Origin of the sequence: Cohnella sp. GCM10012308, from assembly GCF_042649185.1 — a bacterium.
GTDB lineage: Bacteria > Bacillota > Bacilli > Paenibacillales > Paenibacillaceae > Cohnella.
Map to the genome: position 1 here is coordinate 1 of NZ_JBHRYU010000036.1, position 96,568 is coordinate 96,568.

The following is a 96,568-nucleotide window of genomic DNA, read 5'->3' on the forward strand; positions in this document are numbered from 1 at the left end:
CAACCTACTGTAGCATGCCTCTGCTCTTTTTAAAAAGTCGAGCGAAATGCGGATGTAAAATTTTACATTAAGGCACTTTTTGAGGAAACTCCTCAATCCAAGGCAGCTTTTATGCAACGCTAGTGAACATATTTCCGCTATCGGTCCCAGTGCAGCCGTTTAGCCGAAATATTGCGCCGTCGGTAGCCCCCGAACGCCGACATCCGCGCAGAAGAGTCCGCCCGCGTGCGGCTGAGCCGCCAATGCGGCTTCGTCGAGGCCGACGCGTGCCGTAGTGATATACAGCTTGTCCAGCTGCTCGCCGCCGAACGCGCAGGAGGTCACTTGCGAGGCGGGCACCGGCACGGACAGCAGCTTCTCGCCGGTCGCCGGGTTCCAGCGGGTCACCTGCCAGCCGCCCCAATGGGCGATCCACAGCATGCCCTCGGCATCGATGGTCATCCCGTCGGGGAAGCCCTCTTCCTCGGGAATATCCGCAGCGACGCGGCGATTGGACACGGCCCCCGACGCCATGTCGTAGTCGAAGGCATAAACGCATCGCGTCGGCGTGTCGATGTAGTACAGCGTGGCGCCGTCGCCGGACCAGGCGAGTCCGTTGGAGATGGTGACGTCGGGCACGAGAGGCTTGACAGAATGCCCCTCGTCCAGGCTGTACAGCGTTCCCCGGCCCTTTTCTTCATCCATCGACATCGTACCGGCCAGATATCGCCCCGCGGGATCGCATTTGCCGTCGTTGAACCGGCTGCCGGGGAGAGACGCTTCGACCTCGGCGAGCAGCGTCAGCTCGGCAGTTGCCGGATCGTATCCGTAGAAGCCGTCCTGCAGCGTTAGCGCGAAGCCGCCCGAGCGGCGCGGCACGATCGAGCTGACAAAAGGCGATAGCTCGATCGCGCGGTCGCTATTCGGCTCCTCCGGACGATGGCTGTACACGCGGTGAGACAAAATATCCACCCAATACAGACTGTCGTCGCGCGCGTCCCACACAGGCCCTTCGCCCAACTGGGCTTGCGCGTCGCTAGCGAGCGACACCGTTATTTTCGAATCTGCCGTCATCTTGTCGAACCTCCATTTTTGTTTAAGTAGACATATTTGTATGCGCTTAACTTAACATGCTGTCCGCGCCGCGCTCAAGACGCAATACTCACGTTTATGCAATAAAAATCCTGCCAAAAGATTCTGCCAAAAAAACCACCAAAAAAAAACCGCCAAAAAACCCCCAAAAGATGCTTCCAAAAAAACCTGCCCAAAAAACCTACCGAAGACATTCTGCCAAAAAAACCTGCAAAGGCTTCTGCGCAAAGGCTTTTTGCAACCCCTTACTGCCACGTCAGCTTGAGCGTATGCAGGTAGTCGAACAGCGCCTCCCGGAACGCCTCCGGACGCTCGCCCGCAGCCTCGATCAGCTTGGCGACCTGCGCGCGGGTCCGTCCTGCATGCGGCGCCTGCCACCGCCAGACGTTGCGATGCCAGAACAGGCGGGAGGCCGAAGTCTGAAAGGTTTTGATCATCTCGCCGTTGTTGCACCGCTGGATCAGCTCGTTCAGCAGCTCATATTCAAACGCAGCCAAGGCGCCTAAGTTCTCCGGATCATCGTCGCTCAAGGCGCGGTATGCTTCCGACTTGTCGCGCGACCAGCTCCGCAGCGATTCCTGTCCGGCAGGGAAAACGGCGCTGACGGCGAATAACGCCATGGAGGCGATCAGCTCCAGCAGGTCGCCCACGCGCTGCGACGAGGAATCGAGGATCAGCACGCCGTGCTTGGAGGCGATCCGCACATAGCCCTCGAGCTCGAGCTGCTGCAGGGCGGCGCGGACCGGCGTGCGGCTCATGTCGAGCTGGCGCCCGAGCTGAACCTCCGAGGTGACCGAGCCCTTCGGGCATTCCCCGGTTTCGATCATGTCCAGAATGCGGGCGTATGCTTGTTGGCGCAAAGTCGGTTGGCCCATTCTTCAAATCCTTCTCTCTCGCGAGCTTCGTTGAACCGAGTATGATAATCATAGAACATTCGCCATCGGAAAGGAAGATCGCAGACGATGCCCGAGACCGGTACGACATTGAGGGACGAGGCTTTTCGGCAAATTAAAGAGCGGATCGTCCAGGGGGAATGGGGCGGAGGGACGTTTCTGTCGGAGCGGCGGCTCAGCGAGACGCTGCAGATGAGCAAGACGCCGATTCGGTCCGCCCTGGACCGGCTGGAGATGATGGGACTGGTGAAGCTGATGCCGAACCAGGGCTTCGTCGTGCAGGAGATCTCGCTGCGCAAGATCATGGACATCTACGAGCTGCGGCTGTCGCTCGAGACATTCGCGGTCGGCAGGTTGACGGGGAACATGGACAGGACTTTTTTCGGCAGGCTGGACGAAAATCTGGACAAGCAGGCGGAGGCGGCGGAGCGCGAGGACATCGTCGGCTACGTCGAGCTGGACCGGCAGTTCCACGAAGCGATCATCGCCGGGCTGGCCAACGAAGAATACGCCGATGCGATGTCGCGGATCCAGGACAAGTTTCTGATGGCCGTGCGCACGACGTTTTACAAAAACAAAAGCCGGCTGTGGGGCAGCCTGGAGGAGCATCGGGAAATCCGGGACGCGCTGGCCGGCAACGATCCGTCGCTCAGCGAGCGGCTGATTCGGGAGCACATTGAATTCGTAAAGCAGATTATGCTCTGACGGGCCATGCTCTAAAGCGCCATTGCGCCGGTTCGCTGATGTATACAAGTGTGACATCTTGAGCGTCTAATTCCGTCGTGCTACGTTTAAACCATCCTATTCAGACGGAGGTTAAGCGGCATGAAAATTACGGACGTGCGCACTTATATCGTGGGGAACCCGTGGAAAAACTGGCTGTTCGTGCAGCTGGATACGGACGAGGGATTGACGGGCTTGGGTGAAGGAACGCTGAACGGGCTGGCCAAAACGGTCGAAGCCGCGATCCACGAGCTGAAGCATCTCGTGCTCGGCATGGATCCTTTCGACGTGGAGACGATCTCGCTCAAGCTGATCCGCGACGTCTATTCGGACGGCGGGCAGGTGCAAGGCTCCGCGCTGGCGGCGATCGAGACCGCGTGCTGGGACATTATGGGCAAGGCGACCGGACAACCGATCTACAAGCTGCTCGGCGGCAGGTGCCACGACAAGCTGCGCTGCTACGCGAACGGCTGGTACCGCGGCGGCAACGACGAAGAGAGCTTCTACAACCAGGCGAAGGAAGTCGTCGAAAAAGGCTACACGGCGCTGAAGTTCGATCCGTTCGGCGCGGCCTGGCGCACCGTCGAGAGGGCCGATTTTGCAAACGCTGTCCGCAACATCGCCGCCGTCCGCCAGGCCGTCGGACCGGACGTCGATATCCTCATCGAGGGGCATAACCGGTTCAGCGTGCATACCGCCTTGCAGTTCGCGGAAGCCATGGCGCCCCACAGCCCGACCTGGTTCGAAGCGCCGGTGCCGCCGTCACGGATCTCGTCGGTCGTCGAAGTGGCGAGGCGCAGTCCGGTGCCGATCGCATGCGGCGAGGACTATTACAACCGCGAGCAGTTCGCCGAACTGCTGAAGCACGACGCGGTCCATATCATCCAGCTAGAGCCCCAATTCCTCGGCCTTACCGCCTCCAAGCAGATTGCCGGGATGGTCCACGCGCACAACGGCGTCACCGCGCCGCACAGCGCACAGGGCCCGATCTGCTCGATCGTCTGCTCCCACCTCAACATGGCGACGCCGAACTTCTTCATTCACGAGATTTTCGACGACTTCAACCACTCGTGGGCGCAGGACATTTTCACCCCGCCGTTCAAGGTCGTGGACGGCTATCTTCAGCCGCCGGAGCGGCCGGGTCTCGGCGTCGAGTTCAACCTGGAGGAAGCCGCCAAATATCCGTACGCCCCGGGTCACTGGCTGCCGTTGTTCAAGCAGGGCTGGGAGAAGCGGGAGCCGGTCGAATCGTGAGGAGGAAACGGGTATGAAAGCGTTAGTATATGAAGGACCGCGCACGATGAACATCAGGGACATTCCGCTGCCCGCGCTGCAGCCGGACGAGGTGCTCGTGCGCGTGTCGCATGCGGGCATCTGCGGCTCCGAGCTGGGCGGCTATCTCGGGCACAATTCGCTGCGCAAGCCGCCGCTGATCATGGGGCACGAGTTCTCGGGCACGATCGAGCAGGTAGGCGAGCAGGCGGCTCGCTTCCAAGTCGGGGATAGGGTGACGGCGAATCCGCTGGTCACCTGCGGCGACTGCCGGTATTGCCTGAACGGGGCGTCGCAGCTGTGCGGCGCCCGCAAGCTGCTCGGCGCGCACCGGCCGGGCGCGTTCGCGGAATTCGTAGCGGTGCCTGCGCGGAACGCGTACCGGCTGGACGACCATGTCTCATTCGCGGAGGGCGCGCTGGCCGAGCCGTACGCCTGCGCGATTCACGTCTGCCGCCTGCTCGCGCTCGCGCCGACGGACCGGCTGCTCATCTACGGCGCGGGTCCGATCGGACTGTTCGCGCTCCAGGCGGCGGCAGCGTACGGCATCCGCGATGCGGTCGTCGTCGACCTGAACGCGTCGCGGCTCGAGATCGCGCGGGAGCTGGGCGGCATCGCGGTGTCGAGCCTGGACGAACTGCCGGGCGGCATCGGCGAAGGGTTCGACGCGGTGATCGACGCCGTCGGCGCGGAGGCGACGCGGCAGCGGAGCGCGGCGGCCGCGCGGCCGGGAGGGACGGTTGTCTTCACCGGGCTGCACGAGGCGGACAGCCGGCTGCCGGTCAACGATATGATTCGTGCCGAGATCGGCACGAAGGGCGCGTTCGCCTACTCGCGCGACGACTTCGAGACGGCGCTGCGCTGGATCGGGCAGGGGCGGATCAATTTGCTGCCATGGACGGAGACGACTTCGCTTGGCGAAGGCGGCGCCGCCTTCGAGAAGCTGATCGGCGGACCGGGCAAAATCGCGAAAATCTTTTTAACGATTGAATAGGAGGCGCAGCTTGGATGAAGCTCGTGCAATTTTACGATAGACAGGATGAAGCGCGTAAGCTTCAGGTAGGCGCACTTAGAGGAGAAGACGAGATCGTCGCCTTGAACGCGGCGGGGACGATGCGGGACGTCATCGAGGCGGGAGACGCCCAGGCGTTGGAGCAAGGAGCGGTTTACCGCCTTTCGGACGTGAAGCTGCTGTCGCCGCTCACCGATCCGGAGAAAATCGTCTGCATCGGGCTGAACTATCACGACCACGTGATCGAGTCCAACATGCAGGTGCCCAAGGTTCCGGTCCTGTTTCCCAAATACAACAATTGCCTGACCGGGCACGAGGACGAAGTGGCCATCCCGGCCGAAGTGACGCAGTGCGACTACGAGGTGGAGCTGGCTGTCGTCATCGGCAAGACGGCGAAGCGCGTGCCGCTTGAATCGGCCATGGATTATGTGTTCGGCTATACGGTGCTGAACGACGTGAGCGCGCGGGACATTCAGCTGAACGAGCCCCAATGGACGCGCGGCAAAGCGATCGACGGCTTCGCGCCGACCGGACCGTGGATCGTGACCGCCGACGAGATCGCGGATCCGGGCAAGCTCGGCATCTCGCTCAAGCTGAACGGAGAGACGATGCAGGATTCGAATACGAAGGAACTGATTTTCGACGTCCCGTACCTGGTCTCGTTCCTGTCCAATACGATGACGCTCCGGCCGGGAGACATAATCAGCACGGGGACGCCGCCGGGCGTCGGCATGGGGAAGAAGCCGCAGGTGTGGCTGAAGCCTGGAGACGTCGTCGAGGCGACGGTCGAAGGGATCGGCACGCTGCGCAATGCGTTCGTGTCCGAGCAAATCCGATGAACGGCGAGGTGCGGTGATGAGCTGGGAAAATAAAGTGGTGATCGTAACGGGCGGCGGAGGCGGCATCGGACGCGCGGTCGCCATGCGGTTCGCGGACGCCGGCGCATCGGTCGTCGCTGTCGGCCGCACGCTGTCGAAGGTGCAGGACGTCGTCGACGAGATCGCGGCGGCGGGCGGACGCGCGGTCGCGATGGCCGCCGACGTCTCGTCCGAAGCGGACGTGACGCGGGTCATTCAGGACGCGCGCGCGGCGTTCGGGCGGATCGACGTCATGGTCAACAACGCGGCGGTATGCCCGCAGGTCCGGCTGACCGACATGAGCCTGGATCAGTGGAACGGCGTCATTACGAACAATCTCACCTCCGTCTTCCTGTTCTGCCGTGGCGTCGTTCCGGTCATGCTGGAGCAGGGCGGCGGCGTGATCGTGAACGTCAGCTCGGTGCACGCGCTCGCGACGCTGGACGGCTACTCGGCCTACGCGGCGTCGAAGGCGGGCATCGCCGGGCTCACGCGGGCGATCGCGCTCGACTTCGCGAAGCAGAACATCCGCGCCAATACGGTGCTGCCGGGCGCGGTGCGGACGCCGATGCTCGAGAGCAGCGTCAAAAATCTCGATACGCCGCGGGACGAGATTATGAAGCAATGGGACGAGTCGCAGCCGATCGGCCGCGTCGGGCAGCCGGAGGAGATCGCCTCCGTCGTCATGTTCGCGGCCAGTCCCGACAATTCGTTCATGACGGGCGCCACGCTGGTCGCAGACGGCGGCATGACTGTGGAGCTTTAGTCGCCATTTCGCCATTTCATCCTAATGAAGCATCCGTTTTTCAAACACCAAGCATGCACGAACGCTTTCCGAGCGTTCGCGCATGCTTTTTTGTTTACCGGTTCGTTACCGGATGGATACAACCTTTCTGCATTTTTGAAATATTCGGTTGATACATTGATAGAAAAAGATGACGAGGTGATCGACTTTGAAACGTTGGCGCAAACCATTGGGCCTGTTGGCCGTCGCCGCGGCGCTGAGCGGATGCGGCGCGCAGCCGCTAGGCGGCTCCGCTGCGCAGCACGTCGGCGCTGCCCATACACAGCCGCCTGCTTCGCATGCCGGCACACCAATTTCTCAGGCCCTCTCCCAGACCGGCGCGCCGGCGGGCGAGGCGACACCGATTCCGGTTTCCGTCAAGCAGAAGAAGCCGATTAACTTGATTTTCGCGGGCGATACGATGATGGACGGCAGCGTCAAAGAAGCGATCCGCCGGCACGGCGCCGATTATCCGTTCACCCGGATTAAGGACGAGGTGAGCAAGGCGGATTATGCCGTGCTTAATCTGGAGACGTCGGTCACGGAGGCGTCGGTTAAAGACCTGAACCAGCGCTTTAATTTCAAATCGGAGGCGGGCTCGCTGGACGGGATCAAGCACGCGGGCTTCGATATGGTGTCGCTCGGCAACAACCACGTGCTCGATTATAAGGAGAAAGGCTTAAGAGATACGCTTAAAAACGTCGAGAAGGCGGGCTTGCGTCATGTCGGCGCGGGCCTGAACGAGGAGGAGGCGTTTCGCTTCGAGACCGTTCAGTTGAACGGCGCTACGGTTAAAATAGGCGCGGTGACGCGCTTCATGCCGACGACCGCCTGGAAGGCGACCGACAAGAAGCCGGGCGTAGCCAGCGCTTATGAGCCGGACAAGATTCTGGCGGCCATTCGCGCCGCGAGCAAGGATGCGGACTATGTCCTCGTTTTTATCCATTGGGGCGTGGAAAATACGACTTCGCCGCAGCCCTGGCAGCGCGAGCTGGGGGCGGACATGCTGGACGCGGGAGCCAGCGCGGTTATCGGCAGCCATCCGCATGTGCTGCAGGGCTTCGAGTTCCATAAGGGCAAACCGATCGCGTACTCCATCGGCAACTTCCTTTTTCCCGACTACGTCAAGGGAAAGAAGGCGGACACGGGGCTGCTCAATCTTACATTGGATAAAGGGAAAGTCACGGTATCCTTTCACCCTCTCTCCATCCGGAACAACCGGATCGTGAACCGGGATGCGGCGTACGAAGCCGCGCAGCTCGATTATCTGGAGGACTTGTCTTACGGCGTAGAGCTGCACGATCAGGCTTTCCTCGAGCAGAAATAAACGCGCGGCGGCGCGCGTGCACGACCTCCGGCGGAGCGGCGGAACCTCTTCAGGTCCGGCCGCGAACTCATCTTAAGGCCGTTCCGGCATGCCAGTCCTTTCCAGTAAAGTGAGGGTACCAACTCACGGGAAGGGATGCGGCGGAGATGCAGGTGCTGGACGACATCGATCATGGAGCGAAGCAAGGCAGACGATTGTTCGAAGGAGAAATGGGGCTGGTGCTGACCGGCCTCCTCGGATTTATGCTGGCGGCGCTGTGCGGGATATGGACGCTGATTAATGGAGGGGAGGTCGCGCCGGGAGGTGACATCTCCAAGGCGTTCTCGTTCAACGCGGCGCTGGGCATTTTTCTGTTGTCGACCGCGGCGATCATGCCTTTGTCGGCGCTGGGCGAACGAAGCCGGCTTTGGTTCCGAAGGGGGTATATCGGTCTCGCGCTATACGCTTATGGCGCGGAGACGATTCAAAACTTCTGTGGCGTCAATCCGAGATTCGTCGAGAACGGCTCGGCGTTTGACCAAGCGGTAGGCAATATTTTCGGGTTCGTCGCGATGCTGCTAATCGTGTTTTATCTGTATGTCGGCGTTCAGTTTTTCCGTGCAAGAGCTTACAGGCTGCGTCCGGAAATGGCAATCGGCATCCGCTACGCCATGATCGCTGTCACCGTCTCGTTCGCGGCGGGCATCTGGATCTCTGTCAGCCAGAGCCGGTTCACCGGCGCGGACGGCAACATCATCTGGCTGCACGGGCTCGGCTTCCATGCGCTGCAGGCCGTGCCGCTGGTCGCCTGGCTCGTAGAGCGTACCACCGCGAACGGGCGGGCTCGGCGCGCTATCGTCCATATCGCCGGCATCTCGTATCTGCTCGGCCTTGCCGCGATCGGCTGGCAGACGATAGACGGCAGCGCCCTTCTGGCATGGTCGCCGCTGCCGGTCGCGGCAGGCGCCTGCTTCCTGGTCTCGCTAGCTGCCGGCGCGTCGGCGCTGCGCCGGGTCCTGCGCGAGGCGAGGACGATCGGCAGCAAGAAGCGGGCGGTTGGTGTCTAGCTCCCAACATTGGCGGCAATTCGTAGGCAGGTAGGCGTGAATTCGACATGCCGGAGCTTTTCGGCGGCTTGCGGGCCCCAAAAACCTGCATATATACATGTATTTCCTGCCGAATGGCGCCACGTGATGAAATACCTGCATATGTGCAGGTAAATTCGCAGCACAAGCCGAAAATCCGGCTGATGAAGGAAAATACCTGCATTTTCGCATTTTTTGGTCCGATGGAGGCGATATCGGCAAAAAAAGATGTATATTTGCAGGCATTGCGGCGGAAGAGCGACGTTAGTTGGCGGAAGAGCAGCGCTGGCGGGCGGAAGAGCGACGTTAGTTGGCGAAAGAGCAGCGCTGGCGGGCGGAAGAGCGACGTTAGTTGGCGGAAGAGCAGCGCTGGCGGGCGGAAGAGCGACGTTAGTTGGCGGAAGAGCGACGTTAGCGGGCGGAAGAGCGACGTTAGTTGGCGGAAGAGCAGCGCTGGCGGGCGGAAGAGCGACGTTAGTTGGCGGAAGAGCGACGCTGGCGGGCGGAAGAGCGACGTTAGTTGGTGGAAGAGCGGTGCTGGCGGGTGGAAGAGCGACGTTAGTTGGCGGAAGAGCAGCGCTGGCGGGCAAAAGAACCCTGCTCCTTCATGCGCGACTCGCAGCCCGATACTGCCCCGGCGACATCCCGGTCGTCTTTTTGAACAAATTCTGAAAGTACGTATCGCTCTTGTACCCGACCTTCTCGGCGATCTCCGCCATCGGCAGCCGCGTCGACTCCAGGTACTGCTTGGCCACCTCGATGCGGTACCGGATCAAGTACTGGATCGGGCTCATGCCCGTCTCCGCCTTGAATACGTGGATAAAATGGTACGGGTTCGTATAAGTCAGGCTGGCGAGCGTCTCCAGCGTCACGTCGAACGGATAATTCTCCTCCATATAGCGCCTCGCGAGATGCACGGTCTCCTTATGCGGGCGCTTTTTTACGTGGTCCTCCGCCGAATAATGCAGCAGCCGCGCGAGCCGGCCCGTCAGCGCATGGAGCAGTCCGTTCGCGACGACGGCGGATTCGGGCAGCGGACTGCTCCATTCCTCGATCATGTCGACGAACAGCTTCTTCACCGGCAAAAAGTGCTCGCCGAGCTCCAGCATGGCCGGCTGGGCGCCGCTCGACAGGCAGTCGGCCGGCATGCCTTGCAGCTGCAGCCCCGCGTAGGCGACATAGACGGCGGCGAACTTGTCGCTGGTCGACCGCTCCTCGTGCCAGACACCCCGATTGTACAGCAGCAAGCTGCCGGCCTTGGCGCGGTAGAACCTGCCGTCCACGCGAAATTCTCCTTCTCCCTCCGTGATCAGGAAAATCTCGCCGTTCAGCTCGTGCTGGTGAAGCGGGAAATAGAAGGGCGACTCCTTGCTCCCGTGAATGAGCGATCCGCTAAGGATCTCGGGCTTCCCGGCGACGATTGAATGCCGCATGGCCACATGCCTCCAATCTCAATTTTCAATAGCCAAATCCCGCAACTCTCCGCATTGTCCCTTGATATGTCTGTATTGTAGATTATAAGCGATAAGACATTCAATAGCGCTTTCATAATGAATCCATAGTATGGCGGAGAGAGGGACATACGCATGCCCATTCAATTCAACAAGCGGAAGCTGAGCGACGAGACGTTCGAAGCCTGCTCCGTTTTCGACGTCGACGGCGACGGCGTGCTCGATATCGTGAGCGGCGGCTACTGGTACGAGGGCCCCGATTTCGTCCGAAAACACAAGATCTGCGAGCTGGCGACCTACGCGCATTACCGGGATGACTTTTCCGACTTCCCGATGGACGTGGACGGGGACGGACGGATCGACATCGTGACGGGCTCCTGGTGGGGAGGCGCGCTCAAGTGGCGCCGCAATCCGGGGAACCCGGACGCGGAGTGGGAGACGATCGAAATCGACCCCAGCACGCCGATCGAGACGATCCGCTACTTCGATATCGACGGCTGCGGCGTGCCCGAGATTTTCCCTAATACGCCGGAGTCGCCGCAAGCGTTTTACAAGCTGATCGTAGACGAGAACGGCAAGGGGACCGGGAGGTTCAGCAAGACCGTCATCTCCGAAGGGAAAAGCGGGCATGGCATGGGCTTCGCTGACATTACCGGCAACGGGCGGACGGACATCGTGCTGTCGAACGGCTGGCTGGAGCAGCCGGAGGATCCGTTCGCGGGACCGTGGACGTTCCATCCCGAGTTCTCGCTCGGGTCCGCCAGCGTGCCGGTCATCGGCTACGACGTGAACGGCGACGGCCTGTGCGACCTGATCGTCGGTCAGGCGCATGACTACGGCCTGCACTGGTACGAGCAAGCCCGGGAGGCGGACGGCTCCCGCAGCTGGATCCGCCACGATATCGATACGACCGCCTCGCAGTATCACGATCTGATGCTCGTCGATCTCGATCTCGACGGAGAGCTTGAGCTCGTCACCGGCAAGCGCTACCTGGCGCACGACAACGATCCGGGCTTCGACGATCCGCTGTTCCTGTACTATTTCAAGATCAACGGCGGCGCCTTCGAGAAGTATGTCATCGATTACGGCCCCGCGGGCGAAGGCTCGGGCAACGGCATCTATATGTGGATCCAGGATATCACCGGCAACGGCTACCCCGACATCGTCGCGCCCGGCACGGAAGGCCTTTATTTATTCGAAAACTTGGGACCCAGGGAGTGAGCGCATTGAGCAAATTGAAGATCGGATTCGTCGGTGTCGGCGGCATGGGGCAAATGGCGCATCTGTCCAACTACACGGTATTGCGCGATCAATGCGAGGTCGTGGCACTGGCCGAAGTACGCCCGGGGCTCGCGCGTACGGTCGCGGACCGCTACGGCGTCCCGACAGTGTATGCCAATCACCTGGATCTGCTTAGCGATGCGAAGGTCGACGCGATCGTCGCGCCGCAGCAGTACCGCACGCATATCAACCTCATCCCCGACATTCTGAAGGCCGGCATCCCGGTGTTTACCGAGAAGCCGATCTCGCTCACCGTCGAGGCCGGCGAGGAGCTGGTCCGGATCGCGGACGAATACAAGACGCTGCACATGGTCGGCTACCACAAGCGCTCCGATCCTGCAATGGAGCACGCAAGCGCCGTCATCGAGCAGTGGAAGGCAAGCGGAGAGTACGGCAAAATGCAGTACGTCCGCGTCACGATGCCGCCGGGCGACTGGATCGGAGGCGCGGATGCGCCGCTGAACTCGGACGAACCTTATCCGAATGTCGCGGTCGAGCCGGGACCCGATTACTTCACGGACGAAGAGACCCGCCATCTGGATTCCTTCGTCAACTATTACATCCATCAGGTTAACGCGATCCGCTTCCTGCTGCGGGAGCCTTACAAGATCACGTTCGCGGACCGTCGCGGCGTGCTGCTGGCGGGCGAGAGCGACGGCGGCGTCACGGTCGCGCTGGAGATGGCGCCCTACAACACGTCGATCGAATGGCACGAGAGCCTGCTCGTCTGCTTCGAGCGCGGCTTCGTCCGCGTCGACCTGCCGCCGCCGCTGGCCCGCCAGCAAGCCGGCAAGGTCACGATTATGAAGGACGGCAACGGCGCGCCTTCCTACGAGATTCCCGTCATGCCGAACCTGCACGCCATGCGGAAGCAGGCGATGAACTTCATCGCCGCGGTGCGCGGCGAGCGGCCGGCGCCGTGCGACTCGAAGGAAGCGCTCGAGGACCTGAAGCTGGCCAGGGATTATATCCGCTTGATGCAGCAGTACCAATAAAGCGCGAAGGGACGGGATCGTACGATGAGAAGAGTCGCGATCATCGGAGCGGGCAGCATCGTTTTTTGCAAGACGCTGATGCTCGACATCATGGCCACGCCGGAGCTGGAGGACACCGAGTTCGTTTTGATGGCCCCCTCCACCGGCAAAACCTCGCAGGTCAAGGCGTTCGCCGACAAGGTCATCGAGAAAAACGGGCTCAAGTCGCGCGTGCTCGTGACGACCGACCGCAGGGAGGCGCTGGCCGGCGCCAGTTATGTCATCACGTCGTTTCAAGTAGGCGGCGTCTCCGCCTTCGAGCTGGACTACAAGATTCCGATGAAGTACGGCGTCGACCAGTGCATCGGCGACACGCTCGGCCCGGGCGGCGTATTCCGCGCGCTGCGCAGCATTCCGGTCATCCTGGACGTGGCGCGGGATATGGAGGAGCTGTGCCCGAACGCGACGCTCCTTAACTACGTGAATCCGATGGCCATGATCTGCTGGGCGCTCGGCGAGACCAACATTCAGTATGTCGGCCTGTGCCATGGGGTACAGACGACGCTCGACCTCATCGCGGGCTATACCGGCGTGCCGAAGGAAGAGATCGACTATGTCTCGGCGGGCATCAATCACATGGGCTGGTTCACGAAGCTGTCCCACAAGGGCGAGGATCTGTACCCGGCGCTTCGTGACAAGTTCGAGCAGCCGGAATTCTACGTCAACGAGAAGGTGCGCGGCGAGGTGTTCCGCCATTTCGGCTACTTCATGACCGAGTCGACGGGGCATTTGTCCGAGTACGTGCCGTGGTTCCGCAAAAACCAGAAGGCGCTCGACCTGTACTGCGACGAGCCGTCGTTCGGCGGAGAATCCGGCGCGTACTACACCTGGTGCGCGTACGTCGCCGACAAGTACAAGGACCAGGACATTCTGGCGGACGAATCCTACGACTTGCCGCCGCGCAGCGTGGAGTACTGCGCCTACATTATCGAGGCGCTCGAGACGGGCAAGACGTTCAAGTTCAGCGGCAACCTGCGCAATAACGGCATGATCTCCAATCTGCCGGCCGACTGCTGCGCCGAAGGCGCGGTGTTCGCGGACCGTACGGGCATTCACCGGACCGTCATCGGCGAGATCCCGCCGCAGTGCGCGGCGCTCAACATGACCAATATCAACGTGCAGCGGCTGGCCGTGCTGGCGGCCAAGTCCGGCGATCCGGAGACGGTCGTGCAGGCGATCGCGCTCGATCCGCTCACGTCGTCGGTGCTGACGTTAAAGGAGATCCGCGACATGGTCACGGAGATGCTGGCCGCGCAGCAGCAGTGGCTGCCGCAGTTCGCAGGGCGCCTGCCGCGTCCGACGCCGACGATCGAGACGCCGGCGGGCCTCGCGCGCGCGGAGGTGCCGATCGATCCGGCGCTGGCGGTGTTCTCGCGGTTCGGCGAGCTGGCCAAGTAGCAAAAGAGTGCGTAAAAGCGAATCACCCGCTCCGGAGTCTGCGCGATGCAGACTCCGGAGCGGGCTTTTTTCTTTCTGCGCTTTCCCGGCCACTTAATATTGACATGATATAATAACTTATATAGTATAATGATATGTAATTAAATAATCGCGAAAAGGAGGCGCTGTTGATAACGGAAGATGGGGCGGCTCATTTTTTTTACTGATTTTTGTAAGCGTTTTCTAGTTCTGCTCTTAGACTTTAAGCTTGAGATTACTAGGGGAGATGATGATTTTGTTCAACAAGAAATTTATAACGTGGATGGCGTTATCCCTTTGTTTTTCGCTTATCGTTTCCGTATTCCCTTTCCGGAATGAGCCGACGGCTTATGCCGCGCCTGCCGACAACACGATCTACACCTTTAACCTGGCGAATTATATGCCCGCAAATCCCGATGTCAACGACGCCGACTATTATGATTTCGCCCTGTTTCTGAGCACCCTCCAGGGCGTCGTCAATAAAAAAGGGCCGGCGTTATACGTGTACAACAAGTATAACAATGTGCTCGGACAAACAACTCAAAGCCAAGTTAATAATATCGACAGTTACTGGTTTAACCAATTTCGCAAAAGAGGACAGTGGTTGAGCGAGTATACCGTCGTTCCCTTGACGACGCTTGCCGATTTAATGAACGTATTCAAGTCGCAAATAACCGGGGTTGTCTATTGGGACCCTAAAGTAGATGCGACCGCGAACGTAGCTACGACGATCGCCGGCGTTGAAAATGCACCGGCCGTCATGAAGGGCGGAACTCTCGAAACGCAATTGGCGCCTTACGGACTTGCCGCCAAGGCGAATCTGGCAGGCATGTTCACGGGGGCCAACGCCAAAACGGACGCCTATGTATGGGCCAAACAACAGTACATCGATACCGACAAAGTAAATCCGGGCGTGCTCGGTTATGTCGAAGATGCTTACGCAAGACAGCCCGGCACTTTTGCATCCAACTATACGACCTCCCGGGACTATCTCGTTATGAACAAGGCGTTTGTTATCGATCTGAGTCCGTGGGCGGACGAAAAGCCTAACGATGCGCCGACGCAAACTTTGGGCAACGATTACAACACGATGATCGCGATTCTTCAGGCATTGAAGTCCAAATGGGGAGATGCGAGAACGATCAGCGTTTACGGTTTTCTGCCCTGGTGGGATAAATATGCTACATATAAAAACAACGGGATGCACGGGCCGGTCGATGGAGAGTGGAAGCTCGTCCAGATCTTTTCGCAATATAACGCTACGCTAGCCTCCATTCTGGATACCTTCGACACCTCCAATTCTTCGTTTCATACATGGGCTCCCGTCGCATCGAAGATGAATCCGAGTTACCGCGAGGAATCTCCGCCCGTGCTTGGCAACAAAACCTACGTCACTGCTTTGCTCGGCGATCATGACGGCTCCACGACGCATTACACGTTCCCTTCCTTCTGGAAAGACGAATACCGCGGGAACACGAGCCTTGGCTGGGGCGTGGTGCCCAATATGCTCGAGGACATGCCGGATATTGCCGAATACGCGGTGAACACGTTAACGCCCAAGGATTCATTGACTGCCGGCGCAAGCGGTGCAGGCTATTCGGATCCGGGCATTTTCGCCACGCAGGGCATCTGGAAAAATTGGAACAAATATTGGTACGGAACGATGGGCTATACGCATACGAGCTTCATTCATAATGGCAACGGCGGATTTATCGGCAATGCCGTCGAGCAAAATTATGCGGAGTTCTCCAATGACGGCATTGCGGGGCTGGATAATTCGATTAATGGTCCTGTGCCGGCCGTAAGAAATACGAAACTAGGCGTGACGAGATTAACCTTCGTCGATGGCAACGATTTAAGCGGCGCAGCCAACGGACAATTATACCCGGCGACTTCAGCGTTGACGAATCCGGGTCAGCAGCCCAACTTCATCGCCATCCATACCTCGTTCTCCTCTCCGACGTTCCATGCGGCCTTGGAGAAGAAGGCAATCGCCGAGCACCCGGAATGGAACTATGAGTTCGTCGATCCCTACACCTTTAATTACCTTCTTCATCAGAAAATCGAAGGAAACCTGTCGCTGAATTCGATTATGCTAAAAACGGATGTGCCCGACGTCATGATCGCCGGCGAGACGTATCCGGTAGAGATCACGCAGAGAAATATGGGCACGGCCACCTGGACGCAAGCCAGCTTTGACCGGTTAAGCTCTCCTTCTCCCAATCAATTCATATGGAAAAATTTCGCCGACGGCGGATACAGCAACAATGCGACGGATCAGCGGGTCTTCCTCTCGGCCAGCGATTCGGTCGGACCGATGAAGATGAAAACCTATAAATTTGCGGTCCAAGCGCCGACCGTACCGGGGAACTATACGTTTGCCGCCCAGAGTATCAGGGATTTGGTCAACACCCAGGGCCAGCTATACACCAAGACCGTTCAGGTAATCGCCAGACCCGCGATTGCCTCGCAGCTGGTATCGATAAGCGCGCCGGATACGGCCGTCGAGGGGGCGTCCATTCCTGTCACGGTGACTTATAAAAATGTGGGCACGCAAACTTGGACGGCTGCGACCGATTTTAAGCTCGGCAGCCTTGAGAAGTTTAATTTAGGAGCGCCCATGGGGCCGGCCAACGATTTTGTATGGACGAATTTTGCGAGTGGTGGCGGGGTTAGCGGCGTCGGCGCTCAGCGAGTGAATTTAAGCGCGGCGGATGCGATCGCGACCGGACAGACCAAAACCTTTACGTTTAATCTCGTCGCGCCGAACAAGCGAGGCACTTATAGTCTCTCCGCGTCCATGCTTAAAGAAGGGGTTACCTGGACGGGGGATCTGGCGATCAAGGATATCCGGGTTTATCCCGGCAATGCCGCGGCGAAGGATGCCGCGCCGATCGATGCCGCAATGCCGATTCATCTCGCTCCGGGAGAGGTCGCGAATGTGTCGGTCAGCGTGAAAAACGTGGGGACGACGACGTGGACTGCGGCCGGCAATATCGTATTGGCGGCGACGTCCGCGAATCAATTGACGTGGAGCGGATTTAGAGACGGGGGAAGCAGTTCGTCCGCTACCAGCCAGAAGGCTCTCATGAATGCCAAGGACGCCGTTGGCGCGGAGCAATCCAAAACGTTCGTATTTAAGGTGCAGGCGCCGGCGACCGTCGGAGATTATACGCTATCCGCAAGGATGAAAACCGACGGCGGCGCCGAATTCGGGGATGCGATGAGCTGGACGATCAAGGTCGTGCCGCCGGCCAACGCTTCGCAGGTATACGCCAAAGTGCCGGCAACAATGATCGCGGGAGAAAAAGCGAAGGTGTCGATCGAGGTTCTGAATACCGGGTCCGCGATGTGGACGGCGGCGAATTTGTACAGACTGGCGAGTACGGCCAACAACCAGTTTACGTTCAGCGATTTTCCTTTTAGCGGGTATTCGCTCAGTCCGACCAATCAGCGCGTGTTTTTAAATCCCAACTGGCAAGTGATCAAGGGCGACAGCTATGTCTTTAACTTCAATATCACCGCGCCTGCCACGCCGGGAACGTATAAATTGTCCGTAAGCGCCCTTCAGGATGCCGGAGTCGGCTATTTCGGACCTGCGATGGAATGGAATATCAATGTCGTTTCCGGCGGCTACGAGAAGCTGGTCAACGCCGGTGCGGGCACGAACTTTACGGATTCCAAAGGACGCTTGTGGTTGTCGGACAGAGCCTATAATGCGACGGACGGATGGGGGTATACCGGCACTTCCACCGCCATTTCGACGGGCAGCGCCATTTCGGTGACCGACGACGAAGATGCTTTAACGATATTAAACGATGCGAATATATACCAGACGGCAAGACAAGGCGCCAATTTCGGCTACCGGTTCGACGTGCCGAACGGCAAGTATACCGTGGAGCTTTCCATGGCTGAGTTCGTAAAAACGGCCGATGCCCAAAGGAAGTTCAGCATGACGGCAGAGGGCAAAAGTTACGTACAGGACTATGATCCGTATGTCATGTTAAACGGTACGCTTAAAGGCAAAGATATCGTATGGAGAGAAGTGAGCGTCAGCGACGGTCAATTGAACCTGCAATTTACTTCATCGATCGATCAAGCGCAAGTCAATGCCATTAAAATCGTAAGAACAGAGTAACCTCAATATCTATTCGAGGGCATCCGTCAAGAAATTGCCGGATGTCCTTTAAGTTATTGCCAAAGCAACCGTCTAAACGTTATTATAATAGCATGTCATAAAATAAGAGGCCGTGTTTATATATGTCAAAGGAAAAGGAAGTACCGCAATATCAAGTCATCATTGACTATTTCTTAAAGAAACTCAATGATGGAGAGCTTAAACCCGGAGACCGTATCCCTATCGACGCCGAAATGGTGAAAATGTTTAACGTAAGCAGAATTACGGTAACGCGCGCGATCAAAGAATTGGAGCATAAAGGATTTATATATCGGCTCAAAAAGAGAGGCAGCTTTATCCGGGAAAAAGAAAGCTGGAATAATGGTGCGGTTAATTGGCCGGCACGGGAAGCTTCGATCGGTACAATGCCGATCATTTCCGTCGTGCTCCCGTTTAACGAGCAAATCGGCTACGATATTTTGCGCGGCGTGGAGCATATTTGCGAATCCGAAGGGCTTTATGTGACCTTTCATAATTCAAATTACAATGCCGCGAAGGAAAAAGAAATCATCGAAAGATTAACCAATGACGGGGTTCATGGCATTATCATATACCCATGTTCGAGCGAGCAAAATATCGACGTGTTCAGCAAGCTCATGATCGATAACTATTCCTTTGTCATTATTGACCGTAATATTGAAGGCTTGGATACGCCGCTCGTCGTATCGGATAACTTTCAGGGCGTATATGACTTGGTTTCTCATCTAATCTCGCTTAAGCATCAACGAATCGCGTTTGTGAGCAGCCCGATCAAGCAATCGGCTTCTGTGATGGAGCGGTACAAAGGATATTGCAGAGCGCTGATCGATGGAGGCATTCCCTTGAATCAAAGCCTGGTATCCGACGATTTAATCGATTTTACGATTCTTCCCCTGGAGCAGCCCGATCTGGTGATGGATTCGGCCAATCATATATTGGAACAGCTGATGGCGCTTGAGCCAAGGCCGACGGCGATCGTTTCTGTTAACGATATGACCGCGATGTACTTGATCAAGGCAGCCCTGCAAATGGGCATAGCGGTCCCTGACGAGCTGTCCGTTACGGGGTTTGACAATCTCTCGTTCAGTGAGCATCTAGACGTCCCGTTAACGACCGTGGAGCAATCCTTTTTTGCGATCGGCGAACAAGCCGCCTTATTGATGTTGAAGAAGCGCGCTGAACCTGAAGATCAAATCGTTAAAAAGACGCTGCCTACCAAATTGATTATTCGCCAGTCCAGTTCCATTCCAATCTCGCAGTTAAATGTGTAGCTTAAGTAATTAAAGGATTGGTTATATTGACATGTTAAAAAATATAGAATAGAATAAATAATGACATGTTAATATCTTTTGTTTCTGAAGTCATTGCATGTCATTATTTTTAGAGACAGGGGGATACCATTTGGCTGTTATCCAAACATGCCAAACCGCATTGCCTGATACAAAAGCTTTTTTTTAAGAAACAATGTAAGCGATTACTCGACTGCGTGCCGACTACTTAACGATTGCGCAATGCTCACTTAAACTCGAAAGGGTGTAAAAACATGAAAAATCGCAAAAAGCCTTTATTTTTCTCTTTGTCCATCCTGTTGATCGCTGCGTTAATGACCGCATGCTCGTCGAATAACACGCCGGCAAGCAGCGGCGCAGCGAGCGCCAGCTCAAGCGCGAATACAGGCTCGAACGCCAATAAAGAGCCGATCACCCTGACGGTGTGGGGAGTTCCTAGTTTAACGACGATTAACGATACGACAAAAACGCCGGAAGAGATTGCGAATAGCCAAAGCGTCTACGATTTTATTCAGAGTGAAATGGAAAAGAAATTCCCCGGCATCAAAATCGATTATGTGGATAAAGGTTGGGGAGACGACCTTCGCCAGAATCTCATGATTTCCGTCATGGCCGGCAATCCGCCGGATGTCTCGTGGGGCGAGGACTTTATCCCTGAATTCGCGAGACTTAATGCTTTATCCGAAGTGCCTTCCGACATCGCCAAAGATTTGGCGGAAGGTCCGATGGCGGCAGCGAAATTGGATGGAAAAGACTACGCGGTATCCGGCATGACGGGCATTTTCTCCTTGATGTACAACAAGGACGTCATGACGAAGGCGGGATTGGATCCGAACACGCCGCCTAAGACATGGAGCGAATGGATTGACATGTCAAATAAAATTACGGCTGCGGGCAAAGGCGAATATTTTGGCTCCGTCGTTCAAACGGCCGGCTTGGGCGGCGCCTTCCGGATCGTGCCCTTCATGAGACAGCTCGGCGGAGATCTGACCGCTTCCGACGGATCAACGATTACGTTCGATACGCCGGAAAATGCTAAGGCACTGGAATTCCTGAAGGAGCTTTCCAAATCGACCCCAACGGGTTCGACCGCTTTGAACGACGAAGGCGCGCTTTACAACATGGTGCATCACGGCAAAGCGGCGTTCGGGGTTGCGGGACCTTGGCATATCACTTGGGCGGCAACGGAAAAGTGCAATTGCGGCTATGCGCCGCTGCCAGTTCCGGATGAAGGCGGCAAGAGGGCGAATGTAATCGTCGGCAATACGCTTTGGTTCGCATTGAAGCAGTCCAAGCATCAAGAAGAAGCCATGGAATTTTTGCGAATTATTGCGAGCGAACAATATCAAGAGAAATTTGCGCTGATCTCCAGCAGAATGCCGTCGAACAAATTGGCTGCGGCTAATCCGGAATTGATCAAAGCCGTTCCCGATCTGGCGGTATTCGGAGAGATTGTCGCCAATGAAGAGGCTGGGCCGCTTCCGGTCTTCACGAAGAACGGTCCGAAGGTCTGGGAAGCGTGGTATAAAGCGCAAGAGGGCATCTTAATAGCGGATAAGCCCATTGCGGCTTCGCTTGCGGAAGCGCAAAAAACGGCCGAAGGCTTGTTGAAATGAGTAAGCTTCAAAGTCAGAAAGGCTATCCCATGAAGCGTCAGCTTCATGGGGATAGCTTTGCCTCTCCGCTGTCGCCCTCGCGTTTCCAAAAGGTGTTCCGTCGCTATCAGGAAGAGATCACGGGCTATTCCTTATTGTTTCCTGTCCTGCTTGGCTTCGGCATTTTTTCGATCTTTCCCGCCTTTTTCGTCATTTACTTGTCTTTCACGGAGTGGACCGGACTAGAAGGGCTGCCTGCGTGGGTCGGCATCAAAAACTTCGAAATCTTTTTCACGCAAGGCGATTATGTAGCGTCTCTGCTCAGGGCGGGGGCTTTTGGTTTTATTTGTTTGTTTTTTTCGATGATGTTCGGTTTTTTAATCGCGCTGCTCTTAAATCAGAAGGTGATTGGAAGCACGCTTATACGTACCGTCTGGTATTTGCCGGTTCTGGTTTCTTTTGCCGTCGTTTCGCAAATGCTGGTCGCGGTCCTCAATCCCGTAGACGGATTGCTGAGGCATATGATGCTTCAATTCGGCATGGAGCCGATCATTTTCCAGAAAAGCGCATTGTGGATGAGCTTTTGGATTATTCTCGTCACGGTATGGAAGGGCGTCGGCGGCACCGTCATTATTTATTTGGCCGGCCTGCAAGGGATCGATACGACTTTGTATGAAGCGGCTCGCGTTGACGGGGCCAATAAATTGAAAATGCTATGGCATGTGACGATTCCTTCGCTGCGTCCGATTACGATGTTCGTCATCATTACGGGAATCATCGGCAGCTTCCAAATATTCGAACCTATTCAACTCATTTCCCGCGGCGGACCGAACGGGGAGACGACGATTATTTTATTCCGAATCTATCAAGACGCTTTCCAATCCTTTAACTTCGGTATGGCTAGCGCTTCGTCGGTGATGGTATTGGCCGTAACCTTTATGTTTTCGATTCTTCAGTACCGCTATTCCCAGCGCAGCAATACTTAAAGGCTAAAGAGGTGGAATGCTAATGGCACATCGTCGTTCGCTCGTTGAATCCTTTCTGCTCTACGGAACCCTGGCAATCGGCAGCCTCATTATGTTTTATCCGTTTTTGTTTCAATTGCTGGCGTCCTTGGGTTCGTCAAGCGATTATTACGAGACCTTGATCGTACCGATTCCGACGGAATGGCATTTGGAAAGGTATGTCCGCTTGTTTAACGATACGGTTCTATACAAGCTTTTTCTGAACACCTTATTTCGTACGGTCTGGTTTGTTTTTATGACAGGCTTCCTGGCGCTCATGGTCGGCTACATTTTTTCCAAGCTGCGATTCAGAGGTAGAAATGGCGTATTTCTCGCTTTGCTCGTCCTGATGATGATTCCATCGACCGTAACGATCATTCCCACCTATTTGTTGTTCGCGCGTTGGCCGCTGGCGGGCGGCAACAATTGGCTCGGCCAAGGCGGCCACGGGATGATCGATAGCTGGGGAGCGCTGCTTGTAGGCGGGCTTTTCGGTTATATCACCCTTTATTGCATCTTTCTGATGAAGCAAATGCTGGATTCGCTTCCTTACGATTATGAGGAGGCGGCCCGTATGGACGGAGCCGGCGTTTTTGTTCGCATTTTTTTAATCTACATGCCGATGGTCAAGCCTATTTTAGTGGCCGGAGCCATTATCACTTTCGTAACCGTTTGGAGCGATTATTTCTGGCCGATGATCGCCATTAATCATTTAGATAAACAAATGATCGCCGCAGGCGTCACGATGCTGTTGACGAAGCAATTTCAAACCGGTCAGGCCCCGGATTATCCCGCTATTTTTGCGCTGGCGACGATTACGATGATGCCGCCCATTCTGGTTTATTTATGGCTGCAAAAATATTTCGTGCAAGCATTTGCGATGACCGGCGTAAAAGGATAGACATGTGGTCGCTTTGCTATCATTCGATTCAGTAGGAGTGGATTTTTAATGATCGGCCAAGAAGATCATAAAGACAGCTTTCATTTTATTTCGCATACGCATTGGGACCGCGAATGGTATATGCCCTTTGAGAACCTCCGATTCAGGCTCGTTCGACTCATCGACAATTTGATGGATCTGCTGGATAACGATCCTCATTTTAGCTATTTTCATTTAGACGGTCAGACGATCGTGCTTGAGGATTATTTCGCGATCAGACCCGAGCAGAGGTCGAGACTGGAGGCTTTTATCCGGCAAGGGCGCATTTTAATCGGGCCCTGGTACCAACAAAACGACCTGTTCCTAACCAGCGCAGAGTCCACGGTGCGCAACTTGATCGAAGGAATCCGGATGTCCAGGGCGCTTGGCGGCGAAATGAAAATCGGTTATTTACCGGATCATTTCGGCTTAATCGGTCAAATGCCGCAAATTTTGAATCAAATCGGTATCGATAATTCGATATTCGGACGCGGCTACGACTATGAAAAGCATAATAGTCCGTACGCGCGATGGAAGTCCCCGGACGGCAGCGAAGTGCTGGGGATCCTGATGACGCATTGGTACAATAACGCGCAGCGATTGCCGGAAGACCCGGACGAGCTGGACGGCAATTTCCGGCTCATGAAGGATCGCGAGGAAAAGGTTAATCCGGTGCCGCATTATCTCATGATGAATGGCGTCGACCATCTGGAAGCGCAGGAAAACTTGTCGCATGTGCTTGATCAATTACGCAGGATGTTTGGCGACGAAAGCAATATGATCCATGACAATTTGCCGAATTACGTTAAAACCGTCCAACGGTATTTAGCCGACCATTCTACGATTCCTGTTCCCGTTATTCAAGGCGAGCTGCGCGAGAGAGTCGATTATGCGATATTGGGCGGCACGTTATCCAGTCGCCTCTATATTAAGCAAGCGAATGTAGAATGCCACGATTTAATTGAAAAGTGGGCGGAGCCGCTCTCTGTCTGGTGTGCGTTAAAGGGTTTGGACGATTACGATTCCGATTATTTCCGTTACCTTTGGAAGCTTTATATGGAAAACCATCCGCACGACAGCATTTGCGGCTGCAGCCAGGATGCGGTGCACGATCATATGATGGATCGCTTTGTTTCCGTCAAAGAAATTGCCAATGCCATTATCGATAAAAAGCTTACAACAATCGCGAAACAAGTCAGTGCGGAAGGCTACGACAAGGGCGATCAGAAGCTATTGGCAGCCAATACCTCGCAAGTAGAAAGCAGCGTAACGTTAAAGACCGTCGTTTACTTTTTGGAAGAGGATCATGTCGACAGATTTTGCATTGAAGATGAATCGGGACGCTCTATTTCTTATCGAATCGCGGAAACCAAGCCGAGCCGGCTTCATGTCATAAGTCCGATCAATCTGCCGGGCGTATTATCGGTTCGCAGGTATGATATCGAGCTGCAAGCGGTCGTCCCGCCGATGGGTTATCGAACCTACCGGATTCGTGCCCATACGGACGGTCATGTCGTCGAGGATATCAATCGCGCTGAGAGCGCCTCGACCGGATGGCCTCAATTGGAAAACGATAAGCTTAAAGTAGAAGTGCAGCCCAATGGCTCGTTTACGATAACCGATAAAGAAACGGGGCTAACGACGCCTAATTTAGGGCAATTCGAGGATTCGGGGGATCGCGGCGATTTGTACGTGTACACATCGGTAAGCGGCGAGGCGAAGAAGCTGTGGGAAGGCGATATTCAGGTGGTGGACGTCCTATCCAATGACCTGTACGAGGAATGCACATACCGCTTTGTCTGGGAGCTCCCCGTTGCTTTGACTGAAGATTACACGGCGCGTCAAGCTGAGCTTGTTCCATGTACATTTCAAGTTACCCTGCGCCTGGACAAGTCGTCGTCTCAACTGAATATTCAAGTCGACATGGACAACCGGGCGAAGGATCACCGCATCCGTTACATCTGCACGCTGCCTGAAAAGGTGGCCGAGGTGTGGGCGGGAGGACAATTCGATGTCGTACGGCGGGCTTGGGATGAAGGCAAAGAATTCGGCCGGGATTGCAACGCGCAGCCTTTCTGGAAATGGGTGGCGCCTCTGCAATCGCGCGGAGGACTGGCGTTATTCGGAAAAGGCACGCACGAATATGAAATGATGGACGACGAGCGCAGCATTGCCGTAACCTTGCTGCGGTGTGTCGAGAATATCAACATCCGCGAGTCGGTCGCGCTGGAGACGGACATTCAAGCGAAAGGGCAATGCATCGGCAAGCACCGGATCGACCTGGCGATACGCCCGTTTACAAGCGAAACGGCAACCCGATTATATGCGGAAGCCGAGCTGTTCCATCAAGGATTGAGAACGAAAGCTTGTCCTGTAAATGACGCCAGGTGGGAGCAGGGCAGGGCATGGGTTCAGGACTCGGAGCTGACGGGAACCTTCACAAGGCCCGACCCGAACAAGGATAGGCCGCCCCTTGAGCAAAAGCATTCGTTTGTAGAAATAACGGGTACGGCTTTAGTTTCGGCAATCAAATGGGCGGAGGATCGGTCGGGTCCCGTCATTCGCGTTTACAATGTGGAGCCGACCGCATCCGATTTAACGGTGTCCCTCAGCGGCGCCTTCAATACGATGGAGCTTACGAATTTATTGGAAGAGCCGCAAGCCGACGCCGTTCGCTACGAGGAAGCTGCAGCTAGGACCGTCGGAGCTAAAAAAATAGAGACGTTCAAATTTACGACGCGGCCCCTGGTCTAGCGGGCGAAGATAGGTGCAAGGGCGTACAGCAGGGACGCATTGTAGGGATTGACAGTTTCGTCCTTTTTCGACCATAATGAGGGAAATGATCGGGGAAGCACCCCGCAGAGCGCGCGATGGATCGCGGCGCTTTGCGGGGTATTTATTTTAGGGGGGATTAGAGATGAGTGAAAAGAAAAACGGCGACAGCGGCAAGGTCAAGGAGACCCACGGCACTTATTTCATTGACGAACGCTACGAGATCATCGGCGGCGTACGGTACGACTTCCTCACTTCGCCGAAGTTCGTGCATCAGGAAATATTGGGGCAGCTTCATCTGGCGTTCCATGCGTCCTGCGCACAGGATGGGGTGATTCTGCTCGCGCCGCTGGACGTCCACTTCGACAAGGACAATATTTTGCAGCCGGACTTGCTCTATATTAGCCGGACGCGCAGCGACATCATCCGGGACGGTTATGTTTATGGCGCGCCGGACCTGGTCGTCGAGATTTTGTCCGACAGCACGGCGCGCAACGACAAGACGATTAAGAAAGGGACCTACGAGCGGTTCGGCGTCGCCGAATATTGGCTGGTCGAGCCCGAGTACCGGCTGGTCGATCAGTTCGTGCTGACCGAAGGCGAGTACCGGCTCGTCAAGACCTGGACGGCGGAGGATGAGATCGTCTCGTCGGCCATGCCTTGCCTGGCGGTGAATTTATCCGAAGTATTTCGACATACGGTTTAGTCGGGCTTGACCGCGCCGCTGGCACGGATTTCCGCGTTGTCCCGGGCCTTGCTTCTATAGTAGAGTTAGGTCCATCAGATACCGGGGAGAAGCAACCAGATCATGCACAAGTCCGCTTTATCGCAGCTCATCATATCGATGGCCATATTCGGCTCGGTCGGCTTCTTTTCTTCGCGAACGGGCCTGCCGGCCGTGGAATTGGTATTTGTCCGCTGCGTTTGCGCCTTCGCCATTCTGCTGGCGGCCTGGCTGCTCACCGGCAGCTTCAGGCGGGAGCGATGGGATGCCCGCGAGACGCTGATCGTCATCGCGTGCGGCGTCTCCAACCTGCTCAATTGGGTGTTCCTGTTCACCGCGTTCCGGCTCATATCCGTGACGATCGCGATCTCGCTCTATCATCTCGCCCCGATTCTCGCGCTGATCGCGGGCGGCCTGATTTTCCGGGACAAGCTCGGCAGGACGGCGGTTTTCGCGCTGGCTGGCTGCTTCGCAGGGACGATGCTCATCATGGGAGCGGGTTTCGAGGGCACTGCGCCTAGCTGGAAAGGCATGCTCTGCGGCGTACTGGCGGCCATCTTCTACGCGGCGACGATGCTGCTGGGGAGAAGCGTTCGGCAGACGAGCGTGTACGCGACAACTTTTATCCAGATGGCGATTGGCATGGCGCTCCTGCTGCCGTTCGTGCATTTCAATGCTTACGCCGGCCTCGTCCGCAGCGAGTGGATTTACGCCGTCGCGACCGGCATCGTCCATACCGGCGTCGTGTACCTGCTCTTCTTCGGCAGCATCCGCCGCCTCCCGTCGCCGACCGTCGCGGTATTCGTTTTCGTCGATCCGGCCGTCGCTATCCTACTCGATGTCTTGGTAAACGGCTTCCGGCCGGACGGCCTGCAGACAGCGGGAATTCTGCTTTTATTCGGCAGTCTGCTCGCGGCATTCGCGATTCCGATGAGGAGGACGGCGCGGCCGCAGGCGAAACTTTAGCCAAAGAGCCGGCGTTCTCTGCTATACTCAGCTTTAAATCATTAGAGAGCGAACAGGAGGAGGATCGCCGGCATGGCGCAAGCGCATCACAGACCCGAGCTTTTTCGCAGCAGAGGCCTTAGCGATTCGGGCAAGGTTTCATTTATCGAACTGTTTTTCGATTTGATTTTCGTATTCGCCGTCACGCAGCTGTCCCATTCGCTGCTCGAGAACTTCACGTGGATGGGCGCGCTGCATACGGCTATGCTGACGATGGCCGTCTGGTGGGCGTGGAACTACACGACCTGGGTCATCAACTGGCTGAGTCCCGACGCACTCCCGGTGCGCATTATGCTGTTCGCGCTTATGCTGGTCGGCTTGATCATGTCCACCTCGATACCCGAGGCGTTCGAGCATGCCGGCCTGTACTTCGGCATCTCATATGCCGCGTTCCAGATCGGGCGCACCGCCTTCACCGTATGGGCGCTCGGGCACGGCGCGCCGGTCAATCAGATCAATCTGGTGCGCATCCTGTGCTGGCTCATTTTGTCGGGCGTCTTTTGGGTCGCGGGCGGGACGCAGGAGGACGAGATCCGGCTCGCGCTCTGGGGCGTCGCGCTGCTGATCGATTATGTCGCCCCTTCCCTTGGCTTCTGGGTGCCGAGGATCGGCCGCTCCACGGCCGCGGACTGGGCGGTCGAAGGCGCCCATATGGCGGAGCGTGCAGGGCTGTTCATTATTATCGCGCTCGGAGAGTCCATTATCGTCATGGGCGCCACCTTTGCGGGCCTGGAGAGAAACGCGGAGACGGTGCTGGCATTCCTCGTCTCGTTCTTGGGCACGGTGTCTATGTGGTGGATTTACTTCGAGACGACCTCGCGCATCGGCCATCACTATATCGTGAACGCGAGCGTCCCGGGACAGCTGGCCAGAGCGGCCTATACGTATACGCACCTGCTGTTGGCAGGAGGTATCGTGCTGTCGGCCGTCGCGGACGAATTTCTGCTTGCGCACCCGACAGGGCATCTGGAGTCGGGCGTCGCCTTGGTTATATTGGGTTCCCCGGCCCTCTATTTGCTAAGCAACGCGATCTTTATATGGATCGTGTCCCGCATGTTCGCCGTACCGCATGCGACGGGACTCGCCGCGCTGGCCGTACTCGCGCTGTTCTCGCACTCGCTAACGCCGCTGGCGCTGTCGGCTTCCGCCGTCATCGTTCTGATCGCGGTCGCCGTATGGGGCAGCCGGTTTTCCAACCGGTTGTGCACGCTCGTGCCCAAGCATCATCACGCCTGAGCTAGGCGTTTAAGCAATTAGCCGCCTGCGCCATCCGAATGGATGGTCCTGGCGGTTTTTTGTGCGAAACAAAAACGCAGGGAAGCGAGTCTGGACGGCGCAGTTGGTCTCATATAGAGCAACCAACCCTGCAGGACGCCGCCACGTCGCCGGAAGTCCCAATTAGAAACAAACCAGACTAGAGGAGGCCGCCACGTCGTAGGAAGTCCCAACTAGAAAAAAACTGCCCTCTCGGATATAGCCACATCGCCGGAAGTCCCAACTAGAAACAAGCAAACCCTCGAGGACGTCGCCACATCGATGGAAGTCCCAATTAGAAACAAGCAAACCCTCGAGGACGTCGCCACATCGCCGGAAGTCCCGATGAGAAACAAACCTGCCTACCATGATGCCGCCACGTCGCCGGAAGTCCCAATTAGAAACAAGCAAACCCTCGAGGACGTCGCCACATCGATGGTAGTCCCAATTAGAAACAAACCTGCCCTCCATGATGCCGCCACGTCGCCGGAAGTCCCAATTAGAAACAAGCAAACCCTCGAGGACGTCGCCACATCGATGGAAGTCCCAACTAGAAACAAGCAAACCCTCGAGGACGTCGCCAAGTCGCCGGAAGTCCCAATTAGAAACAAACCAAGCCTCGAGGACGTCGCCACGCGCTAGAACTCCCAACTAGAAACAAGCCAAGCCTACGCGAAAATAGAGCCTCCCCAAAATCATTAAAAGGGGTGTTGACAAAATGCTCGAAATCAATTATCTTTAATTCAAGACATAAACGCAGCAAACAAACAAAAGCAAAACGAACCAAAATAATCGAACCAATCTAAACCAAACAAACGGCGAAATGAGGAATGACGAATGACCGGCACGACGGAGATGAAGCTGGCGATGAAGACGAGGCTGATGCAGCAGCAGCAAGGCAAGGGATGGCGCGAACCGATTTAGAATATCAAGTTTTCGCCGGTCTAATATCTTTAATTAAAGAAAATTAAAATAAACATTTTGAGGGAGAGAATTATCATGATGGATACGGGATTGCTGATCATTCGAATCGTTGTAGGTTTGTTGTTCGTAGGGCATGGGGCTCAGAAGCTGTTCGGGATGTTCGGCGGCTACGGCCCGAAGGGAACGGGCGGCTGGATGGAATCGGTCGGCATCAAGCCGGGCGTCGCGATGGCCGTCATCGCGGGTCTCATGGAGTTCCTCGGCGGCGCGTTGTTCACGGTCGGCCTGCTGACGCCGGTCGCCGCGGTCCTGATCGCGCTCGCCATGATCGGCGCAATCAAAGTCCACGCACCCAACGGACTATGGTCGACCGCCAATGGCTACGAATATCCGCTCGTCATGCTCGCCATCGCGATCGGCGTCGCGCTGACTGGCGCAGGCGAATACTCGCTCGACAACGTGTTCAACTTATTCTAATCGACTAAACCAAACGAGCATTTCCTAACATAAACGAGGAGTGATTCAATCATGACTACCATCCAAACCGCAGGTATCCACCATATTACCGCATTCGCCAGAAATCCGCAGGAAAACGTCGACTTCTATGCCGGCGTCCTGGGCCTCCGGCTCGTCAAGAAGACGATCAACTTCGACGCACCGGAAGTGTACCACCTCTACTTCGGCGACAAGGACGGCAGCCCCGGCACGATCATTACCTTCTTCCCGCATCCCGGCTCCCGCAAGGGCAAGGTTGGCGGCGGCCAGGTCGGCGTGACGACTTATGTCGTGCCGGTCGGCGCCCTGGCTTTCTGGGAGCAACGTCTCGCAAGCTTCGGCATCTCGTTCGAGAAGACGTCGCGCTTCGGGGAAAGCTTCGTACAGTTCGAGGACAACGAAGGTTTGCGCCTGGAACTCGTCGAACGGGAAGGCGGCGCCAACAGCGAATGGTCGTTCGGCGGCATTACGGCCGACAAGGCGATCAAGGGTTTCGGCGGCGCGATCCTGTTCAGCGCAAACGTCAAGCAGACCGGCGCGGTCCTCGAGCATGTGCTCGGCATGACCCGCATCGGCGAAGAGGATGGCTATACGCGCTTCCAGGCATTTGGCGACATCGGCAACATCGTCGACGTACCGACGTCCGACATTCCGTGGGGGACGCCTGGCGCAGGCACGATCCACCATATTGCCTGGAGATCCAAGGACTTCGAAGAGCACGTGCAATGGCAGCAGCAGGTCAGCGAAGCCGGCTTCTATCCGACGGAGGTCATCGACCGCCAATACTTCAACGCCATCTATTTCCGCGAGAGCGGCGGCATTCTGTTCGAGATCGCCACGGATCCGCCCGGGTTCGCGAACGACGAGCCTGCGGAAACGTTGGGCGGCAAGCTGATGCTCCCATCGTGGTACGAGCTGCACCGCGAACAGATCGAAGCGAACCTGCAGCCGATCGAAGTGCGCGAATTAATTCCCGAGGCTCTTCAAACCGACCGCAATTCGGTGTAAATTGTAGAGGTAAGAGAAAGTAACATCACTTTATTCATAACGGAGGGTAAGCATGGGCAAAATAGCGGTATTCGGATTCGGACGCATCGGCAGGCAGCTGCTCAGAGTCGCCCTTCAAGACAATTTGTTCGTACCGGTATCGATCTCGGACATCAAGGACGAGGCCACGCTGGCAGCGCTGTTCGAGGTCGACACTAACTATAAAAGGTGGCCAGAGGCGGTATCCGGCGGCGAAGGCAGCATCGTCATCGGCGGCCGGGACATCCAGTACATCAACTCCGCAAGCGAGGTGCCGGACTGGCAGGCGCTCGGCGTGGATCTGGTCATCGATTGTACCGGCCGTGCCGTCACGCGTTCGGTCGCCCAGGTTCATCTGGACCGCGGCGCCAAGCGCGTGCTCGTCAGCGGCCCGAGCAAGACGCTGGACGATTGCGACGCGGTGCTGCTGAAGGGGATCAATCTCGACCACTTCGATCCGGACAAGCACAAGATCATCAGCATGGCGAGCTGCACGACCAATGCGCTGGCTCCGGTCGTCAAGCTGGTTCGCGAGAACTTCGGGATCAAGCACGGCCTGTTCTCGACCGTCCATTCCTACACGAACACCCAATCGCTGACGGATCAGCCGATGAAGGATCGTCGCGATTCTTGGGCGGCTGCGGAGAACATCATTCCGTCGTCCTCCGGCGCGGCCAAGGCGCTCAAGTTCATCTGGCCGGATCTTCAGATCACGGGCAAGGCCTACCGCATTCCAACCCGGACCGGCAGCATCGCCGAGCTCAACCTGATCACCGAAAAGCCGGTTACCGCGCAGGAGATCAATGACATGTTCCGCGCCGCGGCGGCCGAAGGCGAGCTCAAGGGCGTGCTGGACGTGCTCGAGGGCGAGTGGGCATCCTCGCGCATCGTCGGCGATTCGCATTCGTCGATCATCGACCTGCCGCTGACGCAGGTGCAGGGCGACATCGTGTCGATCGCGGCCTGGTACGACAATGAATGGGGCTACGCCTCGAGACTCGCCGAGGTCGCGGCATACCTCGCCAATCGCTAACGCAATGAAGGGACGGCCGGCCAGTCAGCCGGTCGTCCTTTTCTACGGGGGCGGATCGCCGGAGTCGTTCGTTTGCCGTGCCGGTTGAATAACTGCATTTATACATTTATTGTCTATCGAAAAGCAATGCTTGTTGAAATAAATGCAAATATGCAGGCAAATTGGATGAAAACGATGATTATCCGGGCGGCTAGCGGAAAAAGATGCATATTTGCATCTTTGCTCTCTTAATCGGTCCGTACCATCGAGAATAGATGTATGTATGCAGGTTTTTAACTTCAGTCTAAGAGGAGGCGTATGGATGAAAAAGATCGGCATTATCGTGGGGAGTCTGAGGGAGCAGTCGTACAATCGCATGATCGCGGCCACCGTGCCGGAGCTTGGCCTGGAGGAAGAGGCCGCTTACGAATACATATCGATCGCGGATTTACCTTTGTACAACGCGGATCTCGACACGGGCGACGGCCCCGAGGCCGTACGTCTGTATCGGGAGGCGATCCGCGGCGCGGACGGGCTGCTCATCGTGAGCCCGGAGTACAATTCGGGCATCCCCGGCGTGCTGAAAAACGCGCTGGATTGGGCATCCACGCCGACCCGTACGGCTGCGCTGATTCACAAGCCCGTCGGCATCGTCGGCGCGACGCCGGGGCCCAAGGGCACGATCCTGTCTCAGCAGCAGATCCGGCAGACGCTGGAGGCGACGCAAGCTTGGGTACTGCCTTTTCAGAAAATGTACATCTCTCAGGCCATGGACAAAGTGGACGCCGAGCGCGGCCGCCTGACGGACGAAACGACGCTCAAGTATTTGAAGCGGTACGTCCAGACGCTGCTTGGTTGGATCGATCAGTCGGAGGAATTGAAGTAACTCGCCGTATAACAGGATTGTCGATTCAGGTCAGCCAGGAAGCTCTGGTTGGCCTGTTTTTTTCGTTCTGTTGCCATGTGCTTGGAATCGACTACCATCTTCGTAAAATCACGCCTTATAGCGAAGCGGAATGCCTCACTATAATAAAGCTGTACTTGAAGATAAGTAAGGGAGAAGGGAGGCTAACCGCGCGATTGTAAACCGCAGCAGTCGGCATGAGGATCGGTTCGTTATCAATTGTAACCGCTATCATTTTGCTTGAGAATCAAGCATCGGCTCCAATCCAACTTCGAGGAGGACTATAATGCGACACAAGCACGCAGCATGGGCGCTCGCCCTTATTTTGCTGATTACCGGATGGATCTCGGCCGCCGGTTCCTTTACTCCCGCGTTCGCGGCCGGAGGAGCGAATCTGACGATCGGCAAGACGATTACGGCGAGCGGCCAATCGCAGACGTATGCGCCGGACAATGTCAAAGACGGCAACGCAAGCACCTATTGGGAGAGTACGAATAATGCCTTTCCGCAATGGATTCAGGTCGACCTGGGCGCGAGCGTCAGTATCGACCAGATCGTGCTGAAGCTGCCGTCCAACTGGGAAACGCGCACGCAGACGCTGGCCGTTCAAGGCAGCGCCAACGGTTCAACGTTTGCCAACATCGTGGGTTCTGCGAACTATACGTTTAATCCGGCCGTTGCCGGCAACGCCGTCACGATCAACTTCACGGCGACGTCCGCCCGGTACGTTCGTCTGAACGTGACCGCCAACACGGGCTGGCCGGCGGCACAGCTGTCCGAGTTCGAGATCTACGCTGCGGCCGGCGCGACGCCCACTCCGACGCCTACGCCGCCTTCGGGTACGTATCAGGCGGAGTCCGCTGCGCTCTCGGGCGGGGCTAAGGTGAACACCGATCACGCGGGCTACGCGGGAACGGGCTTCGTCGACGGCTACTGGACGCAGGGGGCCGCGACAACGTTCACGGTCAACGCCGCTGCGGCGGGCAGCCGGAACGTTACGCTGAAATATGCCAACGCAAATGGCGCCGCCAGAACGCTGTCCGTCTACGTGAACGGCGCCAAGATCCGTCAGACCACGCTCGCGAGTCTGGCTAACTGGGACACCTGGGGCACGCAAACGGAAGCCTTGACCTTGAACGCCGGCAGCAATACGATCGCCTACAAATACGATGCCGGCGATTCCGCCAACGTGAATCTGGACCAGATCGCGGTCGATGCGGGCACGTCGCCGACAGCCACCCCGACCGCAACCCCAACGGCTACGCCAACGGCAACCCCGACGGCAACCCCGACGGCGACGCCGACCGCAACGCCGACGGCCACGCCAACCGCGACGCCGACAGCAACGCCAACGGCTACGCCGCCACCGGGCGGCAACATCGCAATCGGCAAGCCGATCGTCGCATCCTCCAATACCCAATCCTTCGTGGCGACCAACGCGAACGACAACAACACCGCCACGTACTGGGAAGGCGGCGGCAATCCGAGCACGCTGACGCTCGACTTCGGCGCCAACCAAGATATCACGTCCATCGTGCTCAAGCTCAATCCGGCGACGGAGTGGGGCGCGCGCACCCAGACGATCCAGGTGCTCGGCCACAATCAGAACACGACAACCTTTTCGAACCTGGTCTCCTCGCAAACCTACACGTTTAATCCGGCATCCGGCAACACGGTGACGATCCCCGTGACGGCGACGGTGAAGCGTCTGCAGTTGAACATCACGGCGAATACCGGCGCGCCAGCCGGGCAAATCGCAGAATTCCAGGTGTTCGGCACGCCGGCGGCCAATCCCGACCTGACGATCACGGGCATGTCCTGGTCGCCGGCCTCGCCGATCGAGACCGATGCCCTCACGCTGAACGCGACCGTTAAAAACATCGGCAGCGCAGCATCGGCTGCGACGACGGTCAACTTCTACCTGAACGGCGATGCCGCCGGTACCGCGCAGGTAGGCGCCTTGACCCCAGGCGCTACGGCGAACGTATCCGTGAACGCAGGCGCCAAGAACACCGCGTCCTATACGCTCTCGGCGAAGGTTGACGAGAACAACGCCGTCATCGAGCAAAATGAAGCGAACAACAGCTATACGAATGTCGCGCCGCTCACGGTAGCGCCGGTTTCGAGTTCGGATCTGGTCGCCTCGACCGCGTGGTCGCCGGGCACGCCGACTGCGAACAGCGCCGTCACCTTCACGGTCAATCTGAAAAACCAGGGCACGATCGCCTCGGCCGGAGGCGCGCATGCGATCGCGGTCGCCATTAAAAACGGAGCGGGAACGACCGTCCAGACGCTAAACGGTTCTTACAGCGGCGCGCTGGCCGCGGGCGCTTCCGTCAACGTCGCCGTCCCGGGCACGTGGACGGCAGTTAACGGCAGCTATACGGTGACGACGACCGTCGCCGCGGACGGCAACGAAGTCCCGACCAAGCAGGCCAACAATGCGAGCACGGCCAACCTGACGGTCTACGCGGCGCGCGGCGCCAGCTTGCCTTACTACCGTTACGACACGGAGGACGCGACGAGAGGCGGAGGCGCCACGCTGCAGGCAGCGCCGAACTTCGATCAAGCGCTGATCGCTTCGGAGGCGTCCGGCCAGAAATACGTGGCGCTGCCGACAAACGGATCCTACGCGCAGTGGACCGTGCGCCAGGGACAAGGCGGCGCAGGCGTCACGATGCGGTTTACGATGCCCGACTCCGGCGACGGCATAGGCCTGAACGGCGCGCTTGACGTCTACGTCAACGGGACGAAGGTTAAGACGGTATCGCTCTCGTCTTACTACAACTGGCAGTACTTCTCCGGCGACATGCCGGCGGATGCGCCAGGCGGCGGAAGACCGCTTTTCCGCTTCGACGAGGTGCACTGGAAGATGGATACGCCGCTTGCGCCGGGCGACACGATCCGGATTCAGAAGGGCAACGGGGACAGCCTGGAATACGGCGTCGACTTCCTGGAGATCGAGCCGGTACCGGCGGCGATCGCCCGTCCGACCAATGCCGTGTCGGTGACCGACTACGGCGCTGTGGCGAACGACGGACAGGATGATCTTGCGGCGTTCAAATCCGCGGTGACGGCCGCCGTCGCTGCAGGCAAGACGCTATACATCCCCGAGGGTACGTTTAACCTGAGCAGCATGTGGGAGATCGGCTCGGCCAGCAGCATGATCAACAACCTGACCGTGACGGGCGCGGGCATCTGGCATACGAACATCCAGTTCACGAATCCCAACGCGGCAGGCGGCGGCATCTCGCTGCGCATTTCCGGCAAGCTCGATTTCAGCAACGTGTACATGAACTCCAAGCTCCGGTCGCGCTACGGTCAAAATGCGATTTACAAAGGCTTCATGGATAACTTCGGCTCGAACTCCACGATTCACGACGTCTGGGTCGAGCACTTCGAGTGCGGCTTCTGGGTCGGCGATTATGCGCATACCCCGGCGATCTACGCGAACGGGCTGACGATCGAGAACAGCCGCATCCGCAACAACCTGGCCGACGGCGTCAACTTCGCCCAGGGTACGAGCAATTCGATCGTCCGCAACAGCAACCTGCGCAACAACGGGGACGACGCGCTCGCGGTCTGGACCAGCAACACGAACGGCGCGCCGGCCGGCGTGAACAACACGTTTTCCTACAACACGATCGAGAACAACTGGCGCGCGGGAGGCATCGCCTTCTTCGGCGGCAGCGGCCACAAGGCCGACCACAACCTGATCGTCGACACGGTCGGCGGCTCCGGCATCCGCATGAACACCGTGTTCCCGGGCTACCATTTTCAAAATAATACCGGCGTCGTATTCTCCGACACGACGATTATCAACAGCGGCACGAGCCAGGACCTGTACAACGGCGAACGGGGCGCGATCGATCTCGAAGCGTCGAACGACGCCATCCGCAACGTGACGTTCACGAACATCGACATCCTCAATACACAGCGCGACGCCATCCAGTTCGGCTACGGCGGCGGCTTCGAGAATGTCGTGTTCAACAACATCAACATCAACGGCACGGGGCTCGACGGCGTGACGACGTCGCGGTTCTCCGGACCGCACCAAGGGGCCGCGATCTACACCTATACCGGCAACGGCTCGGCGACGTTCAACGGCCTGACGACGAGCAATATCGCTTATCCGAGCCTGTATTACCTGCAGACGGGTTTTAATCTGACGATTCATTGATCGGCAAAAGATAGGAAAAGCTCGCCCCTTCGCAAGGCCCTATTGGCCAAGTGGGGGCGAGCTTTTTGTATATGCACAGCCGCAACCGCAATATTACTCGAACTGCAGCACGACCATCTGGTGGCACTCGACCACCGGGACCGTATAACTAATCGCGCCATCGTGCGCCGTAAACGGCACCTCCGTCATCTGCGGCGCCAGATAGACGCTGTCCACCGGACGGTCGGTGCGCACCGTGCATGCGACGTCATAGATTGGAATCACGTCTTCGACGATCTCGACATTTCGACCGCGGCGGACAGGCGAGGCGTACAGCAGATGGTGAACGAGACGGCGATGGGCCGGTTGCTCCTGCAGGGTCGTCACGCCCTGCGCGGGCAGCGAGGTCGCGAGCGTCGGGGCGGCGAGCAATCGTCCTAGCGCGTAGTCCACCATCTGGCGCAGCACGAGATTGCCATGCTCTGCATAGGCGCCGAAGACGTTCCAGGCGATATAGATGCCCGCGTCGTGCTCGATCATGCCGGGCTCGCGGCTGCTCTTGTCGTTCGGCGTATGGAGGTGGGACGAGAAGGAGAATGCATCCCGGTTAAAGTAAGGGTTCTCGCGGAAGCCGAGCACCTGGCCGCCGTCGGCTTCGATGCGCTGGCCTTCGCCGTACATGACAGCCGATGCGCCTTCGCTCGGGCCGAACGGACCCGCGGGTACGAAGTAGTCCGGACGGTACGGATTGGCGCCGACCCAGCGCGCGCCAAAGTCGAGGGCGAAGCCGGATCCGTCCGAACGCAGGCCGGCGCTTCCCGTTGCGAGTATCCGCCCGCCCTGGCCGACATAGGCAGCCAGCTTCGCTTCGATCTCGGCGTCGGCCGGAATCAGATCCGGCAGGATCAGCACGGGATAGGCCGTCCAATCCGACTGCAGGTCCACGATGTCGAACAGCCTGTTGGTCTCCAGCAGCATCCGGGCCGCGCCCTTATCTGCGTCTGCGACGTTGCCGCCAACGCCGCGGAAACGGCCCGAAGCCTCGATGCCAAAGACGGCGATGTCAGCCACATTGACCGTATCCGCGCACCAGGCTTCTTTGGCCTCCACTTCCTTGTACGCCTCGCCGATCAGCCGGTATGTCGCCTCGTCCATCAGGCCGTCCGGATGAAGCTGGTCTCCGACGGAGCAGCCGGCGCCGTTCGCCAAGCTCAGTGCCGTCTCGTACCGCAGGGCGTTCGGATGCTTGTAGCCGCCGAATTCGCCCCAGGATAGATGGAACTTGCCCGTCATGCCGAGAAACGGACGGCCGAGCTGCTGGACGTATCGCGCTGACAGCGGGAAATGGTCGTAACCCCAGCCGCCGGTCGGCAGGGACTCCAGCTCCAGGTGGTGCGTGTTCAGGAGGGCCAATTCCCGTCTGCCCTGGGGAATATGACCGCCGTTGTGGAACACCGAGAGCTCCGGGCGATACTTATGGACGGCCTCGTTCGTGCGCTCCGCATAACGAAGGTAGGTGCGCTCCCATAGCGGCCGCATCGCGCTCTCGTCGCGAGGATCGATGCCTTCTGCGCGCGCCGATCGGATGCAGAACTGGCAGTAGCATTTGCGGATGCCGACGATGTCGAGGAAGATCCCGTCCGCGTCGTACTCCTGCACGACCTCCTCAATCTGGGCGACAAGGGTGTCGAGATAGGGCGTGTTCATGCAAAACTCGTGATAACCCGGCGTGAGAAAATCGGGCGCCCATTGCGTCGACTCGTCTGCGCGGCGCACCAGCCATTCCGGATGGACGCGGGCGAGCTTCTCGTCGAGGCCTGCCGACAGATAGACCGGCGTCTTGACGCCGATCGCGTGCGCAGCTTCGATCTGCGCGCCGAGCAGATCGAACGAGAGGTGCGGATGCATTTCGTTGGCCGTCGTCGGATGGTAGGCCCACCCGTGATGGCATTTGGAAAATACGGTGATCGAATCGACGTGCCCAAGCTTAAGCATGTCCTGGAACTGCTGCGCCGAGAACGACGAGCCGATGCCTTCGATGAGCTCGGACGTATGAAAATCCAGATGCACTTGACGAAGTCTCATAAAATAACCTCCCGCGAAACGTTCTGTTTGCTATCAGTGTAAAGCGTTTGCACGCCGGCCGATAGTTATAGGAACGACAACCTCTAGCACAAAAACGACTTTTCGGATTATGATTAGCACAAGCCGCGAAGCGCGAGGAGGGACGAGATGGATTGCATACAGTGGCAAGTGCCGCCGATGCCGCAGCTGGTGACGGCGGGGCATGGAACCTGGCGTCCGGGAATGCAGCATTTCCGGCGTTCCTTCGATCTATACGACATTATTTTCGTGAAGTCAGGTTGTTTGTATATGGAGGAGGACGGCGTGGAATACGCGATCGGGCCTAACCATCTGCTCGTACTGGAGCCAGGAAAGGTGCACGAGGGAGTTCGGCCGTGCGAGATGCCGACGGAGCTGTATTGGTTCCACGTCAAGCACGATTCCGGACACCGGCTCGTTAATTCAGACGAGATCCCATGGTCGCTCGCGCTGCGCAAAGGCACGGACAAAGATCTTCAACCGGGCATGCAGCCTGTTTATATTCCGAAGTCCGGGGCGTTCAGGATGGACGAAGCGTGGCCGGCGCTGGACCGGCTGGTGAAGCTGCACGACAGGCTGACGGTCGATGCGGTATGGCGTCTGCAGGCGGCGTTCGTGCAGCTGCTGTCCGTCATGCAGCAATTCGTCCGGGGCGCGGCAACCGAGACACGCACGAGCAGGCTGGCCGAAGAGGTATCCGCGTACTTGCGGCACACGGCCTTCGAACCCTTCGACATCGAAGCGCTCGAGCGCGAATTTCATTTTCACCCGGATTATATCGCCCGGTGCATGAAACGCCACACCGGCATGAGCCCGGTCGAATACGTGCGTCACGTCAGGGTGGACCGGGCGCGCAGGCTGCTCGAGCGCTCGCCCGAGCTATCCGTGAAGCAGGTCGCGGAGGCCGTCGGGATCGCGGATCCGAATTATTTCGGCCGCCTGTTCCGCAAGGACACGGGGATGTCGCCCGCGGCGTACCGAAGGCTGCATGCCGGCTACGCGTAGAGTGCGCCCTGACTGCCATTCGACGTAATTCGAAGTTTTTCAAGCGCGATAGCGCCGATGTACCCAGCTTTCAGTCGCATGCCTGAATCCTCCTCCCCTCTTTCTCCCCTTCTCCTCCCCCTTTTTTCACAGGGGTCTCACCCCCGAAAGGGGGATTTTTTTATCCTATTAATCGTTCTATAGTTGGGGGGATAGAATGCGAGGAGGACTATATGCTTACGAACAGGTCATCGAAATTACTAGTCGGATTGCTATTGATATGTATGCTCGTCGCACCATTCGGTTCCGCTTTTGCGGCCAGCGCGCAGGCGACTGCTTCTGTGTCGGACATCCGAGGCCACTGGGCGGAGGACGAGCTGACGGATTGGATAAACAGGGGGCTTGTGCAGGGCTATCAAGACGGAGCGTTCAAACCGAATCAATCCATTTCCAGAGCCGAATTCATCGCTCTGGCTAATCGCGCGTTCGGTTTTACGGGAAAGTCGGATGTGGCATTTGCCGACGTAAGCGCGACAAGCTGGGTTTATCCCGAAGCGGCCGCAGCGGTTGAAGCCGGATACATTACAGGCTATGCGAACGGAACCTTCGGACCGGACAAGCCGGTTCAGCGGCAGGAAGCGGCTGTCATGCTCAGCCGCCTGCTGAACCTGCAAGCGAAGGACGGCGCAACGGTCTCCGACTTTAAGGATGCGGACCGCATCGGCAGCTGGAGCAAGGCGGCGGTCGGGCAAGTCGTCGAAGGCGGTCTCATGAAGGGCTACGGCGATGCGAGCTTCAAGCCGGCGGCAGCCATGACGCGTGCGGAGGCGGTCGTCCTATTGGATCGCGCCCTCAAGTCGCGTACGATCGCGTATGACGTTCCCGGCACGTACGGCCCGGAGACCGGCGTTGAGACAATCAACAAAAACGTTGTTGTCAATACGGCCGGCGTCACGCTGCAGAACATGGTCATCAATGGCGACCTGCTGCTCGGCGAAGGCATCGGCGAGGGCGACGCCGTCCTGAACCAAGTTACGGTGAAGGGGCATGTCACCGTACAGGGTGGCGGCGAGCACAGTATTCACTTTAACAACTCGACGCTTGTCGACATCATTATCGACAAGACATCCGGGACGGGCATCGTTCGAATTGTCTCGGAGGGATCCACGACCGTGGCGCTCGTCAAGGTGAATACGCCTGCGACGCTTCAAGAAGTAGACGCTACAGGCACTGGCTTCGGGGATATCGATATGAGCGCTAGTTTGCCTGCAAATTCAAAGGTGACGCTGATCGGCTCATTTAATACGATCAACGTCAGTTCGCAGCAGATTCAAGTGGACGTGCCGGAGGGAACGGTGGTTGAGTCGCTCGTTCTGAACGCGATCGTCAAAGTGCTGGGTCAAGGGACGATCGTGCTGGCGACAGTGAACACGGCGGGCACGACGTTTGAAAAACCGCCTGAGCAGACACAGACATCTGCCGGAGCGACACCTACACCGTCACCGACGCTTGCACCGACTGGCGGAGGCGGAGGCGGAGGAGAGACGGCGACGCCAACAGTTGCGCCGAGCGCGACGCCTACGCCGAGCGCAACGCCAACGGCGACACCGAGCGCAACGCCGAGTGCGACACCGAGCGCAACGCCGAGCGCAACGCCAAGTGCGACACCGAGCGCAACGCCGAGTGCGACACCGAGCGCAACGCCGAGCGCAACGCCAAGTGCGACACCGAGCGCGACGCCGAGTGCGACGCCGAGTGCGACGCCGAGTGCGACACCGAGTGCAACGCCGAGTGCGACGCCGACGCTGTCTCCTGACGAGGCCATTGCGGAAGCCAAGGCGGCACTGACCGCGGCATCCATCCTGGGCGACAATGACGTACTGTCAGCGATCACGTCCGAGCTGACGCTGGAAACGTCTGGCGTGCAAGGCACGACGATCGCCTGGAGCTCGGACAGTGCGACGATCGACGCGGCCACCGGCCAAGTAAAGCGCCCGAGCTTCACGGCGGGCGACGCCACGGCGACGCTGACCGCTACTATTACGAAGGCTGGCGGCACGACGGCGACGAAAACATTCGCGCTCACGGTGCTTAAGCTTGACGAGACCGCGGACGAAGCGATCGCGGCAGCCAAGGCGGCACTGACTGCGGGGTCCATCCTGGGCTATGATGATACGCTGTCAGCCGTCACGTCCGATCTGACGCTGGGAACGTCCGGCGCGCACGGTACGACGATTTCCTGGAGTTCGGACAGTGCGGCGATCGACGCGGCCACCGGCCAAGTAAAGCGCCCGAGCTTCACGGCGGGCGACGCCACGGCGACGCTGACCGCTACTATTACGAAGGCTGGCGGCACGACGGCGACGAAAACATTCGCGCTCACGGTGCTCAAGCTGGGCGAGACCGCGGACGAAGCGATCGCGGCAGCCAAGGCTGTTCTGACTGCGGCAACCATCTTGGGCAACAATGACGCACTGGATGCGATTACGACCGACCTAACGCTGGAGTCGTCCGGCACGCACGGCACGACAATCGCCTGGAATTCGGACAATGCGGTGATCGACGCTTCCACCGGCAAAGTAACGCGCCCGAGCTTTACTGCGGGCGACGTCACGGCGACGCTGACCGCGACGATTACGAAGGCTGGCGGCACGGCGGCGACGAAAACATTCGCGATCACGGTGCTCAAGCTCGACGAGACCGCGGACGAGGCGATCGCGGCAGCTAAGGCTGCTCTGACTGCGGCAACCATCCTGGGCGATAATGATACGCTGTCAGCCGTCACGACCGACCTGACGCTGGTGACGTCCGGCGCGCAAAGCACGACAATTGCCTGGAGCTCGGACAGTGCGGCGATCGACGCTTCCACCGGCAAAGTAACGCGCCCAAGCTTCACGGCGGGCGACGTCACGGCGACGCTGACCGCGACGATTACGAAGGCTGGCGGCACGACGGCGACGAAAACATTTACGATCACGGTGCTCAAGCTCGACGAGACCGCGGACGAGGCGATCGCGGCAGCTAAGGCTGCTTTGACTGCGGCATCCATCCTGGGCGACAATGACGCACTGGATGCGATTACGACCGACCTGACGCTGGCGACATCCGGCGCGCACGGCGCGACGATCGCCTGGAGCTCGGACAGTGCAGCAATTGACGCGGCCACCGGCCAAGTAACGCGCCCGAGCTTCACGGCGGGCGACGTCACGGCGACGCTGACCGCGACCATTACGAAGGCTGGCGGCACGACGGCGACGAAAACATTCGCGCTCACGGTGCTTAAGCTGGGCGAGACCGCGGACGAAGCGATCGCGGCAGCCAAGGCTGTTCTGACTGCGGCAACCATCTTGGGCAACAATGACGCACTGGATGCGATTACGACCGACCTAACGCTGGAGTCGTCCGGCACGCACGGCACGACAATCGCCTGGAATTCGGACAATGCGGCGATCGACGCTTCCACCGGCCAAGTAACGCGCCCAAGCTTCACCACGGGCGACGTCACGGCGACGTTGACCGCGACCATTACGAAGTCTGGCGGCACGACGGCGACGAAAACATTCGCGCTCACGGTGCTTAAGCTTGACGAGACAGCGGACGAAGCGATCGCGGCGGCCAAGGCGGCACTGACCGCGGCATCCATCCTGGGCGACAATGACGCACTGGATGCGATTACGACCGACCTGACGCTGGCGACATCCGGCGCGCACGGCGCGACGATCGCCTGGAGCTCGGACAGTGCAGCAATTGACGCGGCCACCGGCCAAGTAACGCGCCCAAGCTTCACGGCGGGCGACGCCACGGCGACGCTGACCGCGACCATTACGAAGGCTGGCGGCACGACAGCGACGAAAACATTCGCGCTCACGGTGCTTAAGCTTGACGAGACCGCGGACGAAGCGATCGCGGCAGCTAAGGCGGCACTGACTGCGGGGTCCATCCTGGGCGACAATGACGCACTGTCAGCGATTACGACCGACCTGACGCTAGGAACGTCCGGCGCGCACGGCACGACGATTTCCTGGAGTTCGGATAATGCGGCAGTAGATCCGGAGACGGGAATCGTCACGCGTCCGAACAACGCAGCGGGCGATGTCGAAGTGACTTTGACGGCTGTCATTTCCAAGGAAGACGGCACTGCGCTTACGCAAACGTTTATCGTCATCATCAAGAAAGACGGGCTTCCGGCGATCCTGAGCGCATCCAAAGACTATTACCTTTGGTATAACATTAACGACACGACGACGGCGTTGTACATTCAGGTGGACGGCATCGATGCGAGTCACACGTACTTGAAGGATATCAGTGTCTGGAACGCAGACTTGGCCGAGTACAAGACGTCCGCCCAGATGATTGCGCTGCTGGAATCGGCGGAATCGACGGACGGCACGGGTCGCCGACTGTCGAGCGTGGCCACGATCACTGACATCGGAGGCCGATTCCAGATCACGACGAAAAGCAAGTCGCCGGCTTCGATGATCAGGGTTTATTACAATAGCAGCTGGTGGCCAACCGCCACTTATGGTTCAACGTTAACTGGCTTCACGAATAATCAGAGCACGGTAGATTCCGCCATCGCGGCGGCCGCTTCCGCCTTGACGGACAGCGTGATCCGCGGAGCCAACGCGGCGATCGGCAACGTGACGACTGCGTTGACGCTGCCGACGACGGGCGAGCAGGGTACGACGATCTCCTGGAGCTCGAATATGCCGTCCGTGATCGCGACGGACGGAACGGTCGTGCGTCCCGCCTACGGTATGGGCGATAAGACTGTTATTCTGACCGCAACATTCCGCAAAGATGGCGGGACAGAGCAAACCAAAACGTTTACGGTTATCGTGCGCAAGCTCGATCAGACGGCGGACGAGGCCATTGCGGCCGCCTACGCGGCGCTTGATGAAGATACGATTCTAGGGTTCAATCCGGACTTGGACGCCGTAACTTCCGCGCTTGATCTGGCGACATCCGGCGCGGCGGGGACGACAATATCCTGGAGCTCGGACAGTCCGGCAATCAATGCGAGCACGGGTTCGGTTGCGCGTCCGTCCTACAACAAGGGCAATGCGAATGCGACGCTGACGGCGACGATATCCAAGACCGGCGGCACGAGTTTGACCAAGACGTTCACCGTAATCGTGGTCAAGCAGGACGAGTCGGCGGATGACGCAATAGAGACTGCGCTCGAGTCACTCGCAGCCGGTGCTATTCTGGGCGAAAACGTAAGCCAGTACGACATAACGACGAATCTTGAGCTGCCGACAAGCGGTGCAAGGGGCACGACAATCGTCTGGCGTTCGGACGATGCGGCGATCGATGCGGCGACGGGCGCGGTGACGCGTCCCGGCTATCTCAAGGGCGATCTAATCGTGCATCTCACGGCGACAATCTCCAAGGCGGGAGGCACGGATGCCTCCAAGACGATCGCCGTCACGGTGCTTAAGCTGGAAGAGACGGCTGACGATATCGTCACGGCCGCTGCAAGCGCGCTGACGGCGGAATCGATTCGGGAAGACAACGTTGCGCTGTCGTCCGTCAAGACGACGCTGAATCTGGCAACGAACGGTCTAGGCGGCACGACAATCTCCTGGAGTTCGGACAGCTCCGCCATCGATGCATCTACGGGCATGGTGACGCGGTCGGCGTTTGGGGCGGGAGATGCCGTGGTGAATTTGACCGCTACGATCTCGCTGGTGGGGGCAGCAGATCAGACCAAGGTGTTCCACATCACCGTAAAGGCTGTCGATCCGTCCGTACAGGAAGCGATCGCGGCCGACGCAGCCTCGCTTGCAGGCGCGATCATTCAAAATAACCCGTCCTTGAGCGCGGTGACGACAGCCCTTCATCTGGCGGCGACAGGCACATACGGGACGACGCTCACTTGGAGTTCGAATAACGCGGCGATTGACGCGGTTACGGGAGAAGTGACGCGCGCGGCCTTTACAGCCGGCGATACGGCAGTGACTTTGACCGCAGTCGTCTCGAAGGAAGGGGGCACGCCGCAGACGGTCACGATTCCGGTTACGGTGCTGCGTGTCGATCCGACCGACGACGAAGCGATCGCTGCTGCATACGCGGCGCTTACTGCGGATTCGATCCGTCTCGCCAATACGGGACTGGGTGACGTTAGGACGAATCTTGATCTTAGCACGTCGGGAAAATACGGAACGACGATCGCATGGAGCTCGGATGAAGCGGCGATCGACGCGGCGACAGGCAGCGTTACGCAGCCGGCCCATAGCGAGTCGGATATCGAGGTCAGCCTGACTGCGACTATCACGAGAGCGGACGGGGCCTCGCAATCCAAGACTTTTACCGTCACTGTCAAGCGTGTCGGTCTGCCGGCAGTCGTGGTCGGCAACGCCAATTATTATCTAAATTACAACATCAACGATTCTACGACGGTATTGTACTTCCGGGTCGATGGCACGGATGCCAGCCATACGTATATGGCCGTGCTCGAGGTATGGAACGGCGAGGACCCTTATCGCAATTCCGGTCAAATGATCGACTTGTTCAACAATGCGACCGCAATAGACGGCAGCGGCAAGAAGCTGTCCGAGGTGGTCGACGTGTCGGAATCGGGCGGGCGCTTCGTCTTCACGACGAAGAGCAAATCCGCGGCATCCTCGCTTCTGCTCTATTATAATAGCAGCTGGTATCCGACGGCGACTTACGGCAAGACCTTGACGGGTATCGAGAACAATCAGAGCGCTAACGGTACGGATTGAGTCACTGAGATAACCAAAGAGGACGAAACGGGGATTGACCCGCTTCGTCCTCTTCGCGTATGCAGTGATTTTTGTCCATTGAAATTCCTTGTTGGACGCGCTTTTGGACCCTCAATTTCCTCAAAGCCGCCGGTATTCCGCACCCGGATGCGTATCCGCCAACCGGGCTTCGCCCTTGCCGAACAGCCGCTCGCGCAAGGTCGATTCCTCGTAGCGTTCGCGGAACATGCCGCGTTTTTGAAGCTCCGGCACGACGAGATCGACGAAGTCCCGATGGCCGCCGGGCAGCACGTAGCGCTCCAGGTTGAAGCCGTCCACGCCCGTTTCCTCCACCCAATACTGCATGGCGTCCGCGATATCCTCCGCCGTGCCGGACACCGTGATGCCGCGGAATTCCTTGGATGCAAAGTTGTCCGCTACCTCACGCACGGTTTTCACGCCGCCGCTGTGCTTCGTATACCGCTCCGTATGCGTCCGGCCCTGCTCGGTATTCACATTGGTAAAAGGCGCGTCCGGATCGAGCGCCGACAGATCGATGCCCGTCGAGTTTTCGTAGGTCAGCAGCGCCGCCTCGCGGCTCGCATACTGTCTGTACGACGCCAGCTTAAGCTCGGCTTCCTCGCGCGTCCTGCCGACGACGGCCGACAGGCCGGTGAAAATCTTGATATGCTCCGGCCGTCTGCCGTAGCCTGCCGCCCTGCGGCGGATGTCCTGCACCTGCGCCCGCAGCGCCTCGACCGTCGGCGCCTTCAAAAACACGCCCTCGGCATGCTTGGCGGCGAAGTCCCGTCCCCGGTCCGAGCTGCCTGCCTGAAACAGCACGGGCGTCCGCTGGATGGACGGCTCGCTCGAATGAGCGGCGGTCATCTTGTAATAGGGGCCTTCGTGCTGCACGATATGCACCTTGGACGCATCCGCGTAGAACCGTCTATCCTTATCCGCTTGGACGGCGTCGTCCTCCCAGCTGCCCTCGAGCAGCTTGTAGCTGGCCGCCATGAACTCTTCGGCCTGCTCGTAGCGCTCATCGTGGGGCAGGATGCCGCTGCGCCCGAACGCCTCCGCGCCGCTGATCCCGCCGGTGGCGACCACGTTCCAGCCGATGCGGCCGCCCGTCAGATGGTCGAGCGTCGAGAACCGGCGCGCGTTGGGGAACGGCAGCTCGTAGACGGGAGACGCCGTCGTGACGAACGCCAGATGCTTGGTCGCAGCTGCCAGCGCGGGGATGAGCAGCATCGGATCGTTGGACGGCGCGTAGACCGCCTCCCGGTATGTCAGCTCCGTCTTGTGATTCGGATAGCCATAGGAGTCGGCGAAGAACATGAAGTCGAAAAGCCCGCGCTCCAAAATTTGCGCGAGCTCGATCCAGAAGGACAGCTCCTTGTACCTGTAGGACTGATTGTCCGGATGCGCCCACAAGCCCTGCGTCATCTGGTTCAGCGTATTAATATCGAAAATGCCCAAATGGATTTTTTTCATCCTCGTCCACCGATCCTTCCCAATCCGAATGCCTTGATCTTCACTCGGAATTCATGTCATTAACTAGAGAGGATAGAGGACCGCGGACCGAATGTACAATAGAAAGAACTAAATGCGGAGTTTAGCAACGTTAAATTCCCGCAGCCTGCGCCTGCCCGTCAGCCTGCGCCAGTCCCCGCGGGGCGTACATCCGCTTGATCTCCTCGACCAGCTCCAGGCTGATCCGGCTCGTGGACGACGCGCTGCGGCGGGTCAGAATGCCGAGCGAAGGGCCGTCCGACAGATCGGCCACGTCCTTGACGACGGTGCCGGGGATCGGCGGCGTCACGGCCACGACGGGCGCCAGGGCGATGCCGAGCTTGGACTGTACGAAGTACTTGATCGCGGTGATGCCGGCGACCTCGATGCTGCTCTGGCGCAGCTTGCCGATGTGCTTGGTGATCATCTCTTCGATCCGGATGCGGAAGGCGCAGGAGCCCGGCGTGAACAGGAACTTCTCGTCCTGCAGGTCCCGGAGGCGGATGTCGTCCCGCGCGGCCAGCGGATGGTCGTCCGGCACGATCAGCTTAAAGGTCTCGTTCATTAGAGGATGAAATTCAAGCTCCAGATGAGGCTCCGGCTGATTGCAGAGAGCGAGGTCGATCCGGTCCTCGAGCAGCATGCCGGCGAGCTCCTTCGTCGTGCCGATCGTCACCTTCGCCTGCACCTTCGCCTTAAGCTTGGTGAAGGCGGCGAGAATCTCGGGCACCCGGTTGCTGGCCGAAGGCTCCGAAGCCCCGAAGCGCACGAGGCCTGCCTCTCCCTTGATATAGTCGCCAAGCGCGACGTTCAGGTCGTCGTATTCGCGCAGCAGGGAGTCCGCCCGTTCGTGGAACAGCCGGCCCGCCGTCGTCAGCGTGATCGTCTTGCCCCGCTCGAACAGCTTGACGCCGAGCTCCTCCTCCAGCTTCTTGATCTGGATCGTGATGGTCGGCTGCGAATACTGCAGCGCTTCGGCCGCCCGCTGGAAGTTGCCGAGCTTCACGATCGTCTGAAACGTTTTGATAAGCCGAATCTCCACGGGCGCCGCCCTCTTTCTGACAGTTAAATATTTTTAAACGAACGCTTTATAGATATCAATTATACAAGCCCAGTCTTTTGCTCTATTATAACAGACATGTTCTCTAATAATCCAAGCGGATTACAATGAATTAAAAATTTCATAGAGCGAGGTTATCCATCATGACAAACGCATCTAACGCGGCATCCCAAGCAAACGGCAATGCAGCCGGCGGCGAAAGCCTGTACGTACGCCACACGCCAAGCTTCTCTGCCAAAATTTTCGGCTATGCCCCGGAAGGCTTCAAGTCGTTCGGAGAGTTTAACAAGCAGGCGCTCGCCGCCGGCGCGCTGTCGGTCAAGACGAAGGAACTGATCGCCGTCGCCGTCTCCCACATCACGGGCTGCCCGTACTGCATCGAAGCGCATGTCGGCAAGTCCAAGGCGGAGCAGACCTCTTTCGAAGAGATCTTCGAATCGGTCACGGTCGCGGCAGCGGTCAAGGCGCACTCCGCGTTTTTCAACGGCGCGAACGCGCTGAAGGCGTATGCGGGCAGCCAGGACGCGGACCTGTATCCGCTCACCAACATCGAGCTGGCCGAGAAGCTCGAAGACGCGAACGAAGCGCTTTACAACGGCTTCCACGAATTCGTGCACGTCTCGCTGCGGAGCGGCCGGATCGCCGAGAAGGAAAAGCTGCTGATCGCGGTGGGCTCGGCGCTTGCCGAGGGCAACGCCTATTCGATCGAGATTTTCACGCGCAAGGCGAAGGATGCCGGCATCACGATCGAAGAGCTTGCGGAAACGACGCTCGTTGCGACCGTGCTCAAGGCGGGTTCGGCGATGGCGCACCGCGTAAACGCTCTTCAAGCATTCGAAAGAGAGTAATGGGAGGAGGCCCGGCGATATGAGCGAATCGACGCAAAGACGCGAAGAATGGCCGGCAGGTCTCAAGGAACAGCTCGTGGCCTGGCGAAGGCATCTCCACGCGAACCCCGAGCTGTCCTTCAAGGAAGTCGACACGGCCCGTTACGTGGAAGAGGCGCTCTCGGTCATCGGAGGCTTCGAGCTCAGCCGGCCGACGCCGACGAGCGTCGTGGCGCGCCTGATCGGCCCGAAGCCCGGGCGGACGCTGGCCCTGCGCGCGGACATGGACGCGCTGCCGATCGCCGAGGAGACGGGACTGGCGTACGCCTCCGGCAATCCGGGCGTCATGCATGCCTGCGGCCATGACGGCCACACGGCGATGCTGCTGGCTGCGGCCAAGCTGCTGGCGGCAAGGCGGGATCGGCTGCACGGCGAGATCCGCCTGATCTTCCAGCACGCCGAGGAGCTGCCGCCGGGCGGCGCGATCGAGCTGGTCGAAGCGGCCGTGATGGACGGCGTCGACTGGGTGTTCGGCGAGCATCTGGCGTCGCAGCTGCCGGTCGGCCAGATCGGCGTCGCCTACGGGGACATGGCCGCTTCGCCCGATAACTTCACGATCGTAATCAAAGGGTATGGCGGTCATGCCGGCTTCCCGCACCGCGCGGTCGATACGATCGCGATCGGCGCCCAGATCGTGTCGAACCTCCAGCATATCGTGTCGCGGTACACGAATCCGCTCGACCGGCTCGTCGTTTCCGTCACCCAGTTCACGGCGGGGGCTTCCCATAATGTCATTCCCGATTCGGCCGTGCTGAAGGGTACCGTGCGCAGCTTCGGCGAGCAGGTGCGGCAGGACGCGAAGGAACAGCTGCTGCGGATCGTGCAGGGCATCGCGTCCGCACACGGCGCCGAGTACGAATTCGACTACGTGCTCGGATACCGCCCTGTGGTGAACGACGAGGCGTTGACCCGGATCCTGGAGGAAGCCGCAATTGAGCTGGTCGGCGCGGATGCCGTCGTGCATACGCCGCCGGGCATGAGCGGCGAGGACTTTTCCGCCTATCAGCAAAAAGCGCCCGGTACGTTCGTCAACATCGGTGCCGGCAACGCGGACAAGGGGATCAAGTATCCGCATCATCACCCGAAATTCGATTTCGACGAGGATGCGCTCGAGACCGGCGCGCGACTGTTCGTGCGGGCTGCAGAGAAGCTGCTCGCGTGGGACGAATCATAGTTTACTTTTATTAATGGCTGCGATTAATAGATTTTAATGTACAACTTCGACAAGATCCGCTATCATTGCCTTTATAAAACCAATTAAACAAGTTGGAATTGTTAGTTTTACAGAAATCGGATTTATAGACATTCGGACAAGGGGAGAAAACAAATGAACAAAACGTACCGCAACCTCCTGACGGCGCTGCTCATCATCGCGTTATTCGCCGTCTACGGCTGCTCTTCTAGTAATAATAACGCCGGCTCTTCCGGCTCGGCATCGGCGGGCGCTTCCGCCGGCGCGTCGTCGGGCACGGCGGCTTCGGCCGAACCGGCCGCGGCCGATCTCGCGACCGAGCTTCGTTTCCCGCTCGCGCAGCAGGTACCGACGCTCGACCCGCACCTGTCGCTCAATACGAACGTTTACGTAACGCTCAACATTTTCGAGGGGCTGTTCGCCTTCGACGCCAACTTCAAGCCGGTGCCGATGCTCGCCGAATCGTACGATCTGAGCGAGGACGGCAAGACCTACACGTTCCACCTGCGCCACGGCGTCAAGTTCCACAACGGCAAAGAGATGAAGGCCGAGGACGTCGTCGCCTCCCTGAACCGCTGGAAGTCGGTCACCGGACGGGCGCAAGCGTCCCTGGGCGATTCCGAATTCAAGATCAAGGACGACTACACCGTAGAGCTGGCGCTCAGCGAACCGCGCAACGACATTCTTGCCCAGTTGAGCCACGTGCTGAACAACGCCGCGATCATGCCGAAGGAAGTCGTCGAAGCGGCCGGACCGGACGGCGTCAAGGAATACATCGGTACGGGACCGTTCAAGTTCGTCGAATGGAAGCAGGACCAATACGTGCACGTCGCCAAGTTCGACGACTACCAGCCGGTATCCGCAGAACCTTCGGGCCTGTCGGGCAAAAAGGAAGCCTTCCTGAAGGACGTCTACTTCGACATCGTGACGGACAGCGCGACGCGCTTCTCCTCGTTCCTCGCGGGCACTTACGATTACGTCGACGTCTCGCTGGACAACCAGCCGCAGGTGCAAGGCCTGTCCGACGTGAAGCTGAACAAGAACCTGGGCTCCGACATCAACCTCGTATTCAACAAGAAGTCGCCGCTGTTCTCCAACGTTAAGTACCGCGAGGCTGTCGCGGCCGTGCTGGACGCGGACGAAATTTTGCTCGGCACGGTGAACTCGCCGGATCTGTACCGTCTGAACCCGAGCTACATGTATCCGGAGAATACGACCTGGTACAGCGAAGCCGGCAAGGAAAACTACAACCAGAAAAACGCGGACAAGGCGAGGCAGCTGCTTCAAGAAGCCGGCTACAACGGGCAGGAAGTGACGCTGCTCACGACCAAGGAGCTCGGGGGCTCGTTCTACAACGCGACGATCGTCGTGCAGAAGGAGCTCGAGTCGATCGGCGTCAAGACGAAGCTGGACATCAACGACTTCGCGACGCTGCTCAAGAAGCGTGCGGACGCTAACGCTTGGGACATCTACGTCGGACTGTTCACGATGCCGTCGACGCCTTCGCAGCTGCTCTATCTGAACCCGACGTACGGCTTCGCCGACGACTCCAAACTGGCCGAGCTCACCAAGCAGCTCACCGCGGCTTCCACGGACGAAGAGATCAAGACTGCGAACGACGCGCTGCAGCAGTACGAATGGGAATATCTCGCGGCGGTCAAGATCGGCGACACTTACTCCCAGAGCGCGACGCGGGATAAGCTGACGGGACTGACGACGCTGGCGGGTTATCCGAACCTGGCCAATACGAAGCTGGCGAAGTAAGACAAGCACGCCGCATGGATGCCGACAGGCGCTCATGCGGCCCTTGTTCTTCGCAGGCGCAACCCGAAGGAGGGGCGAAGGATGGCGTTCTATATCGCAAGGCGGCTGCTGGCCACGGTCCCCGTGCTCTTCGTGTTGTCCGTCATCGTATTCCTGATCATCTACCTGATCCCCGGCGATCCGGCCGCCGTCATGCTCGGCGACGGGGCGAGTCCGGAGACGATCGAGGCGCTGCGGGAGCAACTGGGCCTCAATCTGCCGCTGCTACCGCAATACGCGCGGTGGGTCGGCCATGCTTTCCAGGGCAACCTGGGCGATTCGTTCTTTATGCGGCAGCCGGTGTCCGAGGCGCTGGCCGAGCATCTCGGTCCGACCTTCTCGCTCGCCGTGCTGGCCGAGATCGTCGCCGTCGCCGTCGCGGTGCCGCTCGGCATCCGCGCAGCCTCCCGTCAGGGATCGCTGTCGGACAAGGCGCTCACGGGATTTTCGCTGTTCGGGATTACGGTGCCGGGCTTCGTGCTCAGCATGTTTACGGTGCTGCTGTTCTCGGTCCAGCTCAAGTGGCTGCCCGTGTCGGGCTACAAGCCGCTCTCCCACGGGCTGTGGACGCACCTGAAATATTTGATCCTGCCCGCCGTCTCGCTCGGCATCGTCCAGGCCGCCTTGCTCGCCAGAGTCACCCGGGCTTCCATGCTCGAGGCGATGAACGAGAGCTTCGTCAAGACGGCGCTGGCCAAAGGCGTGAGCGAGCGGGGCATCGTCTACCGCCACGTTCTGCGCAACGCGCTGCTGCCGATCCTGACCGTCGCCGGCGGATCGTTCGGAACGCTGATCGCGGGCGCGGCGGTCATCGAATCTATTTTTAACATACCGGGCATGGGCCAAATGCTCGTCAACTCGGTGCAGCGAAGGGACTACGCGGTCATCCAGGGCGTCGTGCTGTTCGTCGCCTTCGCGTACGTGCTGGTCAATCTTGTCGTGGACCTGCTGTACGCGGCCGTCGATCCGCGGATCCGGCTCAAATAACGGAGGGAAAGGAGGAGGCCCTATGCGCGCACTGGAAACGGAAGCGGCCGAGATCGCGGCCGGGCGGCTGCGCCTGAAGCAGGAAAACCGCCGGCTGTTCGCGCGGCGCTTCCTGGCGAACAAGCCGGTCGTGGCGGGCGGCGCGCTCATTGCGATCGTGGCGATCGTATCGCTGCTCGCGCCGTGGATCGCGGGCGGCGACCCTTACGCCCTCGACGTCATCAACCGGCTCAAGGCGCCGAGCGCCGCATTTCCGCTGGGCACGGACAACTTCGGCCGGGACCTGCTGACGCGGGTCGTCTACGGCACGCGGATGTCCGCCGAGGTCGGGTTCGCCGTCGCCGCGGGCGCATCCGCGATCGGACTGGTCGTCGGTTTGTACGCAGGGTACTTCAAGTGGCTCGACCAGATTCTGATGCGCGTGATGGACGGCTTGTTTGCCTTCCCGGCGGTCCTCCTCGCGATCGCCATGATGGCGGCGCTTGGACCTAGCGTCGGCAATCTGATCGTCTGCCTGATCATCGTGTTCGTCCCGTCGATCGCGCGCATCGTCCGCTCGTCCGTGCTGGTCGCCAAGGAGCAGACCTACGTCGAGGCGATGCACGCGCTGGGCGCTTCCCATACCCGGATCATCTGGAAGCACATCATGCCGAACGCCTTGTCCGCGCTGATCGTGCAGGGGACGTTCGTCTTCGCCGAGGCGATCATCGTCGAAGCGGCGCTGAGCTTCCTCGGCGCGGGCATTCCGGCGCCGACGCCGAGTCTCGGGAACCTGCTCTCCGACGGCAAAATGTTCATTTACAATTCGTCCTGGATGGTCGTATTTCCCGGCCTCGCGCTCGTCATTGTCGTGCTCGGGATGAACCTGTTCGGCGACGGACTGCGGGACCTGCTCGATCCCCATTCGCGTAGGTCGGGCAAGAAACGCTGATTTTGAGGGCAGAGGCAAAGCGCTCTGCCGGTTGCACTAGAGACGACGCACGCGAGCCAGAGAGAGGAGGATGCGCATGTCGGCCGAACCCCTTTTACGCATCAGAGGATTGAGAACTTACTTCCATACGGAGCGGGGCCGGCTGCCCGCCGTGGACGGCGTATCGCTGGACGTAGGCAAGGGCGAGATCGTCGGCATCGTCGGCGAATCCGGCTGCGGCAAGAGCGCGACCGCCCAGTCGGTGCTGCGGCTGTTCGACGAGAAGCGCCTCGCCAGCTACGAAGGCGAGATCGACTACGACGGCACGGATCTGCTGCGGTTGTCGCAGAAGCAGATGCGCGACATTCGCGGCAACGAGATCTCGATGATCTTCCAGGATCCGCTCAGCTCGCTTAATCCCGTCCATACGGTCGGACAGCAGATCGTCGAGACGCTCCGGCTGCACCGGCCGATCGGCAAGAAGGAGGCCGCGGCGCGAGCCATCGAGCTGCTGAGAATGACCGGCATTCCCGCGCCGGAGCGCCGGGCGCGCGAGTATCCGCACCAGCTGTCCGGCGGCATGCGCCAGCGCGTCATGATCGCGATCGCGCTCGCCTGCGAGCCGAAGCTGCTCATCGCGGACGAGCCGACGACCGCGCTGGACGTCACGATCCAGGCGCAGATCCTCGAGCTGATCGCGGGCCTGAACCGCCGGCTCGGCATGAGCGTCATGCTGATTACGCACGATCTTGGCGTCGTCGCCGAAGCGTGCACGCGCGTCGTCGTCATGTATTTGGGCCAGGTGGTCGAATCGGCCGACGTGCGCACGCTGTTCGCGAAGCCGCTTCACCCGTATACGATCGGTCTCATGCGATCCGTTCCCCGGCTGGACGGAGACCGGACGCAGGAGCTGCCGGCGGTGCCGGGCAGCGTCCCAACGCTTGGCCAGGTGCCGCCGGGCTGCCGCTTCGCTTCGCGATGCGCCTACGCGGACGACCGGTGCCGCGCCGAGATGCCCGAGCTCGAGACGCTGCCGGGAACCGACACGCAGGTGAGGTGCTGGTACGCGGGACAGATCGCAGAAGGGAGGCTGGCGGATGCCAACCGTGAACGTTAAAAAGCCTGAAGCCGAGCCGTTGCTGCGCGTCGAAGGGCTCAAGAAGCATTACGGCGTCGCGGGGCAGGCGGGCTTCCGCCGCTCGGTCGTCAAGGCCGTCGACGGCGTCTCCTTCGAGCTGCGCGAGGGCGAGACGTACGGCCTCGTCGGCGAGTCCGGCTGCGGCAAGAGCACGCTCGGCAAGTCGCTGCTCCGCCTGACGGAGCCCTCCGAAGGTCAGGCGTTCTATAAGGGCGCCGACCTGTTCAAGCAGCCGCGCAAGGCGATGCAGCGTTACCGCCGCGAGCTGCAGATGGTGTTCCAGGATCCCTTTTCCTCGCTGAACCCGCGCCGGATCGTCGGACTCGCGCTCGAGGAGCCGCTGGCGATCCACGGCATCGGTTCGGCCAAGGAGCGGACGCATCGGGCGATGGATATCTTGCGGACGGTCGGCTTGCAGATGGAGCACTACTACCGGCTGCCCCACGAACTGTCGGGCGGACAAAGGCAGCGCATCGGACTGGCGCGGGCGCTTATCCTCAATCCCCGGATCGTCATCTGCGACGAGCCCGTATCCGCCCTGGACGTCATTATCCAATCGCAGGTCATCAACCTGATGCAGAAGCTCCAGCGGGAGCTGAAGCTTACGTATTTGTTTATCGCGCACGATATCGCCGTCGTCCGGCATATCTCCGACCGGATCGGCATCATGTACCTCGGCAAGCTCGTCGAGGAAGCCGACACGGACAGTCTGTTCGCGAACCCCCGCCATCCATACACGCAGGTGCTGCTCTCCGCCGTCCCGGTACCGGATCCGACCGCCAAGCCGGAGCGGATCGTCCTCGAGGGCGATCTGCCTTCGCCGCTCGATCCGCCCGCGGGCTGCGCTTTTCACACCCGTTGTCCCTATGCCATGGACCGCTGCCGGACCGAGGCGCCGCTCTACCGCGAAGTCGCGCCGGGCCATTCTGCCGCGTGCCACCTAACTTAGACCGAGAGGCAGGAACCGATATGAAACAAATTCATCTTGGCGTATTCGAAGTCAACAGCGTCAACCATCTCACGCAAGGCATCTGGGCGCATCCCGATCAGAACCGGGTCCACTACAGCAAGATCGAGTATTGGAAAAACATCGCGCAGCTGCTCGAGCGGGGCAAGTTCGACTTCATGTTTTTCGCCGACACGTACGGCTATCCGAAGGCGCGCACCGAACTCGCCTTCCGCGAGGCGACCGGCCTGCCAGGCAACGATCCGATGATGCTCATCCCCGCGCTGGCCATGGTCACGAAAAATCTGGCGTTTACGATGACGACCTCCACGAGCTACGAAGCGCCGTACGCCAACGCCCGCCGGTTCTCCTCGCTCGACCATGTTACGGACGGCCGCATCGGCTGGAACGTCGTGACGACGAGCAACAAGTCCGCCGCCGACCTGTTCGGCCGCGAGGACCTGTTCCTGCCGCACGACGAGCGCTACGACATGGCCGACGAGTACATGGATGTGAGCTACAAGCTGTTCGAGGGCAGCTGGGAGGACGACGCGGTGCGCATCGACCGCGAGAACCGCGTCTTCACCGATCCGGACAAGGTGCACAAGATCGTGCACGAGGGCAAGTATTTCAAGATGACGGGCTACCACGCGGCCGAGCCGTCTCCGCAGCGCACGCCGGTCATCTTCCAGGCGGGCAGCTCGGAGCGGGGCAGGGCGTTCGCGGCGAAGCACGCCGAAGGCGTGTTCCTGAAGGCGCCGACGATCGAAGTGCTGCGCGACCAGGTTGCCGATATCCGCCGCCGCGCCGCCGAGTACGGCCGCGATCCGGCCGCCGTCAAGGTGTTCACGGGGCTGTCGGTCGTCGTCGCGCCGACGAAGGAGGAAGCCGAGCGCAAGCACGCGGAGTATCTCTCCTATCAGAGCGCGGAGGCTACGCTGTCCAGCTACGCCGGCGTCACGGGCATCGACCTGACCAAGCTCGATCCCGATTCGTACTTTGAAAACATCCACACCGAGATGGGCCAGACGCATACCGACCGCTTCACCAAGCACAGCAAGACGAAGAAGACCGTGCGCGAGGTAGCCGACGACTTCTTGAAGAAGGGCTTCCGCGGCTTGACCGTGGTCGGCACGCCGGAGGAAGTGGCGGACAAGATCCAGTACTGGGTCGAGGAAACGGACGTCGACGGCTTCAACCTGGAGCCGTACATTTTGCCGGCCTCCTACGAGGATTTTATCGAGCTGGTCGTGCCGGTGCTGCAGGAGCGCGGACTGTTCAAGCGGGAATACGGGGAAGGCACGTTCCGCGAGCGGCTGTTCGGCAACGGCGCGGCCCGGCTGCCTGAGCACCATCCGGGCGCGGCGTTCCGCGACGTGTCGCGGTTGTCCTGATGCCGGGGGATCGCTCGATGACCCTGAACGAAGCAGTGGAAGACGAGGGGCGGTTAGTCGAAGGCGAGGGGCGGTTGGCCGAAGACGAGGAGCTGCTCGAGCGGTCGCCCGCGCAGCGCGATCTGCTCGCGCGGGTGCGAAGGCTCGGGATCGAGCAGATCGGACCGGCGGCGATCCGGATCGACCGGGAGGCGCGGTACCCGCATGAGGCGATCGACGCCCTGAAGGCCGCGGGACTGCCCGGTCTGTGCGTGCCGCTTGCCGAAGGCGGCGGGGGCGCGGGCTACCGCGGCGACGCGGAGCTGCTCCCGCTCGTGCTGATGGAGCTGGCCTCCTGGTGCTCGTCGACCTCGCAGGTGTTCGCTCTGCACAACACGGGCGTGCAGCTCGTTCATGCCATGGGCGACGCGGAGCAGCGTCGGTTTTTCTTTGCGGAGGCGCTGTCCGGCCATCTGTTCGCGAGCTTCGGCAGCGAGGCCGGCGCGGACCGCATGGCGCTGTCCAGCGTGCTGACCCGCGCGGAAGGCGGCTACCTGCTGAACGGCCGCAAAATTTTCGCGACGGGCTCGCCCGGGGCGAAATGGGCGTTCTGGCGCTCGGTGTCCGCCGAAGCGGCGGGCTCGCAGGACGACCGGTACATGATGCCGGTCGTCGGGCTGTCCGGGCCGGGCGTCACGGTCATCGACGACTGGGACGGCATCGGCCAGCGCGGCACGGGCAGCGGCAAGGTCGAGGCCGCGGACGTCTTCGTGCCGGACGCCCGCGTGATGGGCGGACCGGGCGCGTACGGCGCGCATGCCGCTTATTTCGCCGCCCAGTTCCATATCAACTTCGCGGCTCAGTTCGTCGGCATGGCCGCCGGCGCGCTTCGCGAGGCGCTAACCTACGTCCGCGAACGGGCGCGCCCTTGGCCGGGCGCAAGCAGCGCCGCGGAGGATCCGTATACGCTGCTGCGGATCGGCGACATGTCGACGCGCATCGCTGGCGCGCGGGAGCTTGTCCTGCGGGCGGCGCGCCTGCTGGGCACGCACGACGGCGGCCCCGAGCTGCGGCGCGGCATTCGGCTTGCGGCCTCGCAGGCCAAGATTGCCGCGACCGATGCGGCCCTCGAGGTGACCGGCGCGGTATTCCAGGTCATGGGCGCGCGGGCGGCGACGCGCGAGTGTGGGATCGACCGCTTCTACCGCAATGCCAGGACGCTGACGCTGCACGATCCGGTGGACCGCCAGCGGGAGACGGCCGGCAGGGAAGAGCTGGCCGCGGCGGCGCGCGGGACGAGCCGCTGAAAAAAAACGCGATGGCGCCGGACCGCGGTGTGCTGTGATGCGCGATCGGTGTACCGGCGCTTGTCGGATGTTTGGCAGCCAACAAAACTGCATTTGTACAGGTATTTTCTGCCGACGCGCCACACTCGATCAAATACCTGCAAATGTGCAGGTAAATACAGAGCACAAGCCGAAAATCCGCCTAATGAAAGAAATTAACTGCGCTTTGACATCTATTCTGTATTAAAGGACGAAATCGGCAAAAAAAGATGTATATTTGCAGGCATTGTGGCGAAAAAACGACGTTGGCGGCGATACACGGGATCGTCGGAACGGCTGTCGGACGAGCCATGGATAGGCATTCCGAGCGCGCGACCCAAGTTCGGATATCCGCCAAACTTCAAAGGAACGTCAGGCGATCTCTACCCCTGACGTTTTTTCTCGTGCCTGCATTCTCTTTGACATGATCGCGAAGACAACCCGATAGGTATAAGTACGGATTCCGATCGCTTGCCCACATCGTTCGCATGGAGGGAGGTGGCTGTCAAAATCGCGGCATCGCTCGTTTTGATAGCGCTACCATTTACCGGATCGTATTTTATCTGACGAAGAGGGGACTTCGATCTCGATGGCCAAAACGACTTCGTTTCTGAAAAAACCGCTCGGCATGCTGGCGCTGACGCTCGCGCTGATCCTTGTCGGCAGCTTTTTGGCGGGTATGTTCAACACTTCCTTTTACAACGTGAAGGTCAAGGAGATTTCCTTCAAGGGGGATCACGGCACGCTGGACGCGCTGCTGTATATGCCGAAGGGCGCCGGGGCGAACGACCCGCGTCCGGTCATCGTCACGACGCACGGCTACTTGAATTCCAAGGAGATGCAGGACGCGCCCGCGATCGAGATGTCCAGACGGGGGTATATCGTGCTGGCGCTCGATATGTACGACCACGGCGACTCGCGTTGGAGCGCGGACATCCCGGTCAAGGATATGTTCGGCACCTTCTGGATCTACTCGCAATTCGACGCGGCGAAGTACGTTTACGAGCAGCCTTATACGAAAAAGGACGACAAGGGCAACGCCTACATTGCGGTCAGCGGGCACTCCATGGGCGGCTTCTCTTCGCTCGTCGCGATGTACATGGACGAGATGAACGCCCTGAAGACCGGGTACCGCATGATATACGCGGGCATTCCGGCGGGCGCGGACTTCTCGTATGCCGCCGCGATCGCGCCGCAGGATCAGATGCAGGCGGCGTTCGGCAGCCGGACGGTCGGCGTGATCGCCGGCAAGTACGACGAGTTCTTCTTTAACAAGTCGGATGCGGAGAAAAGCGCTTCGGAGAAAAAAGTGAAGGGCACCGTCACGAGCAAAAACTTCGCTTCGACGGCTTCCGGCGAAGCGTTCCTCGGCCTGCCCGCCGGCCAGGCGGGCGACTCGGGCAAGTTCTATCAAGTCGCGTCCGGCGATCTGAAGCTCGAGGACAAGGTCGTCCGTCCGTCGCAGTCCGGCGAACGCGTCATCTTTACGCCGAATCAGACGCATCCGTGGAACCACATTTCTCCTGCGGCGACCGCCGATCTCATCTCTTTCTATACGCATGCGTTCAAGGGCGCGACTTCGCCGAATCAGACCGATGCGGCGCTCGGAACGGGCCATCAGATTTGGTGGCTGAAGGAAGCGTTCAACGGCGTCGCGCTGGCCGGATTTTTCCTGCTGTTCGTTCCGCTGATCACGCTGCTGCTCCGCGCGCCGTTCCTGCGCGGGGCCGTCACGGGACCGATCGCTGCCGTTTCGGCGCCTGCGGGCGGCAGGCAGAAGACGGTCTACTGGCTGGCGATCGCGTTCAGCACGCTGATTCCGGCCATCCTGTTCCCGACGCTTATGGATAAATCCGCGGACGGACTGAACGTGCTGAAGATCGTCAGCCTCGTGCTGGCGGGCCTGGGCTTGCTGGCGTTCGCCGCAGGCTTCGTTCCGGGCAAGTCGCGCGCAGGCGCATGGCTGGCGCGGACGCGCATCGGCTCGCTTATCCTCGCTGTCGTCGCGTTCGCCATGTGGCTCATTTTCCATTATGCGGAGCATCTCTTCCCGCTGGGGCCGTTCTTCAACGAGCCGACCACGAACCAGATCGTGTACTGGGCGCTCGTGTCGGCGGCCATCATGACGTTCGTCACCTTCGCGTTCCACTACTTCGCGAAGCGGGATGCGGGCACGAGATTCAATCATTACGGCATCAGCCTGAGCCCGACGGCGATCGTCGCCAGCCTGTGCGTCGCCGTGCTGGCCGCGCTGGGCGGCTATCTGCTCCTGTTCGCCGTACAGGCCGCGTTCGGCACCGACTTCCGCCTTTGGGTGCTGGCGGTGCGCACGTTCCAGGTCGAGCACTTCGTTACGGCGCTGCGTTATATACCGTTCTTCCTGATCTACTACTTCGTCGGTACGATGGCGCTGAACGCGAATACGAGAGGGCAGCGCGGCGGCTGGTTCTGGGCGATCGTGCTGAACATGGGCGGGCTGGCGCTGTGGCTCGCTTTCCAATACGGCAAGGACTTTATTACGGGCGTGGCGCTGTATCCCGGCCAGGCGCTCAACGGCATCTTGCTGTTCGCGCTGGCGCCGTGCCTCGCGGTGGCGGCCGTCTATTCCCGCAAGCTGTTCGAGAAAACGAACAACGTATGGCTGGGCGCCTTCCTGAACGCCATTCTGTTCACGATGATCGCGGTGGCGAACACGGCTTTGTTCTGGAATCTGGTGTAATCAAGCTGCGAGGCATCCGGAGTGACCACAGATCCGCTATTGCGCGAATTTGGGCGGTTTCGGCCAGGCTGCGGACCGCGGATCCGTTAGTTAGCTCAAAACCGGTGCCGGAACCCGCTGTGGGAGGGAATAGCAGATTCTGTGTCCGAAACAGGTGCGGGGGAGCGAATGGAGCGCAAATAGCGGAACCTTGGTCCGCGGGCGACACGCCGACGCAACAACGCAACGACCAAAGACGCGCCGCCGCTCACACGTTCTCCCGCACCGTCCTGCAGTACTCGGTAGGCGACATGCCCGCGTGCTTGCGGAACACTTTGCTGAAATAATAAGGATCGCCCAACCCGGTCAGATAGCCGATCTCGGCAAAGCTGAGCGGCGTCGCCTGCATCAGTTCTTTGGCATGTCCGATGCGGACGCGGTTAATGTAGCGGATGATCGGCACGCCGGTCGTCTGCCTGAAGACGCGGTTCAAGTAATCGAAGTTGCCGCCCATGTCGCGCTCGATCTCGTCGCCTGTAATGCGGCGCGCATAGTTTCGGTGAATATACTCGAGCAGGGCGTTGACCTTGACCAGCGCCTTCGCGCCTTGTCCGCCGGAATCCGCAAGCGCCTCGATCAGGTGCTGGCGCCCGAGACCGACGAGCAGCTCGGCGAACTTGAGCGCGGTCAGATGGCGGTTGTATTGCCTCCTTCCGCTTAGCTGCAGGAGCTCGCCTAGCGCATGGAGCGCCTGGTGCACGTACGGCTTGCCCGCGAACGACATGAATTTGGGAAGATAATATCGCGCGTCCTCGCCGACTTCCGCTATGTCCGCTTCCTGCTGCAGCATCGTGCGCCTGGCTAGCGCGACCGTATCGCCACCGTCATCGTCCTGCCTGCGAATATCCGGGTGGCTGAAGTGGATGTAGTAATAATCGCAAGCATGCTTCTCCAGCCCTTCGTGCTCGAGCCCGGGCTCCAGCAGGACCGCTTCCCCGCGTTTAAGCTTGTAGGCCGTGCCGTCTTCCGCCAGATGCAGCTCTCCGCTCTTGATGAAGTAGAGGATGTACTCGTCCGATTTCCGTTTGAAATGAAGCCAGGGCGTCCGGTAAGAGACGAACCCCGCGACCCTGATGCTCGGAACCCAATCTGCGCGGATAGACAACATGCGGAACATTCCTCCCAAGCGATCCCAAAAGTCGCTTTTGTACAAATACGGTCTCGATCGGACATTCTCCTTCATCTTAACACGGCCTATACTGGGAGGGACGAACAATAGGCATACGATAGGCAAAGATAGCAAAGGAGATGGACGATAGATGGCAGGTTTTTCGATCGACAGGCCGGCGGGCGATACGGCGGAGGCGCAGGCAAAGGTAACGCCGGGAGCGATTAAGACGCAGCGTCTGGGCGTCGTGGGGCTGGGCGGCATGGCGATGGCCCATATCGAGGGCCTCCTCAAGCTGGAGGGGATGGCGATCTCGGCGATCTGCGACGTGCAGCGATCCGCGTTGGACGAAGTCGGCGAGCGGCTCGGCATTCCGTCCGAGAGACGCCATACGGACTATAGCGGGCTGATCGCGGACGAGGCGGTCGATGCCGTCGTTTCGGTGACGCCCAACGCGCTGCACGCAGAGGTCATGCGGCTGTGTCTGCTGGCAGGCAAGCCGTTTTTATCCGAAAAGCCGTTCACGCGCACGTTCGAGGAAGCCGAGGAGCTGAACGCGCTGTTCGCGACGCATCCGGTGCCCGCTATGATCGGCTTCAGCTACCGCTACACGCCGGCGTTCCGGCTGGTCAAGCGGATGCTGGACGAGAATCGCATCGGCGCGGTGCGCAGCTTTTCGATCCAATATCTGCAGGGCTGGGGCGCGGCCGTCTATAAGACGCCGTACGTCTGGCGCTTCGACCGCAATGTTACCGGCACCGGCACGCTCGGCGACCTCGGCGCGCATATGATCGATCTGGCGCACTATTTGTTCGGCGCTTTCGAGGAGCTGTCCGCAAGGCTGCAGACGCTGATCCCGGAGCGGGCCGATCCGCGGACCGGCGAGATGACGGCGGTGGAGGTGGACGACTTCGCGTCCTTCCAGTCGCTGATGACGAACGGGGCGGCGGGCTTGTTCCAGACGACGCGCAACGCGATCGGTTCCGGCAACCAGCTGGAGGTGTCGATCTTCGGCGACGAAGGGACGCTGATGGCAAGCACGGAGCGGCCGGAGGAGATTGCGTGGATTCGCGTGGACGCGGAGACGGGAGAGCTGGTGCGGGAGACGCGCCGATCGCCGCAGAGCGAGCGGCTCAATCAATGGCAGGACTTCGCGGCGATGCTCGCCGGCGCGCCGGGACCGGGGCTTCCGGATTTTGCGGTCGGGTACGAGAACCAGCGGGTACTGGAGGCGATCGTTCGCTCCCATGAGGAGAAGCGGACGATATCGCTGCGCTAGGCGGCGCTTTTAACGGCGTTTATAAGCAGCGGCATTAAAAGGATATGCGCTTAAGAAAGCAGGGGGAGTGAAGTCCCCCTTGCTTTTGCTTGTTTGTGAACGCGTGTTAATTTTTCGTGGAATCGCTTTGCTTTCTGTTCCGAATCGGTTAAGGTAGAGTTATCTGATAGGAAAAGGAGACTCGATCATGGCGGAACAACGCATCGTGAAGTGGGGCATTATGGGGCCGGGGGGCATCTCGGACAACTTCGCCACGGAGCTGCCGCACGCGCCGGGCGCCGAGCTCGTTGCAGTCGCAGGACGCTCGCTGGACAAAGCGCAGGCCTTTGCCGAGAAGTTCGGCATCCCGCGCGCCTACGGCAGCTGCGAGGAGCTCGCGGCCGATCCGGACGTCGAGATCGTCTACATCGGCACGCTGCATCCGATTCACAAGGACAACGCGCTGACGCTGCTGCGCGGCGGCAAGTCCGTGCTCTGCGAGAAGCCGTTCACGATTAACGCGGCCGAGGCCAAGGAGATCGCGGATCTGGCGCGCGAGAAGGGGCTCTTCCTCATGGAAGCGATGTGGACGCGTTATCTGCCCGCCATCGTCAAGGTGCGGGAATGGCTGGACAGCGGCGCCATCGGCGACGTGCGCATCGTGAAGGCCGAGTTCGGCTTCGACGCGGGCTGGCATCCCGAAGGCCGCCTGCTGAACAAGGAAAAGGGCGGCGGCACGCTGCTCGATGCCGGCATCTACCCGGTGTCGTTCGCTTCGATGGTATATGGCGGGGAGCAGCCTTCCAAGATCGCGAGCTCCGTCATTATCGGCGAGACGGGCGTGGACGAGCAGTTCTCGCTGCTGTTCGAGTACGGCGGCGGCCGTACGGCTTCCCTGCATGGCGCGGTACGGCTGTCCATGTCCAACGAGGCCGTTATTTACGGCACGAAGGGATGCATCGTCGTGCCGAACTTCCTGTTCGCCAAGGCTGCGACGCTGCAAGTCAACGGGGAAGAACCGGTTGCCTTCAAGCAGGAGCTCGAGCCGTCCGGCCACTTCTACCAGGCGATCGAGGCGATGGAGTGCCTGCGCGCCGGCCGCAAGGAGAGCGAAGTGCTGACGGTCGACGAGACGGTGCGCATCATGGACACACTCGACCGGGTGCGCGAGCCCTGGGGGCTTAAGTATCCGAGCGAAGCGTGATCGTTCGCGGCGGGAGGCTTTAAGCAGGGACGATATAAGCAAGGACGATAGACGAGGACGATCCTCGTTTGTCGTCCTTTTTAGCGTATCCGGAATTGGCGGCGGTCGTGGGCAGGTAAGCGCGCATTCGGCATGCAGGAGCTTATCGGAAGTTTGGCGGGGCGAAATAGCTGCATTTATACAGGTATTTTCTATGGACCAACGACACGCGATGGAAAAGATGCAAATGTGCAGGTAAATTCAACGCACGAGCCGGAAATGGGGCTGATGACGAAAAATAACTGCGCTTTTGCATCTATCCTTTTTAAAAGGGATGAGATCGGCGAAATTAGATGTATTTTTGCAGACATTGGCGAAAGAACGGCGCGGGAGACGATTTGCGGGCCCGTCGGAGCGGCTGTCGAACGAGCCATTGACAGGCGTGTGGCACGCATCAAGGCTCGAATATCCGCAAGACGTAGAAGAATCGTCAGGGGGAACGCTTATGACGGTTCTTCGTGCGTGTCGAAATGTTGAAAAAAGTTTAAAAAATGATTATGCTGAAACGAAGAGCTTGCTAGCGGAAGGTTGGAGGAAAGCAAAATGAAAAAGATTACGCTCCAGATGATCGCGGATCGGTTAAGCGTGTCCAAAGCGCTCGTATCCAAGGCGCTTGCCGGAGATCCGGCGGTCAACGAGGGCACCAGAGAGACGATCTGGAAAACGGCAGAGGAGATGGGCTACCGGTTCCGCAGCGCCAGGCGCTTCGGCCCGGACGCGCAGCCGGGGATCATGGCGGTGCTGATGCCGAGAGCTTATCTGGACGACATGGAGTATTGGGGCAACGTGATCCAGGGGATCGAGCAGGAGCTGCTCCGGCACAACTTCAGCATGCTGCTGTCGAGCATCGACATCTCGCTGCCGCCCAAGGACGGGCTGCTGTCCTCGATCGACGACCATCAGGTGAGCGGGGCCATCGCCATGGGCCATCTGCCCGACAGCTATATCGAGGCGCTCAAGGCAAAACAGTTCCCTTTTATTTTGGTAGACGCCAGCCGTCTTGATCCCGAGGTCGATCATATTTTGGCCAACAATTACCTCGGCGCCTACGAAGCGACTGCGCATCTGCTTGAAGCAGGTCATCGCAGGCTGGGATTCGTGGGAGACGCGGATACGTCCTGGAGCTTCCGGGAGCGGTACCGGGGATTCCGGGAGTCGGTCGCGGACTTCGCCGCTGCGCGCGGAGCGGACGTCGAGACGCTCGTCATCGGCGGCATCGGCGTCAGCGGCAACGGGATGTACACGGCTCCCGAGCTCGACGAGCAGATCCGTGATGCCGTGCGGAGCGAGACGCCGGTCACCGGTCTGTTCTGCGCCAACGACCTGTGCGCGTTGGAGACGCTGAAGCGGCTGGGGACGCTGGGCGTCGGCTGCCCGGACGATCTCTCGATCGTCGGCTTCGACGACCTTACGCTGACCAAGCTGATGCGGCCTAATCTGACGACCGTGCGCGTTCCCAAGTCAGCCATCGGCGCCCGCGCGGCGGAGCTGATCGTGCGACGCATTCAGGATCCCGAGCTCGTACCCGAGCTCGTGCTGCTCTCGACGTCGCTGATCAAGCGCGACTCCGTCAAGGACATCCAGCACGTCCCCGAATCGGCCGAAGCTCGCCCATAATTAAATAGCAAGGCAGGACCCTGCGTCCTTCGCCTCGGCGAAGGGCGCTTTTTGTTGCCGCCATTAAGTCTCCGCTTACCTTGTCCGTACGCTAAATAACTACCGCACTACCTACGCACAGCCCACCTGAACACAGCCCACCTGAACACAGCCCACCTGAACACAGCCCACCTGAACACAGCCCACCTGAACACAGCCCACCTGAACACAGCCCACCTGAACACAGCCCACCTGAACACAGCCCACCTGAACAAAGCCCGCCTGCACACAGCCTACCTACATGCATCCCAGCCACTCTATATCTCTCGAATCTGGCTCCTCAACGGATACCCAAGCCCTTATTTTCTATCAAACTCGCTTTAAACGGCGACTTGCGGACACAGGATCCTTTATCGGCACGTTTTCTCGCTTCAGCTGCATTTCAACCAGCGAATAAGCGCTCTCCAGTCCGCTAGGCCTCGAAAAAGGCATGCGAATGAATATATAGCGGACTCACGGTCCGCGATGGCGATGTGGGGCGGCAAAAAAATAGGCGCTATGGAGGGGGCGGTTTCGGTCATCCTGGGCAGCTACAGAGAGAGGGATGCATATTAACAAAGGATTTAAACCTTTTAATTATACAAATATAAATTTAATATAAATAAATTAAATAAAAATGTTGAAGAAAAAATATACGTGTGTTAAACTCTGGAACTGAAAGCGGTATCATCATCATTTTCCATAGGGGGATTTATCGATGAAAAAAGGTATAACGCTGGCGGCCGCGATCGCGACGCTGAGCATGATCGCTACCGCGTGCGGGGGGAACGACAACGGCGGCAACGCTTCGCCTTCCGCGAGCGCCAGTTCGTCCGCTCCGGCGAGCGCGACTGCGAGCGCTTCCGCATCTGAATCTGCGTCTGCGTCTGCGTCGGCCGATCCGGCTGCGGATATCAGCGGCACGATTACCTTCCTGACCAACCGGACGGACATGGTGGACAAGGAATACGTGGACTACGCCAAGCGCTTCAACGAGAAGTACCCGAACGCCAAGATCGAATTCGAAGCGGTCACGGACCTGGACAAGACCACCAAGGTCCGCCTGTCCTCCGGCGAATATCCGGACGTCCTGCTGATCCCGACGATTCCGAACTCGGATCTGCCCAAGTATTTCGCGCCGCTCGACGATCTGGGCTTAAACGACAAGATTTACTTCAGCGACTACAAGTCCTCCGGCGGCAAGCTGTACGGCATTTCCGCAGGCGCTACCACGACAGGCATCGTTTACAACAAAAAAGCGTTCGCCGACGCCGGCATCACGGCGATTCCGAAGACGATCGACGAATTCTACGCAGCCGCCGAGAAACTCAAAGCCAAAGGCATCGTGCCGCTGGCCTCCAACTTCAAGGACCAATGGCCGCTGTATCCGTGGGCGTCCGAGGTGCCGATCTCGATCGCCGGCGACAAAAACCTGAACAACGACCGCGTCAACGCCGACGCCCCGTATGCCATGGACAATCCTTACGGCCAAGGTCTCACGATCATCCGCACGATGTATGAAAAAGGCTACCTGGAGCCGGACGTCAACTCGACGAACTGGGAGCAGTCCAAGAAGGATATCGCAAGCGGCAAGTTCGGCATGTACATGCTCGGCAACTGGGTCATCCCGCAGGTGATCTCGTCCGGTACGACCTCGGACAACGTCGGCTTTTTCCCGCTTCCGTACGACAACTCCGGCAAGACGAACGCGCTGCTCGCGCCCGACTGGGCTTACGGCGTCAACAAGGACAGCAAGCATCTCGAGACGGCCAAGGCGTTCGTCAAGTGGATGCTCGAGGATTCCGGCTTCGACGACTTCGCGGGCTTCATCCCGGTGCTGAAGGACAAACAGGCGAACATGGCACAGTTGACCGAATTCCAGAGCTACGGTGCGACGACGATCGAAGCAGCCGCCGATTCTGAAGAATCGACCGCGGTCGTCAACAAGGCGCAGATCGTCAAGGAAGCGATGGTGCAGGAATTCGTGCTCGCGAAGGATCCGCAGAAGGTGCTGGACGAGTACAACAAAAAGTGGGCTGCGGCCAAGAAGGCATTGGCCAAGTAAGCGTCGGCCAAGTCAGCTGAACGCGCATCGAGCCGCGTGCCGCGCACCGCCGGACAACGAGGTTTTTTCGAAGATAGAGCCGCGCGCCGGACGAATTACACGAATTTTCCGTGTAATTCCGCTCCGAGCGGCGTGTGGTGGGCGAGTTACACGGATTTTCCGCATAACGACGCTACCGGCCGCGCGCGGCCGCGATCGATGCACAGATAGAATCCGGGGTGGGAGAAATGAACGGTTTAAGCTATCAGGCTCAAAAGAGAATCATACTGCTCTGCTTCATGTCCGTACCGCTGGCGCTGCTCGCGCTGTTCACCTTCTATCCGGCCGTCAAGCTCGTCTGGATGAGCTTCACCGATTGGGACGGACTCGAGGCCAATCCGACGTGGATCGGCTTCGCCAACTTCGTCGAGGTATTCACGAACCGCGACTTGTTCGGCGTCTTCCTGAACCAGATTCCTTACGCCGTCGTCGGCATCGCGCAGAACGCGATCGCGATCGTGTTCGCCGTCATCCTGAATTCGAAACTCCGCGGCAGAAACGGTTTCCGCGTTCTGATGTTCCTGCCGTTCATCATGAATGCCGTCGCCGTCGCCTTTATGTTCCAATATGTGTTCGACACGACGAACGGATCGCTTAACATCCTGCTCGGCGCGATCGGCCTTGAGAGCTTGTCCAAAACGAGCTGGCTCGGCAATACGTCGCTCGTCAACTTCTCGCTCGCTTCGATCAGCATGTGGCGATTCCTCGGCTACAACATGGTCATCTACCTCGGCGCGCTCCAGTCGATTCCGGCGGACATGTACGAGGCGGCGGAAATCGACGGAGCCGGCCGCTGGCAGAAGCTGACGCGGCTGACGCTGCCGAACTTGACGAAGATCATCCAGCTCAACATGTTCCTCACGCTGAGCGGCGCGCTCGCAGTCTTCGATCTGCCGTTCGTGCTGACGAAGGGCGGTCCTGCGGGCTCGAGCGAGACCTTCCTTTTCAAAACGATCAATACGGCTTTCCAGTTCAACAACTTCGGCCTCGCCTCCGCGATGAGCGTCGTGCTGCTGCTGATCGTCGTCGTCGTGCTGGCCCTGCAGAACCTGGTCATCGGGAGAGGGGGCAGGGACGCATGAACAAGTCCGCAAGGCGCGACCCGGTGCGGTGGCTCAAATATGCCGTGCTGCTGCTCGCCTCCTTTATCGTCCTGTTTCCGCCTTATGTCGTCGTCGTCAATGCCTTCAAAAAAAGCGACGAAGGCAACGATCCGTTCGCGCTGCCGCACAGCTTCCTGAACTTCGAGAACTTCCGCATCGTCGTCGAACGCACGCATTTGTGGCACTCCTTCGGCAATACCGCCTACATCATCGCGCTGTCGCTCATCGGCAACGTCGTGCTCGGCACGATGATGGCTTATTGCCTCGGACGTCTGGAATTCAAGGGCAAGAAGCTGGTACTCGGCGCATTCCTGTTCGCGACGATCGTGCCGACGATTACGACGCAGGTCGTCGTATTCTCGGTCATCAAGTGGATGGGGCTGTACAACTCGCTGTATGCGCCGGTCATCCTGTTCATCGGGGCCGACGTCATCCAGATCTACATCTACCTGCAATTCATCCGCAACATTCCGTACGAGCTCGACGAAAGCGCGATGATGGACGGCGCAAGCCTGTTCCGCATCTACCGCTCGATCATCTTCCCGCTGCTAGGCCCCGCCACGGCGACGCTCGTCATTTTGAAGACGATCAACATTTACAACGAGCTGTACATTCCTTTTCTTTATATGCCCAAATCGTCGCTCGCCGTCGTGTCCACCTCGATCATGCGTTTCGCAAGCAACAACCAGGCGGAATGGGGCTTCATCTGCGCCATCATCCTGCTGATCATGATCCCGACCGTCGTGCTGTACCTGTTCCTGCAGCGCTATATCTTCTCCGGCGTGACGAACGGGGCGGTAAAGGGCTAGGGTGAGCGGAAAAGGGAGCTCGCGGCTCGAGGTGCTTTCGAGGGAAAGCACATAGCGGTGAAGCGGGGCCCGGCCGGCCGAAGTGCTTTCGAGGGAAAGCACATAGCGGTGAAGCGGGGCTCGGCCGGCCGAAGTGCTTTCGAGGGAAAGCGCATAGCGGTGAAGCGGGGATTCGCGGCCGAGGTGCTTTCGAGGGAAAGCACATAGCGGTGAAGCGGGGCCCGCGGCTCGAGGTGCTTTCGAGGGAAAGCACATAGCGGTGAAGCGGGGACTCGCGGCCGAAGTGCTTTCGAGGGAAAGCACATAGCGGTGAAGCGGGGACTCGCGGCTCGAGGTGCTTTCGAGGGAAAGCACATAGCGGTGAAGCGGGGACTCGCGGCCGAAGTGCTTTCGAGGGAAAGCACATAGCGGCGAAGCGGGGCTCGGCCGGCCGAAGTGCTTTCGAGGGAAAGCACATAGCGGTGAAGCGGGGCCCGCGGCTCGAGGTGCTTTCGAGGGAAAGCACATAGCGGCGAAGCGGGGCTCGGCCGGCCGAAGTGCTTTCGAGGGAAAGCACATAGCGGTGAAGCGGGGATTCGCGGCCGAAGTGCTTTCGAGGGAAAGCACATAGCGGTGAAGCGGGGACTCGCGGCCGAGGTGCTTTCGAGGGAAAGCACATAGCGGTGAAGCGGGGACTCGCGGCTCGAAGTGCTTTCGAGGGAAAGCACATGTCCGGCCATCCGCCGGCTCTTCTCTACCACACAGTTCCGGGCGGCCGCAGTGCAGCTGCTGCCCGCGCTTGACGCTTGACGCTTGACGGCGCCGCTGCGCCGGCGAACGCATTCATATTTGGAGGAGGCAATAGAATTGCCAAGAAAAAAGAGACTTCGCTCAGGATTGGCAATGCTGCTATCAGTCATGATGATCATCCCTTTATTCGCCGATCCGTTGACGGCCAGAGGCGCGACGGTCGCGGAGGGTCAGGCGGACGCGAACGGCGCTGTCGCCGCCGCGCTCTCCGTAGCGGCCGTAACCTACAAGCAAAGCAATCTGGGACTGCTCGGCCCCGAATTTAAAGTTGTCCTCGACAACTTCGACGCCGCCGACGCTGCCAAGTACAGTCGCAATCCGAGCGCGTCCGGCTCGGTCGCCTTCGCGGACTCGCCGCTCGGCGCCGAATTCGGCAAGGCGCTTCAATTTAACTATGATCTCGCGCAAGGCTATAACGGCGTCATCCTGCGCCGCGATGTCGGCAGCGCGCTGCCGCAGAACGGCGCCTGGCCGGGGCTGGCCGCGATCGAGCTGACGGTGCAGGCGGATACGCCGATCCCGAACCCGATCCTGCAGCTCAATATCGGCGATGCCTGGCCGGGCTCGTCGTACGAGGCCGACCTGAAGAAGCATGTCGGCTTCGATGCGAACAGCGCCGCGCCGCAGCATCTGGTCATCCCGATCGCGGAGTTCACGGCGAAGGGCGGCACGACGCCGATCCCGAGCACGGATAACGTCATTTCCTTCGCCATGTACATGGGCGGCTCGGGCCAAGGCAGCGTCACGCTCGACGAGGCGAAGCTCATCTTCGCCCAAGAGATCCCCGTCGACAGCTTCGACGGCTATGCCGACGATGCCGCGCTCGCGGCAGCATGGGCGCCCAACGCGAATGGCGGCACCAACGCCCGCACGCTGACGGTCCAAGGCGCGGACAAGGCGATGACGTTCGCCTACGACGCCGCATCCTTTAACAGCAAGGGCTACACCGGCGCGGTCAGGTCGCTCGCCGGCCAGGACTGGACCGGTACCGGCGCCGTGGCGCTCGACTTCACGGGCGACGGCCTCGGGCAGGACATCCTGCTCCAGCTCACGAGCGGCGCGAGCGCCTCGATGGAAGCGCACCTGGCCAACGTGCCTGGTTTCGATCCCGCATCGACAACGCAGCAGCACCTCATTATCCCCATCTCGATGTTCGCGCCGAAGTCCAGCGGCATGACGCTCGTACCCGATCAGATGAAGGGCATCGCGCTTTACGTGAACAAGACGGGGGCGGGCATTGCGGCATCCTCCAGCCTCAAGCTGGACAACGTCGTCCGCCTCGTGCCGAGCGGCTCCGAGCAGGCGGGCGGCGGCGAGGTCAAGTTCAATGAGACCAATCTGGCCGCGCACGGCAGCGACAATCTGTTGTCCGTGCTGAACGCCGCTGCGACCGTATCCGACGGCGGCCGGATCGTAGGCGTCAAGTACGAGAGCAATAAGCCGGAGATTCTGGCCAACGTCAACGGCGGCTACGTCTACAAAGGCCTGTTCCGCCAATCGGGCGCGGTGCGCGTGAAGCTGCAGTCCGTGCAGGCCGAGATTAACGGCGCGGTCAAGGAGATCGCGGTCACCGGCGAGCTCACGATTGAAGTATCGAGTCTCGCGCCCTCGGTGGACGTGCTCGATTACCTGAAGGGACTGCGCGGCCAAGGCGTGTTGACGGCGATGCACAACAAGGAGCCGAATACGAACCCGCGCGAGACGACCGACCGGCTGCTCGCCGCGACGGGCGAGACGCCCGCGATCTGGAGCGGCGACTTCCTGTACCAGGCGCGGGACGTGAACGCGCGGCAGACGATGATCGACGAAGCGATCCGCCAGTGGAACGACGGTGCGCTCGTCAACGTCATGCTGCACGTGGCGCCGCCCAACCGGACCGTCGAGCAGGAGAAGCAAGGCGCCAAGTGGGACGACCGCACGGCGACGGCCGATCAGAACGGCGTGCAGGCGTATCTCAGCGAGACGCAGTGGGACAGCCTGCTGACCGACGGCGGCGAGCTGAATGAAAATTGGAAGAAACGTCTCGACGAATATTACCGGTACCTGATTCAGCTCAAGCAGGCGGGCGTCACCGCGATGTTCCGTCCTTTCCACGAGATGAACCAGCACGTATTCTGGTGGGCCGGCAATCCCGAGCATACGAAGGAGCTATACCGGATGACGCACGACTACCTTGTCGACGTCAAAGGATTGGACAATCTGATCTGGGTATGGGACGTGCAAGACCTGCCGGCTAACTATGGCGACAGCTACGGCTACAACGCAGCGGACTGGTCGTCCTTCGATCCGGGCGAAAACTATTGGGACGTATTCGCGCTGGACGTTTACGACAGCAAGGGTTACACGCAGGCCAACTACGACCAAGCGGTCGCCGTAGCCGGCGACAGGCCGATGGCGATCGGCGAATGCTGGGTGCTGCCGACGCAGGAAGAGCTCGCGGCGCAGCCGAACTGGGTGTTCGCGATGCCGTGGGCGGGCGATACGTTCGACTACAATTCGGCGCAGAAGATCAAGACGTTCTATCAGTCGAATCTGACGCTGGCCGATACGCCGGCCTTCCAGACGCGCCGCGCCGGCACGGTCGCCATCGACGACTTCGAAGGGTATGCGGACAACGCCGCGCTGAGCGCAGCCTATACGCGGGACGCCTCCGGCGGCACGAACGCCGTCGCGCTCCAGGCTTCCCCGCTCGGGGGCAGCGGCAAGCAGGCGCTCGCGATGACGTACGACACGAACGGTCCCGACGGATACACGGGAACGTCACGCGCGCTCGATCTCGACATCACGGGCGCGAAGACGATCAAGCTGTGGTTCCAGGGCAACGGCAACAGCGGCCAGACCGTACTGATCCGACTGGCCTCCGGCGCGCCGGACCGCTGGTTCGAGTTCGACCTGCTGGATCTGCGCGGCTTCAGCGCCACCGCCAAGACGCCGCAGTATCTGGAGATTCCGATCGAAGCGTTCAAACCGCTCGCGGCAGGCGCGACCTTCGATCCGTCCAGGCTGCTCGGCCTCGGCTTCTATGTTAAGAAGCTTGGCGGCGAGAACCGCAACGGCACGATGACGATCGACGGCGTCTCGTATTCCAAGCTGGCGCCGGCGAAGGAAGCGCCGAGCTTCAAGATCGACTTCGGCAGCACGGCGTGGCAGGCAGCGGGCGGCGACACCTTGATGAAGCTGCTCAAGGCGAACACGACGCTCACAGCGCTTGGCGCAGGAACGACGGGCGCCGCGCCGTATCTTTTCCAGGTGCTGTACGACAGCAGCGACGACGAGATCCTGAAAAACGAGGGGCTGTTCTCCTCCAAGGGAATCTTCCGCAAGACGGGCACGGTCGAAGTCACGATCAAGCAGGTAGCCGTATACGCGGGCAACAAGCAGCACTACATCGACGTGAACCGCAAGGTCACGATCGACGTCGGCGCGCTGGCCGAACCTGTGAACGTGCTTAAATATCTTCAATCGCTGACAGGCAGCGGCACGCTGTCGGCCATGCATAACAAGGAGCCGAACGAACGGCCGCGCATCACGACGGACCGCATTATGGAGACGACGGGCGTCACGCCGGCGATCTGGAGCGGGGACTTCCTGTTCCTCAAGGACGACGTCGCGAACCGGCAGAAGATGATCGACGAGGCGATACGCCAGTGGAACGACGGCGCGCTGATCAACATCATGTTCCACGTGCCGTCCGCAACCCGGACGGTCGAGGAGGAGAAGCAGGGCGCGGACTGGTCCGGCAGCGCGAACGCGGTGCAGACCGACCTCGCGCCGCAGCAGTGGACCAGCCTGCTCACCGACGGCGGCGACCTGAACAAGAACTGGAAGCTGCGGCTTGACGAGTACGCCAAGTATCTGCAGCAGCTCAAGGACGCCGGCGTCGTGCCGATGGTTCGTCCTTTCCACGAGATGAACCAGCATGCCTTCTGGTGGGCCGGCGTGCCGCAGAATACGGCCGCTCTCTATCGCCTGACCAAGGATTACCTGGTGAACGTCAAGGGTCTGGACAACATGATCTGGATGTGGAACATGCAGGACTTCGACAACCGGATGAACTGGCAGGATTACAATCCGGGCAACGATTATTGGGACATCCTGACGCTGGATGCCTACACCAACGGCCTTGGCAGCAAAGGCGACGACTACTACGCCCAGATGAAGCGGTTCGCGGCGGAAGCCGGCGGCTCGGACGGTCCGAAGCCGATCGGCATCGGCGAGAGCTTTAAGCTGCTGGATACGGCGGGGTTGGCTAAATACAAGGACTACGCGATGATGATGCCGTGGGCGGACGACGCATGGGTATACAACACCGACGACGCCCTGCGTACGTTCTACAAGAACACGGTGTCGATTCTCGATACGCCGGTATTCGCCTCCACGCTCAAAGGGGGAAGCGGCGTGGAAACGCAGTCCTACAACTACGATCTGGTTACCGAAGTTTACGATTGGGGCCAGAACGTCAAGGGGCTGGTCATCGACATGGGCGTAAGCGCCAAGGTGAACGCGGCGGACATTTCCAAGAGCACGTTCGAGGTAGGCGTCCGCAACACGACGGGCACGGGCGTCGTCTCCTACGAGGGACTCCGCACGATCGTGAATGCCTATGTCAACGACACGGGTAAAATCGACGGCGCGGGTACGTCCGCGGGACGTTATGTCGTACTCGAGTTCAAGACGGGCAAGGATCTGGCCGAAGCGGCGACAACGTCCTGGGACGGCGCGGCGCGTCAGACGACGCTGCTAAATCTGGGCTACAGCGTCAAGCAGAAGAGCGCAATCGGTTCGCTTCTGCCGCTCGGCGCCAAGTACGTTCAGAGCAAGCAGACGAACCTGATCGTCGACGACTTCGAGCAGGGCACGTATACGGACGCGAACGGCGACCATACGTACAATCTGTTCGTGCCGAACGACAAGCAGGCGGGGCAAAAGTATCCGCTCGTGCTCTGGCTGCACGGCAACGGCGAGCGGGGCAGCGAAGGTCTGCTGCCGATGCTCTCCAGCAAGGGTGCGACCGCATTCGCGGATCCGGCCGCACAGGCCGCATACGGCGGCATGTACGTGCTGGCGCCGCAGTTCAGCGCGGCGCACGGCGCGCCGGACGACATCGTGGACGGCGTCACCGCGCTGGTGAAAAAGCTGCTTGCGGACGACAGCCAGATCGATCCGTCGCGGGTGTACATCGTAGGCGCTTCGGCCGGCGGCACCCGGACGTGGAAGCTGCTGCTGCAGGAGCCCAAGCTGTACGCGGCCGCAATCGCGATCGCCAGCACGACGACCGTGCCGGGCAATCTGAATCTGACGACGGCCGACTATGAAAAGGTGAAGGACGTGCCGATCTGGCTGTTCCACAGCGCGAACGACACGACAATCGACGTGTCGAACAGCCGCGCCGCAAATACGGCGCTGACCGCGCTGGGCGGCAACGTACGTTACACCGAATTCACGGGCGTCGTTCAGGACGGCATTACGTACGACGGGCATCAATCGTGGGTGCCGGTGCTGGACAACGGCATTGACGCCAAGTACGACGCGAAGCCGTTCGACTGGCTGTTCGCGCAGTCGCTGGGCGACGGCGGGCCTGTCGACCCCGACAAGTACAAGATCGCGCTCGACGACTTCTCGGCTTATGCGGACAACGCGCAGCTCTCCGGCGTCTACGGACGCAATACGAACGGGGGACAAAATACGCTGACGCTCGTCCCGTCGCCGTTCGGCGAAGGCTTGGGCAACGCAATGAAGTTCGATTACGATCTGACGAACGGCTACTCCGGCCGCTCGCGCACGGTGAACGGCTACTGGCCGGGGCTCGAGGCGGTCGAGCTGTGGGTGCAAACGGACGGCAAGGGGCAGGACATCCTGCTGCAGCTGTCGGACGGCGCTTCGTACGAGGCGCATCTGAACAATGTAGCGGGCTTCGACAAGACGTCGACCGCGCCGCAGCATCTCGTCATCCCGATCGGCGAGTTCAAGCGCAAGGAAGGCGCGGGCACGTTGAATACGAAGGGCGTCGCTTCGTTCGCGCTCTATGTGAACAAGGTAGGGAGCGCTACGGGGGGCACGGTCACCTTGGATGAAATTCAGCTGGTGTTCGGCGAAAAGCCGGTGCTGCCTGAGCTCTCGTTCGCACAAACGGAACTTCAGGCCGACGGCATCGGCAACCTGATCTCGCTGCTGAACGCGAGCGCGACGCTGCCTGCGGGCGCGAAGATCGTGCAGGCGACTTACGTATCCTCGGACGCGGCGGTGCTGCCGAACTTCGATCGCTTCGTGCCGAAGGGCGACTTCCTGAAGGAAGGGCATACGAATGTCGCGCTTACGCAAGTGAAGCTGTATCAGGACGGCACGACGTTCACGATCGACGTCAACGCGCAGCTGAGCGTCACGGTGAGCCATCTGCCTGTCGCGGTCGATGTGGTCGATTACCTGAAGAAGCTCACCGGACACGGTATGCTGTCCGCGATGCATCATGACCAGTCGTACTCGAATCCGGCCGCGAACGACGTGCTGCATCAGCGCGTGGCCAATGAGTTCGGCGTGTATCCGGCGCTGTACAGCGCGGACTTCCTGACGGGCGGCACGGTACCGTACCGGCAGAACATGATCGACGAGATCAAGCGGCAATGGGCCGGCGGCAGCCTCGTGCAGATCATGTTCCACGTCTCGCCGCCGCAATACACGGTCGCCCAGGAAACGGAAGGCAACTGGGGCGGAGACACGGCGCAGGAGACGCTGCCGAGTCCGAACCGTATTTACAGCTTCCTTTACAACGATCAATGGAAGGATCTGCTTACGGACGGCACCGCGCTCAACAACAATTGGAAGCTTCGCATGGACGAATACGCGAAGTATCTGCAGCAGCTCGAGGACGCGGGCGTGACCGTCATGCTGCGGCCGTTCCACGAGATGAACCAGCACGTCTTCTGGTGGGGCGGACGCCCGGGACCGGAAGGCAGCGCGGCGCTGTACCGGATGTTCCACGATTATATGGAAAAGGAAAAAGGGCTCTCGAACATCATCTGGGTATGGAATGTCCAGGATCTGCCGGACGACTACGGCTATGCCGACGGCGACGCCAAGTTCGACCGCTACGAGGGTCTCGACGGCGGACTCGCCGAGTATGACGCGAACGACTGGAACAGCTTCAATCCGGGCAAGGACTACTACGACATCCTGTCCGTGGACTTCTACGATACGGAAGGCTACGCAACGCGCCACTACGAGCAAGCGAAGCGCATCGCGCAGGCCGACGGCAAGCCGATGATCATCGGCGAGACGTTCGTCTTCCCGACGCAGGCCGAACAGGCGGCCCAGCCGGATTGGACGCTCGCTATGCCGTGGGGCATCCGTACCTGGAACTACAACACGAAGGAAGCGATGGCGGCTTTCTATCAGAACAGCATCGGCATCGAAGGACTGCCGCGGTTCGCGACGCGCGACAATACCGGGGAGCCGCCGGTCGATCCGGGCACGGGCAATCCCGGCACCGTGACGCCTCCGACGAGCGGCGCTAACGGCACGGCTGTCGTATCCGAAGGCGCAATCGCCGTGAAGGCGACGCCGGACGCGCAAGGCAACGTCGGGGTCAGCTTAAACGCGGACGACGTGAAGAAGGCGGCTGCCGGCGCCAAGAACGGCAGGCTGCAGATCGCGATCGATACGGGCGAAGCGTCTATCAAGGGCACGGCAACGGTCAACCTGCCGCTGCAGGCGCTGCTTGGCGCCGCAGCGGCAGGCGGCGTCGGCGAGATCGCGGTCACCGCGAACGGCGCGACGATCGTCGTGCGTACGAACGTCGGGCTGATCGGGCCGAGCGCGAAGCAGTTGACGCTCACGATCGCGAAGGCGGACAACGCAGCGCTGCCGGCGGACGCGAAGAGCAAGATCGGCGACCGTCCGGTCTACGATCTGAGCCTGACAGTCGACGGCGCGAAGCCGGCGGACTTCGGCAAGGGCGGCGCGGTCAGCGTGACGCTGGACTACAAGCCGCAGTCGGGCGAGCAGACGCACAAGCTGGTCGTGTATTACATCACGGATGACGGCAAGCTGCAGCCGGTCAAGCGGACTGTTGCAGACGCATCGGCCGGTACGATCTCGTTTGAGCCGCGGCATTTCAGCCGCTATGCGGTCGGCTATGCCGACGTAACCTTTGGCGACCTGTCGCAGGCGGCATGGGCGCGGCAAGCGATCGAAGCGCTGGCTGCGCGGCAGATCGCAAACGGCACCGGGGACGGTATGTTCGAGCCAGGCCGTCCGGTGACGCGCGCCGAGTTCCTGAAGCTGCTGCTCGAGGCGCTCGAGCTGACCGATCCGCAGGCGACGGCGTCGTTTAGCGACATTGCGTCCGATGCCTGGTATTACGGCGCGGTCGCTGCCGGGTCCAAGCTCGGCATCGTCAAGGGCCGCGCGGACGGCACCTTCGGCGCGAACGACACGATCACGCGCGAGGACATGGCCGTCATGTCGGCCAGAGCGATCGCGCTGACAGGCCGGCTGGATGGTTCAGAGGCGGCCGTTGCCTTCAAGGACCAAGCTTCGATCGCGGAATATGCGCGCGAAGCGGTCGGGCAATTGGCGGACGCCGGACTGATCAACGGCTTCGAAAACGGCACGTTCTCGCCGAAGGGCGAGACGACGCGCGTCCAAGCGGCGAACGTCATTTATAAGCTTCTCAACCGCTAACCGAACGACGCAAAGCGCGCCGGCCTCCTTCAAGGAGCCGGCGCGCTTTTTGTTGAGGATAATTCCTCCTGCCGAGGGACAATCTACAATCGCGAGCGTTGCGGAGAATCGCTTGTTTCGCTAAATTCGGACATGGACTTCGGGGTGAACCGATGAATAACTTCTCCGATCCCTTTCGCGCCAGGCGCTATCTCGCCTTTGTCAGCATGTTCGGGACGGCGCAGATTCACAAGCGCAATCCGTATACGATCGCTTTTTGGTCGACGGCCTTTCCGGGCTTCGGCCACCTGCTGCTGAACAAGTACATTCGGGGATATCTGCTGGTCTTGTGGGAGATATTTATCAATCAGAAAATCCATCTGAATCTTGCCATCGTCCATACGCTCAACGGCCAGTTCCAAGCGGCCCGGGACGTGCTGGATCCCAGATTCATGTCGCTCTATATCCCCGTTTATTTGTTCGCCATCTGGGACAGCTACCGGACGGCGGTCGACATGAACAAGGTGTACGTGCTGGCGCGCAGGGAAAACGCGAAGTTCAGCGAATTCAACATCGGCGCGTTCGAAGTGAATTATCTAGATAAACGCAAGCCATGGATAGCCGTGGTTTGGTCGATGGGCATCCCGAGCGTCGGGCAGCTGTATCTCCATCGTATCATATTGGCGACATTTATCCTGCTCAGTACCATCGTGCTCGTATACGAATCCCATGTGATTTTGGCCATGCACCAGTTCATTATAGGGGACATCCACTCGTCCGCGAGGACTGTGGATGCCCAGTGGCTGCTGTATATTCCATCCTTTTATTTGTTTACCGTGTACGACGCCTATGTGAGCACTGTTGAGAACAACAAGCTTTTCGACCATGCCTTAAGGAGCCACCTCGTCAGAAATTATCAGCCGCCAGGCGTCACATTAACGATCGGGAGCAAAGTGGACTGATGCAAATATTCGCGACGTTCGATTATTCTACCCTGCTCGAGATTGCCATTACGGAGCTGGAGGCGCATGGGGTCTCGTCGATCTACGCCGTGCCGTTGGACCTGCGCAAGGAGGAGCCGCGGCTGATGGACAGCATGCACCGGGCGGACGGGTTATCCTTTATGGACAAAGGCATGATCCTGGCGTTCATGTTCGCCACGGTAGGCGCTAGCAAGGGGTTCGTATGGACCTGGGGGCCGATCATCTGGGGACTTATCGGGGCGGGAACCGGATTCGCGTTAGGCGTCGCGATCAACGGGCTCCTCTACCTGCGGAAGCGGCGCAAAAAGAAGACCGCGTTCCTCCAGGGCAAACGCGGAGACGTCATCCTGGTCGTGACCTGCGACGAGGATAAGGCCGCGGTCGTGGCCGATATCTTGTGGGACCATAAGGCGCTTGGCTTGGCCAAAACGAAATAACCGACATCGAATCCGAGGTGACGCCATGAATGCCGGAAATTGGTTTGCCTATGCCAGCGCCGTCGCGGCCGTCGCCGCGCTGATTTTTTCGCCCAAGCGGCTGACGAGGAAGGAAATGTATGCGACGTACTTCGTCATGATCGCGCTCACGATCTATACCGATCTCTGCTTCGGACTTTTGCTCGACCTATACGATTTTATCAATCCCGACGTGTCGCTATCGGACCTCATCTTGCAGGTCGCGCTTCCGCCGACGGCCGGCGTGTTGGCATTGAACTTCATGCCGAACGGCAACAAGCTGTTCGTGCTGTATCTGGTTGTCGCCGTCGTCCTGGCCCTTTTGTTCGAATGGCTGTCGCTCAAGACGGGGTACCTGATCTATAAAGGTTGGAAACTGTATTACTCCCTTCCGGTTTACGTTTTCGGACTGTTGTTCCTGCGATGGCACCTGCGTTTTATTCGCCGATAAGGCTAATTTTTGGCGGTTACAACACTCATTCTGCCCAGCTCGATTCGGTAGCGGATGGGGCGCCAAAGTGAAGGCAAAACGGGAAGAAGCGGCCGCGGCCGTCTCTTCCCGTTTTTATTTTCAACTCATATGCGTTACTTCGCCCTCAACGCCACGGCGATCTCCGCCGCGACCTTCGCGTTGTGGTACACGAGCTGGATGTTCGTGTCGAGGCTGCTGCCGCCCGTCAGCTCCTTGATTCGTCCGAGGAGGAACGGGGTCACGCGCTTGCCGGCAATATGCTGGGCGTCGGCTTCGTCCAGCGCCTGGCGGATGACGGCTTCCATCTTGTCCGCCGGCTGGGCGTATTCGGCCGGCACCGGATTGGCGATGATCGCGCCGCCAGCCAGGTTAAGATTCCACTTGGTCCGCAGCATGGCAGCGACCTCTTCGGGCGTGTCGAGCCTGAAGTCGACGCCGAAGCCGCTCTCGCGGGCGTAGAACGAAGGGAACTCGTCCGTCTTGTAGCCGACGACGGGGACGCCTTGGGTTTCCAGATACTCGAGCGTGCGGCCGATGTCGAGAATGGATTTCGCGCCTGCGCAGACGACGGCGACGTTCGTCTGGGCCAGCTCTGTGAGGTCCGCGGAGACGTCCATGCTGTTCTCTCCGTCGCGGTGGACGCCGCCGATGCCGCCGGTGGCGAATACTTCGATGCCGGCCATCGCTGCGCCGATCATCGTGGCCGACACTGTCGTCGCGCCGATCTTGCCGGAGGACAGGATGTGCGCGAAGTCGCGGCGGCTGACCTTTTCGACTTGCGGCGAGTTGGCGAACGCCTCAAGCCCTTCTGCGTCGAGCCCGATCCGGATGCGTCCGTTCATGATGCCGATCGTCGCCGGGACGGCGCCGTTTTCGCGGATGATGTCTTCGACCTTGCGGGCCATCTCGATATTTTGCGGATAAGGCATGCCGTGCGAGATGATCGTCGTCTCCAGCGCGACGATCGGCTTGCCTTCGTGCAGCGCGTCCTGGACTTCCTTGGTCAATTGAAGATATGGGTTCATGGGATCGATTCCTTCCGCTATTAGAGTGGGGTACATTAAATTTGCGCGTTGCGGATGGCCTCGGCCAGCCGTTCTTCGTTCAGGTGCTCGGAGGAGGAGCTCGCGGTCTCGAGCGCGATGCGAGCGGCTGCGAGTCCGGACCGGCAGGCGTCGGCGAAGGACTCGCCGCGCAGCACGCCGTAGGCGACGCCGGCGAGAAACGCGTCTCCCGCACCGGTGACGTCGACGACCTGGACCGGGAGCGCGGGGAGATGAATGCCCCCGTCCGGTCCGGCGCAGTAGGCGCCGTGCTTGCCGAGCGTAATCAGGACATGACCGGCGCCGCGTTCCAGGATTCGGCAGGCGAGCGCCGCCCATTCCGCCTCTCCCTCGTCGGCCGGCCGCCCATCGCTGTCCTCGCCGGCCAACTGGCGCGCTTCTGCCAGGTTGGGGAACACGGCCGCGATGCCGTCCAGCCTGTCCGGCAGCTTCTTCGCCTTCTCCGGCGAGATCGGATCGACGAATAGCGGGAGCCCGGCATCGCCGCAGCGGCGTGCCAGCCAAGCAAGGCTGCTCGCCGGCAGATTCGCGTCTGCCACGACCAGCTTCGAGGCGGCGATGTGCGGCCACTTTTCCTCGAGCGTCTGCGGCGTGATCCGCTCGTAGATCTCCATATCCGCGAAGGCGATAAACATCTCTCCGTCCTCGTCGAGAATGGCGGTATAGCTGCCTGTCTTCTCGCCGCCAAGCACGAGGGACGGGCCGATGTCTACGCCCTGGCTCGACGTCCGGTCGAGCAGCCAGCGGCCCGCCTTGTCGTCGCCGACCGCCGTCAGCAGCGAGACGTTCGCGGCAAGCGCGGCAAGGTTGGCCGCGATGTTGCGCGCGACGCCGCCGCAGCTCTCCGCGACTGCGACGGGATTGGAGGCGCCGAGCCGCAGCGGCTGCTTGCCGCGGGCTTTGCTGTCCAGGTTCGCGCCGCCGATGCAGAGCACGGATCCTTCTTCGGCGAGCACGTACGCCCGTCCGCGAATGCTGCCCTTGCGGGTCAGCGCCGCGACATACCCCGCGACCGCACTGCGGGAGATGCCGATCGCGTCTGCGAGCTCCTGCTGACTGACGAAGGGATTGCGCCGGATGAACGACATAATCTGTTGCTCGCGATCCATAGGCAGCTCCTTCTTTTTAAACTTATGTTTATATTATAAACAAGTGTCTGCAAACTGCGCAACCCGGAAACTGCTGTAAGTAAGCAAGCATTGACGAGCGGCCCTGCAGAAAACTATAATCTGTAGTGTGAAGGGTGTGTAGAACATGAAGCTGCAAAATTTCAAATTTCACGGCAACGGCCTGGAGCGATTTTTCGGCCCGCTCGAAGCTAGGATCATGACCGCGCTATGGGACGCGGAGGGCGAGCTGACGATCAAGGACGTGCAGCAAGCGCTGAACAAGGATAAGGAAATGAGCTTCAATACGGTGATGACGGTAATGAACCGGCTGGTGGATAAAGGAATATTGAGCAAAAAGGCGGTTTCTAAATCCCATCGTTATCGTCCTGTCCTCACCCGGGACGAATTTCTCGAGGCACAATCCAAGGAGCTGACCTTCGAGCTGGTGCAAGAGTTCGGTTCGCGGGCCGTCGTGCATATGGTCGATGCCTTGGAGCAGGTCGATCCCGATCTGCTGGACCAGTTGGAGCGGCAGCTCAAACAACTTAAAAAGGAACGATAATCATGTGGGAAGCCCGCTCGAGATGGCTGCTCGTCGCTTCATTGTCCGTATCGGCATTCGTGGCGGCGCAGATGGCGATGTTCGTGCTCAAGGTCGTATTCCGGATCAGGCTGCCGTTCGTGCTGTTCGACTACTGCGTCGCTTGGTTCCGGTACATAGGATTTCCGATATCGATGCCCTTGATGAGCGCGGTGTTCGTCTCGTCGCTGGCCGTCTGCGTCAGGCAGCTCGTCCGTGAGGCGGCGTTCGCCCGGCGATTCGGCTGCATGCTGCGGCGGACTGCGGATGCCCGCATGTCCAGGCGATATGCGCGCCGGTTCGGGTTCGGCCGGCGGCAGCTGACGATCATTCGATCGGACGCGCCCGTCGCGATGACCGTCGGCTTCGTCCGGCCGCGAATCGTGCTGTCCACGGGCCTGCTCGGAATGCTGAGTCCCGCCGAGATCGCGGCGGTCGTCGCGCACGAGCGGCATCATCTGAGGCGGCGCGATCCGCTCGCGCTGTTCGCGCTGTCGCTGAGCCGCACTGCGCTGTGGTACGTTCCGCTGCTCGGCTGGGCGGAGGACAAGTACAAGACGGCGATCGAAGTGCTGGCGGACCGCCATGCTATCGCGTCGTCGAGCGGCGGCGCCCGAGAATTGGGCAGCGCGCTGCTGAAGCTGCTGCGGCAGGGCGGAGCCGCCGAGATGCCGGCAGCGAGCGCGTCCTTCGCGGACGCGTCCGTCAACGTGCGCATCCGTCTTTTGCTGGATCCCCAGTACAAGCCCTCCTGGAGACCGCCGCTCTCCGCGACGTTGCTGTCGTTTGCGGTGCTGGTGCTTATGGTGGCATTAGGTTGAGACACGGATATCCCGGGCCTGCCGGCCCGTTTTTTATAGACATCAACACTACGATATATAGTGTTATAAAGGGAGCGAGTCTAATGGATTATTTATGGAACAACAAGCACTTTATTTTGACGCATTTTCCGATCGTGCTGCTAATCTTCGGCTTCTTGTTCGACCTGGCCGGCCTGATCTGGAAAAAACGGGAATGGAACAATGCCGGGCTCGTCTGCCTCATCGCGGGCACGCTTGGCGCAATCGCATCCGTGCTGACAGGGCCGGAGTCGCCGAATCCGAGCGTGGGCGAGCACGAAATGTACGGCAAATTGACGATGTTCCTCGCGATCGCGATCAGCGTCGTGCGTCTTTCGCTGCTGTGGGCTAAAAAGAAGGATTATGGCAGCCATCCGATCTTCCTCGTCGCCGCGCTGGCTGCGGCCGTGCTGGTCGGCTATACCGGACACCTCGGGGGCGAGATGGTGCATCGCGCGCCCGGCGACTTTCCAGGCGGCGGGTTCGGCGGACCCGGCATGCAGCAAGGCGGGCAGATGGGACAAGGCGGACAAGGCGGACAAATGGGCCAGGGAGGCCAGGGCGGTCAGGGCGGCGACAACGGCGGACAAGCGCCCGGAGCGAGCTCCGCGGCAGCGAATCCATAATCGAACCTTGAAGGGGCTAATCGGCTGAAAAGGACTTCCTTTTCCTAGGACAAGGCAGCCGCGCCGACGATTGCGCAACGGCCGACTCCACGATCGCGTATACTAGGCATAGAGGAGGGATCGCCATGCGCAGCGTCAAATCGGCCAGAGACTCGTGCCGTCGAGGTTTGGTCTATGTCGTGCTCCTGGCCGTTATCGGGATCGATCAATTGTCCAAGATCGCGGTCCGTAACGCGTTGCCTGTAGGAGACAGCCATTTATTCTGGCCAGGCGTTCTACGGTTCACCCATATCGAGAATACAGGGGCGGCAGGCGGCTCGTTCGAAGGCTGGGGCAGAATTTTTATCCCGGTCGCCATTGCCGTCGTCATCTGGGTCGTCTATGCGCAGCGCAAGGGCAAGCTAAGCAATCCCTGGCTTGCGGCTGGCGCGGGGTTCTTCGCGGGCGGCGCCGTCGGCAATGCGATCGATCGGCTGCTGTTCGCGCGGGTGACGGACTTTCTGGAGTGGACGGGAGGCCGAGGCATCATGAACCTGGCGGATCTTGCGATCAACGTCGGGGTATTGCTGGGGATCGTCGGCATGCTGCTGGATGCGCGGGCAGCCAAGAAAAATCCGGAGCCCGATATCGGCGAACCGCGAGGATGTTAAGGCCATCATAACAAAAGAAGCTTCTCGACCGCAGTTACGCGGCCGGGAAGCTTCTTTAATTCATGCCGTTATTGCGCCGTGCCGCCATCCGGTTTGGCGAACGTATGCGTCTTGGTCCAGTGCGCGCCGCTGTCTTGCGACACGTACAGGACGGACGGATTCTCCGCATCCGTAAGAATCCAGAATACGTGCTTGGCGTCCGCGGCCGCAATCAGCTGCTTGCCGTAGCCTGGCAGCTGCGTCTTGTCGTTCACCCACGTTTTGCCGCCGTCCGTCGTATAGCCAAGCGTATTGGAATTGTCGCAAGCCTGGCACTGGCCGCCGAGGAAGGCTGTCTTCGTGTCGACCACGTACAGCGTGCCCGGCGAGTTGCCTTCATTGGACGGCACGCCTTTGTCGTCCATTTTAAATCCGGGAGCAGGTCCGGCGCCCGCTGTGCTGTTGGCGACGACCGGCTGCCAGTTCTTGCCGTCGTCCGCGGTGTGGAACAGCGAATACGAGGTTTGCGTCATGCCCGAACCGCCAATGAGCTCGATCCAGGCGTCGTTTTTGCCGGCGGAGCGGATGACCGCGCCGTTTAGATCCCCGTCCCAAGCTTTCGAGTAGACGGATGTCCACGTTTTTCCGCCGTCCTGCGTGCGGAGGAAGCTGAACTTTTGCCCGGCGTTCTGAGTGACGGCCCAGCCATTGCTGCGGTCATGGAAATAAACGTTGCCGACTTGGCCTTTCGGAACGGAGAGTTCCTGCCACGATTTGCCGCCGTCCCGGGTCGTCCATGCGCCGCTGAACGCTTCTTTTTCATTAACAAAATGGAAAAAGTCGTAGCTCGGCACATTACCCGCGTCGCTCCAGTTTTTGCCGCCGTCCGTCGACTTTACGAGCTTCACGGCTTTGGAGTCGCCGATGTCGAGCGTAGCCCAGGCTTGCTGGTCATTCAGCGCGAAAATCTGCAGGATCTCGTAATCGTGCTTGTACTGCGTATGCCAGGTTTTGCCGCCGTCGTCGGTTCTGGCGATCCAGCCTTTTCCGCCCGTCCAGCCGATCTTGGTGCCTGCCATGCGAAAAGCTGTCGGCATGCCCAGGGCCGACTGCACGGACTCCGACGCTGCCGCGGACGGCTTGGCGGTCGATGACGCGCTCGGAGCGGGCGAAGCCGTCTCGGCGGGAATTGCGGAAGGGGAAGCGGCCGTCGTTTCGGAGGCCGAAGCCGTCGGGGACGTCGTGCTTGCATTGTCGGATGCCGGGACGGTTGCAGATACAGACGCCGTTGCACCGCCGGAGGACGCTGCGCCGTCGCTCTGGTTGCATGCGGCGAGCGGCACCGCGAGCAAGGTTGAGGCCAGCAGGAAGCTGAGCCATTTGATTTTCGGCATGGCGATTCATCTCCGTTTCTTCATGATGGTAGTAGTTTAACCTTCATGAAGTTAGACGAACCGCGGGGAAGGGAAGTTGCCGGTCGAATGACCGGGGCGGAAAAATGAAGATGCAGAATGGAATGAAGCGGGGGCGGCGGGTAAAATGAAAGGGAGCGTTACAGGGAGAAATAACACATATAAGAATGGAGGCGTCGAGATGGAGAAGGAACGCGACTTGCCTGAACGGCTGTCCAAGCCTGCCCTGCGCGCGCTGGCCGGCGCAGGCATCGAACGGCTCGACCAGCTCGCGGACTGGCGGGCGGAGGACATCCTCAAGCTGCACGGCATGGGCCGCAAGGGGATCGATACGCTGGAGCAAGCGCTCGCGGCGAAGGGGGTGTCGTTTAAAAAGGCGGAGGCTTGACGCGTAATAGGCCAGCTCGCGGTGCCCCGGGCGGAACGCCTGCACTACGAGAGGCGATGCCGACTGCACGCGGTGTCCGGGGCGGATCGCCTGCACTACGAGAGGCGATGCCGAATGCACGCGGTGTCCGGGGCGGATCGCCTGCACTACGAGAGGCGATGCCGCCTGCACGCGGTGTCCGGGGCGGATCGCCTGCACTACGAGAGGCGATGCCGCCTGGACGCGGTGTACGGGGCGGATCGCCTGCACTACGAGAGGCGATGCCGCCTGGACGCGGTTCCGGGGCGGATCGCCTGCACTGCGAGAGGCGATGCCGCCTGCACGCGGTGTCCGGGGCGGATCGCCTGCACTACGAGAGACGATGCCGCCTGGACGCGGTGTACGGGGCGGATCGCCTGCACTGCGAGAGACGATGCCGCCTGGACGCGCGGTGTCCGGGGCGGATTGCCTGCACGCGGTGTACGGGGCGGAACGCCTGCACTACGAGAGGCGATGCCGCCTGGACGCGATGTCCGGGGCGGATCGCCTGCACTGCGAGAGGCGATGCCGCCTGGACGCGGTGTCCGGGGCGGATCGCCTGCACTGCGAGAGGCGATGCCGCCTGGACGCGGTGTACGGGGCGGATCGCCTGCACTACGAGAGGCGATGCCGCCTGGACGCGGTGTCCGGGGCGGATCGCCTGCACTGCGAGAGGCGATGCCGCCCCGTACACCGCCAACGGACTTAATCCAACAGCCGCAGCTCCCGCGCGCGGCTGAGCGCTTGGGTCCGCGAAGAGACGCCCAGTTTGGCGTAAACGCGGCTCAGGTAAACTTTGACCGTGCCCTCGGTCAATTGAAGCTTCGCAGCCGACTCGCGGTTCGTCGCCCCTCGATCGAGCTCCTGCAGCAGCGCCAGCTCCTTGTCCGTGAGCGGCTCGATCAGCCGATCGCCGTCGTACTCGCCCGTAAAAGCCGATGCGCCTGCCGCTTCGAGTTCCGCTTGCAGCTTGGCGATGAGGCCGCCCACATATGCCGCCTCCACGCCGCCGTCGGCTCCATCGCCTGCCAGCGCCTTTTCGCCGTCGGGAACGGCAAGCAGCCGCTTTGCGCGATAAGCCTGCAGCAGCGTCAGCATGGGCTTGCCTTCGCCGGTAAAGCTGCGCACATATCCGTTTGCGGCGCCCGCGGCGAGCGCCTCGTGCAAACGATCGAGCGCCGCCTCGCGCCGTCCGCGCTGCCACTCGAGCAGCGCGCGAAGGACGGTCGCGTCCACCGTCGTAATGAGGCTGCGTTCGCGGACGCCCAACTCCGCGAGGCCTTCCAGCAGCCTCAGCGCTTCCTTTTCCTTGCGCCGCGCGCCTAACAAACGGGCGAGCGTCATATATTCCGTCTCTTTATAGAGTGCGGGAGCGTCGGCCGCGCCGACGCCGGTCCGCCTCAGGAGACGCTCGGCGCCGGCCAGATCGCCATCGGCAAGCGCAAAGCGAGCTTCATACGCGGCCAGCGGCATTTCCCAGTGCGATTCGCCCCAATCGCGGGTTGTCTCCGCCGTCGCTTGCAGCAGGGCTCTGGCTTCCGCGGCGTGTCCTCCGGCCTGCATGAGTTTGGCCATCGTGATGCGGCAGGGAACGTACAAGCCGGCGCACCGCTTGTGGTAGGTGATCGTCTCGACCTCCTTGAGCAGCGAATCCGCCTCGGGCAGCCGGTCCCATTCGAAGTAGCCTTCAGCCACCGATTGAACCACGTATTGCGAAAACAACGACTGCTTCCAGCCATGGGCGTTCATGATGTCGACCATCCGCAGCGCGATGACGTTCGTATTCGGCGGGATGGCGCCGTTCAGGCCGAACAGCGTGCGCCTGACGAGCGGCTCGCTCTTGTTGTAGTTCAAATTGTAGAACAACGGGCTTTCCGGCAGCATATCCGGAATGCGGTCCGCGTATTTCAGCCATTGATCGTAGTCCCCGGTAGAGAACGCATAGTTGACTTTGACGAAAAACAGGCCGCTCTGCAATTGTTCGCGCCGCCCGTCGTCCGGCAGCGCCTGAATGTCCCGCTCGAGCGAGATCAGCGCAGCCTCCGCGGCAGGGAATTGGCCGGTGACGATGAGCGCGAATGCGCGAAGCAAATGAAGCTCGGCCGGCAGAGACGCAGGCGGGATGGCATGCATCCAGCGCAGCAGCGTCGAGAATTCGCCGCGACCGAGCACGGTGTAAAGCTGGCGCTGCAGCAGCTCGGCCGCCAGCTCGTCGTTGCCCCCTTGGATGCTCTGCTCCATCGCTTCATCGTGGAGTCCGAGCTCGCCTAGGCGCAGCGCGGCGACGCGGGAGAGCAGCTTTGCGCGCGCAGGGTCTTCCCGGAGCAGCTGACCTTTTAACGCATCGCGGAAAATATGATGGTACCTGAACCAGACGCCGCCGTCGTCCAGCGGCACGAGAAACAGGTTGCGCCTGCGGAGCTCGCCCAGCATACGGCTCCCGTCGTCGCGGCCGGTAAGGGCGTCGCACGTGCCGGAATCGAACCGCTCGGGCACGGACGTGTCGAGCAGAAACCGCCGCAATTCGTCGGGCAGACGCGACAGCACCTCCTCTGCCAGGTATGTCATGATGCCGTCATGTCCGCCCGCAGCTTGTCCGCTAAGAAGATCCAGAGACCGGGCGTCTTTACCCTCTAGCGATACGGATACCAGTTGGACGATCGCCGCCCAGCCTTCCGTCCAGGCGAAGATCCGGTCGACCTGCTCGGTCGTCAAGCTGAGTTTGGCCGTATGCTCGCAGAAACGGCGTGTCTCTTCGGCCGTAAAGGTCAATTCGCTGCCGGCGATCTCGGTGCTTTGACCCCGCGCGCGCCACTTCGCCGCTTGGACAGGCGGCTGCGTGCGGCTCGCGATGATCAGATGCGCGTCTTCGGGCAAATGATCGATAAAATACGCAAGACTGTCGTGGATCCGATCGTCTTGAATGGCGTGGTAGTCGTCCAGCGCGATCTCCAGCGAATGCCCGGTCCGCAAGGAAAAATCGTCGATTTCCCGCAGGAGCATATCCATCATCGTCTCGCGCGAGACGTTCGGATGCGCATCCAGAAGAGGGAGGGCTCGCTCGGGGAGCTCTGCGATCACGGCGCCGATCGCTTGAATGAAATAACGCCAGAACTTGGCCGGGTCATTGTCCGTGTCGTCCAGCGACAACCATGCTGCGGGGGCAGCGCGTTCCGTCAAAAATTGGGCCAGCAGCGTCGTTTTGCCGAAGCCGGCGGGGGCAACGAGCGCTGTCAGCCTGCCGCCCACGGCATGGTTCAACCGGTCGAGCAGTCTCGTACGGACGACTCCGTCACGGCGAACGGGAGGGATGCGTATTTTTGTTCGCAGGATGATATCGGAAGGCAAGCTTCTTACCTCGATTCGGCATGTTGAGTGTCAAACGTATACTACGCTAATAAAAAGGTATTCGGCGCGCGCGCGGCAATTTCCTTTTGACAGATGCTGTCGAAAGTTAACGAAAGTAAATCGATTCTCTCCCGCTTCCCTGGTAGGATAGGCTCCAGACAAAGCATGCAAGGAGAGGATGATCGGAAGTGGCATGGGGAAAAGGAGTCAGGCTGTCTGCGTGCGCGCTTGCGCTGTCCATGCTGGGAGCGGACTGGGGGGGCGCCGCATCGGCGGCGGGGATCTCCGGGCACTGGGCGGAGGACACGCTTAACGACTGGGTAAACAAGGGATGGCTGGCGGGCACCGGGAACGGCGGCTTGCAGCCGGATCAGCCGGTCACGCGCGCCGAGTTCGCGACGCTGGCCGTACGTGCCTTCGAGCTTCAAGCGGGCGGCGGAGGCGCCGGGAAATATAGCGACGTCCGCGAAGGGAGCTGGTATGCGGGGGCGATCTACGCGGCTGCCGGTGCCGGCATCTTGTCGGGCTACCCCGACGGTACGATTCGTCCGTCCAGAAGCGTGACGCGGGAAGAAGCGGCGGTCGTGCTCGCCAAGCTTGACGGACTCGCAGAGACGGGAGAGGTCGGATCGGCATTCTCGGACGCTGCGGAGATCCGGCCATGGAGCAAAGCCTCCGTCGGAGCCGCCGTGTATTCAAAGCTGCTCGGCGGCTATCCGGACGGTACGTTCCGGCCGGCCAAGGCGATGACCCGCGCGGAGGCCGTCGTTGCGCTGGACAAGGCATGGACGCTGCGAGAACGGACGCGCACGACCGTATACGACAAGGCCGGCGTCTACGGACCGGCCGAGGGCACGCAGGAGATCGCCGGCAGCGTATCGATCAAGGCGCCGGGCGTGACGCTGCGCAATACGGTCGTCCGCGGCGATCTGACGATCGGCGCCGAGGTGGGCGAGGGGGATGCGCGGCTTGAAGGCGTGACCGTAGCGGGCACGCTGAACGTTGCCGGCGGCGGCGAGCACAGCGTGCACTTGTCCGACGCCAAGCTCGGACAGGTCGTCGTGAACAAGCTCGGCGGCAAGCTGCGCCTCGTGCTGGAGGGCGCCACTTCTGTCGCGCGGCTCGACTTCCGCACGGAAGGGTTGCTCATCGTGCCGTCCGGCTCGACCGTAGGCAGCTTGAACGCATACGCGATCATCTTCGTCACCGGCTCCGGTCAGATCGGCAGCGCCCGTCTGTTCGTCTCGGGCTCTTCGTTCGAGCATGCGCCAGGCAGTCTGGAGCGCGAAGCCGGCGTATTGCTGCAAGGTGAGACAGGCGTAACCGGCGGCACTTCTGCGCCAGGCGGCTCGACGCCAACCCCGGCACCGACTCCAGCGCCGAGCCCTTCGCCAAGCGCGGAGCCGAGCCCGTCGCCAAGTGCGGAGCCGAGCCCGTCGCCAAGTGCGGAGCCGAGCCCGTCGCCAAGCGCGGAGCCGAGCCCGTCGCCAAGTGCGGAGCCGAGCCCGTCGCCAAGCGCGGAGCCGAGCCCGTCGCCGAGCGCGGAGCCGAGCCCTTCGCCAAGCGCGGAGCCGACCCCGTCGCCAAGCGCGGAGCCGAGCCCGTCGCCAAGCGCGGAGCCGAGCCCGTCGCCGAGCGCGGAGCCGACGCCTACGCCCGGACCGGTCATTAACGGCGTCAAAGACGGAAACACCTATACGGCCGCGGTTACGCCGGAACTTGGCGCTGGAGCGGATATCGAGTCTCTCGAACTGACCAAGGACGGCGAACCGATAGCCGACTATGAACTAGGCAGCGAGCTGTACGAGAGCGGCGCCTACGTGCTAACAGCCAAGAACGCGGCGGGCGGCGAGACCGTAATTCGCTTCAAGCTCTCGGCGGATGTCAGATTAACCGTTTCCGATTACGACTACACGAAGTTCGAAGGCGCGTTGCAGGTTAGCGTGCATATCGACAACCAAGGCCTTGACCTCCGGAATGCCGTCAACGGCATCGAGCTGACGCTTCCGAATTATGACGGGGACCAGCTTGAAGTGGATTACGAGTACCCCGGCGTATCCGATTGGTTCTACCTGGAGAGAATCGCGGGAACCGACCGGTTCGTCGGTCATTATCCGCAGGATCCCTATTCGCTTCCGCCCGGCATTCAATTCGACATCAGCTACACCGTCTATATCGATCCGTCGACCGTAGACCGGGATTTGCTGTTAAAAGCCTGGATCTCCGACGCGGAGGCCCAATCCGAAGAGGACGCGCTGTTCAAGCTGAATCCCGCGCTCATTTCGCTTGAGCTCGATTCTTTAGGACAGATCTCCGACTTGGCCGTCGACGTCAATCAGCCGCACGATGCAACGACGGTAACCTTACAATTCACCGAGCCCGTCGAAGCGACCTACTATTTAATCGAGTACCAAGACGGGGTTATGTTCAAGGACTACTTTACGTTCTATGTGGGAGAAATGGATTCCGGCACCGACCGCGTTACGCTCAAAGGCCTTACGCCGGGCTTGAATTATAAGTTCCGCCTCGTTGTCAGTGACGGCTATAACAAGGGAAGATCCAACGTCGTAGAATACACGACGCCTGACCTTCCGCCGCTTGAGCCCAGCGAGTAAGAAAAGGGGTTTCTGGACAGGTAAGCGCGCTTTCCGAGCGCTGGAGCGTGCCGGATGTTTGGCGGATCGAAAAAACCTGCATATTAAGTCAATTTCATAATTCAAACCCCTTGCTACGACTGACTTTTTTGGCGCACAAAAGAGGAGTACCTCCCCACATTCTCGAAATTAAGGTTAGCCAACCAAAACGAGAGAGAAAGGAAGTACTCCTA

At 60.0% G+C, this 96,568-nt stretch carries 67 protein-coding genes; 54 read left to right on the forward strand and 13 right to left on the reverse strand.

The window, feature by feature from the left end; translation table 11 throughout:
• Nucleotides 1-159: 159 nt before the first annotated feature.
• Both ACFOTD_RS28450 and ACFOTD_RS28455 read right to left on the reverse strand, forming a co-directional pair.
• The gene (locus tag ACFOTD_RS28450) at nt 160-1,053 is read right to left on the reverse strand and encodes an SMP-30/gluconolactonase/LRE family protein (RefSeq protein ID WP_378123340.1); all 894 of its coding nucleotides are present in this window, start codon (nt 1,051-1,053) and stop codon (nt 160-162) included.
• Nucleotides 1,054-1,316: 263 nt separating this feature from the next.
• On the reverse strand, nt 1,317-1,946 hold the full coding sequence (locus tag ACFOTD_RS28455; RefSeq protein WP_378123341.1) for a GntR family transcriptional regulator: 630 nt from the start codon (nt 1,944-1,946) through the stop codon (nt 1,317-1,319).
• A gap of 87 nt (nt 1,947-2,033) precedes the next feature.
• On the opposite strand from ACFOTD_RS28455, the gene ACFOTD_RS28460 reads away from it, so the two are divergent.
• The 7 genes from ACFOTD_RS28460 to ACFOTD_RS28490 all read left to right on the forward strand — a co-directional run bounded on the left by ACFOTD_RS28460 (nt 2,034) and on the right by ACFOTD_RS28490 (nt 8,985).
• The gene (locus ACFOTD_RS28460; protein ID WP_378123342.1) at nt 2,034-2,669 is read left to right on the forward strand and encodes a GntR family transcriptional regulator; all 636 of its coding nucleotides are present in this window, start codon (nt 2,034-2,036) and stop codon (nt 2,667-2,669) included.
• Between the two features lie 120 nt (nt 2,670-2,789).
• Entirely contained in the window at nt 2,790-3,941 is a 1,152-nt protein-coding gene (locus ACFOTD_RS28465; RefSeq protein WP_378123343.1) for a mandelate racemase/muconate lactonizing enzyme family protein, read from the forward strand.
• Between the two features lie 13 nt (nt 3,942-3,954).
• Nucleotides 3,955-4,953 (forward strand): galactitol-1-phosphate 5-dehydrogenase, encoded by a 999-nt coding sequence (locus ACFOTD_RS28470; protein ID WP_378123344.1) that lies wholly within the window; start codon nt 3,955-3,957, stop codon nt 4,951-4,953.
• A gap of 14 nt (nt 4,954-4,967) precedes the next feature.
• Nucleotides 4,968-5,810: a fumarylacetoacetate hydrolase family protein gene (locus ACFOTD_RS28475; protein WP_378123345.1), complete on the forward strand. Its 843-nt coding sequence runs from the start codon at nt 4,968-4,970 to the stop codon at nt 5,808-5,810.
• A gap of 16 nt (nt 5,811-5,826) precedes the next feature.
• Entirely contained in the window at nt 5,827-6,594 is a 768-nt protein-coding gene (locus ACFOTD_RS28480; RefSeq protein ID WP_378123346.1) for an SDR family NAD(P)-dependent oxidoreductase, read from the forward strand.
• Between the two features lie 187 nt (nt 6,595-6,781).
• Nucleotides 6,782-7,939, forward strand: coding sequence for a CapA family protein (locus ACFOTD_RS28485; RefSeq protein WP_378123347.1), 1,158 nt, complete (start codon nt 6,782-6,784; stop codon nt 7,937-7,939).
• A gap of 146 nt (nt 7,940-8,085) precedes the next feature.
• Nucleotides 8,086-8,985, forward strand: a complete 900-nt coding sequence (locus ACFOTD_RS28490; RefSeq protein WP_378123348.1) for a hypothetical protein — start codon at nt 8,086-8,088, stop codon at nt 8,983-8,985.
• A gap of 623 nt (nt 8,986-9,608) precedes the next feature.
• Here the strand turns inward: ACFOTD_RS28490 and ACFOTD_RS28495 are convergent.
• Nucleotides 9,609-10,436: an AraC family transcriptional regulator gene (locus tag ACFOTD_RS28495; protein WP_378123349.1), complete on the reverse strand. Its 828-nt coding sequence runs from the start codon at nt 10,434-10,436 to the stop codon at nt 9,609-9,611.
• A 153-nt stretch (nt 10,437-10,589) separates the two neighbouring features.
• On the opposite strand from ACFOTD_RS28495, the gene ACFOTD_RS28500 reads away from it, so the two are divergent.
• The 19 genes from ACFOTD_RS28500 to ACFOTD_RS28590 all read left to right on the forward strand — a co-directional run bounded on the left by ACFOTD_RS28500 (nt 10,590) and on the right by ACFOTD_RS28590 (nt 37,444).
• On the forward strand, nt 10,590-11,675 hold the full coding sequence (locus ACFOTD_RS28500) for an FG-GAP repeat domain-containing protein (protein WP_378123350.1): 1,086 nt from the start codon (nt 10,590-10,592) through the stop codon (nt 11,673-11,675).
• 5 nt (nt 11,676-11,680) lie between these two features.
• Entirely contained in the window at nt 11,681-12,730 is a 1,050-nt protein-coding gene (locus tag ACFOTD_RS28505) for a Gfo/Idh/MocA family protein (RefSeq protein WP_378123351.1), read from the forward strand.
• Between the two features lie 24 nt (nt 12,731-12,754).
• The gene (melA, locus tag ACFOTD_RS28510) at nt 12,755-14,167 is read left to right on the forward strand and encodes an alpha-galactosidase (protein ID WP_378123352.1); all 1,413 of its coding nucleotides are present in this window, start codon (nt 12,755-12,757) and stop codon (nt 14,165-14,167) included.
• 274 nt (nt 14,168-14,441) lie between these two features.
• Nucleotides 14,442-18,323 (forward strand): malectin domain-containing carbohydrate-binding protein, encoded by a 3,882-nt coding sequence (locus tag ACFOTD_RS28515; protein WP_378123353.1) that lies wholly within the window; start codon nt 14,442-14,444, stop codon nt 18,321-18,323.
• Between the two features lie 122 nt (nt 18,324-18,445).
• On the forward strand, nt 18,446-19,612 hold the full coding sequence (locus ACFOTD_RS28520) for a GntR family transcriptional regulator (RefSeq protein ID WP_378123354.1): 1,167 nt from the start codon (nt 18,446-18,448) through the stop codon (nt 19,610-19,612).
• A 272-nt stretch (nt 19,613-19,884) separates the two neighbouring features.
• Nucleotides 19,885-21,246 carry an extracellular solute-binding protein gene (locus ACFOTD_RS28525; protein WP_378123355.1) on the forward strand — a complete coding sequence of 454 codons (1,362 nt, stop codon included), beginning with the start codon at nt 19,885-19,887 and terminating at the stop codon, nt 21,244-21,246.
• Nucleotides 21,243-22,211, forward strand: a complete 969-nt coding sequence (locus ACFOTD_RS28530) for a carbohydrate ABC transporter permease (protein ID WP_378123356.1) — start codon at nt 21,243-21,245, stop codon at nt 22,209-22,211. Before ACFOTD_RS28525 ends, ACFOTD_RS28530 begins: the two co-directional genes overlap by 4 nt.
• 22 nt (nt 22,212-22,233) lie before the next feature.
• The gene (locus tag ACFOTD_RS28535) at nt 22,234-23,130 is read left to right on the forward strand and encodes a carbohydrate ABC transporter permease (RefSeq protein WP_378123357.1); all 897 of its coding nucleotides are present in this window, start codon (nt 22,234-22,236) and stop codon (nt 23,128-23,130) included.
• Nucleotides 23,131-23,178: 48 nt separating this feature from the next.
• Nucleotides 23,179-25,902: an alpha-mannosidase gene (locus tag ACFOTD_RS28540; protein ID WP_378123358.1), complete on the forward strand. Its 2,724-nt coding sequence runs from the start codon at nt 23,179-23,181 to the stop codon at nt 25,900-25,902.
• Between the two features lie 163 nt (nt 25,903-26,065).
• The gene (locus ACFOTD_RS28545; protein WP_378123359.1) at nt 26,066-26,626 is read left to right on the forward strand and encodes a Uma2 family endonuclease; all 561 of its coding nucleotides are present in this window, start codon (nt 26,066-26,068) and stop codon (nt 26,624-26,626) included.
• 102 nt (nt 26,627-26,728) lie between these two features.
• Entirely contained in the window at nt 26,729-27,610 is an 882-nt protein-coding gene (locus ACFOTD_RS28550) for a DMT family transporter (RefSeq protein WP_378123360.1), read from the forward strand.
• A 72-nt stretch (nt 27,611-27,682) separates the two neighbouring features.
• On the forward strand, nt 27,683-28,885 hold the full coding sequence (locus ACFOTD_RS28555) for a low temperature requirement protein A (protein ID WP_378123361.1): 1,203 nt from the start codon (nt 27,683-27,685) through the stop codon (nt 28,883-28,885).
• A gap of 300 nt (nt 28,886-29,185) precedes the next feature.
• Nucleotides 29,186-29,545 carry a hypothetical protein gene (locus ACFOTD_RS28560; RefSeq protein WP_378123362.1) on the forward strand — a complete coding sequence of 120 codons (360 nt, stop codon included), beginning with the start codon at nt 29,186-29,188 and terminating at the stop codon, nt 29,543-29,545.
• Between the two features lie 188 nt (nt 29,546-29,733).
• Nucleotides 29,734-29,874, forward strand: coding sequence for a hypothetical protein (locus tag ACFOTD_RS28565; protein ID WP_378123363.1), 141 nt, complete (start codon nt 29,734-29,736; stop codon nt 29,872-29,874).
• 28 nt (nt 29,875-29,902) lie between these two features.
• A complete protein-coding gene (locus ACFOTD_RS28570; protein ID WP_378123364.1) occupies nt 29,903-30,304 on the forward strand; it encodes a DoxX family protein in 402 nt (133 codons plus the stop codon).
• A gap of 51 nt (nt 30,305-30,355) precedes the next feature.
• Nucleotides 30,356-31,330 (forward strand): ring-cleaving dioxygenase, encoded by a 975-nt coding sequence (locus tag ACFOTD_RS28575; RefSeq protein ID WP_378123365.1) that lies wholly within the window; start codon nt 30,356-30,358, stop codon nt 31,328-31,330.
• Between the two features lie 52 nt (nt 31,331-31,382).
• Entirely contained in the window at nt 31,383-32,381 is a 999-nt protein-coding gene (locus ACFOTD_RS28580) for a type I glyceraldehyde-3-phosphate dehydrogenase (protein ID WP_277566432.1), read from the forward strand.
• Between the two features lie 301 nt (nt 32,382-32,682).
• Nucleotides 32,683-33,246, forward strand: a complete 564-nt coding sequence (locus ACFOTD_RS28585) for an NADPH-dependent FMN reductase (protein ID WP_378123366.1) — start codon at nt 32,683-32,685, stop codon at nt 33,244-33,246.
• A 304-nt stretch (nt 33,247-33,550) separates the two neighbouring features.
• Nucleotides 33,551-37,444, forward strand: coding sequence for a discoidin domain-containing protein (locus ACFOTD_RS28590; RefSeq protein WP_378123367.1), 3,894 nt, complete (start codon nt 33,551-33,553; stop codon nt 37,442-37,444).
• Nucleotides 37,445-37,537: 93 nt separating this feature from the next.
• Here ACFOTD_RS28590 and ACFOTD_RS28595 read toward each other — a convergent pair whose 3' ends face one another.
• Nucleotides 37,538-39,508, reverse strand: a complete 1,971-nt coding sequence (locus tag ACFOTD_RS28595; RefSeq protein WP_378123368.1) for a beta-galactosidase trimerization domain-containing protein — start codon at nt 39,506-39,508, stop codon at nt 37,538-37,540.
• A gap of 147 nt (nt 39,509-39,655) precedes the next feature.
• Between ACFOTD_RS28595 and ACFOTD_RS28600 the strand changes: the two genes are divergently transcribed.
• Nucleotides 39,656-40,531, forward strand: a complete 876-nt coding sequence (locus ACFOTD_RS28600) for an AraC family transcriptional regulator (protein WP_378123369.1) — start codon at nt 39,656-39,658, stop codon at nt 40,529-40,531.
• A 320-nt stretch (nt 40,532-40,851) separates the two neighbouring features.
• Entirely contained in the window at nt 40,852-47,238 is a 6,387-nt protein-coding gene (locus tag ACFOTD_RS28605; protein WP_378123370.1) for an immunoglobulin-like domain-containing protein, read from the forward strand.
• A gap of 120 nt (nt 47,239-47,358) precedes the next feature.
• On the opposite strand, the gene ACFOTD_RS28610 is transcribed toward ACFOTD_RS28605, so the two are convergent.
• Nucleotides 47,359-48,714, reverse strand: a complete 1,356-nt coding sequence (locus ACFOTD_RS28610) for an LLM class flavin-dependent oxidoreductase (RefSeq protein WP_378123371.1) — start codon at nt 48,712-48,714, stop codon at nt 47,359-47,361.
• A 130-nt stretch (nt 48,715-48,844) separates the two neighbouring features.
• The gene (locus ACFOTD_RS28615) at nt 48,845-49,774 is read right to left on the reverse strand and encodes a LysR family transcriptional regulator (protein ID WP_378123372.1); all 930 of its coding nucleotides are present in this window, start codon (nt 49,772-49,774) and stop codon (nt 48,845-48,847) included.
• Between the two features lie 161 nt (nt 49,775-49,935).
• On the opposite strand from ACFOTD_RS28615, the gene ACFOTD_RS28620 reads away from it, so the two are divergent.
• The 10 genes from ACFOTD_RS28620 to ACFOTD_RS28665 all read left to right on the forward strand — a co-directional run bounded on the left by ACFOTD_RS28620 (nt 49,936) and on the right by ACFOTD_RS28665 (nt 63,072).
• Nucleotides 49,936-50,640, forward strand: coding sequence for a carboxymuconolactone decarboxylase family protein (locus tag ACFOTD_RS28620; RefSeq protein ID WP_378123373.1), 705 nt, complete (start codon nt 49,936-49,938; stop codon nt 50,638-50,640).
• Nucleotides 50,641-50,659: 19 nt separating this feature from the next.
• Entirely contained in the window at nt 50,660-51,853 is a 1,194-nt protein-coding gene (locus tag ACFOTD_RS28625) for an amidohydrolase (protein ID WP_378123374.1), read from the forward strand.
• Between the two features lie 153 nt (nt 51,854-52,006).
• The gene (locus ACFOTD_RS28630) at nt 52,007-53,635 is read left to right on the forward strand and encodes an ABC transporter substrate-binding protein (RefSeq protein WP_378123375.1); all 1,629 of its coding nucleotides are present in this window, start codon (nt 52,007-52,009) and stop codon (nt 53,633-53,635) included.
• Nucleotides 53,636-53,716: 81 nt separating this feature from the next.
• Nucleotides 53,717-54,661 (forward strand): ABC transporter permease, encoded by a 945-nt coding sequence (locus ACFOTD_RS28635; RefSeq protein ID WP_378123376.1) that lies wholly within the window; start codon nt 53,717-53,719, stop codon nt 54,659-54,661.
• A gap of 22 nt (nt 54,662-54,683) precedes the next feature.
• Nucleotides 54,684-55,592 carry an ABC transporter permease gene (locus tag ACFOTD_RS28640; RefSeq protein ID WP_378123377.1) on the forward strand — a complete coding sequence of 303 codons (909 nt, stop codon included), beginning with the start codon at nt 54,684-54,686 and terminating at the stop codon, nt 55,590-55,592.
• 76 nt (nt 55,593-55,668) lie between these two features.
• The gene (locus tag ACFOTD_RS28645; protein ID WP_378123378.1) at nt 55,669-56,688 is read left to right on the forward strand and encodes an ABC transporter ATP-binding protein; all 1,020 of its coding nucleotides are present in this window, start codon (nt 55,669-55,671) and stop codon (nt 56,686-56,688) included.
• A complete protein-coding gene (locus ACFOTD_RS28650) occupies nt 56,669-57,658 on the forward strand; it encodes an ABC transporter ATP-binding protein (protein ID WP_378123379.1) in 990 nt (329 codons plus the stop codon). The genes ACFOTD_RS28645 and ACFOTD_RS28650 overlap by 20 nt, the downstream gene beginning before the upstream one ends.
• A 20-nt stretch (nt 57,659-57,678) precedes the next feature.
• Nucleotides 57,679-59,049: an LLM class flavin-dependent oxidoreductase gene (locus tag ACFOTD_RS28655; RefSeq protein ID WP_378123380.1), complete on the forward strand. Its 1,371-nt coding sequence runs from the start codon at nt 57,679-57,681 to the stop codon at nt 59,047-59,049.
• Between the two features lie 17 nt (nt 59,050-59,066).
• On the forward strand, nt 59,067-60,335 hold the full coding sequence (locus ACFOTD_RS28660) for an acyl-CoA dehydrogenase family protein (protein WP_378123381.1): 1,269 nt from the start codon (nt 59,067-59,069) through the stop codon (nt 60,333-60,335).
• A 607-nt stretch (nt 60,336-60,942) separates the two neighbouring features.
• Nucleotides 60,943-63,072 (forward strand): alpha/beta hydrolase family protein, encoded by a 2,130-nt coding sequence (locus tag ACFOTD_RS28665; RefSeq protein WP_378123382.1) that lies wholly within the window; start codon nt 60,943-60,945, stop codon nt 63,070-63,072.
• Nucleotides 63,073-63,319: 247 nt separating this feature from the next.
• Here the strand turns inward: ACFOTD_RS28665 and ACFOTD_RS28670 are convergent, their stop codons facing one another.
• A complete protein-coding gene (locus ACFOTD_RS28670) occupies nt 63,320-64,219 on the reverse strand; it encodes a helix-turn-helix domain-containing protein (RefSeq protein WP_378123383.1) in 900 nt (299 codons plus the stop codon).
• A gap of 151 nt (nt 64,220-64,370) precedes the next feature.
• On the opposite strand from ACFOTD_RS28670, the gene ACFOTD_RS28675 reads away from it, so the two are divergent.
• The 3 genes from ACFOTD_RS28675 (at nt 64,371) to ACFOTD_RS28685 (ending at nt 68,337) form a co-directional block, all read left to right on the forward strand.
• A complete protein-coding gene (locus tag ACFOTD_RS28675; RefSeq protein ID WP_378123384.1) occupies nt 64,371-65,498 on the forward strand; it encodes a Gfo/Idh/MocA family protein in 1,128 nt (375 codons plus the stop codon).
• Nucleotides 65,499-65,685: 187 nt separating this feature from the next.
• Nucleotides 65,686-66,681 (forward strand): Gfo/Idh/MocA family protein, encoded by a 996-nt coding sequence (locus tag ACFOTD_RS28680; RefSeq protein WP_378123385.1) that lies wholly within the window; start codon nt 65,686-65,688, stop codon nt 66,679-66,681.
• Nucleotides 66,682-67,263: 582 nt separating this feature from the next.
• Nucleotides 67,264-68,337 (forward strand): LacI family DNA-binding transcriptional regulator, encoded by a 1,074-nt coding sequence (locus tag ACFOTD_RS28685; protein WP_378123386.1) that lies wholly within the window; start codon nt 67,264-67,266, stop codon nt 68,335-68,337.
• Nucleotides 68,338-68,444: 107 nt separating this feature from the next.
• On the opposite strand, the gene ACFOTD_RS28690 is transcribed toward ACFOTD_RS28685, so the two are convergent.
• Nucleotides 68,445-68,606, reverse strand: a complete 162-nt coding sequence (locus tag ACFOTD_RS28690; protein WP_378123387.1) for a pentapeptide repeat-containing protein — start codon at nt 68,604-68,606, stop codon at nt 68,445-68,447.
• 467 nt (nt 68,607-69,073) lie between these two features.
• On the opposite strand from ACFOTD_RS28690, the gene ACFOTD_RS28695 reads away from it, so the two are divergent.
• From ACFOTD_RS28695 to ACFOTD_RS28725, 7 genes are all read left to right on the forward strand, one after another.
• Nucleotides 69,074-70,420, forward strand: a complete 1,347-nt coding sequence (locus tag ACFOTD_RS28695; protein WP_378123388.1) for an ABC transporter substrate-binding protein — start codon at nt 69,074-69,076, stop codon at nt 70,418-70,420.
• Nucleotides 70,421-70,647: 227 nt separating this feature from the next.
• Nucleotides 70,648-71,541 carry a carbohydrate ABC transporter permease gene (locus ACFOTD_RS28700; RefSeq protein WP_378123389.1) on the forward strand — a complete coding sequence of 298 codons (894 nt, stop codon included), beginning with the start codon at nt 70,648-70,650 and terminating at the stop codon, nt 71,539-71,541.
• Nucleotides 71,538-72,371 carry a carbohydrate ABC transporter permease gene (locus tag ACFOTD_RS28705; RefSeq protein ID WP_378123390.1) on the forward strand — a complete coding sequence of 278 codons (834 nt, stop codon included), beginning with the start codon at nt 71,538-71,540 and terminating at the stop codon, nt 72,369-72,371. Before ACFOTD_RS28700 ends, ACFOTD_RS28705 begins: the two co-directional genes overlap by 4 nt.
• Nucleotides 72,372-73,217: 846 nt before the next feature.
• Nucleotides 73,218-81,839, forward strand: a complete 8,622-nt coding sequence (locus ACFOTD_RS28710; protein WP_378123391.1) for a glycosyl hydrolase — start codon at nt 73,218-73,220, stop codon at nt 81,837-81,839.
• Nucleotides 81,840-81,991: 152 nt separating this feature from the next.
• Nucleotides 81,992-82,780, forward strand: coding sequence for a hypothetical protein (locus ACFOTD_RS28715; RefSeq protein WP_378123392.1), 789 nt, complete (start codon nt 81,992-81,994; stop codon nt 82,778-82,780).
• Nucleotides 82,780-83,238: a hypothetical protein gene (locus ACFOTD_RS28720; protein ID WP_378123393.1), complete on the forward strand. Its 459-nt coding sequence runs from the start codon at nt 82,780-82,782 to the stop codon at nt 83,236-83,238. Before ACFOTD_RS28715 ends, ACFOTD_RS28720 begins: the two co-directional genes overlap by 1 nt.
• Before the next feature lie 25 nt (nt 83,239-83,263).
• Nucleotides 83,264-83,707, forward strand: a complete 444-nt coding sequence (locus ACFOTD_RS28725) for a CBO0543 family protein (RefSeq protein WP_378123394.1) — start codon at nt 83,264-83,266, stop codon at nt 83,705-83,707.
• Nucleotides 83,708-83,841: 134 nt separating this feature from the next.
• On the opposite strand, the gene ACFOTD_RS28730 is transcribed toward ACFOTD_RS28725, so the two are convergent.
• Both ACFOTD_RS28730 and ACFOTD_RS28735 read right to left on the reverse strand, forming a co-directional pair.
• Nucleotides 83,842-84,753: a pseudouridine-5'-phosphate glycosidase gene (locus ACFOTD_RS28730; RefSeq protein ID WP_378123395.1), complete on the reverse strand. Its 912-nt coding sequence runs from the start codon at nt 84,751-84,753 to the stop codon at nt 83,842-83,844.
• A 35-nt stretch (nt 84,754-84,788) separates the two neighbouring features.
• Entirely contained in the window at nt 84,789-85,901 is a 1,113-nt protein-coding gene (locus ACFOTD_RS28735; RefSeq protein WP_378123396.1) for a carbohydrate kinase, read from the reverse strand.
• Between the two features lie 145 nt (nt 85,902-86,046).
• Here ACFOTD_RS28735 and ACFOTD_RS28740 point away from each other — a divergent pair, with 145 nt between their 5' ends.
• From ACFOTD_RS28740 to lspA, 4 genes are all read left to right on the forward strand, one after another.
• Entirely contained in the window at nt 86,047-86,463 is a 417-nt protein-coding gene (locus tag ACFOTD_RS28740) for a BlaI/MecI/CopY family transcriptional regulator (RefSeq protein ID WP_378123397.1), read from the forward strand.
• A gap of 2 nt (nt 86,464-86,465) precedes the next feature.
• Entirely contained in the window at nt 86,466-87,302 is an 837-nt protein-coding gene (locus tag ACFOTD_RS28745) for a M56 family metallopeptidase (protein WP_378123398.1), read from the forward strand.
• Between the two features lie 83 nt (nt 87,303-87,385).
• Nucleotides 87,386-87,946: a DUF2231 domain-containing protein gene (locus ACFOTD_RS28750; protein ID WP_378123399.1), complete on the forward strand. Its 561-nt coding sequence runs from the start codon at nt 87,386-87,388 to the stop codon at nt 87,944-87,946.
• Between the two features lie 125 nt (nt 87,947-88,071).
• Nucleotides 88,072-88,596, forward strand: a complete 525-nt coding sequence (gene lspA, locus ACFOTD_RS28755) for a signal peptidase II (protein ID WP_378123400.1) — start codon at nt 88,072-88,074, stop codon at nt 88,594-88,596.
• 68 nt (nt 88,597-88,664) lie between these two features.
• Here lspA and ACFOTD_RS28760 read toward each other — a convergent pair whose 3' ends face one another.
• Nucleotides 88,665-89,969 (reverse strand): YCF48-related protein, encoded by a 1,305-nt coding sequence (locus ACFOTD_RS28760; protein ID WP_378123401.1) that lies wholly within the window; start codon nt 89,967-89,969, stop codon nt 88,665-88,667.
• Between the two features lie 199 nt (nt 89,970-90,168).
• On the opposite strand from ACFOTD_RS28760, the gene ACFOTD_RS28765 reads away from it, so the two are divergent.
• The gene (locus ACFOTD_RS28765) at nt 90,169-90,375 is read left to right on the forward strand and encodes a helix-hairpin-helix domain-containing protein (protein WP_378123402.1); all 207 of its coding nucleotides are present in this window, start codon (nt 90,169-90,171) and stop codon (nt 90,373-90,375) included.
• 349 nt (nt 90,376-90,724) lie between these two features.
• Here ACFOTD_RS28765 and ACFOTD_RS28770 read toward each other — a convergent pair whose 3' ends face one another.
• Together ACFOTD_RS28770 and ACFOTD_RS28775 are read right to left on the reverse strand one after the other, a co-directional pair.
• Nucleotides 90,725-91,093: a hypothetical protein gene (locus ACFOTD_RS28770; protein WP_378123403.1), complete on the reverse strand. Its 369-nt coding sequence runs from the start codon at nt 91,091-91,093 to the stop codon at nt 90,725-90,727.
• A gap of 5 nt (nt 91,094-91,098) precedes the next feature.
• Nucleotides 91,099-93,654, reverse strand: a complete 2,556-nt coding sequence (locus ACFOTD_RS28775; protein WP_378123404.1) for a winged helix-turn-helix domain-containing protein — start codon at nt 93,652-93,654, stop codon at nt 91,099-91,101.
• 275 nt (nt 93,655-93,929) lie between these two features.
• On the opposite strand from ACFOTD_RS28775, the gene ACFOTD_RS28780 reads away from it, so the two are divergent.
• On the forward strand, nt 93,930-96,356 hold the full coding sequence (locus ACFOTD_RS28780) for an S-layer homology domain-containing protein (RefSeq protein WP_378123405.1): 2,427 nt from the start codon (nt 93,930-93,932) through the stop codon (nt 96,354-96,356).
• Nucleotides 96,357-96,568 lie beyond the last annotated feature (212 nt).

Excerpts from the sequence above, each read along its gene's own strand:
- ACFOTD_RS28655 (WP_378123380.1), top strand. The coding sequence starts at position 57,679 with ATGAAACAAATTCATCTTGGCGTATTCGAAGTCAACAGCGTCAACCAT.
- ACFOTD_RS28670 (WP_378123383.1), bottom strand. The coding sequence starts at position 64,219 with ATGTTGTCTATCCGCGCAGATTGGGTTCCGAGCATCAGGGTCGCGGGG.
- ACFOTD_RS28630 (WP_378123375.1), top strand. The coding sequence starts at position 52,007 with ATGAACAAAACGTACCGCAACCTCCTGACGGCGCTGCTCATCATCGCG.
- ACFOTD_RS28480 (WP_378123346.1), top strand. The coding sequence starts at position 5,827 with ATGAGCTGGGAAAATAAAGTGGTGATCGTAACGGGCGGCGGAGGCGGC.
- ACFOTD_RS28495 (WP_378123349.1), bottom strand. The coding sequence starts at position 10,436 with ATGCGGCATTCAATCGTCGCCGGGAAGCCCGAGATCCTTAGCGGATCG.
- ACFOTD_RS28590 (WP_378123367.1), top strand. The coding sequence starts at position 33,551 with ATGCGACACAAGCACGCAGCATGGGCGCTCGCCCTTATTTTGCTGATT.
- ACFOTD_RS28660 (WP_378123381.1), top strand. The coding sequence starts at position 59,067 with ATGACCCTGAACGAAGCAGTGGAAGACGAGGGGCGGTTAGTCGAAGGC.
- ACFOTD_RS28730 (WP_378123395.1), bottom strand. The coding sequence starts at position 84,753 with ATGAACCCATATCTTCAATTGACCAAGGAAGTCCAGGACGCGCTGCAC.
- lspA (WP_378123400.1), top strand. The coding sequence starts at position 88,072 with ATGCGCAGCGTCAAATCGGCCAGAGACTCGTGCCGTCGAGGTTTGGTC.
- ACFOTD_RS28650 (WP_378123379.1), top strand. The coding sequence starts at position 56,669 with ATGCCAACCGTGAACGTTAAAAAGCCTGAAGCCGAGCCGTTGCTGCGC.
- ACFOTD_RS28575 (WP_378123365.1), top strand. The coding sequence starts at position 30,356 with ATGACTACCATCCAAACCGCAGGTATCCACCATATTACCGCATTCGCC.
- ACFOTD_RS28565 (WP_378123363.1), top strand. The coding sequence starts at position 29,734 with ATGACGAATGACCGGCACGACGGAGATGAAGCTGGCGATGAAGACGAG.
- ACFOTD_RS28745 (WP_378123398.1), top strand. The coding sequence starts at position 86,466 with ATGTGGGAAGCCCGCTCGAGATGGCTGCTCGTCGCTTCATTGTCCGTA.
- ACFOTD_RS28720 (WP_378123393.1), top strand. The coding sequence starts at position 82,780 with ATGCAAATATTCGCGACGTTCGATTATTCTACCCTGCTCGAGATTGCC.
- ACFOTD_RS28610 (WP_378123371.1), bottom strand. The coding sequence starts at position 48,714 with ATGAAAAAAATCCATTTGGGCATTTTCGATATTAATACGCTGAACCAG.
- ACFOTD_RS28620 (WP_378123373.1), top strand. The coding sequence starts at position 49,936 with ATGACAAACGCATCTAACGCGGCATCCCAAGCAAACGGCAATGCAGCC.
- ACFOTD_RS28450 (WP_378123340.1), bottom strand. The coding sequence starts at position 1,053 with ATGACGGCAGATTCGAAAATAACGGTGTCGCTCGCTAGCGACGCGCAA.
- ACFOTD_RS28560 (WP_378123362.1), top strand. The coding sequence starts at position 29,186 with ATGGAAGTCCCAATTAGAAACAAGCAAACCCTCGAGGACGTCGCCACA.
- ACFOTD_RS28635 (WP_378123376.1), top strand. The coding sequence starts at position 53,717 with ATGGCGTTCTATATCGCAAGGCGGCTGCTGGCCACGGTCCCCGTGCTC.
- ACFOTD_RS28540 (WP_378123358.1), top strand. The coding sequence starts at position 23,179 with ATGATCGGCCAAGAAGATCATAAAGACAGCTTTCATTTTATTTCGCAT.
- ACFOTD_RS28595 (WP_378123368.1), bottom strand. The coding sequence starts at position 39,508 with ATGAGACTTCGTCAAGTGCATCTGGATTTTCATACGTCCGAGCTCATC.
- melA (WP_378123352.1), top strand. The coding sequence starts at position 12,755 with ATGAGAAGAGTCGCGATCATCGGAGCGGGCAGCATCGTTTTTTGCAAG.
- ACFOTD_RS28760 (WP_378123401.1), bottom strand. The coding sequence starts at position 89,969 with ATGCCGAAAATCAAATGGCTCAGCTTCCTGCTGGCCTCAACCTTGCTC.
- ACFOTD_RS28465 (WP_378123343.1), top strand. The coding sequence starts at position 2,790 with ATGAAAATTACGGACGTGCGCACTTATATCGTGGGGAACCCGTGGAAA.
- ACFOTD_RS28545 (WP_378123359.1), top strand. The coding sequence starts at position 26,066 with ATGAGTGAAAAGAAAAACGGCGACAGCGGCAAGGTCAAGGAGACCCAC.
- ACFOTD_RS28715 (WP_378123392.1), top strand. The coding sequence starts at position 81,992 with ATGAATAACTTCTCCGATCCCTTTCGCGCCAGGCGCTATCTCGCCTTT.
- ACFOTD_RS28735 (WP_378123396.1), bottom strand. The coding sequence starts at position 85,901 with ATGGATCGCGAGCAACAGATTATGTCGTTCATCCGGCGCAATCCCTTC.
- ACFOTD_RS28700 (WP_378123389.1), top strand. The coding sequence starts at position 70,648 with ATGAACGGTTTAAGCTATCAGGCTCAAAAGAGAATCATACTGCTCTGC.
- ACFOTD_RS28600 (WP_378123369.1), top strand. The coding sequence starts at position 39,656 with ATGGATTGCATACAGTGGCAAGTGCCGCCGATGCCGCAGCTGGTGACG.
- ACFOTD_RS28765 (WP_378123402.1), top strand. The coding sequence starts at position 90,169 with ATGGAGAAGGAACGCGACTTGCCTGAACGGCTGTCCAAGCCTGCCCTG.
- ACFOTD_RS28695 (WP_378123388.1), top strand. The coding sequence starts at position 69,074 with ATGAAAAAAGGTATAACGCTGGCGGCCGCGATCGCGACGCTGAGCATG.
- ACFOTD_RS28460 (WP_378123342.1), top strand. The coding sequence starts at position 2,034 with ATGCCCGAGACCGGTACGACATTGAGGGACGAGGCTTTTCGGCAAATT.
- ACFOTD_RS28550 (WP_378123360.1), top strand. The coding sequence starts at position 26,729 with ATGCACAAGTCCGCTTTATCGCAGCTCATCATATCGATGGCCATATTC.
- ACFOTD_RS28725 (WP_378123394.1), top strand. The coding sequence starts at position 83,264 with ATGAATGCCGGAAATTGGTTTGCCTATGCCAGCGCCGTCGCGGCCGTC.
- ACFOTD_RS28490 (WP_378123348.1), top strand. The coding sequence starts at position 8,086 with ATGCAGGTGCTGGACGACATCGATCATGGAGCGAAGCAAGGCAGACGA.
- ACFOTD_RS28680 (WP_378123385.1), top strand. The coding sequence starts at position 65,686 with ATGGCGGAACAACGCATCGTGAAGTGGGGCATTATGGGGCCGGGGGGC.
- ACFOTD_RS28500 (WP_378123350.1), top strand. The coding sequence starts at position 10,590 with ATGCCCATTCAATTCAACAAGCGGAAGCTGAGCGACGAGACGTTCGAA.
- ACFOTD_RS28580 (WP_277566432.1), top strand. The coding sequence starts at position 31,383 with ATGGGCAAAATAGCGGTATTCGGATTCGGACGCATCGGCAGGCAGCTG.
- ACFOTD_RS28530 (WP_378123356.1), top strand. The coding sequence starts at position 21,243 with ATGAGTAAGCTTCAAAGTCAGAAAGGCTATCCCATGAAGCGTCAGCTT.
- ACFOTD_RS28585 (WP_378123366.1), top strand. The coding sequence starts at position 32,683 with ATGAAAAAGATCGGCATTATCGTGGGGAGTCTGAGGGAGCAGTCGTAC.
- ACFOTD_RS28555 (WP_378123361.1), top strand. The coding sequence starts at position 27,683 with ATGGCGCAAGCGCATCACAGACCCGAGCTTTTTCGCAGCAGAGGCCTT.
- ACFOTD_RS28570 (WP_378123364.1), top strand. The coding sequence starts at position 29,903 with ATGATGGATACGGGATTGCTGATCATTCGAATCGTTGTAGGTTTGTTG.
- ACFOTD_RS28470 (WP_378123344.1), top strand. The coding sequence starts at position 3,955 with ATGAAAGCGTTAGTATATGAAGGACCGCGCACGATGAACATCAGGGAC.
- ACFOTD_RS28455 (WP_378123341.1), bottom strand. The coding sequence starts at position 1,946 with ATGGGCCAACCGACTTTGCGCCAACAAGCATACGCCCGCATTCTGGAC.
- ACFOTD_RS28475 (WP_378123345.1), top strand. The coding sequence starts at position 4,968 with ATGAAGCTCGTGCAATTTTACGATAGACAGGATGAAGCGCGTAAGCTT.
- ACFOTD_RS28525 (WP_378123355.1), top strand. The coding sequence starts at position 19,885 with ATGAAAAATCGCAAAAAGCCTTTATTTTTCTCTTTGTCCATCCTGTTG.
- ACFOTD_RS28675 (WP_378123384.1), top strand. The coding sequence starts at position 64,371 with ATGGCAGGTTTTTCGATCGACAGGCCGGCGGGCGATACGGCGGAGGCG.
- ACFOTD_RS28520 (WP_378123354.1), top strand. The coding sequence starts at position 18,446 with ATGTCAAAGGAAAAGGAAGTACCGCAATATCAAGTCATCATTGACTAT.
- ACFOTD_RS28535 (WP_378123357.1), top strand. The coding sequence starts at position 22,234 with ATGGCACATCGTCGTTCGCTCGTTGAATCCTTTCTGCTCTACGGAACC.
- ACFOTD_RS28685 (WP_378123386.1), top strand. The coding sequence starts at position 67,264 with ATGAAAAAGATTACGCTCCAGATGATCGCGGATCGGTTAAGCGTGTCC.
- ACFOTD_RS28750 (WP_378123399.1), top strand. The coding sequence starts at position 87,386 with ATGGATTATTTATGGAACAACAAGCACTTTATTTTGACGCATTTTCCG.
- ACFOTD_RS28640 (WP_378123377.1), top strand. The coding sequence starts at position 54,684 with ATGCGCGCACTGGAAACGGAAGCGGCCGAGATCGCGGCCGGGCGGCTG.
- ACFOTD_RS28625 (WP_378123374.1), top strand. The coding sequence starts at position 50,660 with ATGAGCGAATCGACGCAAAGACGCGAAGAATGGCCGGCAGGTCTCAAG.
- ACFOTD_RS28705 (WP_378123390.1), top strand. The coding sequence starts at position 71,538 with ATGAACAAGTCCGCAAGGCGCGACCCGGTGCGGTGGCTCAAATATGCC.
- ACFOTD_RS28665 (WP_378123382.1), top strand. The coding sequence starts at position 60,943 with ATGGCCAAAACGACTTCGTTTCTGAAAAAACCGCTCGGCATGCTGGCG.
- ACFOTD_RS28645 (WP_378123378.1), top strand. The coding sequence starts at position 55,669 with ATGTCGGCCGAACCCCTTTTACGCATCAGAGGATTGAGAACTTACTTC.
- ACFOTD_RS28740 (WP_378123397.1), top strand. The coding sequence starts at position 86,047 with ATGAAGCTGCAAAATTTCAAATTTCACGGCAACGGCCTGGAGCGATTT.